Raw genomic sequence first — 111,273 nt, 5'->3', positions numbered from 1 at the left:
GAGCACTTCTGCGCGTATTCAGGCTGCGATGCTGCGACCATCGGCGAGGAAGCGTTCGCGTGGGCGAAGCTTGCTTACGTGAGCGCTCAACTTCCGCCTGCGCCCGCACAGCCAGATCCCACCGACAGAGCAACTACCGTTGGTGCGGACCATAGCTACCGCAATGCCACAACCGTCCGCTAGCATCGTCCGAAAAGTTTGCCTTATTTAGGGTAAACGCCAGGTACAAATTGCCGCTCAGTTTCTTAGCATCTGGGAAAGCACTAGATCCTGAGAGAAAGCGGTCAATGCAAGCTGAGTACAAGATCCTCTATAAGGGGTGCACGCTGTCGCCTATTGCGATCGACGACGGCGAGTTCTATACCGCGATGGTCGTTGTGAATACAGCCGACGGCGAAATGCGCGCAAGCGGTTCACTGGGGCAGTTCCCATGCGCCTTGTCGGCGAGGCAGTTCGCTATCGCCCACGGGATGGCGGAAGTGGATCACAGGGACCCCCCCGTTCCTGACTGGCCGACCCACATCAAGCTGTCAAGTGTCCCGCGCCGCGTCCGTGCTTAGTAGCTGAATCGCTCGCGGCTGGCGGTAGTCTTCGGGGCAGTCGTCCGCTCGACAACCTCCGCCGCATTGACCACCTGATTGCGGCCGCGCGCTTTGGCTCGGTACAGGGCAGCGTCAGTCAGGCGCAGCAGGGCGGTCGCCGACTCGGGCTGGTCGGGGAACGTGCAAGCCGAGCCGATCGAGACGGTAACGGGTCCGCCACTCGGCGACGCCGATGGGATCGCGAGCTTCTCCACGGCCGCCCTTAGTGACTGTCCGACGCGCAGTCCCGCCGCCGACTCGCAAGCAGGCAGCACCACGACGAACTCTTCACCGCCGTAACGCGCGACGAAATCGCTCTGCCGACGCAAGGCGCCCGCAAGCGCGCTCGCGACTTGTTTCAGGCACTCATCGCCCGCGAGATGCCCGAACGTGTCGTTGTATTGCTTGAAGTGGTCCACATCGATCATTAAGACGCACAAGGGTTGGCTACTTCCGAAAGCGAGAGAAAATTCGCGCACAAAGCGCTCATCGAAGTACGCGCGGTTGAAGACGCCCGTGAGGCCGTCACGCGCCGACGTCTCGACCAACGTCCGGTGAGTCTCGGACAGACGGCGATAAAGGCCCGTTGTCTCATAGATCAACATCCCCAGCACTGCGCTCGACGACACCATCGAGGCCCCACGTGCGGCATACCAGCCTATGCTGTAACGCGCGCTCGCAGATAAGGTCAGCGTCACATCAATCAGTGTGCCGAGCAGCGCGACGCCTAGCCATAGGTCCATCAGCGAGCGCAGGCGGGTGGTCGAAACGTGGAGTCCGAGCGCGGCCAGACACATCGCTTCGACAATGAGTCCAGCGGGGCTGCTGGATAGCTGCGCATAGGAGCCAGATTGCGCGACAAACGACGGAAGGTGTGATTGGCCGGCGGTTGCGAGCGCACTTAGTGCGATCGCTATGGCGACGGCCCCCACGGCGACGGCTCTGCCGCGCGCCCGGTGTGTCAAGCTCGATTGAGCGGAGCGGGAAATCAAAGAGGCCGTGACAAGCGCAGGGAAGCCGCCGTGCCAGAACACCCAGATCCAGATTGCCGTTTGCGGCCCAGCGCCGAGCAGACCAGTCGGCGAGAAGATGCCCGGAAAGACGAGTAGCTGAATCGCGGCGATCACGCTGGTGAACGCGTATGCGCCGCTGAGCGCGGCGAACAGCAGTCTCCCGGAGACGGCGTACTGTGTCCAGAGCAGCAAGGCAGTCAGGCCCTCGGTAACGGTGACCCACGTGGCAAATACAGGCAGGAAGGCGGGAATGACCGGACCGGCGTTTTTGGCGTGCGGCCAGACGAGGACGGCAGCAAAAATCGACAGAGCCGCCGCAGCAGCGGCCATTGCGCGATGGCGCGGGGTGGAGGGCAGATGAATGAGCGTGGTTTGCATCGTAGGAGAAGGCGTAAGCGCGACCGCTGCCGCTGTAGCCCTCGGGCAGGGTACGTAACCTTCGTTTAACGGCCACGGCCAGCAATTCTTGACAAGCCGGTTCGGAGATTGCTATCGGCAGCGAGCAACGGTAGCTTCGTTCGATTGCCATGAAAGTGACTATTGTCTCGCACGAGCCTCCACCGCTCGGATCGGCGGAGGACCTCCATCGGTTCCGCTTCGAAGCCGAAGACGGCTCGGGGTTGCCCAGACGCCACGAGATCACGCTGCGCACTGCTCGTGTGATCGCTGAGAATCTGGATCGCCGCGACTCCGTCACCAAAATGCTTCGGGCTATCGTCAGCACGGAACGCGCCGACTACGACGGTTTGATCAGTAACACCTACATCGATGACAAGGACGCCGACGATGCCCCACACGCCCCAGCCCAACGACGAATCAGCCCGAAAAGCCGAGTATCGGGAATGGACCATTGACTCACGGCCGGTACCAACCGGCCATCACTGGCACTCGTGGTGCGAGGTCGAGCGCAAACCGACCGAAGACGAAGCTGACGGACAGATCTTCCACTTCTCCGACATTGGGTACTTTGACACTGAGCGCGCGGCGCATGACCGGGCAATTGCTTGGGCGAAGGCATGGATAGAAGAGAACTTCTAGGGGGACGGTGACGGATGAAAGCGTCTGGCAAGCACTTTGCGCTGGCTCAGCGAATCTTTCTTACTGGAATCCCGCCATGACCCGCGACAACGAATCTGTGGGCGAGGTAGTCGTTTGTCCCGACGAACATGCAGGATGGCGCATCGAGGCTCCCGATCCGGATCGCCCGCAAGGTGTGTTCGTGACGATTGTGGCGGACAGAAAAGCGGCACTGGAACTTGCCGCGCGCCTCTATCCCAACGCGCGGATCATGGTCGTTGACGATTCTGCCGCCACATGAAAAAGCGCTCCTCGCGCGGTGGCGGGCGGAGCACCGATGAGCCATTGCCCGAGTCCATCCCTCCGCAACTGGCCACCCTCGCGCGCCGACCGCCCGCGAGCGGCGCATGGCTCTGGGAGATAAAGTTCGATGGCTATCGCCTGATGTGCAGGCTGGAAACCGGGCGCGTCAAGCTCATCACACGCGGAGGCCACGACTGGACTGAGAAGATGCGCACGCTGGCGGCCGCCATCGAGGAAATGCCGGTTGACAATGCCTGGCTCGACGGAGAGGTTGTCGTGCTTACCGATTCGGGCACTCCCGATTTCAACGCTTTGCAGAACGCGTTCGACCGACGCAGCACGGCACAACTGACTTTTTTCGCGTTTGATATCCCGTTTCTGAACGGACGTGACTTGCGCGAGGTCCCGCTCTCGCAGCGCAGAGAGCTGCTCGGCGAGTTGATCGCCCAGACGTCGAGCGAGCGCGTGCGCTTCAGTGAGTCCTTCACCGAAGATCCGGAATCGCTGCTCGCGTCCGCATGCCGCATGCGTCTCGAGGGAATCATCGGCAAGCGCGCCGACGCACCGTACCGCTCGGGTCGCTCGACGGACTGGATCAAGCTCAAATGCCTAAGGCGTCAAGAATTTGTCGTCGGCGGGTACACAAGACTAGCCGGCGCAAAGAGCGGGATGCGATCGCTGATGCTCGGCGTGCACGAGCGAGATGGCAGCTTGCGGTTCGCCGGCACTGTGAAGGCGGAATTGAAGCCGCGCCCGCTCGCTGAACTTGAGAAGAAGGCGGCGAAGCTCGTTCGCGACAATCCGCCTTTCTATAACCCGCCCCCGCGCGAGAAAGAACGCGACTTCGTTTGGCTGGAACCTGAACTCGTCGTTGAAGCGTCGTTCCTCGAATGGACGCCTTCGGGCGAAGTTCGTCACCCCGTTTTCCAAGGCATGCGCGACGACAAGCCCGCCACTGCCGTGACGGAAGAGACTGTCGTCGACGTCGATGAACCCGAAACCCTGCCGCAGGCCAAGGGGACCACGCGGGTGTCACCCGGCCGGGCGGGACCGCTCGTCATCGCGGGCGTGAAAGTGTCCAACGCGGAACGCATCATTGATGACGTGACGCGCATGAAGAAAATTGATCTCGTGCGGTACTACGACGAGATTGCGGAGTTCGCGTTGCCGTACCTAAAGGATAGACCGGTGTCGCTGGTCCGCGCGCCTGAGGGAATCCACGGCGAGCTGTTTTTCCAGAAGCACGAGGAGCGTTCGAAGATTCCCGGTATCACGCGGTTGCCGGTCGAGATGCACCCTGGCCACCCGCCGCTGCTGGTCGTCGACCATCACGAAGCGCTCATCGGCCTCGCTCAGATGAACGTCGTCGAGCTGCATAGCTGGAACGCCGTGCAGCCGGACCTCGATCATCCGGATCGCTTCATCCTCGACCTCGACCCAGACCCAGAGTTGTCATGGCAGATGATGGTCGATGCGGCGACGCTCTCCAAGGTGCTGCTCGACGAGATCGGACTCAAGAGCTTTATCAAGACGAGCGGCGGCAAGGGTTTCCATATCGTTGTGCCGCTCACGCGCCGACAGCAGTGGGGCGAGGTGAAAGACTTCTCTCAGGCGGTCGCCCGCTACATGGCGCGACTGATGCCCGAGCGCTTTTCCGCCGTCCTTGGACCCAAGAACCGGGTGAAAAAAATCTTCATCGACTACCTGCGCAACAGCAAGGGGGCGAGCACGGTCGCGGTGTTCTCCGCGCGTGCCCGATCCGGCATGGGGGTGTCGATGCCAATCGCGTGGGACGAGCTAAATGACATCGGCCGCGCCGATCAGTGGACGATAAAGACGGCCGCGCAGCGCATGCATGCGCTCCGAGCCGATCCATGGGAAGGATTTCACCGCACCCGGCAAGGCGTAACCGTGGCAATGCGAAGGGCGGTGGGCATGCGCTGACGGCCCAGACGGCTCTGCCGTCCGACACGGCCGTCTCCTTGCTCAGAACTGATCGTCTACGTTCATTCGTTCGTGGAGGATACGCGCCACAGCAATCGCCCCGTCGCCGGCCACATACAGCACTAGATGGTGCTCGACCGGAAGGACGCGGCAGCCTTCGAACAAGTCGTCGCGCGCGATGCCCAAAGCGGGGTTTGTTTCGAGCAGGCGCATTCCCTTCTCTAATTTCGAAGCATAGGCGTCCATCTGCTTTTGACCCCAGATCTCGAGGGTGTACTGCAAGATGTCGGCGAAGTCCTCCTGCGCGAGGTCCGAAAGAACGATAGGCAGCTTACGGCGAGACAACAGGTTTCACCTTTTTGCCCTGCCGCGAGTTCGCGATCGCTCGTTTTTTGGATGCCTCAACATCCAGCGGAGACGTCCTTCCGTTGCGTACTTGCTCCGCGCCTCCGGCCGCTTCACTGCGAAGCTGCTCGTGTCGATCACGAAGCTCCATTAGCCGCAGCGCCTCCCTGACGACTTCGCTTGCATTGTTGTAGAGGCCGGTCGCTACCTTGTCCTTGACCATTGTCTCTAGCGCGGGCGTTAAATTCACATTCATAGTTGCTCCTTTGGCCATGACCTTGCCAAACAAAGATTAGCAAACATCGCTAATCTTTGCCATGAAGCGAGGCCGCCCTTGTCCCCCGCCGTTTCGCCGCGCTGCGATCGAAGGAAAGGCCCAAAAAGCGACACAGCGGTCCTAGTTGTTGCTCCCTCTCTGACATGCGGCAAAGAAACCGTGAAAACTGCTGGCCAGACGAAATATGGCCCGGTAATGTTGGTCGCAGTTAAGCGACGGCTCGATCGCTAACGGAACCTGAGAGAACAAAATGATCGTTTATCACGGCGACGCGGCGTTCGAGCCGAACGTCACGCGTAGTGGGAATGTCTTTGTAGCGACCGCCTCGATTCTCGAGAAGGACGGTCGTTTGACGCCGCTCGGCGAACTCGGATACTTCGCCAACGAGCAATCGGCGATGCGATTCGCGCTCCTGTCAGCGACCGCTTTCATTGAGGGCGACGAGTTGCCCCTGTCACCGGTGCGTCTGTCCGCATAGGGGGCATCACGGGCGCCTGGGCGAGGCGACTTGCATTCATTCTTGTACCGGTAGCTGAAAAGCCGCTAAGCCGCGGGGTATGAACCCGGATTAGGCGACGGAAAATACGACGGCGCCTTCCTTGTTGAGTCCGGCATCGCTCGGCTCAATAATCGAACATTCCAGTTCGGGATAGGCAAGCCGTCGGTATAAGCTCGTTTCGAGCAGTTCTCCGCGAGTCCGGCGGTACAGAAGGCGTCCAGCGAAGTAGTAGTGCGGCTCAGTTGGAGCCGGTGCCCTCGCGGGAACGCGTCCGTGGAATGTCGTGCGCGTGTCTGCCTCAAACGTCGTCCATAGCTCGCCCCGCGCTGGCAGTAACGTGCCCGGTTTGACCGCGTCCGTAACGGCGTAGCCCCACCCAGCTTTCGGCAGCGAGTGTCGTGCGCCGATGTACGTGCGCTTGATTTCAAACGCGCTGCTGACGACCTCGAAATCGCAGTGGGATCGATTCAGCAAGACGAACGTGACCTTCCCTGGAGAGCCCGGGATGATGCGGGCCTTACTTATACGGATCGACAATTGCCGAGCGTCCGTACTTGAAGTCGACTCGACGTTGGTCACCTGTTCACTGAGTTTGTGTTGGCGCGCATTCGTTCCGGTACCAGTAGTCAACGAGGCGCTGCGCGTACTGCAGGTCCTCGGGATAGTAGGGGTCATACCCAAACGGCGACGGGTCGTATCCCGCTTTTCGCAACGCGGCCAACTCTGACTGGTGCTCCGCCATCGTGGGGTTCGCATTCGTCCTCAGCGCCGTCAGGTCGTGGCATTCGCGGTCCGTAAGGTACCTACCGGGCGGTGGCATCTCGCCGACCGCTACGCAACCGGCGAGCAAAAATGCCGACGCATAGGCGATCCCCCAGTGTTTCCGTGTCGCGTCCATGCTGGCCACCTGCCATTAGTCGCCGCTGCCTAGTTCGCTGTGCTTGTGCGAATGCGTAGCGGCATGGACCAGCTCGTAGTGAGCGCCTTTGCCACTTCGCGTCGGCGGAAAGTGCTCACCCTCAACGCACGTCACCTCGAAGCCAGAGCCGCCATCGCCTTCCTTCACGACCTTGTAGATGCCAGAGGTCTGAACTTTCTCGCCTGGCTTGTGCTGTTCTGCCATGATTTCCTCCGCGCTTTCGGTTATAGCTCGGAAAGAGCAAAGATTGTTCCGGCCCGATTACTTTCGGCTGAGATAGCGATTGAGGAGGGGCGTGGCACTGGCGCCGTGCAGGAACACCGACAAGACGATGGTCGCCAGCGTGACCGGCAGGAGCGGCCCAACGCGGTCGTGTCCGGCCTGTTCGAGGGAGAAGAGCAGGTAGTAGAACGCGCCGACCCCACGCAAGCCCAACCACCCGGTTAGAAACCGCTGATGGCGGTCCATCGACGAGCCAATCAAAGACAGGGTGCTGCCGATCGGCCGGGCCACAATAAACAGGAAAAGTACCGGCCAGACAACGGACCAATGAACGAGCTCGCGCCAGTGGCCAGATACGACGGCGCCGATGATGACCATCAGGCCCAGCTCGACGAAGTGTTCGATTTCGACCGAGAAGCCCATCATGTTCTCCGCGACGTACGCGTGAGCCAGTTCCGGATCTTTGGCAGCTTCCTCCCGCTGGCCCCGCTTGACCGATTCCAGCACCTCGCTTGGTGGCTTCTTGCCGGTTGCCTTCATTTCCTGCCGCCGCAGCGCGACGCCGGCGACGAAGACGGCAATGAACGCATAGCCATCGGCGATCAACGTCGCACCGTAGGCCAAGGCAACAACCCCTAGAGCAAGAAAGCCTTCCAGCCCCAGCGCGTGATCGTATTTCGTGCGCAGCTTGGTCACCAGCAGGACGACACCGGTGCCCAACGCCCAGCCGAAGAAAAGTGCGCTCGCCAGCCCCCACGCGATGGCAAGGGCAAACGTCCACGGATTTCCGCTGCCCAGACTGCTGACTCCGCAAAGCGCGAGAGCAATGAAGACCATCGGAGAGGCCGCACCGTCGTTGATTCCGCCCTCCGACGACAGAGCGAAGCGGAGTGGCTCGTCGTCGCCCGCTTCCTCGACGCGCAATTCGTTGGCCAGGACCGGATCGGTGGGTGCAAGCGCGGACGCCAGCAGCAACGCCGGCCCTGCGGCAAGCCCGAGGCCCCACCGCGCGGCGACGAACATGACCGCGATCGTAATAAGCATGGCTGGACCAGCGAGGCGTAACGTCAGTCGCCAAAGCGGTCGGGAAAGTTCGACGCGCAAGTACATCCCGATGGCGAATAGAGACACCACAAGTCCCGCTTCGGTAAGCGTGCGAAGCAGGCGCACGTCACGCTCGACGTCGATGGTCAACAGCCCGGCGCACGCCGGACCGAGGAGAAAGCCGACGATGAGGTAGACCATTGCGCCGGTCATCGGCAGCCGCTCAACCAGTTTGCGGCCCAGCGCCATCAGCACCATCAATGCCCCGACGATCAAGAACCAAACGGCTTCGATCGTCATCAGCGTCTCCTAGAGCTTCTGCAGCCTGCGGAACTGGTTGAAGTGTCGAATGGCCAGGGTCGCTTCGCCCAGTTCTTCATGGATGCGCGCGGCGTTGAAATGGGCATCAGCAAAGTCGGGGTCCTGTTCGATGCAACGCTCATAGAACTGCAGTGCCTCGCGGAAGCGGCCCGAATCTTCAAGCGCCACGCCGGTGTTGAACAGCAGCACCGGGTCGTTTGCACGGTATCGCAGGGCGTCTTGATATACCGCGATGGCCTCGTTGAACCGCTCGCTGTCCATGAGGATGCCCCCAAGGTTCAGCGATGCGTCGGTATAGTCGGGCGCGCGTTCGAGCGCTTTCCGGTAGGCCGCTTCTGCGGCGTCGAGGTCATCGTCCTCCAGAGCGCGCGCCTGCCGGAACAGGCCGACAGCTTCTTCGCGAGCTCGCTGCTCGCGCGGCGCTTGCATGGAGGCGACGTTTCCCGTCGCCTGTCCCGGCTCGAAATCCAGCAGCAGTTGACCGGTCTCCGCATCCCACTGGCGGCTTGCCTCGTCCCGCACGGCGACGCGATCGCCGACAGCAGCAATGCGCACGCCAGTGAGCGATCCTTCGCGGCCCCAGCTTTTTTGAAGGTGATCGAGTGCGCGGACGATCTTCATGGGCGAGACACCCGCCACTCGGAGCGCATGCGCGGTCCTGAGCATGACAATGTCCTGGAAGGTGAAGCGCCGCTCGCCTTTTTCGCCGCTCACCGGTGACACGAAACCCGCGGCGATCAACCGTTCAACGACGCTGCGCGACACACCGAGCATGCGCTGCACATCCCGAAGGCTGTACCCGTCGTCTTGCATTTCACCGTTTCGTGCCAGTCTTGCGCGCCGGTGCCGGCTGGTCCTCCGTGGCCGCACGGCGCACGGCACGGCGCTTGGGCGCCGGCGCAGATTCCGCTGCTTCTTCCGCTGGCGCGGCGGTGCGCGCGCTCCTGCGTGCCGCTCGCGGTGCGGCTGGCTGTTCGGCTGGCCGTTCGACAGACGGCTTTTTCTTCAAACTCGCCCTTAGTGCTTCGACGAGATCGATCACCTGCGCGCCGGGCTGTTCGACGGCGGGCGCGGCGGTGATCTTGTTGCCCGCGATCTTCTTGTCGATCTCGGCGAGGATGCGCTCTTTCTCCTCGTCCTTGTACGCGGCGGCGTCGTAGCTGTCGACGCGGTACTGCTCGATCAGTTGTTCTGCGAGCTGCAATTCCGTGGGCTGAATTTCGGTTTCTTCGATCCCGATATCGGCCTGCGAACGGACCTCATCGGCGTAGAGCAAGGTCTGGAGAATGAGGCCGTCGTTACCGGCGCGCACCTGCACCATGTGCTGCTTGCCCTTCCACGTCCAACGGGCGACGGCGCACGTGCCGCTGTCCTTCATCGCTTCCTGCAGCAGCCGGTACGGTTTGCCGCCGCGCTTGTCGGGAGCGAGGTAGTAGGGCTTGTCGAGGTAGATGGGATCGATCGCGTCGGTCGGCACGAACGACACAATGTCGATCGTGTGGCTCGCGCTCGCTTCCAGCGCTTCCAACTCCGACTTCTCGAAAATGACGTACTTCTCTTTCTCGAACTCGTAACCCTTGACCATATCGGCGCGCTCGACGACTTTTCCGTCGTGCGGGCAGACGTACTGCTGCTTGAGCCGGGTGCCGCACTCTTTGTGCATCAGGTTGAAACCAAGCCCTGACTTGCTCTCCGTGGCCGTGTAGACCTTCACCGGCACGGATACGAGACCGAAACTCAGCGTCATCGAGGCAATAGAACGCGCAGCCATAGGAACCTCTCGCGTAGGTTATCTGGCCGGCCACAGTCGATGCCGCTCTTGGCGGCGCATCCCAGTCACGCGGCAAGGCCAACGGGCGTTTTGCGCAAAACGGGTGCCACACCTCCCAACCCAAGCCGCAACGACGAAGAAGGCGGGGACCCCTTCCGCCTCCGTGTATATTTTCGACAACGGAGGGCTAAAACAGTGTGCACGAGCTATGAGTCTAATCCGAAAGACGCGTTCGACGTCTTCAGTCTGTTCCCGGTGCCGAACTTCGAATACAAGCCGGAAATCTACAAGGACTATGCCGCGCCGATCTTCCGCCGCGTCGATGGTGAATATTTGACTGACGCAGCGACGTTCGGGATGGTCCCGCGCAAGTTCATCCCGCAGGGCGTGAAAGCCTTCGATACGATGAACGCGCGATCCGAGTCAGTGGGGCAAAAGACGAGTTTTCGCACTGCGTGGAACAAGCTGCAACTCGCTCTGATTCCATGCCGCCGGTTCTACGAGCCAGACTACGAGACTGGCAAGGCAGTGCGCTGGCGCATCGGCATGGCCGATGGCGCGCCGCTCGCGATCGCTGGGTTGTGGCGCGCATGGAAAGACCCCGCCGACGGTTCAACGAGCCTGTCGATGACGATGTTGACGGTCAACGCCGAAGATCACCCGTTGATGAAGCGCTTCCACAGGCCGGGATCGGAGAAACGGTCGGTGGTCATCATCCCGCAGACGGAATACGAAGACTGGCTGTCATGCAAAAGCACGGACGAAGCGCGCTCTTTCCTGCAGCTTTATCCGGCCGACGCAATGCATGCGGAGCCGTTTCCTCTGCCACCCCGAACCGCCAAACCGAAGGCAACACCTAACGTCGATCTGGCGCAAGCATCGCTCCTTGCTGATGAGGGGGGATGATCGAGAGCACAGTAAGGCCGACGCGAAGTTGTTGCCCCGGCGGCGGCCATAAGAGGTTGACTCAGGCGCGGCTGCCGAGCGCGCGCTCGATCTTGCGATCCGTCTTGTACTGGCCGAGTGCGAAAACGGACCAGATAGCGGCTGGGATCCAGCCGATCAGCGTGATCTGCAACAGAAAGCAGATGATCCCAGCGATCGGACGGCCGATCGTGAAGAATTGGAGCCATGGAATGATGATGGCGAGAAAGAGGCGCATGTTGGGTTCCTTGATGGTTCGACGAGACCGTGATAACGGCCCCTTGGATAAATCCTTAACGGAGCGGAAGTGCGTGCTGCCTCCCGCCCCCGGCTCGATTAATTGACGACCAGAGCGCCGCCATTGCCGAGGCCGCCCTTGACGTTCTGCGCCCGGTATTGGCGAACTGCGCCAACGAGATTGTTGAGGGAGTCGGTGAAGGCAGCGACGACGACCTTGCCCTGCGCGGTTCGTGCGTAGGCACCGCCGCCCGCAGCGCCAGCGCCGCCGAAGCCGCCGGCGAACACGCCGGAGAGCATGCCGAAGTCGACGTTACGCGCCGATCCTTCGGCAGCCGCCAACTGGACGCTCGAGCGGTTGTCGACGAGCGTCAGCATGGTCGACGCTTCCTGCGCCTTCATCGTGCCGGCGGCACCGGCGAGCACACCGCCAACCACGGGCACGAACGCGAGCAGGCCCGCTGCGCCGCCGCCAGCGTCGCGGTTGCTGAACGTCACGGTCGGGCTGATCGTGTAGTCGGCCGCGACCATCTGGCCCTTGTGCATCTTGGAGTTCTTGCGCAGTTCGCCCGATGCGTTCAGCGAGCGTTCACCCATCGCAGTGCCGAGCGCGCGGCCGCGGTCGACGATCACGAAGCAGTTGCTTTGCTGGACGAGCAGCTTCAGAACGGGCACCGTCGAACCGAGCTGGTACTGACCCGTGAGAAGGCCGTACCACGGCGCTTCCGTATCTTCGACGATGGCGACGGTGCCCAGCGGCGCCGTGCAGTGCTGAAGGCCTGCGTTGGCGTTCTGCGACGCTTCGCCGGCAGCGGAACCGGTCGCCGCCGTCTTGGCGGACTGCGCGCCCATCTGCATTTCGGAGCAAGCGGACAGGGCGAAAACGGACAGGGCGGCCACGCCGATCATTTTGAGCTTCATATTTCCTCGTTGTTGTGTCGTGTGGTCCTTCGTATTGGCGTCAACGACCAAACGGACCTTTAATCAAAATCAGTTTCTTGCTTCGCGACATCGGCTCAGCGTGTCTGGCGTCGTGAGTCAGCCAGGGCAGCGGCCCGCGTGCAAAGGCTCGTCGAATTCGGTACTGCGCCGGCTCGCTCCAGCGAGCCGGGTCCTGCGCGCGTTTAGGGAGGTGTCGCCCGCCGTCTGGAGCCGGGAGTCAAGGGGCAGGGGTGCTACGTGCCGGGGAGGTCATTGGCGACGCGGCGTCAACTCTCCCAGGGCGATAACAAGGCTACCGGCCAAGAAACGACGGCAGGACTGAAAAGAGGCGTCTTTTTGATGCTCTTTCATCGCTGACTGCCTAACGCCATCGGCGCTCAAGCGGGGTCACGCGCCACCACACTCCGTCGAGGCTTGATGCCTGCGCACGGATGCGACGCATCGCCCCCCGTTTCACCATCAGCCCGCCGTCCTTCACGAACCCCATGCCTTTGAGCGCTTCAGTGGTGTAGCGCTTTCTCAGCGTCGCGTAGATGCGCGTCATGACGACTTGCCGTCCGAAGCAGCGCCCACCTTCGGAGGGCAGTCGAAGCCCGTTCGATCCCCGCGGATCACTTCCACATCCGCGCGGTTCGCCCGCACGAGTACGTCGCGCGACCCGTTTGTTTCGTCGAAGAGCCGTATGTACGAGCTTCCGCCGACCCCATGCCACACGGCGCGGGCGTCGCGCGTACACCACTTATCGGTGGTCGGAAGCTTGCAGAACTGCACCTTCACTCCGCTCGCCGTAGCGATTGCAGTCAACTGCGTATGCTCAGCATCGGAAAAGATCACAACTTGGCCGGGCGCTGAGCGCACGCCGAGGTTCACCATCGACAAATTCAGGAGAGCGGGGCGGGTGGCGACGAGCGCGCCAAAAATGGCCACCGCCAAGAAGACCACCGTGAGACGAATATCGCGCTGCTGCACTTTGGACGGAACGATCAGCACGATGATCGCGGTGATTGCGCCTACAGCAGCAAAGAACATAAGGGTCGCGTGCATGCGGGCGTCGGGGGACTGGTCTCTGACAAAAACAAGCAGATAGGCTAGGGGGAGCGCCACGAGAAACGACATAAAAATCATCGATCCGCTATCGACTGCGCGATGCAGCGAAGCCGCCGGCGGCTCCCCGCGCCGCTTGAGGCGGAAGTTATTGGCGACAACGAGAAGCTTGAGCGCCCACAACGTCGAGAAGGCCCCGAAGCCGACGCCGATCAATGCTATGCAGGTGAATGAGAACGCGGCGGACGCCAAGAAGAACGCATCGCCCAGCGACAAACCCTCGGGCACGATGCTTTCGAAGTAGCAGTAGGCGACCAGTATCAGACCGCCGAGGAGGAGGACCGCTTTCCATGCGGCCGCGAATGCAGCTTGAATGACGTCGATGAGCGACTTAATCGCGTCGACGGGCTCTTTGTTTTTAGGTCCCATGTGATGCCTCGCTAGGTGATGATAGCGACGCGAAACAGTCGCGTCATGAACAAGGCTAGCGAGCCAAGCGCAAAGTCAAGGAAGTGACTTGCTAATTCTCAGTGGAGCCGCGCAAACGTATAAAGGAGCACTTCCTTTTGGCCCAAAAGAAAAGAGCGGAGGTGGTGCCTCCGCCCTTCTCTAGGATCGACTTCCATTCGATGCGCTTGCGGCCTGTTTTTGCGCGTTACTCAGGCACAACGTGGAACTGCTTCTCGCCGCCCAAGACTTTGGCCGACGCATCGGCTTCCGTCGTGAATGACCAAGTGACGTCGATAGGATGCGTGTCGCCATGCAGCGCTTTAAGCACGCCGGTCACATGAACCGAATACGCTGTGTTTCCTTTGAGGGCGGTGTACGGGATGCACATGGCGCCGTTCGTTATCTCTGCGTTGCCGTCCGGCGTAGGTTGAAAACACGGGACGTCGTTGCCACCGCTATCAGTGAGTTTGATGCTGACTGAGCTCAGGTGCCCCGTTAGCTTCGCCTGAATCGTCACGGGGTAGCCGACGTAGGTGTTCTGATACTGCGGCTGACTGGCGAACGGGTTCGGATTCTCGGCTGCGAACCACCTAGCCGGCACACCCGTTTGACCGGAGTATGGATACGCGACGAGCTGCGTATCGCCAACGACCGATGAATATCCGCCGAAGTCAATGTTGACCGCCTCCCACGTCGCACTGGTCGATGCGCCAACACCGAGCGAGGCATAGCCCTCAAGCATCAAAAAGCGGTGGAATGGTGCATCGAATAGCGATGTGACGCCGGTCAACGACGTCGCAAAAGCCCGAATGTCTCCAGCTATCGTAACTTCACCGAACACGGCATCCGAGCGAGTAAAGGGCGACTGTCCCGTGTAGCCTGGAAGTCCTTGCGTTTCGTTATGCCCAGTTGCCTGGTTCAGTACCAAGTAGTTGGCGTGGTTCAGCGACGACGTCACCAGCTTCTGATCGACGGTGAGTTGGTTGAGACCGACGTTGTGGCGTACCGCGCTCACAAACGCGATGCTGTCCGCTGTCGCGTCCCCCGTGGCCGAGACATTCTGCGGCGCAGATGCGGGCGGGAGCAGCGTCACCTTCTGCGACGAGGCCAAAGAGCCAGTCGGATCGCCCGCGTTGGTGGAACCAGTGCCGCCTTGGTTGCTCGTGCTGTGCGAGTCGGAGGAATCCGAGCCGCCGCCGCACGCAGCGAGTACGGCGATGGTCAGCGCGGTCACCGCAGAAACACGGACGGGCGGCAATAAAAAATACAATCTTTTCAAAATCAAGCCTCGTTAAATTCTGGACGCCTGCGCGGCGCTCCGATTGTTTCGTCTCGTCATCGACCCGGTCGTAAGCGCACGGATGGTTGACAAACCAGTGTTGTCCGAAAAGGCGCTTGTCAAGGCGGTTGAGTCCCGCCCACCAATGGTCGCGCTGCGACGATTGCGAATCGGCATGCCAGCCCGGACCAGCATGAGCATGGTGAACAGAACGCCGGTTCATGAGCGGGCAAAAGCTACGGTTTTTCGAGCGCCTTTCGCCCGTAATTGACGATTGCCGGCGATGTATCGTTCGCAAGGGTGAGCGCCGCCGGCGAACCGAGTCGAACCGCTAAAGCCCGGCGTCGAGCGACCGATAGAAGGGTTGGCGGGCGTTGGCACGTCGAAGTCGCGGTGCTGCTGTCAGCCTCATCGTTGAGGGCGGTACGTGTACTGATGATGGCGCCGGGACAAAGCTTGGCTTTGAACTTACCGAAAAAGATCGAACAACGGGAAACGCGGAGAAAAAATGCATACGGAGATTTTTATGACGGCACTCGTCGCGCTGCTTATTTGCGGGGCTGTCATAGCTCGGATGATGCCGGCTCCCTGCTCGGCCAAATCCTTCTCTTCTGTGCACCCGCCGTGTTTCTGGCATGGCAAGTGACACATCGGATACGTGAGCGCTTGCGCAGCAACTAGAGCCGGAAAGCCTGGACGAAGATAACAACGTGAGCCGCTACCAGATAGACGCCGCTGACTGACCCACAAACAACACGAATATGAGCACCGCGTCAATCAAAGCGATGGCCGAGAAGATCGAGCGTCTTGAGAAAGAGCTTGCGACCTGGCAGTCAGCGTCGCACCTCCCTTCACAGTTGGGAGACTTTGCGCGCATTCTGCGCAGTCATGGCATCGCCACCGTTTTCCACGCTGGAAAAATCGAACCTATAGACGGTGGTACCGCGGCCGAAAGCCTGCAGGCGGCAGTGGAACAGTTTGGCCGCCGCGAGCGCCTTACGCCCGAGTGCAAGACGAGACTGATCGCGGAGATTTCCGGATCCCTGTTCGACGCTACCGACGGCTTCGACTCAGCTAAGAAAGCCAAGGCGGCTTGAAAGTACAGCGACGAGTTCAGGAACCGTCGACATAGTTTCGCGTGGGTAAAATTGGACGCGTCTACCTTTCGCGCCAAGGTCCGCGCATCCGACTCTATGGCTTTCTCGCATCGACGATCGACGTATCTCCGACTTGGCGCAGTGGAAGCTTACGCGCGCCGGAAGCGTCGCGTCATGAAAATCGCGGACAGTCCGGTCCTGTTCACCGTGCAGGCGGCTGACCCGATGATCATCCCCGAGGCGCTGTTCGCGCTGAAAGGGGGCGATTGCCTTTCTCCGAGCGACCTCGAGCCCATTGTCCCCGGTCTCGGCGACATGCCAACCTCCTTCGGACCGGCGACGGCGGCGAACCCACTGCATACGCTAACGGCCGTGACCGATGGGATCCTCGTCGTTCTCGAGTTGGCACAGGAGGCGGAAAGGGATTCCGCGCGAGCGGAGGCGAAGCTACGTGGAACCCTAGCGCGGTTCATCGTGACGATGCTCTGGCCGCCGGGATCCGAGGTCGACGAAGCGATGTGACGGCGAAGCGTCCCCCGAAGGGATAGGACGCCACTTGCAGCAGTAGCCACGAACGGTCGTATCGCGCACGTTCATCTGCCGACACCGGCACGAAGCCGCACAGAAGCACCTGCTTCCAAAGTTTCCGTGTTCGGCCAACAGGAGACACTCGACAGGAGGCTCTAAATTAGTGACAAAAATACAGGCGGCCTGCGTCGAATGCATATAACACTATGAATCATGGAAATTATCACTTGCTACGACTGTTCAAGGCCGACTACATAACGTCGTCTTCTCTCGGAGCTCGATCTGTGTGAACCGAGCTAGTTGACGTAGTGCCAATCTTGGGAAAGAGCGAGTGAACAAATATGCCCGCGTAAACGGCAAAAAGACTTTCGGTCAGAAGAAGTATCCTTTTGAAATCTTCAAAGTTGGCAAATACCATGTTATACGCCTTCGCGAGAATACTTACACCAATAAGCGCAACCAGTACCAAGGGAATAGCGAAAGACAGCGACGCAAAAGTAGGCGTGACTTGCTTTGTTTCGTCAACGAAATTATGTCGATCGCTGACGAAAAAGGTCACAACCGATGCACTGTAACCCGATACCATCGGGATAATAATTGCCAATAAAGTGGTAAGTTCATCGACTCGGAACGCGGCTTCCGCATACAAGGTCAAGCACAGAAGTACCAGTGCAAAATGCGATGCGACGAGAAAGATCCCCAGCCGATACTTTAGTTTTCTTTCGGTCATGACTTTCTTTACCCTAATGTCGGTTAGCCGAGTCTATGTAGTCTCGAATCGATGTGGTTAATTGCTTTGTAAAATTGCTCAAATCCTCCGAATAGGCCGGTTCCATGTCTTGAGTGAACTGGCTATCAGCCGGGTAGGCACCTAGGCCGCTAGCAAGACGGCCATCTACAATTGCGCGAAGCGTAACACCGTGATTCTCTGCTTCGGTGATGAATACTGTAATCTGCAGACGCTCCCACTGTTTTCCTCCGTGTATTACTCGCCCCTTTAGTCCGCGCACGATCACCTCTACATAATCGGGAGTTAATGAAAGGCGGGTAATGTTATTATCCGCGGTTCCAAGTTCTCCGGCGAGAAACGATATGATTTTTGTATTTAATCGGACCGTTGAGGCAGATAGAGCTTCTTTGCCCGATATAGCGGCATGGTTTGCGGTCCTTAATGGCGCAGAACCGGATGCACCACCGCACGCAGAGAGCCAATGCATAGAAGCAATCTTACGGGGCACTCGATAAGCGACGCCTTCAAGGCAGCCGTACTGTGCATGAATAACAACTTGGGTGGACGCAACTTGCAGAAGCGACGCGGTTTTTTGAATAATCCGCTCCCAAATGGATGTTCCATACTGACGCTCAAAATCTACCACAAGGAAAGCGTAGTCCTCTTTAATGTCAACGTAAACCGAGATAATCTTCCCAGAATCAGATATCGACACGTCGCGAATAGAAATCCCCAATCCAATCGCGGAAAGCCAGTTTGATAGGGCGTGAGCACTACGGCGAAGGTCAATAGGGTCCTGGCCAAGAAACCTTGCGGTCGGAACTGAAGAGGCCATCGGCACCGGAGCAATATCGCCACCTAGAGAGGCCCGGGCGAAAGCGCAACACACGAGGACGAATATCTGTTGGGCGATCAATGCTCGGCAGGACCGTCCCATTGGCACGACGCGCTCCCCTTTTTCTCTCTTGCCTTAGTATAGTTCGTGCGAAGTCCAAGCCAAGCACGGCACGCTGGCGGTGCGGTATTTCGGGTTTGGGTCAGATTCGCTGCGCTCCGCGGCAGAAAATCTTTGAGATCAACCGAAGCAGTCGCCGAGCGTCTCTTGTGGGTCGGTTCCCGTCAGTGCGTCAATGGAAGTTACGGCTCGACGTGGCTAAGTTGCCAAGGAGTCCGGTCATGTCGACAAGTCGATTCGCGACGAGGTGCTTTACTTCGCCTTCCTTCTGCCAAACGCCATAGACGCCAAGCAGCGAAGCCCCGAGCGCTTCCCTCCGGAACTTCTCCACCAAAGACGGCCAGACGATCACGTTAATTTGGCCGGTCTCGTCCTCTAGCGTGATGAACAGCACGCCGTTCGCCGTGCCCGGCCGCTGACGCACGGTGACGATCCCGCACGCCTTGGCGAGACGGCCGTTCGGATACGTGGCGAGCTTCGACGCAGCGAAGATCTTCTTCTCGTTGAGCCGTTCGCGCAGCAAGGCAAGCGGGTGGCGATTCAATGTAAGGCCCGTCGAGCGATAGTCGCTAACGATCTCCTGCGCCTCGTTCGGCGCGGCGAGCATCGGCAACTCTTCTTCGCGCGTGGTAGCGCGCAACAAGTCTTTGTCGGGCACCGCCGCTACCGCCTGCCAGAGGGCCTCGCGTCGGTTGCCAGATAGCGAGGAAAGGGCGTTCGCGTCCGCTAGTAGCTGCAGGTCGCGGCGATCGAGGCGGCCTCGGTTCGCAAGATCGTTGACCGACTCGAAGGGACGCACGGCTCGCGCGGCCTCGATGCGGGCAGCGGACTCGTCCCGCATGCCCCGAATCAGCGACATGCCGAGGCGCACCGGCGCTATCGAGCCGTCGCCTTCGAGGAACGAATCCCAGTTGCTGACGGTGACATCGATCGGCAGTACCCGCACCTTGTGACGCTTGGCATCCTGAACCAGTTGCGAAGGCGAGTAGAAGCCCATCGGCTGACTGTTAAGCATCGCGCACAGGAACGCAGCCGGTTCGTGGCACTTCAGCCAGCAGCTTGCATAGACGAGCAGGGCGAAGCTCGCGGCGTGGCTCTCCGGAAAGCCATACTCGCCGAAGCCCTGGATCTGCGCGAAGATCGATTCAGCGAACTCGCGGTCGTAGCCGCGATCGAGCATGCCGTTCACGATGCGGTCGTAGTAATGCTGTAGCCCGCCTTTGCGCTTCCACGCGGCCATTGCGCGCCGAAGCTGGTCGGCCTCGCCGGCGCTGAAGCCTGCGGCAAGCATCGCGACCTGCATCACCTGCTCCTGGAAGATCGGCACGCCGAGCGTGCGAGCCAGCGCGGTCTCCATCTCGGGCGAGGGGAACGACACCGCTTCCAGTCCTTGCCGCCGGCGCAGGTACGGATGCACCATGCCGCCCTGAACGGGGCCCGGCCGCACGATCGCGACTTCGATCACGAGGTCATAGAACTGGCGCGGCTGCAGGCGCGGCAACATGCTCATCTGCGCACGAGACTCGATCTGGAACACGCCGACGGTATCGGCCCGACAAATCATCTCGTAGGTGGCTGGATCTTCGGCCGGGATGTCCTGCAGTTCGAACGGCTCGCCGCGCTTCTTCGCGATCAGGTCGAGCGTGCGCCGAATCGCTGAGAGCATGCCAAGCGCCAGCACGTCGATTTTCAGCAGGCCGAGCGCTTCGAGGTCGTCCTTGTCCCACTGGATCACGCTGCGATCGACCATCGCGGCATTTTCGATGGGCACGAGCCGCGAGAGCTTGCCGCGCGCAATGACAAAGCCGCCGGTATGCTGCGACAGATGCCGCGGAAAGTTGAGCAACTGCGAGGCGAGGCTTGCCCACTGCTGAATCATCGGCGTTGAGGTGTCGAGGCCCGATTCGACAAAGCGGTTGAGCAGGTCCGCACTGGAGTCGAACCAGTGGTGCGACTTCGCCACCTTGTCGACGATGACCGGATCGACGCCCAGCGCCTTTCCGGAATCCCGTAATGCGCTCTTGGGCCGGCATGTGGTGACGGCCGCCGCCAGTGCCGCGCGGGTGCGCGTGTACTTGCGATAGATGTACTGGATGACTTCTTCGCGGCGCTGGTGCTCGAAGTCCACGTCGATATCGGGCGGCTCACCGCGCTCCTTCGAGATGAAGCGCTCGAACAGCATGGAGCTGCGCGCAGGATCGACCTCCGTCACGCCCAGGCAGTAGCAGACCGAAGAGTTCGCCGCTGACCCGCGGCCCTGACACAGGATTCCTTCGTTGCGCGCGAAGCGCACAAGGTCGTACACCGTGAGAAAGTACGGCTCGTACCGAAGCTCAGCGATGAGCGCGAGTTCGTGCTCGATCTGCGTCTGCACCTTGTGCGGGATGCCTTGAGGAAAGCGGCGATGCGCGCCGATGTACGTTTCCTGTCGCAGGTAGGCGGTCGGTGTGGTGCCTTCGGGGATCAGCTCGTCGGGATACTCGTAGCGCAGTTCATCCAACGAAAAGGTGCAGCGATTCGCAATCGTCAGCGTCTCGGCCAGCGCCCCCTCGGGATAGAGATTCGCGAGCCGCAGCCGGGCGCGAAGGTGTTGCTCAGCGTTCTGCGCGAGTTCGAACCCGCACTCTGCAATCGACCGGTTCAGGCGCACAGCCGTCAGCGTATCCTGCAGCGGCTTGCGAGAACGCACGTGCATGGTGACAGCGCCGGTGGCCACGACCGGTACGCCGTGCTGGTCGGCGAGGTACTCGACGATGCCGCGGTGGATATCGTCCATCGCGCGCGCGTGGAGTGTCAGCGCTGCCCAGCAACGGCCCTCGAACGTGCGGGCGAGCCATTCCATCTGCGCATCCAGTCGTTCCTCCTTTGCCGGATATTCGGGCGAGAGGATGATGAGGCAGTCGGGCAGGCCCTTCAGATGTTCGTGCGGCGCTTCGGGCCGCGCGAGATCGTTCGGCGTCAGCAGGTAGGTACCCTTCGATGTGCGCGTGCGCGCCAGGGTGATGAGTTCCGACAGATTCCCATAGCCATTGCGGTTCATGGCAAGCGCCGTGAAGGCAAGGGCAGGCGTGCCGTCGGCGTTGGTCAACTGGAAATGCGCGCCGACGATGAGCCGGATATTGGCTTCCTTCGCGGCGACGTGGGCGCGCACGATGCCCGCGAGCGAACACTCGTCGGTGATGGCGATCGCGAGATAGCCGAGCCGCTCGGCGCGCAGGATCAGTTCTTCCGAGTGCGAGGCGCCGCGCAGGAAGGTGAAGTTGGAGAAGCACTGCAACTCGGCATAGCCGGGCAGCATGGAGGTGTACACGTCCATCGCTTCACCCAAACAGGCCGTGCAGGAACCATCGAGGATCTTCTTCGGCGCGGCTGCCGACGCGCTCGCGGTAGATCCAGTAGCAGGTGTGGTCGTCAGCTTCCGCGACAAAGTAATCGCGCGTAACGAGCTCGCCGCCCCACCATCCGGCTTCTACGCGCTCGCCGGGCGAAACCGTACGCAACGGACTGCCATAGAACGGCCGGTGCTGGCGCGTCATCAACTGGATGGGCGTCTCCAGCAGCCATGAAGGGCGCGGCTGATCGCCGGGCAGCGCACAGCCTCTCACGTCGCTCGACACCGGCACCCAGTTCGATACGATCTCGGGCCGATGGTCGGCCACGGGTGCCGCGCGCAACACGTTCTCATGGCCAAGCCGCGCGACGAGTAGTTCCATCAACCGGTTATGGTCGGCCGCGCTCCCGCCTGGCTCGGGGAATAGTGAGTCGGACGGCGGCTCGGCCGCTTCGACGTCATTGACTTCGAGGCGCACGGCGATGACCGCGGCCGCCAGCTCGACGCGTCCAAGCCGCTCTTTCAGCAAGCGCGTGAGGTGTTCCTCGTGCCAAGTCGGCTCGGCGAGCGCGACCTCAATCGTCGTTGGCGGCAACGCCGCGCGCCCGCGCTCATGTTCGAGTTCGATCGAGAAGCGCGTGAGCGCCAATTGCTTGCTGGCGAGCCAACCCGTCAGTTGCACAATGAGCCGCCGCGCGACGAAGAGCACGGCTTCCGCATGCTCGACGCGATCCGGCAACTCGATTCGTGCGTTGAAGGACGGCGGCGTCTGGACCCATTCATAGAGTTCGGGCGATTCGCCGACGGCGCGATCGAGCGTATCCAGCAGCGCGGTACCGCAGCGTTTCTTGAGACCGGCGCGCGGCAAGCGCCGCAGGTCCGCGACGCTCGTGCATCCGAGACCATCGAACCAGTCGGCATAGCGCCGCGCTTCCAACACCAGCAAGGCGGGCAAGCGCGGCAATTGACGCATCAGCGAGCGGATAGAGAGACGGCGGCCGCCGCGATATCGGGCCATGAGCCATGCGCTTTGGCCGGTGGGCGCGACGCTCATCCGCACCGTGAAGCCGAACGCGGCGAGCGACGCGCGGATCGCGCGGCGCAGTGCTCGCACGCCACCAAAGAGCCGCAAGCTCGCGGAGACGTCGACCAGCACCGTCTGCTCCTCAGCGATTGACACTTGCGGGCTGAACTGCATGAGGGCGGTCGCCACATCGGCAACCGCCTGCTGCTCCTTCAATTCGTCTTTGTCGTGAATGCGCGCATCGGGCGCGAGCGTGAGAACGCCGCCTTTGCGCATGCCTACGCGAACGCCTGCGTCGTGCGCTGCCTGATCGAGCGCCACGACACGCTCGTGATCGAGCACGACCAAGCCGGAAGTCGTCTCACTCGTGGACGACCAGCTCGGCTGGAAGACTTCTCGGCTGAGGTGCGGCAGATACACGCCGATCCACAATTGCATGGCGATTCAACAGGATAGGCGAATGGGTCAGTCCAACGACAAGCGGCTCATCACGCGCCGGGCCGCGGCGCTTGACGAACTCCAATGAAACACTGTCGCGCGCAGGGCGCACAGCAATGCGAAGCGGGGCAGGCGACGTATCGCTGGCAGCAGCGAGCGGCCGGACCATGAAGAACAACGACTCGCTCGTCTGCGCGGCAAGGTGCAGGCGGCGTAGCGCTTCCGGTCGCACATGCGTTTGCCAGAAGATCAGCGCGCCGAAAGTCCCTGCGCGAAGGATCTGCTCGCCCGCCCAAAGCGCATCGGCGGTCTTCTGAGCGCGCACGACGTTGATCGACGTCTCAGCCAGACCCCAGTACGCGGCCGCTTCGGGTTGAAAGCGGTGAGGCGGCTGCAGAAATGCAATGCGCCGTGACGCGACCGCCTTTAGCGCCGGCAGCAGCAATCGCATTTCACCCACGCCGGGCTGCTGCACCAGCAGGTCGGTCAGCGCGCCCTTGGGCCAGCCGCCTCCCGGCAGCTCTGCGGCAAGCGTCTCGGATCCGCACGGCACGACGTTCACGCGAGCAGAGGCCAGTTGCGAACCTCGCCACAAACTTGGATGAATGTCTTCGAGGGCTAACGCTCCCATGTCGAACCCAGTACTGTATGTTTGTACAGTAGTCTACAGGAAGGGACAGCGGTTTGGTATGTCGGAGAAGTGCAACAACTTTCTCAGCGCGAGTAAGCTTGTCGCAGTAAAACGTCAGTCTTAATTGCCGAATCGGTATGACTTACTCAGTTTCGCCGACCCGGCTTTCCGTCTGCGACGAAGGAGACTGTGCTCGCGTAGACGAAAATCGTAACGCACACCTCACCCATATCATCCGAACCAAGAACAGCCCGTCGTGAAGATGGCGCAAGGGAAGAAGAATCTCATTCCACGCTAACGATTGCGAAAAGGCTGATTGCCTCTCGCAAACGTTTACCCTGTGTAACTAATTGTTGCAAAGTGGCTTTTGTAATCAGACAATTCGTTCGCGCCTTGATTGACAGCGCGACGAGCAAGTCGAAACTACACACTGGTCTGCCGCTATGAACACCACCTCCGACCTCAGTGCTATCCGCGAATTGAACATGTCGTACCTCATGCTCGCGCAGCGGTTTCTGGCATCGGATCGGGAAGCGGCACAGTCGCACTTGGGTCTCTCGGTGGATATGGCAGACATGCTTCTGAAGCTTTCGCCGGAACAGACGCTGAAACTCGCATCGTCGTCGCAAGTGCTGTGCTTCTTCCGCATGAGCACGGATGCGATGCTCGCGGGCCTCGCCGGTCGCAGCCACGACGTTGTGGCGTCGCCCGTCGCTAACGACGTCCTTTTGGCGGCCTGATGATGACCACGACTACGCCTTCAAAGAGCCTCGCTGACGAAGCTGCACAAGTCATGCGCGCCATCACGCTGATCAAGCTCGGCGCACGCATGCAAGTGCTGGAATCGGAAATCCCGACGATTTCGCGTGAACGGCTCATTCGCCTGTATCGAGAAGTGAAGGGCGCATCGCCGCCCAAGGGCATGCTGCCGTTCTCGGAGGACTGGTATCTGACGTGGGCGCCGAACATCCATACGTCGATGTTCGCAAACGTCTACGCCTTTCTCGAGGCGAACAGCAAAGGCTTGGACCGCGTGGATCTGCTGACTCGCGCGTACTCGCTCTATGCCGAGCACTTCGACATGATCGGCGAGCCGTTGCAGATGGACCTGACGCGCGCCTGGACCTTCATCCGTTTCAAGGACGCGGGCATCCTGCGCCTTGCGGGCTGCACGCGCTGCCGCGGGAAATTTGTCGCACACGCACAAGACCCGTCGCACTCGATGGTGTGCGGCATTTGCCAGCCGCCGTCGCGCGCCGGCAAGACGAAGGCAGCCGCGAAAGCAGCGCTCGAACGCGACGCCGCGCTGCAAGCGCAGGCGGCTTGACCGCGCATCAGCGTGCGGTCTTCGGCACGTTTAAGGCGCAACAACCCGCAACTCATCGAGCCACAAGGGACCGGCGCCTTGCAGGAGAATTAGAGGGCCAGTCCTAGCCCCTTTTCATAACCATTTCTCCCAGTGGCGATACGCGGAATATCGCAATCGTAATGGCAATGATCGCCCCGGTAACTATCACCGCATTCCAAGCACGATAAAAGTATTTTTCGTATTCACAGGGCACGCTTCGCACCAAAATCTGTTTCCCGCCCAACAATTCAATTTTTTCTCTTCTTCGCCCGTCCCAAAGTCCCATTAATCCAACGAACAGAGTGAAGATCGCGCATGCGAACCACCAGAAAGGATTCGACCAGTAGATGCACACAAGGTTTAGCCCCCACAGAATCGAGCCGAAGATAAGACCATAACGGTGGGAGTTTTTCCTAGCGCGGGCTGCGCGCCTAACCTCGATCGCCTGCTCTTCGGAAATACGATCAATGCCCAACGCCAGCAAAATACCCAGCTCGTAGCCAGAGAACCTTCCTGGAACGGCGATACCAACCGTGTTTTGACTTTCGCGCTCCCCAGCGGAGGGTGGAGGCTCGTTGGTCTGCGCTTCAGTTGCCCGCCGAAGTCCCCGACTCACCTCGTACAAAAAATTGGCTATCGCTCTCCGCACCCGCAGGTCGCGTTCGCTGCCCATGCCCGCGCTTAGTAAGTCCCTCGCGGCATCGAGAAGGAAGGGACGCATTGATACAGCGTCCGTCAATTGCGCCACAGCCAATAGTCGCTCGGCCGAGTCAGCGCTGTGGAAATTAGAGACGATTTGGTCCGGGAGGGCACATAAACTCCTCGCATAATTTTTGGCAATGATGATTTCGCCTGAGTTCCTTCTCACGTACCGCTGGGGCGTCATTGGTAGCCCGGACCGCCTAGCTCGCTGGCTGACATACACAAAGAGGTCGTCTAATGTGATGCACGCCTTCCCTGGCGCAGCAGCTCCAGTAGCTAAGCCTTCGACGATCCATGAGGTGAAGTACGACAGTTGACGGTGCGTGTCATCATGAACGTTTTTCGCGTTGTGAGCGTCGAACGCGTACTGCATTGCGTTTGTTGCGGCAAGGACATAGTAGCCCTCCGACCCTTCGCCGGGATCAAAGGTTTTTTCTGTGACGACAGGAGCGCCTTTATGCCCCTCGGTGAACACTCCGCTATGGCAGCAATCAAGGACGACCACAACCTTACCGGCTCGTGAGTCGACCAACTTAGCTTGTAGTTCGCTCGCCGGGAGGCTCCGAGCCCAAGGATCCGCCAGCAAGCTTTCCTCCGTCGCAAGGTAAAGCGAATTACCTCTCCCGACGATGCCATGCCCTGAATAATAGAGAAGCACCATGTCCGAGGGGTGACGGGCTCTGAGCAGATGCGAGATCTTGTCGCGGATTATCAGTAGACTCTCGTTGATACTCACATCTACGCTAAAGCCGGCACGGTTGGGATCGGCGAGAACGTCGCGGAGCGCCTCAACGTCGGACTCCGGAGCCCTTAAGGCACCAAGGTCTGGATCACCAAAGCGAGTTATTCCAATCAGCAGAGCATAGCTTCCCATGGTCTATCCCTTGGGACGAAGCTGCTCTGCAAGCGCTGCAACTTCATCTGGCGCGATGCTGCGCGGATCAAAGGTTACCTCCACCGAGTCGCGGGATATCTTGAATACTACTGGTGGCTGTCCCGGACGACTTGCGATCGCCTTGATAATGCTCAATACGCCCGTGATTGCCTCCACCGGAATAGCGATCAGCAAACTGCCAAGTGCATCAACGAGTCCGCCTTTCTGCCCCGCCGGCGCCGGTTCTTGCACCGGCTTGACCATGTCCACCTGCGGAACGTTCTCTAGCGTCTCCAATAGTTCGAGCCTCAAAGCACTAATTTCGCGGTCGTTTAAATCTTCGCTCAGAATGTCGAGTTGGATTTCCATGGGCCTCCCTCAGTTGTCGCCTGTGGTCACTCCCTCCCATAGTATGCGCATCCGCCCGGTTTTCCAGCCCTGTCAAAGCGTAACTGCCGCCGCAGGGAAGAGGCCTAGGCCCCGGTGACTGCGCTGACGTCTCAACCGCCGACAGCTCGCTCCCACAATGCTCACGGCCGTCCGACATCGGTCACTGCGGCCGATGGTGGGCCCATAAGAACATCGCCGATCTGGCGCAGCCGCGTCGCAGTGAGTTGCTCGACGAGGCCAAGGCTGCTCAGCTGCTGGTTGGTCTTGTCGGCGATCATCTGGAGTTCACCGCCGCCTTTCGCCGCTTCGACGACGGCTTCCTGTTCCGCCGTGGGTTTGTATGCCTTGGCCACCGAACGCCCTTACGAAAAGAAGCAGTGTGCCGCAAGTTCGACTGACAGGCCTCGGGTGAGCTTGCTGGCGGCTGCTACTTGCGTCAATCGGCGACGAAGCGGAACGGGAAGACAAGACGGCCCAAGTCATCGCGCTCAAGCGGAACATCCGGACCGTCCAGCAGCTTCTCGACCTCTTCGACCTCGGGCAACGGCGGCCACGGCCGTGCTTTAGTCGCCCATGATGGAATCTCGGTCTGACGAACGAATGCAAACTCCTCGGGCTCGTCCCATACGGAATCGAACGTCTCGTTGAGGATTTGCTGCATATAGGCGACGTGTTCAAGACGCATCGACCACCAGTGACGGCGAATGCGGTCTTCGCCGGCGATCACGGTGCGCGATTCGAGGTCGAGCACGAACCGGTGCTTCATGTACGGGTCGCTGGCCCATAACGAGTCCCACTCGCCGACCGCATATCGTTGCTTTACTCCTGCCAATAATGTCCCCACTGGTGGTGCTCGCGCGCCTCGACGGCCACCGCCATGATCTCGCCTAGGCCGAACGCTGGGTTGTCACGTTTTACCGCGATGAACCGGTCGACAAGCGAAGGCGCAACCCGGAGCATGCACAACGCCTTCAACTCAACAAAGTCGAAGAGGCTAGTCATGATTGGCCGATTCGCGACTAGGGCGCTAATCTCGTGGCATAGCACCGCTTGCCGTCGATCCGGCAAGCCGCGCTTCTCCATCACGTCGGTGAACACTGCTCGTTGCGCGAGATTGCGGTCCTCAGCAGTGGCGAATTCTCTGGAATCGATCTCCAGCAGCGCGAGGTTGATCTCGTCACCGGCGGCGATGAATTCGGAGAGCACTGGTTCTTCTTGGTACATGGCGATGAGCGTCGTCTTACGGTAGACCCTATTAGCGGCTGCAAATGAACATTCTTAAGAGATTGCCTAACAGTCAGGCGACTCTAAACAGCCGCGCAAGAGTTCGTCGAGTCATGCTGCAGCAGGTCGGTGCACATGAATTCCACGATCAGGGCGATTTGCTCGTTCGATCCGCGCGTACGCCACAAAGGTCCTGCATCGGCAACACGGCCGACAACCAAATAGGACTCTCGCTCGAGTCTTAGCTTAGAGCTGACCCTGAGCTCATTTGCGCCGGCGCCTAAGAACTTGCAACAGCCACGCGTCGACGGGGCGGGCACTTGCCAAGTCCACAAAAACGGGCAGACTGCCGCCGACGATATCACGTGACTCAACGGCGACAAAGGGGGGCTTCCATGGTTCGCCAACTGGTCGAGTGCTCGGCAAGTCAGCCGCGTTGAAGTCGAGCGAGTATTCGGTGAATCGCCGGTCCGTTTCCACCACGACGCGCGTGCGGTCCACGCGAATGCCCCGAAGCTCCTGGCCGACAATGCGCCCGATGACGACGTCGAGTTCTTGCTCCCGCGCGAGGCGAACGGTTCCTGCGTGGTGCTCACGATGCAGGTGGACCACAACAGCCGCTGTGGGCTTTTCTTCAAGTAGCACCAAGCGGTAAGTCGCGACGCGAGGCTCCCGTTTCTCATTCGCGTAGACGATGTCTCTAAATTGACCTAGATACGCCATGCTCCCTCCGTTAGCTGCCGCGACACTATCGCCACGACTCACTACCGAGCCTACGGAGCGGCGAGCGAAGTCAAGGCAAGGCGGCAAACCGATCTAGGGTGCGATGTGGCAGTCATAATGCTGTCGAGCAGACATATGCCGCCGCTAAACCGACCGACAAAAAATGGACAGCAAACCGCCCAAGCTAGTAGTCAAGCGTGATCCCGAGGGGACCCGTCGCCGCATTCTCGAAGCGGCAAAAACCCAGTTCGCTAAGTTCGGACTGGCCGGCGCGCGGACCGACGCAATTGCCCAGGTCGCGGGTACGAACGAACGAATGCTCTACTACTACTTCGGCAGCAAGGAGCTTCTCTACGTCGCCGTATTGGAGTCCATGTACGCCGACTACGCGAAGAAAGAGAGCGAGCTCGATCTAACCGGCCTGCAACCTCGCGAGGCGATGGCAACGCTCGCCAGGTCCATCTGGGCACACCTTTGGGACAACCCCGAATGGATAGGCTTGATCAACAACGAGAACCTGCATCAGGGCCGGTACCTGAAGTCTTCAGAAAAACTCAGCGAGACGATCTCGCCAGTGGTTGAAGTCGTCAGGTCGATTCTTGCGCGCGGAGCCGATGCAGGACAGTTTCGTAGCGGAATCGATCCGCTTGACTTTTATGTCACGCTAGTTGGTATGGGCTACTACATCGCTTCAAACCGCTTCACTATCAACGCGTTCACCGGTCGCGATTATTCGCACTGGTCTGATCGGCAGAAGATCTCCGAAATGCATTTGGAAATGCTGGACGCCTATCTGCGTTCCGCAACGTAGCCGCGCGAACGCCGATGTGTCGAGTCGGCGCCGGCCGTTGCCGACCCACTTCGGCCTTTCGACCTCGCGTGCCGGGAATGACCGCTCTCAAAGCGCAACGGTCCTTGCAGTAGGCCGGTCGGTCCTTCGCGTGAGGCAATTGACTCCGAGTTCGGTCAACGTCGCGAGTTACGACCGCCGCCCTCGCGATATGAGTGACAGTCAGCAACGCCCGATCTTCTCCCAGAGTGTCCTCAAAGTCGCGAGACGGCGCCTGAGGGCCAATTCTCATTAAGCAGCGTCGCCGTTAATTCCAGTTTCCCCGCGAAATCTTAAGAATCCGATTTTTGGAGAACTCGGAGACGTAGAGCGCTTTGTCGGGACCAAACACAAAACCAGTTCCCGACGATGGACCCACACTGAATCCGGATCCAATCAAGGTGGCTTTGCCATTAGTGTCGAAGCGAAAAAGGTCGCTTCCATTAAGCACATAGAGTTGGTGCCCAAAGCCCCCTGCCCCCGGACCGAAAGCAAGATATGTATCAAGACCGGACAACCCGGTCGCAAAAGCGCTGTTTTCCAGCGTTCCATCCGCGTTGTAAATGCTGATTGTCCCATCTGCCAGCGCCGCGAAAATTCGGTTATTTCTGTCGACGGCGATACTGCCAGCCCGGATCGGCAAGGATATCAGTACAGTCGGCGTGCTTCCGCTGCTTGTGAGGATCCGGGGGCGATCATCAGAGAAAATAAGGAGTCCAGAACCATCGAACTTCATGTCATCCACATCAGCGAAGCCCGCATTAAAAATAACCGTCGCTGTTTGGTTCGGGAAGATTGCCGCGAGGATTCCTCCTCCCCCGACGAGGACCGAGTTTGATATGCCACTGATACGACCCGTAGCGTCAAAGAGAACTGCATCCGGGTCGACCATGGGTGGACCGAATTCGGAAACTGGACTTCCCTCTGGAGCGATCCGGTGAATCCGGTTGTTTCCTCCCTGTCGTCCCACATACAGCGAGCCGTCGAGCCCGAAGGACAACTTCATCGGCTGGTCCACATTGGAATAAACTTCGATGCTAAAGCCCGACACCATGTTCGGTAGTGCTGACTCTATACGCGGAGTCTGCTTCCGATCAGCCGCCGCCATTGACACGCTTGTAGGCGCAGCCGCGGCGCCGTTAGCGTCGCCGCCGTCGCCGCCGCCACACGCACTTAGAAAGAGACAAAGAATCGCTGCTCCAAGTAGTCGAGATTCGAATTCTCGATAACTCATCTCCGATCCCCTTCGCGAAAGGTCGTGGCCTGAAGTGAATCATGCGATTCGCCACTATCGAGAATGCACAAGGGATTTGTTGGTAAATATCCTTTTAATGGGTACTATATCCCCTGGCTCCGCGCTAGTCGTACTCATGGCATACCGCCTCTGCCTGTCATCAACATTAGGCGATCCGCTCAGGCCAAATTAAGCAGAATGGTTGAAAATGAGGGATAGCGCACGATCAGTTTCCATGGCGAAATTGCAAGCCGAACAGTGCAACTGACGGCGTGTGATGCTGGCCAGCCGGCCGCCGCTGAACGAAGAAACGAATCTACTTCTCGCCACCTCAGATGTGTTCGTCGAATGACCGGTAGCGGCCGGCTTGCGGAAGTGCCGGCGGCAATCCGCTTATCGAACAACGGCTACTGAGCGAGGGCGGACGGGGCCTCCGTCAGCCAAACTGAACGACGACCTCGACCGGCCGCTCATGGGCCGACAAGCAACACGCTCGCCGGCCGCCGGCTATCAAACCTCCGTCTGTTCAGCCATCTCGAGCGCATCGTCCACCTCGATCGCGAGGTATCGCACGGTGCTCTCAATTTTTGTGTGGCCTAACAGCAATTGGACAGCGCGCAGATTCTTGGTGCGTCGTTCATCGTGGGGTCGCGTCGATCGGACTCGATGACAGTGCGTACGGTACGCACACCGACGCTTCCGTGCGACGCATGGTGTTTTGCTGCATGAAAGTCGCGCGAGCTACGACATGACCTCCGACGAAGACGTCCTGCACTTGCAGTCGCGTCAGATTGCACACGCGAAGCTTGCTGTCGATTGCCAAGTTGAACAGCGCCAACTCACGAGCGTTGAACGACATCTAGAGCCTCGTCCGAATCGCCCAGATCTCACGGAGCTTCAATGGCGGCTTTTGACCGGTCAGCCTTCCCTTGTTCCAAGGCACCCGTTGTGCGCCGGGGGAATTAAGCGTTTCCATGACAACCTCCTCTTCAATGAAGGGAGATCGATCTTGCTCTTTCCGAAATGGTCACTGTCCGACCCGTTACTGCCCCTCAGTGTGCGCGCCTTCATGACCGGTATCCAAGCAGGATCAGCCAGCGAAGCAAGATGGGGCGCCGAACTCAAGGGTTTCAAGCGCCGCGGCGAAGCGCATGTTTCGCCGGGCGCGGCGTTCAAACCCATGCTGCGCAAAATCGATAACGACCGACTGTGCAATTGCTCGGTGGCGAAGCGCTGATATTCCGTAGTTAAACCGACACTGAGCTTATTGCCACGATTTTCCCCTTGCAATCCGTTTGGACCTAGCATAATTTTTTGGAAGTCCCACGCCCGTCTCGTCGGAGGAGTTCATCCGAAATCAGTCTTCTGAATCAGCGAGGAGCATGTCATGAATATGAACAAGCGTGCCGCGCATTTCATTACCTCCGTGGCAGTTTTCATAGCAGCGCAATTCACTCCGAGCGCACCAAACTTTGCACAGGCCGCCGACTCTCTTTATGTCGGAGACGCGGGCGATAACACGGTAAAGCGGTTCAACTTGCAGGGAGAATCTCTTGGTACATTCGTGAAATCGACCAACGGTTTGCATGGACCTATGGGATTCATTTTTAAAGCGAATGGCGACCTCATTGTTTCTGACCAAAATGTTGGCACCTCGGCCAATAGCGACATACTCGAATACGATCCGACCGGCCAACTCCTGAAAAAAGTCGTCTCCCATAACAATCCTAACTCTCCCGTAGCGTCCCGTGGATTGATCCTTTGGAAAGATCCCAAATCAAAACAAGACTTTATTTTCGTCTCGGACTTCACGACCGAGCCGAACCCAAGTAAGCCGCCGACTCCGGGCCGTCTTCTGAAATATACGGCTGATGGGCAATTCGTCGGCAGTTTTGTCCCGGATCTGCCGTTCGGTACGTGCACAACACCAACGCCTGGTACAACTGTTCCAGGCGAATTCCATCCGCGCGGACTTGTACTAGGTTCCGATGGCCTGCTTTATATTTCGAGTTACACCTGTACGGGCTCAGGGCTAAGAGGACAAGTGATTCGGTTCAACCCGCAAAAAGGCGTCTTTAAGGATGTCTTTGTTGACAGTGATCAGGATCTCAACCGTCCTGAAGGTTTGGTATTTGGGCCGGATGGAAACCTTTATATCACTAGCTTCCGCTCGAACGCGACGAAGGACACCATAGACAACGACAAAATCCTTGTGTTCCAAGGACCAACTGGCGGCAGTCCTGGTATGTATGTCGATGTAATCGGGCTTTATCCGGCCACTACGCCCGATAAGCCCCGCGTTTATGCGCAAGCGTTGCTATTCGGCCCCGGTGGAAAATTGTTCATCCCTATCTCAGGCAACGACCCTTCTCAAACCGGGAGTGTGCGCCGCTACGACGTGAGCACGAAGCTATTCGATGTTTTCGTACCCACTGGCACAGTGCACGCAGGGTGGTACCTCACATTCGGGAAAACAAATCCGAGCACGCTGGCCTACGGTTCGAAATGACGAGAATGAGGCGCGCGCCGTCGGAACAACGCGGGGACGGCGCGCACTAAGAATCTGAAGATCACCGAGCAGCGACATGAAGAAAAACGACCTCCGAAGTTGGAGGTCGTTCGAGTGGTGCTGCAAAATGCTTTAGCTGTATTCGGTCCCGCCCTTGCGGGTCAGGTAGTTCGCGGGCACCGACTTCCGGGACACGCGAGCGGTGTCCAGATCCATGTGCGTCCGCTCGACCGCCGGCACCATGACGATGCCTTCGCGAATGCGCTTGGCGCCCATCGTAGTCTTGCCGCCGGTTGCTCGCGCATCACCGCTTGGGAGAAGCGGCCGCGATACAACTTGTTTCCCGACGCATCGCGCCACACACGCCGCCTTGAGTTGACGCCGACCCACTTGGCGGCGGGTGTAGTTTGATTCTTCCGCCGACATTCGTGCCGGTTAGCCCCAAGGCCGCGCGGCGTCGGTTGACGACCCCACAGCCGGCAGCAGGTGAACGAAAAGCGGTCATCCGAACGGCCGCCTAAGGTTGAGGGCCAATGACGCTTCATGGCCGGAACGAGCCGGACGACTCGCCCCTTCGCCGCGCTCCGTCCACGAGTCTGCGCTTCGGCTCCTATCCCAATTTTGGTCTGACGGACGCGAAAGCCGCGCTCAGTGCTCTTTTTTGCTCCTATCCTTAAAGCGGCGGTCAGCACCATGGCGCGCTGTACCGCGCCTCCCAACACCGTGGCTCCGTTCTTTGGCCGGGCAGCAAGCCATTCGACCAAAGTCATTAACTCGAAGCTGGCGTTCGGAGAGGGCGTCCAACTGCAGGAGGTAACATGTTTCTGTGCTATCTGATTGACCCTGACAGACGCTGCATAACCAAGGTGAACGATGGGTTCGACCGTGCATCGGAGTTGACGGGCAGTGAGCACCCTGGACTCGCCGAATTGTGGACCGACTTTGCGGACTCGACGCTTGACATTGCATACTCGCCGGACGCAGATGAGCAGCCGTCGTTTCGCGTACGTCTTTTCTTTCGTGGAAAGACGATAGAGCAGGCAATCAGCGGAAAGGGCGTGTTGCTTGCCTGTGGCGAAATTCCTCCCGAAATCGCGCAACAAATACGGACGGCGAAAGCGGTCCAGAAAATGGTCGAGTTCTCACCGGCCGGCTATACAGCCGTTGATAGATGGTTGAAGGGTGGTTCCAGCGTGACGCGTGCGCCGGTTCGACGCGCGGAGTCTTCTGGCCATTTGCGCTTGCCGGAAGACCGTGACAAAGCATCTGGCAAGCGATGACGTCCGGACGCGGCAGGGCGGCCAACGCATTCCCCTCGTGGAGCGGTTGACTGGGAAGGGCTGGAAAAGCCCATGAGTTCGCTCGCACGACACCGACGCGTCACTTGGGCGGCAGCCCTGTTGTCCGCACTGACTGGACAACCTTGCACCTTTGACCTCTCTACCCTGGCAGTTCCCCATAGATCTCCTCGACTGCGCGCTGGACAGCCTTTCCACGTTTCAACGCCGTTTCGATGAATGCTTGCGCAAGCCTTGATGGTTCCGCGTGCTCGGGCATCAACATCGCGTATTCATAGGGGACCAACGGGTGTAGTGCCTTTAGTACAAGGCCGGGATGCTGGAATGCGACCGCGGTGAAAGGGTCGATGATGGCGATACCCAATCCCTCGTGCACGAGCATCGCGGCCTGCGCCGACATCATCGACTCAACGGACGAAAGCACTGAAACGCCCGCCCGGGCGAACGCGTCGTCGATGAGCCTACGCAACATGCTCTCGGACCCGAGCGAAATAATAGGTTCATCTGCGAGCAGCGCGGGAGTCAGGAAAGGTTCAGTTGAAAGCCTGTGGTTTTTCGGCACCATGCAGATGGCCGGCAAGGGCTGAAGGGTTTTAAGCCTCACACCGCTTTGATTTACGGGGAGCGCCGCGAACCCTACCTCAATTTGCCCGTTTGCTACCCATTGAGCCACGTCCGGCGAATTGCGCATGAGCGAGACGAGGCTAACGCCTTCGTGAGCGACCTTGAATTCGCGAATTATCGGAGGCAAAAACCCTAGGGCCAAGGCGGGCGAAGCTGCTATTCGCAAATGTCCTACGCGGAAGGTTGCTATGTCTTCCGCTCGCTTGGCAATCCATTCAAGCCCGGAAAACGCTTGCTCCACTTCCCGAAATAGCTGCCGGCCCTCAGCCGTGAGCTGGAAGCGCCGGGCGCGATCGAACAGTTTCAGGCCGACGGATTCCTCCATATCTGCGATGAGGCGGCTAACGGCGGGCTGTGAAATGAACAGACGCTCCGCAGCGCGCGATACGGAGCCAGTCTGGACGACGATGCGAAACGCTTCAACCTGCCTAAGAGAGAGGCGCATGTTACGGCCGCAAAGAAGAAACGCATCATTGTAGGCATAACATCAGTGAATAGCGACAGGAAAAAATGCGATTGGACATGATATTTTGACTGGCGAATTATGGCTTACAACGAAACCAGATAAGGATCCTGCCGTGACCCCAGCGCTGTATAAGAGACGAATCAGTGATCTGCAGGCCGAACTCGGGCGCCTCGGACTAGGTTGCATGGTCGTAATTAAGCCGGAGCACGTGCGTTACCTGTCCGGTTTTTGGGGCTATTCGACCCGCCCGGAATACGCCAGCCCCCGCCGTTTGGTGGCGCTGGTTGTACCCGCCAGTGGCCAACCAACGCTCATCGTGCCGAAAATCGAGTTCAACTTCGCTAGGCGCCGCACGTGGCTGACTGACGTGCGGCTGGGCAGCGACAATTGTTTTGGCCGGTCGTTGACGATCGTTTTGGCCGGTGGTGAGGAGTCGAAGGGCGGCGCAGTCGCCGTAGACGATGAGCCACCGGCGGCGCCAGGTCGACGGGCTTTAGGATGGACTGATCGAAGCTTGAAGAAGAAGCGGTCAGCTCATGTCTGGAACCCGCATTACCGACCAACAGGTTCATCTCTATATGAACAAGCGCAAACAGTACTCCCAGGAAGTCGCGGCCGCCAAGACCGGTATCAGCGTGCGTACGGCGCGCCGCATCGAACGTGACGCCACCTTGCCTTCTCAGAAACCACGGCAAACATGGCGGACCCGAGCTGATCCCTTCGTCGACGTATGGGAGAGCGAAGTCGTACCGCTGCTGCGCAACGCGCCCCACCTGATGGGCATCACGATCCTGCGCAAGCTGCAAGACGATCACCCGGGTTGCTATCCCGATAGCATGCGCCGCACGCTGGAACGGCGTATTCGCCAGTGGCGGGCGCTTGAAGGGCCTACGCAGGAGGTGTTCTTCCCCCAGGAGCATCAGCCCGGTGTGCGCGGTCTGTCAGACTTCACCGATATGAGCAAGCTTTGCGTGACGATCGGCGGTGCCCCATTCGGTCATCGGCTGTATCACTTCGTACTGGCGTTCTCGCGCTGGGAATACGCGAACGTTGTTGAGGGAGGCGAGAGTTTCGAGGCCCTCGCAGCGGGATTGCAGAACGCGCTGTGGCAGGCCGGCGGCTGCCCGCGCGAACATCGCTCTGACAGCCTGTCGGCTGCCTTCAAGAATCTGACAGAGCAGGAGGACTTCACGAAACGTTACTCAGCGCTGCTCGACCATTACGGCATGGAGGGCACGCGCAACAATCGGGGCCTGGGTCACGAGAACGGCAGCGTGGAGTCATCGCATCGGTATCTGAAGGAAGCGGTCGACCAGGCCTTGATGCTTCGCGGTCATCGCGACTTCGCTGACCGGCCCGCCTACGATGAATTCATCCGTGAGGTGGTGATGCGCCGGAACCGGCGCAACGCTGCGGCGTTTCGCATTGAGCGCGCACAGTTGCAGGATTTGCCCGTACGTCGCACTACTGACTTCGTCGAGGAAGAAGCACTCGTGACCCGCTGCAGCACATTCACCGTGCGCGGCATCCTATACAGCGCACCGTCACGCCTGATCGGCCATAGGCTAAAGGTGCGGATCTATGGTGACCGGCTCGACTGCTATCTGTCGGGCGCGCTGGTGCACAGTACGCCGCGAGGATCCCGTGCCGCCGATAACCGCCACGCGCTGGACTATCGTCACTTCATCGATTCTCTCAAGCGCAAGCCGCAGGCGTTCAGGGGGTTCGCGTTTCGCGACGCGCTGTTTCCCCGTGAAGCCTACCGACGGACCTGGGAGAAGCTGGAGACGCAACTGACGCAACGCCAGGCATGCAAGACGATCGTAGGGCTGCTCGAACTCGCAGGACATCACGGCGTTGAGGCGTTGCTGGCCGAGCGGCTCGAGGCCTTGCTCGAAGCAGGCGAACTGCCCGATCTGAAGCAGTTGCGCGATGAATTCGCGCCGCGTCAGGCCCAATGTCCCGAGGTCGTAGTCGAAATGCCGCCCGTCGCGGTCTATGACGAGCTTCTCGACAAGGTGGCAGCATGAACGCCCCTGCCCATGACAACGGCCGTCTGGCCTTGATGTTGAACGAGCTACGTCTGCCGACCATCGGCAGGTTATGGCCCGAGTTCGTTGAGCGCTCTGATAAGGAAGGCTGGCCGGCTACGCGATTGCTTGGGGCGCTGCTTGAGCACGAACTGGCCGAACGTGCCAAACGACGCATCGAGCGGCATCGTACCGAGTCACATCTTGATCCAACCAAGACGCTGGCCACCTTCGACTTCGGCATGGTGCCAATGGTCTCGAAAGCGCATGTCACGGCACTGGCGACCGGAGATTCGTGGCTGGAGAAAGGTGCCACGATTCTCCTGTTCGGGCCCCCCGGTGGCGGTAAAAGTCATTTAGGTTCAGCCATCGGACACGCTTTAATCGAAGCCGGCTATCGAGTGCTGTTCACACGCACGAGCGAGCTCGTCCAGAAACTCCAGGCTGCGCGTCAGAGCCTGCAGCTTCCATCCGCTCTCACGAAGCTTGATCGGTTTGATCTCATCATCCTGGACGACCTGTCGTACGCGCGTAAGGACCAGGCCGAAACCAGTGTGCTGTTCGAACTGATCGCCGAGAGGTATGAGCGTAAAAGTCTGCTCATAACGGCCAACCAGCCATTCTCGGGATGGAATGACGTGTTCCCCGACCCTGGCATGACGGTCGCAGCCATTGATCGGCTCGTCCATCACTCGACGATCTTCGAACTCAATGTTGAAAGCTATCGCCGTCGAAAGGCCAGCGACAAACAGAGCGCGCGCCGGCGACAATTACCCGACGACAATTACGATGGAGAAGCGACAACTATGAACTAGCCAGCGACAATTACACCCGTCGACCGGCCAGAATAGTTGTCGCTGACCGGCCGTGCCGCTTGACGCTGTCTATGCGGCATCACGTGGAATGGGCTCCGCGGCCAGGAGAGGTCTTCGGAGGCCTGGATTTGCTAAACCTTGTACTCAAAGAAAAGGGACTGAGCAGAGGTCGTGTTGGCGCGGAACTCGGCTTTATTTCGGCTCGACTCTTTTGGACCTTGCGCGAAACGTTTCCACAGTTCGAGTTCGAAGAGGCGTCGCGTGCGATCGAAGCACTTCGCGTAATCAAGTCACCGGAAGAAGTTGAAGTCATGCGGATCAGCGGCCGCATGGCGGTGGCTGAACTTGAAACGGAGCTAGCTGGCATCTGCGTCGGCGAGCGGGAGTATGAAATCGCAGAGCGCGGCCGAGCAACGGCAACGCGCCTCGCCGCCGAATACATTACCGCGCAAGAAGGGAGCTCGATGCATATCGAGCATCCATTAAACGATGGCCACCAAATCATTACGTCCAACGAGCGGCTGGACATGGTGCACGCATTGGCCTCAACTCGCGCGTTGACTGACGGGGACGTCCTGACGCTCGACTTTTGTCGCATTCCGCAGCTCTACGGATATCGCATCGGCTTCTCGCGCAACGCCGCCTTGCGTGAACTGTCGGCCCGTGAACAGGAGATGTATGACATCGTTAATTACGCGTACGACGCCGCTCTAGCCGTGTTGAAACCGGGCCTACCCGCTGAAGGTCCGGACTTGGTAGCGCGAGGAATATTAGAGAAAGAAGGGATGGTGGACAGCTTCGTGCATCGCACCGGACGCGGCGTCGGCCTCGAGGCCGTCGAAGGGCCCGAAATCGCAGCGGGCGACACCACGATCTTGCAGCCGGGCATGGTTGTTACTGTTGAGCCAAGCGTCTACTACCAAGGCTTTGCGGTGCACGTCGAGGATACCTACCTGATCACTCACGACGGGTACGAGTGTCTGACCGACTGTCCTCGGGAAATCAGGATCATCCCGACGCGTTAGTGTGCGACGACGGTCTTTGATAAACAAAGGAAATTTTATGAAATTCTTGCATCTATTGAATCGCTCAACCAAGGCTGCAGCGTTGGCGTTGGCGTTGGCGTTGGCGTTGGCGATTTGCGCGATGTCCACAACGTCAGCTTTCGCTCAGTCAAAAACGGTCGTCTTCGCAGGGTTTGGCGGCGATCTCGAAAAAGCACAGCGGCAAGTCTACTTTGATTCCTTCGAAAAAGAGACAGGCATCAAGGTCATAGACGTTCCAGACTCCGACTTAACCAAGCTGAAGGTCATGGTCGACACTGGTAATCCGCAGTGGGACGTTGTGCAGGCGCTTGGCATGTGGATCCCGCAAGGAAAGCGGCTGAACTTATGGAGCAAGCTCGATTTCAATGTGGTCAATAAGCAGGGCGTTCCGCCGGTTTTAATAGACGATTACTCCATCGGCAACTCAACTTACGGCATGGTACTCGCGTACAACGCGAAAGCTGTCAAGGGCGATGCGCCGACGACGTGGCAAAGCTTATGGGACATCAAGGGCCATCCTGGCGCTCGCGGAATGTTTGATGGGCCGCGCTACACGCTGGAGGCCGCACTGCTTGCCGATGGTGTCCCACCTAACAAGCTCTATCCGCTCGACGTCGATCGTGCGTTCAAGTCCCTCGACAAGATCAAGAACGACGTCGCGGTATGGTGGAAGCAATGGCCACAGGTGCCCGTGCTGCTTGCGTCTCGTGAGTTGACGATGTCGCTTACCTCCAACATAAGAATCAATCTTGTGAAGAAGGCTGAAGGCGCACCGTTGAATATGTCGTGGAACCAGTCGTTGATGACGGTCGATTATCTCGCTGTACCGCGTGGAGCGAAGAATAGCGAGAATGCCATGAAACTGATCCAGTGGATGAATGATCCCAAGCGCCAAGCCGAACTTGCCAAGATCTCAGGGATTGGTCCTGGCAACACTGATGCATTGAAGTTTTTGACCGACAGCGAAAAAGCGGATCTGGCCTCGTACCATTATCAGAAGGGTGAGATGGTTTTGTTCAACAACGCTTGGTGGGCGGATCACGAGCAGGCGCTTACGCAGCGGTGGGATCAATGGAAATTGCAATGATGTCGAGGAGGGCGAGCCCTCGCAAACCCCGAAATCCATCTGTATGGCTCTTGTTGCCGGGGGTCGTGTTGCTGGTCGGGGCCTTCATTGGACCTATTTGTATCTTGCTGTCCCGGAGCATATTCGACCCTGGCTTCACGTTGCGCCATTACGTGCAAATATTTAGCACGCCGGCATATCTGCGAGTCGTCTGGAATAGTATCGATATCGCACTTGTGTCCACCGTCATCTGTCTTGCCGCGGGCTACCCGACAGCCTATGTGTTGTCACGGATGCGCGGAACGATGCGCGTGATGCTGCTCTGCATGGTGCTTCTGCCGTTCTGGACAAATATCCTTGTGCGTGTCTATGCATGGATAGTCGTGCTTCAGTCGCATGGAGCTATCAATCAATTCTTGATGGGCACGCTCGGAATCATAGATCACCCGCTGAAGTTAGTGTTCAACTACACCGGTGTGATTATCGGCATGGTGCATTACCTACTGCCGCCGACAATACTGATCCTCGACAGCACAATGCGGTCCGTCGACCAACGACTTGTGCTAGCCGCTCAAAGTCTGGGGGCGACGCCGCGGCGTGCATTCTTTCGAGTCTTCGTTCCAATGACATTGCCGGGTATCCGCGCTGCGGCTGTGTTGATCTTCATTATGGGTCTGGGATTTTTTGTTACGCCGGCACTTCTAGGTGGACGTCAGCAATTAACGATGTCGATGCTGATCAACCAGGATTTCACCGAAACTGTGGATTGGAGCTTTGGATCCGCGCTTTCAGTTGTTCTGCTTGCTTTGACTCTAGCTGGACTGTTCGTTTACTACAGGATGCAGAGAAAAGCTGGAACCCGGCCCAACGGAGGTCTCCATGCATAACGCAACACAGGATCTTGGCCTGTTTAGCAAGACAGTCGCAGGGCTCACTATCGTGTTCCTTCTGATGCCGCTTGTGGTCGTCATTCCCATATCGTTCGGCGCGTCCTCTCTCATGACATTTCCGCCGCACAATTATTCGCTTCGCTGGTACCGCCTGCTTGTAGAAGACAGCCGCTGGCTGAGCGCGACAGTGACGAGTCTCCAACTTGGAATCACTGTCGCGTTCATCTCCACGGTGCTAGCGACGATGACAGCCATCGGCATGTTTCGCTACAGAGGGCCCGCAAAGGCCGTGTTGCAGGCGCTCGTAATGTCGCCACTAGTCGTGCCCGTAATCATCATTGGCGTTGCATTGTTTTACTTGTTTTCTCTCTTAGGAATGACCGGAACGTTGTCTGCGCTGATCTGCGCACACACGCTCTTGACATTCCCCTATGGCGTTGTCGTGATTAACGCGGCACTCGAGCGTTTCGATACACGCCTGGAGCAAGCAGCGATGAGCATGGGTGCGAATCCGGTCCGCACATTGTGGCGTGTGACCTTGCCGGCCATCCGTCCGTCCATTGTTGTGGCTGCGCTGTTCGCGTTTCTCATTTCGTTCGACGAAGTGGTGATGGCGGTGCTGCTTTCTAGTCCAATGACGCTGACCATTCCAAAGCAGATGTGGAATGGGATCCGCTTCGATCTAACACCAGTTATTGCGGCGGTTTCGACCGTACTACTTGGATTCTCCTCCGCATTGGTAGCGATTGCCGAGGCAGTCCGCCGTCGATCGCAAGGAAATACATAATGAACAAGCACAGCACACTATCCGGATCACAACGCCGTTCCGCCTCGCTCAAACTGGTCAATTTAAGAAAGCAGTTCGGCGAAGTCGTCGCGATTGACGATGTCTCGCTCGACGTCTCGGCTGGCGAGTTCGTAACATTGCTAGGTGCTAGCGGCTCAGGGAAATCGACGACCTTGATGGCCGTTGCCGGTTTCGTCGAAGCGACGAGCGGCGAAGTTCTGATTAACGGTGAAGGTCAGAGCAGTCAGCCTCCGCACAAGCGCGATATTGGACTGGTCTTTCAGCATTACGCGCTTTTCCCGCACTTGTCAGTCGAGAAGAACGTCGCATTCCCGCTCGAGATGCGTGGGTTGGCGAAGTCGCAGATCAACGAACGCGTTAGGCGAGCACTAGATCTCGTTAAACTGGGCAGCCTGGGCGCACGCAAGCCATCGGAGATGAGCGGGGGCCAACAGCAACGAGTCGCGCTGGCGCGTGCTCTCGTCTATGAACCATCAATTCTGTTGCTTGATGAGCCGCTTGGTGCGCTTGACAAGAGTCTGCGCGAAGAAATGCAGTGGGAGATTCGCCGGATACAACAATCGCTCGCAATCACCACGGTCGCGGTCACACATGATCAACATGAGGCAATTACGATGTCCGACCGCATCGCGGTCATGCGGAATGGCCGGATCGAGCAGTTCGGTACGCCAGCCGACATATATGAGCGTCCTCGTTCGCGTTATATCGCGGAGTTCATGGGTTCCTCGAATTTTCTGCGCGGAACGGTAGAGCACGGCGCCGATGGGGGCCGTCTACGCTTGGGCAGGGATACGGCTGTTCCGCTAGCGCCGAGTGCCGGTACTTCACCTGGAAAAAGCATGGATCTTGTTATTAGACCTGAGCGCGTCCGTTGCACGCCGACAGCTGAAAATCCGGATGCTATCCCCGGCGCGATCACAGGGATCACCTATGTAGGCGAGGCCTGGCAAATCTCTGTAAAGCTGGATTCTGGTGGATTGCTGACGGCATCACATGCGAACGACGGCGAACTTGGATTTTCGCCGGGGGATCGCGTTGCGATCGACCTTGGAAAGCATCCATGGTGGGCCGTCCCGCTAGAGAGCTGAACTCAGAATGCCGATCTATGAATACCGATGTGCTCGCTGCGGAGTCTTTTCCTCGCTTCGTAGACTCGCTGACCGTGCCGCACCGGAGGCGTGCCCATCTTGCGGGCAGCCATCAACACGATTGATCAGCTTTCCTGCGTTTATTGGAACGAGCGAGCGTCAACGCCGTTACGACGACGCAGCACAGTCAGTCTCACCGAGGATCTCGTATGGACTCGAAGGGGAATCCGATAGGTGGCATGCCTTCGGTTGTTCGTGTTGCCGCCCAAGCCAGCTAACGCCCGCGCTCATTACTGACGCGGACTGCGCAACACGAACGACTAATCGTGACCCGCCGGGATCAGACCAATAGCCGCCACCCAGCCGCTACCGTACTAACCCCCTCATGGAACGGTACCGGAGGCGTTTGAGTTGCCCCATCCAAATGCTTCTTGATCGTCGAGAGATGCGCGGCTTCGAACTGGGATTCCGCTTTATCGCGTCAGTTGCCAGATCGGAACTTACTAGTACCCGTTATATGTCAGCACACTCTAACCAATCATCCGCGCCGCTATTCAAAGTGCTTGCCGAGACAGGCGAGCATATCGAAATCATCTTCAACGACAGGCCGCTGTCTGTGCTCAATGGCGGCTCGGTCGCGGCGGTGCTGCTTGCCGCTGGCGTCACAAGGTTTCGAGCGACACCTGTGTCGGGCGCGCCGCGTGCACCTTATTGCATGATGGGCGCCTGCTTCGAATGCCTTGTCGAGATTGACGGCGTGCCGAGCCGCCAGAGTTGCATGGTAAGTGTGCGTAATGGCATGACTGTGCGCACATTGGATGGCGGCTGCGACCTCTTGCCGTCCGGTTCGACTGTCGCCGTCGATTCTTCGCGCGTTTCGTCGGAGGATGCTGATGGGCGCTGACATCGTTTCTGAAGCCGTCGATGTGGTCGTGGTTGGCGGTGGTCCGGCCGGCATGAGCGCGGCTACTAGAGCCGCGAGAGCGGGTCTGCACACAGTGCTTATCGACGAGCAGGGTGCCGTTGGCGGCCAGATCTACCGCAACATCGTGCAAGCAAGCGCTCACCGCAAAGAGATTCTCGGTGTGGACTACATGGCGGGCGCGACTATCGTCGATGCATTCGCTGCATCGGGCGCTCGCCATGTGGCCGGTGCCAGCGTCTGGCAGGTCACGCGCGAACGCGCGGTCAACTACCTGCAAGACGGGAAGGTCAGGACGTTCGACGCACGCGCGGTGATTCTTGCGAGCGGGGCGCTGGAGCGTCCGTTCCCTATTCCCGGCTGGACGCTGCCCGGTGTGCTCACCGCCGGCGCCGCGCAGATTCTCTTGAAGGCGGCCGGCGAGGTGCCGACCGCACCGCCGGTACTCGCCGGCTGCGGGCCACTGCTCTATCTGCTTGGCTGGCAATACGTACGCGCCGGGGTACCGATTCGCGCATTGGTCGATACCACCCGTCAGGAAGACCGCTGGCGCGCCACCCGTCACGTGCTCTCCGCATTGCGCGCGTGGCCCTTTTTGAAGAAGGGTTTGCAGCTTATTCGAACGCTGCGCGAAGCGGGCGTGCCATTTTTTGAGGCGGCCGACGATTTGCGCGTCGAATCGCAGACCGGCGCGGATGGCGTCAGGCGCGCCGCTGCGCTGTCGTTTTCGACGCACGGCAGGCCCCAGCGTATCAAGGCTGATGTAATCCTCCTGCATCAGGGGGTTGTGCCTAACACCCAGTTCACGCATGCGTTGCGCGCTTCGCATCGCTGGGACGATGCACAGTTGTGCTTCACGCCGATAGTTAATGCGTGGGGCGAGTTGGACGTAAAGGGCATATTTGTCGCTGGCGATGGCGCAGGGATTGGCGGTGCGCAGGCGGCGGCTGAACAGGGCACCCTTGCGGGGCTAGGCGTGGCGGCGCAACTCGGAGCGATCGACGAGGCGACGCGCGATACAGAGGCGGCGTCGCACCGTCGTGCGCTGGCGAGCGTGATGCGCATACGTCCTTTTCTGGACAGCCTTTACCGACCGCGTGACACCAATCGCATTCCGGCGAACGATACAGTGATTTGCCGTTGCGAGGAAGTCACCGCCGGCGAGTTACGTAAGTTCGTCGACCTCGGCTGTACCGGGCCGAACCAAGCGAAATCATTTGGACGCTGCGGAATGGGCCCGTGTCAAGGCCGCATGTGCGGCCTGACAGTGACGGAAGTGATCGCCGATGCGCGTCGCGTCTCGCCAGCCGCAGTCGGCTATTTCCGTATCCGACCGCCGATCAAACCGCTTACGCTCGGAGAACTAGCTGGTGACTAAAGTTCGTGACTCAAATTCTTCAGGTCGCCCGCATGAAGCTGATGTGATCGTTGCAGGCGGCGGACTACATGGGATCTGCAGCGCCTTCAACCTTGCGATGCGCGGCGCGAAGGTGATCGTGCTCGAAGCGGATTACGTCGCGCGCCACTCGTCGGGCGTCAACGCCGGTGGCGTGCGCACCCTTGCACGTCCGGTTCCGGAAATTCCTCTCGCACTATTGTCGCGAGAAATTTGGCACGCGCTTCCAGACTTGATTGGCGATACTGCAGGCTTCACGCCGACCGGTCATATGCGCATCGCCGAGTCAGACGAGGACCTTGCGGTGCTAAAGGACCGCGTCGCCCAGCTCGAATCGATGGGCTACACGCACGAACGGCTGATCGACCGGGAGTCCGTGTTCGAACTTGAGCCAGCGATCTCCAGGCACATTACAGGTGCAATCTGGGTCGAACGAGATGGTTATGCGTTGCCCTTTCGTACCGCGACAATGTTTCGTCTCGCCGCGCAGAACCTTGGCGCGGTCTTTCTTGAAGGGACGTCGGTGCTGCATATTGAACAGCGCGGCACGCGTTGGTCGGCGCAGACTTCGCGCGGAACGTTTAATGCGGAAAAGCTTCTTGTCACTGCGGGAGCATGGTCCGGCGAACTCGCCAGTCAGGTCGGTGAGCCGGTGCCAGTCCGCGCAGAAGGGCTGATGCTAATGGTCACGCATCGCGTTGCACCCTTCATTAGAACGACCCTGATCGGCACGGGCAGGCCACTGTCTTTTAAGCAGTTCGACAATGGCACCGTGGTGATCGGAGGAAAGCTGATCGGTCTCGCCGATCTGGCGAGTCGGCACGGTGAGGTCGATTTCATGCGACTTGTGAAAAGCGCGAAGACCGTAATTGAGCTGTTCCCACATCTGACGCATCTGGGGGTGAACCGCTCGTGGGCGGGCGTCGAAGCATTCACCAAGGACGACCTGCCCGTGATTTCCGAAAGTCGAAAGGCGTCGAATTTGTACTACTCCTTCGGGTATTGCGGTAGTGGCTTCCAGCTAGCGCCAGCTTGCGGACAACTGGTCGCTGAGCTCATGCTTGACGGCTCGCCATCCCTTTCTCTAGACGCTTTCGCGATCAACCGGTTCAATGCCGTCTAAACCTATCGGGCACGAGATTGCCTGAACTAGACGGCGCGCAAATAACCCCAGATGAACTATCCTCGTTTTCTCGAGCAGATCCATGCAGACATTGGCCCTTGGCTGGAGAAGGGCCGCGTTGCTGATTACATTCCGGAGTTAGCAAACGTGCCTCTAAAGACTTTCGGAATGGCAATAGTGACGATGGCGGGCGATGTGTTCCGTGTAGGCGATGCCGATTACCGATTTTCGATTCAAAGCATCTCGAAACTGTTCGCGTGCGCCATGGCGTTCGGTCTGGTGGGTGACTCATTATGGCTGCGCGTAGGCCGTGAACCATCCGGTACGGCGTTCAACTCGCTGGTGCAGCTGGAAAGTGAAAATGGTAAGCCGCGAAACCCTTTCATTAACGCGGGAGCGCTTGTTGTAAGCGACATATTGTGTCGCCGCTTCGTTAGTGCGGAAAACGCCTTTGTGGAATTCATGAGGCGGCTTTCGGGCGATAAGACGATCGATTATGACCTACGCGTGGCTGAATCTGAGTTACGACATTCGCATCGAAACTACGCGATGGCGCATTTTATGGCGAGTTTCGGAAACATGAACATGCCCGTTGAGGTCGTGATCAACGCTTATAGTCGTCAATGCGCTGTCGCGATGAGCTGCGTTGAGTTGGCGAAGGCCGCACTTTTCTTAGGTAATCAGGGAATCGTACCGTCTACTGGCGAACGCGTTATTGATGAAACGTCGGCGAAGCGATTGTCGGCGCTGATGCTAACGTGCGGGACGTACGATGCAGTAGGCGATTTCGTCTACAGGGTCGGGTTGCCCGCGAAGAGCGGAGTTGGGGGTGGCATTGTGGCCGTTTTACCTGGTGAAATGGCCGCCTGTGTGTGGTCTCCCGGACTTGATAACTACGGAAATTCGCTCGCAGGTGTTGTCGCGCTGGAGCGATTAACGACCCTTACAGGCCGGTCTTTATTCTGAAGGCCATTAGGTGGCGGCACGCTCTGCGTTATCTCGTTCGGACCTGTTCAAGTCGAGGATTGATCGGCAAGCCTTCGCGCTGGCTGGCGGGATGAAGCATAACGAGGCGGTTGCTGCTGAAGAGGCGTTCAATGGGTGACCGGTGCGGTCATGGCGAAAATCGACGCTCCTGCATGTGGTTTTTCGGCGTCTCGCCAGCATGTACTGTTTGACGCAGGCGAGTGGCGGTGCGATGGCTCGACAGGCCCATAAGATTGCTCACTTGCTCATTGGTTTTGCCGGCGATGATCAGCCGACGACCGAACGTGTTTCTGAGTAAGCGTGGACTCTCGTCGGCCGCCGACAGGTCAGCGCGGCGTAGCGCTACGCGGACACATTTCAGCATCGTATCCGGCAGCATCGGCTTGCCGCCCGCAGTGGCTATGAACAGCCATTGCGTCGGGGCCTGAATGCGGCTGCGCGCCTTGTGATATTCGCGCAGCACGTCGACCGCAAAAGGTTCGATCGGCACCCGCCGTGCAATACGAGGCCCATGCTTGTCGACGAAGACAGTGGAGCGCTCGCCATGCACATCGAGGTCGTCGACGCGCAACTGCTTAAGTTCGGCGGCCGTGACCCCTGACGCCAGAAACAGCGCCGCGATCGCCGTGTTTCGTAGTTCCTTGAACGCCGCGCCCTCGGTTGCAACGCACACCGCTTGTAGCCGCGCATCGTCTTCCGATGAGAGATAGATCGGTGTCGGCTCGTCTTGTGGCCAGTTCTCGTTGACTAACATCAGCGCGGCCGGATTATCGGTGCGCAGTTCGATGTTCACGAGATGACGCGTGACCCGGTCGATCAGCTTCAGGTAACGCAGGCGAGTCGTCGTGCCGGGCGCGCAGTCCTGCGCGAGTTCCGCGAAGAATCCATCGATGTGGTCCGCCCCGAAGCTCGCCACCGTCGCACGGTGCGCAATCAGATAGTCGTTGAAGCGCGAGAACATCGAACGGTGCTGCACGATCGACTGGTCGGCAAATGCGCGGCGATCCGCGCCCGTCGCTTCTTCACGCTGCCATTGGGCGTAGGCGTCTTCGGGTGCAACAAGCCAAATATCGTCAGGCATAGAAATCGATATACTGAAGTTCGTTCAACCCAAACCCTACAGCGAAGCTAACGCCTCGCCAACCCCGAGCCACCAACAAAGGGGGGAGCTTCGACGACCTCGCTTCGAACGGCGTCGAGGCAAGCAGCCGGTCCGCCGACCACGAGCTGCGTGGAGCACGCCAGCATCAGATTCACGCTCAGGCCAAAGTCCTCGATGAGGTAGCCGCCGGCACAGAAGCCGCCTTCGGCCCCAATCGCGGCTGCCTTCACGCGCTCAACAAGCGTCTCTCCGCTGGACCGATACGCCCATATCGGCTTTCCAAGCGCGGCCGCAAAGCCAACCTCAAAAGCAGTCCCGCTGTCTGGTTCACCGGACCCGCGAAAGTCATCGAGGTTCGCCATCACGATATCGGCCGACCGGATCAGTTCGATGTTCGCGGCATATATCCATCGAGCAGCGTCTTGCCGTTGAAGCGAGGAGGGCAGTTGCCCGTCGAGTGGATAGAGGCCAACGAAGCCGCGATCGCGGCAGAGCTGCTTGAGGTGCTCGCCGTGTTCCTTCGCGTCGCGGCGAAAGACATCGAAACCGGCGAGGTAGACGCGGGGTTCGTTCGCGGCACGCTCGATCGGCAACGGCGAGGGCGCGATCCTTCCTTCGCGGACCCGGCGTTTGATCCGGTTCAGCTGCTTCTTCACAGCCAAGGCGCTCTTGCCGAGACTATTTGCGATCTGCTCTACCGGTAAGCCTTGATCAAGCAACTCCATCACGGCGCGCTGCGACTTCGTCGGATTTCTTTTGGGCATCGGTTCGTGGCTCCGACTGCAGGGCTATTGGAACGCCTATGAGCTTACCAACAACCCCACGTAGTCAAGTCCGCCGCTCCCAGTCCTTGACGATTTAGGCGGCGGTCGTCTTGAAGACGGCCATCGTCGCGCGCAGCGTCTCCGCCTGATCCTGCAGGGAACCGGCAGCGGCCGCCGCCTGCTCAACGAGTGCGGCGTTCTGCTGCGTCACTTCGTCCATCTGGCTGATCGCCTGATTCACCTGTTCGATGCCGCGACTCTGTTCGTTCGATGCAGAGGCGATCTCGTCCATGATGTCGGTGACCTTCTGGATCGCTGCGCCGATCTTGGTCATCGTCTCTCCGGCTTGCCCGACCAGTGCGGTGCCAGTGTGGACGCGCGAACTGGACGCCTCGATCAAATCGCGAATTTCCTTGGCGGCAGTCGAGGAACGTTGAGCGAGACTGCGCACTTCGCCAGCGACGACTGCGAAACCGCGCCCCTGTTCACCGGCGCGTGCGGCCTCGACCGCAGCGTTAAGCGCGAGGATGTTCGTCTGAAACGCGATGCCTTCGATCATCCCGATGATCTCGGCGATCTTGTGAGAGCTTTGCTCGATCTCAGCCATCGTGCCAACGACGTTCGTGACGATTGTCGCGCCTTCGTTCGCAACGTCGCCTGCATTTCCAGCGAGTCCGCTTGCCTGACGCGCGTTTTCGGAATTGTGCTTCACGGCCGCCGTGAGCTCTTCCATGCTCGCGGCTGTCTCTTCGAGCGACGCCGCTTGCTGCTCGGTGCGTGACGATAGGTCTGTGTTGCCAACGGCGATTTCACGGCTGGCATTTGCGATCGCGTTTGCAGAGGTCTTCACACTGTCAACGGCTGACAGCAGTTGCGTGCGCATCCGGGCCATCGAATACATAAGGCTGGAACGGTCGTCCGCGGCGGTGGCCACGTCGACGGCGAGATTGTTGTCTGCGATCTGATTTGCCACTTCCGCTGCGTATGCCGGCTCCCCGCCCATCGACCGGAGAATCCCGCGATTCAGGCGCGACACTACAACGCTCAACACGACCGCAATTACCACGAGCACGCCGAGACTCCATTCGAGCGACGTGTAGAACGCGGCATTGATGTCGTCGATGTAGACGCCGGTGACGACTAGCCAGTCCCACGGCTGATACATCGAGACATACGACATCTTCGGCAGGATCTCATTGGTGCCGGGCTTCGCGAACGAGTAGTACGTGTAGCCCGCACCCTGACGCTTGCCCACATCTATAAGGTCTCGATACAGATAGACGCCGTTCGGGTCCTTGAAGTCCATCATCGTCTTGCCAACGAATTCGGGCTTCATCGGATGCACAAGCACCTTCGCCTGCGAGTCGAAGACGCTGAAATAGCCGTTGTCACCGAACCGGATATCGCGGATCGCGTTGAGCGCCCCTTGCTTGGCCTGGTCCTGCGTGATCGCGCCAGTGTTTGCCTGCTGTGCGAACTCGCGAATGATGCTGTTTGCGACTTCCGTGGCGTGCTTAATGTCCAGCTGCGTCTGTTCCGTGCGGATCGAGCGCATGCGAAACGCGTCGGCAACGGAGATTCCTGCGAGGCATACCAGGCTAAGCAGCAGAGGCAGCCAGAGTTTTCTGGAGAAGGTCATGTCGTTGGCGTGTTGGTTTGTTGGTGTGCTTAGGCAGTGGCGCTTTCAATCAGCGCCATTTCTTCGCTCGTCATGAGTTTCTCGATGTCCATCAGAATCAACATACCGTCGTCGATCGTCCCGATCCCTGTGATGTAGTCCGTGCTGACCGTGGAATTAAATGCGGGCGCTGGTCGGATCTGCTCGGCCGTGAGCGTCTGCACGTCCGAGACACCGTCAACGACGATGCCGACCACGCGGCCCGCGACGTTGAGCACGACGACAACCGTCTGGTCGTCGTAGACCACTCGCTCCAACTCGAACTTCAGGCGCATATCGGCGATTGGCACAATCACGCCGCGCAGGTTGATAACGCCCTTGATAAACACCGGCGCGTTTGCAACGCGCGTCACCGAGTCATATCCGCGAATTTCCTGGACCTTCAAGATGTCAATCCCGTACTGCTCTTGCCCCAGGTTAAAGATGAGGAACTCTTCGCTGCTCGCCTCTGGCGCGCCGTGTCGTTGATCGGTCTTCATTCTGAATTGGCCTCATGTTTTATTCAGGCAGGGCGCTGGTGTGCAGACGCTGCTAACTACCGGACAACGGCACGCTGGATAAAAACTGAACCATGAAGCCTCGATATGTTCGTTAGCGCGTGGCGACGGTGTGTGCATCTAGGTTGACGTGGGGGCTTGTTGCGCAGCGACTGGAAGCCGCGCGTGGGCGGCAAGAGGTTCGCCCCCCCGCCGTCCATTGCGACGCCGGAGTGCTGGCCAATTCCGGGCTGGTTTGCCGAATCCCGTTCTTTTGCCTTCCGTGCTGGATCGCTTTTCCACTACAAAAGTGCCTTTCTGCAGCCGATATACACGAACCGTCGTCTATCGAGAAGCGGCAGGCATGCGCGGGGCGCGCGACCGGCAGCCTTTTGCGAAGAGCGCTTGAACCAAAAACTATGAAGAACCTCACGATTCGAGCGCGACTCGCGCTTACCATGGCCTTCCTCGGCTTGATTTTGGCGCTTTCGGTAGGTTTTGGCCTTTATGGCATCAGCGCGATTCACGCGTCGGCGAAAGACATCACTGCGAACTCTCTTCCCGCGGTCAACGCGCTCGGGATCTCGAGCAATTACATCGCACGCGCACGACTCGCGCTCGATCGCTACGCGCTGGATCCGTCAGATGCGGATGCACCGGGACTTCCAGCGCGCGCCAGTGGTTTCATGCGCCAGTCAGACGAGTGGTACAGCAAATATGACGCGATTCCACGCGGCGCCGATGAGGACGCTCTGGCGAAGGCAGTCGTCGATGCGAGGGCGGACGTGCGACAGAACGTCGAAAAATTTAGCGCTGCAATTCAAGCGGGTGACAAGGAGACCGTTACGCGCCTCGCGTACAAGGACCTCCCTGCGTCATATACCCGAAGCATCGAGGCGTTCGACAAGTTGAAGGCGTTCCAACTTACAGACGCGGCGCGCCAAGAGGCAGACAACGAAGCCCGTGCGGCGACACTGCGCAACCTGGGTCTTGTCGCGCTTTTTATGGGAATCGCTGCAGCGGCGGTTGGCTGGCTCGTCTTGCGCCGCGCCATCATGACGCCGCTTGCTGAGGCGCTGATGCACTTCGAGCACATTTCGAGTGGCGATCTCACGCACGAAGTGACGATCAAAAAGCGCGATGAGATGGGTCAGTTGCTTGCCGGCGTTGCCGCCATGAAAGACAAGTTGGCCGCTACTGTAGGAAGCGTCCGGTCGAGCAGCGAAGCGATCGCTAGCGCCAGCAAGCAGATCGCCGCAGGCAATACGGACCTGTCGTCGCGTACCGAGGAGCAAGCGGCATCGCTTCAAGAAACTGCCGCGAGCATGGAAGAGCTCACCTCCACGGTCAAGCAGAATTCTGAGAATGCCAAGCAGGCGAGCGGGCTGGCGGACAACGCCAACGTCGTCGCGAACGAGGGCAGTGCGATCGTCGGACAGGTCGTTGAGACGATGGCTAGCATCGAGCAGAGTTCGGCGAAGATTGCTGAGATCATCGGCATCATTGAAGGTATCGCCTTTCAGACCAACATCCTTGCACTCAACGCCGCCGTGGAAGCGGCTCGCGCCGGCGATCAAGGTCGGGGCTTTGCCGTAGTGGCGAGCGAAGTTCGCAGCCTTGCACAGCGCTCATCCTCAGCGGCGAAAGAGATCAGGGAGTTGATCGAGACGTCTGGCGGTCGCGTCCAGGCCGGAACGGAACTCGTCGCGAGAGCAGGCGAAACCATGCAACGCGTCGGCACAGCGATCCAGCGTGTCACCGACATCATGGGCGAGATCGCCTCGGCGTCGAACGAGCAAAGCCGTGGCATAGAGCAAGTGAATCAAGCCATCTCGCAGATGGACGAGGTGACGCAGCAGAACGCGGCGCTTGTTGAGGAAGCAGCGGCAGCCGCAGGTTCGATGGAGGACCAGGCGAAGCAACTGACTGCAGCCGTCGCCGTTTTCCGTACCGGCCACGCGAAGCAGCCAGTGAGCCACCGCTTGTTGGGCAAGGGTTTCGACGACGCAAAATAAAAGAGTCACTGGCTAGGCGATTGACTCGCGCTCCGCTACGCATGCCGCCGCAGACCCCCGTCGGGCGGCTCGCGGCCACTAAGCGCCGTTCGATGCCAACCCTAGCGAGACGTTCGAATGTCCGATTGGCCTTCGAAAGCGCCCCTCCGTTTCTGACAAAACCAGGGCGCTCGCGTAGGTAGCCTTCGGCGCGACTCCACTAGGGGTGCGTAGACGCTCGCCTGCGAAAGCCGACGAAGGTCCGCGCGAGGCGTCGCATGCGTCGCGCGCGAGATTCGTGCGCCGCCGCGACCAGGAACATGGGTCACACCGATCGACTCTGCCACCCGATGCGCGGGAGTTTCGCGGCGTGACGCTGGGACTGTCAGAACATGATCCAACCTAGATGGAAGCCGCAGGCAATCGAGATTCCGTCGCCCAGCGCAGGCCGACGGCCAAAATACAATGTCGTTCGGCCGCATACCTGGTGAGATGATTGTCGACGCTTACGATTCGATCATTTCGATAACGGCCTTTGATAGTGCCGCGGCCGGTTCGCCGAGACGATCGACCGCATCGAAATGATGCCCATCGGCTTGTCGGACGATCCGCACGTCCAGCCCATGGTTGTTCAACAGCGTCTGATACTCAGCCTGCAACCTATGGAACTCGTCCGATTCGTCGCCGCCGACGGTCAGGATGAAGGGCAACGGCCGCTTGGGAAGATGAAACTTCGGGCTATACGCGCGTACCTCCGCCTCGTCTAATCCCACGACCTTATTGAGGTAGCAAAGACGAATCGGTTCGAGATCGTACAGACCGCTGATTGCGCAGGCGCCCTTCAGGACATCGTTCGGCAGGCCGCGGCTCTCCCAGTCCGTCCCCGCAAGAATGGCGGTCAAATGTCCGCCCGCAGAGCTTCCGGATACGAAGATCGCGTTGCGATCGAAGCTCAGTTCCTCCGCGTTTCGATACAGATTCGCGATGGCCTCGATGTTGTCAGACACGATATCGGCCATGCGCACGGAAGGCGCCAGCCGGTAGTTGATCACGGCAACGTTGATGTCCGCATCCAGATACGGGCGGGCGACAGTGCTGAAATCCGACTTGTCAAGGGACTGCCAATATCCCCCATGAATGAAGACCAGCACGGGGCGCCCGTTCGTCCTGGCAGGAAAGAAATCGTACGCCTGCTGCGCGTCGTTCCCGTAGCGAAGGTCTTCGCGGACCGTGTGCTCCGCGCGAAAGCGTTTGCTTTCCGTTTTCCACCTTGCGAACACTTCGAGATGGTCTGGAATGCCCGCGCGGACGTTGTATTGATCGTCGAGCGCCTCTTGATCGAATGAGCGGTAAACCGGCATGCTGTACCTCGAGAAACAGATGAGTGTTTGAATGATCGATCCGGTCCGTGGATCGCCTTCAACCGTACCGCGACTCGGTTTGGCCGGCGCGCGCGCACGTGACAACGATCAACGAGGAAACGCCATGTTCGGAAAGAGCGAGGACCGTGAGGATTATCAGGCAATCGCGCGGCCCGTGGGAGGGATGGCCCGTGACCTGCCGGACCGGTTCTTTATCGACTATCACGCGCACGTCCGAGGTCAACTCATTTACGCCTACGCGGGATCAATACTGGTCACTGCCGACGGCGGCTCGTGGGTCGTGCCGCCCCAACGGGCCGTTTGGGTTCCGCCAGGGGTCAGGCACTGCATGCAGGCCGTCGGCAAGACCGAAATGCGCACGCTCTACTTCGCGCCGCAGCGCACACCGCTCGACGCGTCGAACTGTTGTGTTGTCTCCATTTCTCCGCTTCTTCGGGAACTGATCGCGGCCATCGTCGCGATGCCCGTCGACTACGACGAGCAAGGACGAGACGGACTCGTCGTCGAGCTGCTCTATCGCGAGGTAAAGCCGTTACAGGTCGAGCCTTTGCACTTGCCGATGCCGGCAGACGAGCGCATCGCGCGTATATGCCGCTGGATTATCGCGAACCCAGCAGAAGAAACCTCGCTCGAGTCCTGGAGCAAAGTTGTCGGGGCAAGCGAGCGGACCATTATCCGGCTCTTTCCGGATCAGACGGGCATGACATTCACGCGCTGGCGTCAACAGGCGCGATTGCTGGCAGCGGTCCAGATGCTGGCCGAGAACCGCTCGGTCACCGAGATCGCGTCGGTGCTCGGCTATGACAGCCCGAGCGCCTTCAGCGCGATGTTCCGCAAATCGCTTGGACGAAGCCCCAGCGAGTTTTTCAGGGTGATGTCGGAGTGATGAACTTGGCATTTGCGCGATAGAGCGCGACCTATCCGCGAGAGCATGACGCCCACGTCCTCTCCAGAATGATGTTGAGCCGCCTCGTTCCGGCGGCGTCAAGGAGAGAAGATGTCAATCTACGATCGCATTAAGGAATCGGGTCTCAGCTTGCCCGTCCATACACCGGTCCGTGCAGCGTTCAAACCATTCAATCGACACGGAAACTTGCTGGTCATCTCCGGGCAGTTGCCGGTTCGTGACGGCAAGGCACAGTGGACCGGGTCTGTGCCGGAAGTAGTGTCCGTCGAGGATGCACGCAGCGCAGCGCGACTCTGCGTGCTCAACGTGCTTGGATGGGCGCACTTGGCGACCGACGGCCACCTCGAGCGCATCTCGAAGGTGCTGAAAGTCGGCGGTTACGTTGTCACGTCTGAAGGCTTCGCCGATGCACCGACGATCATCAACGCGGCGTCGGAATTGATCAATCAGCTCTTCGGCGAGCGTGGCGAACATGCGCGCATCGCAATCGGCGTCGCGAGCCTGCCGATAAATGCGCCGGTGGAAGTAGAAGCGACCTTCGTCGTCGAAGACTGAGATGACTATGACGCGCGGTTACGCGGACGTTCTCGTCGGCCTTCAGTATGGTGATGAAGGCAAGGCCAAGATCATCGACCATCTGGCTCACGCCTACGACATCATTGCTCGGTTCAACGGCGGTGCCAACGCGGGGCATACGGTCCGTACGCCGCTGGGAAGCGCGAAGCTAGCGCAAGTGCCATCGGGCGCATTTCACCCTGACAAGCTGCTCTATATCGGCTCGGGCTGCGCGGTGAACCTCGAGAAGCTGGCCGGCGAGATTGACGGCCTCGAACGCGCCGGCCTGACGCTCGACGGACGGTTGCTCATCAGCGGCCGTTGCATCGTCGTCCAACCCGTTCATGTACGCATGGACGTGCTACACGGATCGGACATCGGAACGACAGGAAACGGCATCGGTCCGTGCTATGCAGATCTCGCGCTCAGAATGCGCTCCAAATGCCGTACCGTCGTTCAACTTCGCGATTTGCACAAGAACCTCGACCTCGCCTTCGGACAGATGGCAGCGTACGACCGCCTGTCGGCACCTTGCTCCAAAGCGCATGAGGCCGATGTCGCCGCCACCTTCCATCGACTTCGGGCGGCGTGGACGCGCATCTTGCCTTTCGTGACGATGGACGACCTATTCCTGACGCGACTGGTGAGAGCGGGCAAGCGCGTGCTTTTCGAGGGCGCGCAGTCGTTGCAACTCGACGTGTCGCTAGGCGATCAGCCTTATGTCACGTCGAGCCATACGAGTGCATCCTTCGCCTACGTCGGTGGCGATCTCTCGTGCCACTTTCACCGCAAGACGATCGGCGTGGCGAAAGCGATCGTGTCGCGCGTGGGTGCGGGGCCGTTTCCCTCAGAATTCGGTGGCATGGCGTCTGCGTCCTACTGTGCTCGGGCCGCCAAGGAGGGGACCGGGCGCGAAGCCGAACGCGCGAGGTTCGATCCGCGTGCGCTTCTTGCATCCGGCGATCCGTTCGAGCTTGGCATCGCGCTGCGGATGCTGACGGACGAATACGGCACGGGCAGCGGGCGGCCCCGGCGCATCGGCGCACTAGACGTTTCGCAGCTTGCCGACGCGGTAAGCCGTCACGCCGTAGACGAGATCTATCTCAACAAGTGCGACAGCCTCGCCCTGTTCCCCAATAAGGCGTCGGGCGCCATTCCGGTGTTCGATGAAACGTCGCTTCGCTGGTTCCCTTCCTTCGCGGGACCGTTGAATGAGAGTTTGCCCCCTTCGCTGCGCGGTCTGATCGCGCATATCGAGCGACGCACCGGAAGCCGTATCGCAGGCATAGGCACAGGTCCGGCCCGAGACGACATCATCTGCTTTCAATGAACCACATAGACAATGACCCCATCCTTCCTTAACGTTCAAATGCGTCGAAGCGATCTCGCATGGACAGACTGGCCATCGATTCTCGCTTTCCTGAAAGACGAACTCATTTGTCGAGTCGCTGTACACGACAAGCCTTTTCCGTACGTGCTCGCGCAGAGCTTCACCTTTACGGGCGATGCATTTCTTATTCACTGCTCTCGTTTTGGTAGCTTCGCCCAGAAGCTGCGCGAGAACGGACACATCACCATCGAAGTGGACAGACCTGTTTCCTTGCTCAAGGCGCCCAAAGGACAGAATACGAGTCTCGAGTATTACAGCGTAATCGCCCGTTGCCACGCGTCCATCGATCACAACACGGAAGCCGTTATTCGCCACCAGAATCAGGCGCTAGACAAGTTTCGCCCAGAGAAAGACTATTCTCCAATCGAACAGGGCGCGGCCAACCAAATCATTGTGATTCGTTGCGCCGTAATTGAGATGACGGCAAAGAAGCGCATTCTCGCCGACGGTCAATATTCTCCGCCTGGTCAGCCCCCGGCTCCGTATGTTCGCTACCCGTTTGCCGCAGGCGCGACTATGTCCGGCCTCGCTCCCGACGCGTTTGATCCCAATCGATTTGCAAAACGGAATCAGGGCGACGCATAGCGCGTTGCGCGGCAGCATAACTTGGCGTAAGCGCGACCATCGACGACATTTTCTAACGCGCCTGCCTTCTTTTGACGACTGATAGTGGTCATGCCGCAGGGAAGTAATTCGGCAAATACACGTACAGGAAGTCACCGAGGAGAAACTCGAATGAAGATGGGCAATGTCGACGTCACATGCTTTGGCGTGGCAGACCGGCTCGAAAGACTGCCGGTTTGCGGTTACCACCGCTGGCTATTTATGATCATTTCGCTTGCGTTTTTCTTTGACAACGTCGACCTCGCCACCATGACGTTCGTTCTGGGTTCAATCAAGTCGGAGTTCGGTTTGTCGCCTGCGCAAGCCGGCCTGCTGGGCAGTGCAGGATTCGTAGGGATGGCCTGCGGTGCCGTCTGCTCGGGAATGCTAGCCGATCGTTTCGGACGTAAGCCGGTGTTCCAGATCAGTATGGTCGTGTGGGGAATAGGAAGTTTGCTGTGCTACACCGCGAGTGACGCGACCGAACTGGGCATTTACCGCGTGCTGCTGGGCATCGGCATGGGCATGGAGTTGCCGCTTGCTCAGACGCTCCTGTCTGAGTTCATTCCGGCGAAGAGCCGCGGTAAGTACCTCGCGCTCATGGACGGAAACTGGCCAATCGCGTTTGTGTGCGCGGGCTTGCTGTCCTACGTGGTGCTCCAATCGCACAACTGGAGAATGTTGTTCCTCATCGAATCGATTCCCGCCTTGTTTTTGTTCGTCATCCGCCGCAGCGTGCCGGAATCTCCGCGCTGGCTCGAATCGCAGCGACGTCATGAAGAAGCCGAGGAGATCGTCTCAAGTATCGAACAGACGGTAATGAGCAAACTGAAGATCGACACGCTTCCGCCGGTCACGCTTTCGGTGGACGCCCGTCATCATGAAGCGCGCGGTCTGAAGGTGCTTTGGTCCTGCGCCTATCGTCAGCGGACCATGATGGTCGGCGTGCTCTGGTTTTTTGCGCTGTTGGGCTTTTACGGACTGAACACGTGGCTCGGAGCGTTGCTTCAGGCATCTGGTTCTGCGGTGACAAAGTCCGTGCTGTTCACGGTGTACATCTCGTTGGGCGGCATCCCGGGTTTCCTGACCGCTGCGTGGGCCGTCGAACACTTGGGCAGAAAAGCGACGTGTGTCGCAACCTTGCTCGGTGGGGCGATCATGACCTATGTCTTCGGTCATGCAGCGCAATGGGGTGCGTCCTCAGCGGGATTGATCATAACGGGTGGCGGAATGCAGTTCTTCGCCTTCGGCATGTGGGCCGTGCTCTACGCTTATACCCCCGAACTCTATCCGTCGCGTGCTCGAGCAACGGGTTGCGGGTTCGCGTCGTTCTGCGGACGGATCGGCGCATTGCTCGGGCCTACGCTCATCGGCTGGCTCTTGCCCGTCGTACAGCAAGGCGGGGTATTCATTTTCGGAGCAACGTGCTTCGCTATCGCATCGCTCGTTGTACTGCGATTCGGCGTCGAGACACGCGGCGAAGTGCTCGAAGCCGTGTCGGAGTGACGTGATAAACGTCAGGACGTTTTTATCAACATTGTGTCAAAGAACCACGCCAACCGACCCATATGACCCAAGACAAACGAGCCGCGCTTGCTGCCGAGGCGCTCAACTATCACGAATTTCCAACTCCGGGGAAGATCGAGATAGCGTCGACCAAGTCGATGCTGACGCCGCGCGATCTAGCATTGGCCTATACACCCGGCGTCGCCAGCGCCTGTGAAGCGATCGTCGAAGATCCGCTGAACGCCGCGCGTTTCACCGCGCGCAGCAATCTCGTGGGCGTCGTGAGCAATGGCACGGCCGTGCTGGGTCTCGGCAACATCGGGCCGCTCGCGTCGAAGCCGGTGATGGAAGGCAAAGCCGTGCTGTTCAAGGAGTTCGCCGGCATCGACGTGTTCGATATCGAGCTGAACGAAAGCGATCCGCACAAGCTCGTCGACGTGATCGCCGCGCTCGAGCCGACCTTCGGCGGCATCAATCTGGAAGACATCAAGGCGCCGGACTGCTTCATCGTCGAGCGCGAATGCCGCAAGCGCATGAAAATTCCCGTCTTCCACGACGATCAGCACGGCACGGCTGTCGTCGTCGCGGCGGCGATCACGAACGGGCTGAAAGTGGCCGGCAAGAATATCGGCGAAGTGAAGCTGGTCGCTTCCGGCGCGGGCGCGGCGGCGTTGGCATGTCTGAATCTGCTCGTCGATCTCGGCATGAAGCGCGAGAACATTTTCGTGACGGACCTGGCCGGCGTCGTCTACAAGGGCCGCACGGAACTGATGGATCCGGACAAGGAACTCTTCGCGCGCGAAACGAGCGCGCGCACGCTGGCCGAAGTGATGGAAGGCGCCGACGTGTTCCTCGGCCTCTCGGCAGGCGGCGTGCTGAAGCAGGACATGGTGAAGGGCATGGCCGCGAAGCCGCTGATTCTCGCGCTCGCCAATCCGACGCCCGAAATCCTGCCGGAACTCGCGCTCGAAGTGCGCCCGGACGCGGTGCTCGCGACCGGCCGCACGGACTATCCGAATCAGGTCAACAACGTCCTCTGCTTCCCGTTCATCTTCCGCGGCGCGCTCGACGCAGGCGCGACCACGATCACGAAGGAGATGGAGATCGCGGCGGTCAACGCAATCGCCGAACTGGCGCGTCAGGAGCAAAGCGATATCGTCGCGACGGCATACGGCATTCAGGATCTTTCGTTCGGTCCGGAATATCTGATTCCGAAGCCGTTCGACCCGCGTCTCATCGTGAAGATCGCCCCGGCCGTGGCGAAGGCAGCGATGGAGTCCGGCGTGGCGACGCGTCCGATCGAGGACATAGACGCCTACGAGCAGCATCTGCAGCAGTTCGTGTATCACAGCGGCACGACGATGAAGCCCGTGTTCCAGCTCGCGCGTAGCGTCGAGCCGGAGAAGAAGCGCATCGTGTTCGCGGAAGGCGAAGGGGAGCGCGTGCTGCGCGCGGTGCAGATCGCTGTCGACGAGAAGATCGCGAAGCCGATTCTGATCGGCCGCCCGGCTGTCATCGAACAGCGCATTCACAAATTCGGCCTGCGCCTGACGCCGGGCGTGGACTTCACCGTCGTCGATACGGATCACGACGAGCGCTACCGCGACTTCTGGCAAACCTATTACTCGATGATGGCGCGCGAGGGCATCAGCCAGCAGATGGCGAAGCTCGAAATGCGCCGCCGCACGACGCTCATCGGCTCCATGCTCGTCAAGAAGGGCGAAGCGGACGGCATGATCTGCGGCACGGTCAGCACCACGCATCGTCATCTGCACTTCATCGATCAGGTGATCGGCAGGAAGGAAGGCGCGAAGGTGTATGCGGCGATGAACGCGCTCGTGTTGCCGGGCCGTCAGATTTTCATCGTCGATACGCACGTGAACGTCGATCCGACGCCCGAGCAGCTCGCCGAAATCACCATCATGGCGGCGGAGGAAGTGAAGCGCTTCGGCATCGTGCCGAAGATCGCGCTGCTGTCGCATTCGAACTTCGGCACGAGCAACGCGCCGACCGCGCAGAAAATGCGCAACGTGCTGGCAATTCTGAAGGAGCGCGCGCCTGATCTCGACGTGGACGGCGAAATGCACGGCGACGTCGCGCTCGATGCGCGTCTGCGCAAGGAGGTGCTGCCGGAATCAACGCTCGAAGGCGACGCGAACCTGCTGATCCTGCCGAACATCGACGCGGCGAACATCTCGTATAACCTGCTGAAGACGGCGGCGGGCAACAACATCGCCATCGGGCCGATCCTGCTCGGCGCGGCGAAGCCGGTTCACGTGCTGACGGCGTCGGCAACGGTGCGGCGGATCGTCAATATAACGGCATTGATCGGTGCATACGCAAAGACCAAGGGAGCGCCATGAGTGCAGATGACAGACTACATCGACTGATCGGAGGCGATCGCTTGGCGCAAAGGCCGAAAGGGAACTATAAAAACATCACACGGTGGGGAGATCTTGTCTTCGTCTCGGGTAAATCCGCGGGTAGATCCGTCGACGGCAAGATGCCCAAGGGCCGTTTAGGGCAAACGCTGTCGCTCGATGACGGGATCGCATTCGCACGTGACGCGGCTCTCGAGCTACTGCTGACGCTGTGCGAAGAACTTGGATCGCTCGAGCGCGTGCAACAAGTACTCGACATACAGGGCTTCGTCAATGCGGACGCTTTGTTTGAAGAACATGCGAAGGTACTCGACGGTGCTTCAGATGTTCTCGTTGACGTCCTTGGTGAGGCGGGAATACACGCGCGTTCGGTTTTCGGATGCGTATCATTGCGTGGAGGTCAACCCGTGATCTTGCGTGCCGTCGTCGGACTGAAAACCTCACCGCGAGGAAAGCCGCTTCAATTTTCGCCGGATTCTCGCTGAAGCCTATTCCACAACGACGAAAATTTTCAGATGTCACTGATGCCGGACGACGGAAGATATCCGATTCGAGACATTAGCATTGATTCTCGTCGGGTGACCGCGTTGGGTCGTCAAGCGCCAATGGTGTCCGCTGGACAGCCACAGGTCAGGATTGCGACGAGCTGCCCAAGCATGGCTACGGTTGCAGATGCGCATGCAGACTTCGCCATTGCGATAACCTCGATCTACCGGCCCCCCGCCCATCCATCACGTTAGCGCGCCTAGGCTACACGTTGGTCCCGAGCTGCTTTACCGTCAGAGGCGAGACAGCAAGATTTTTTCCGCTTCGGCGAGCAGCGCTCGTGCGTACTCGGATGCGAACACATCGTCGTTGTGGTCAGCGCGACCAAGGACAACGCGATTCACGCGCCGCGCCTGCTCAATGAAGGCGGACCGGGCTGCGGCAGATATAAACGTGACATCCGCAACGATTCGCTCGGCGATATCGTCGACTCGCCCGATTTTCACGCCTTCATCAGACACGATCGTCGCCGTCGCGTTGATGCCACGTCGGGTTTCGAGGAACGCTATGGACGAGGGGTCGACACGAAAAGCCATCCAATTCTCCATGAGTAGCGGCCGAGCGGGACTCGGCTCACTACCTAGGTTACCGACGCGAATGCATTGTCAAGGCAGCGCCTGACGCGTCGTGGTGCTCAGTGAGACTTAATTTGTCCGGAAGCGATCGCCTTCGAAAGTTCGTCGGCAAGCGCCGCTTGCACCGACGCATGCTTTTCTCGCACGGCCTCGGCGTCTTTCGTAAGTACGGGAAGATCTTGGAGCAGAGATGCGATTTCTGCATCGCGTGCGGCGGCTAACTCCGCCAGATTCTAGCCCGCGTACAGAACGTCGCCGATTATCTCCGTCGCCACCCAGTAAGTGAGATCTTCTTCGAACGAACGCATATCGCTGCTGGCTGATGCAAACATGCGCAGCGCGTCCGCCTTCGATACCTCTCGCGAATAGATCTCGACGCGGCCACCGCCGGCCACCGGGTCGACCCACACCAGGGCGCTACCAGCGTTCGACATGTTTGCCTCCTCGACGGGGATCAAAAAAGTTCCTTCTGAGCGAGCGCCAGACCTATCGCTTCATTTTGTTCTGGCGTCAGGTGCCTGCCTCGCTTCGACGCGCTCTCGTTGATGATAGATCATCGTTCCATACGCGTCCGCCAGTACTCTGATCGTGGGCAGACAGCGAAGGTGATTTTTCCGGAATCTATCGCCTTAGCCAGTTCGTCGGCCAGGGCTGCTTGCACCGACACATACTTTGCCCTCACCGCCTCGGCGTCCTTCAATAGCTCGGTAAGGTTGCGTCTGTGGGGCGGAACCTGGCGAATTGACCTACTGGTCAATGCGTTTATATTGCCCGCTGATCTCGAGTTTGGCCATGCAGAGAAAGGGACGCGGAGCGGCGCCTCGATATGGCTGGTACCGAAAGGTGCCGAGGTCTGGAACTCTTCAGATTGCGAATCTATCGCCTACTGCTTGAGCTTTCCCGTTCATGCTCCCTTGGAGTTGCCGCTTCAACCGCGTACCGGCCCAGTCCCGGTGGCTTGGACGCGCTCGAACGGAGGAAAGCATGCAGTTCAATATTTCAAAATTGTCCTTGGTCGGTGTAGCGACCGACGTCTGTCAGCGTTTGGCCCAACTTGGCTTGGACGTGGGGCGCTCGCACGTTGTGGAGATCATTGCGGGCCTGCTCGGCTATGGCAATCAAAGGCTGATGCGATCGCGAACGTTCGAGTTGGACGAGCCGTTGTACGACTTCCTGTATCTCGCCGACCCTCATGTCGCGTTATTGGACTGGAACCTCGGAGGGCGACGGATACGGGAGCTTTCGGCCACGAGTGCCCTGGCAGACGATGCTCAACGAGCGTTACTTGCCGTGTGCGCTGATACGCTTATGGCGTGGTACCCGGAAAGCGTGTTCTTTGACGGGCATTCGTTCGCGCGAGAGCACGTAATCCCGGTTTACACACCGCAAATCGCTGGTTCCGAAAAGGTTCGTGCGGTTGTGCATGAGACAGGTGAACCGGCCAACGTTCTTGTCGAAACGATCGATACCTGTTTCGAATGGTCCATTCGACGCACAAAGGAAGCCGTTTGGAAGCTCTGCATCGGTGGCCTTCTTGGTCGCGCAGGTGCAGACCGCAGTGCAGACGCTAATCCCGCGCAGGTCATGTTTTGGGCGACCTTCGAGTTCCCGAAGGTCGGTCCCGCGTTGATCTCGGCCGAGGCGTATATGGTGGTCGAGGACGCTTGCGTTCACTATCCGTCCGAATATCGACTGCCCCCGCGCGACGCGCTGTTCCACGCGTCCGGGCTTTGATCTGACGTTCCTCCGGTCCGGTACACGCGTGAGCCTCCTTCAACGGGCGGCAAGTTGGGCGCCGTCGCGGGCCGCGTCTATGCCGAAGGCGGATGCCTTCCCGGAGGAGCCCGAGTAACACGTTGCTCGCGGAGCCTTTCGAAAGCCATGATCGACCCAGACTTGCCTGAACCTTGGATGAGCTTTGTACTGATCGGACAGAGCCAAATCGAGCAATTGGAACGAAGAGACAGACCATGGGCGCGCGTCGCACGCTCAATGCTTGCACGCGCGACCGAAGAATTGCGTGACTACTATTGGCGCCTTGGGCGCAACGCCCCGCAATGGGCAAGCCCGTTCGCCAACGCCGCATGCATTTACCGAGCCGCTTGCGGCGCTCTGCTTCACCCTGAAGCTGCCAAGAAGAACGGCCTTACTGCTCCAATGGTGACAGTCGTTGCCTGCATCCTGCAGGGGTGCGCGCAGCAAATCGAAGACCTTGAAGCAACGATACGAAGGAATTGATCGCAGCTGTAAGCGGACAAAACTGTAACGGCTTGTATAGCTTGAGGCTCACGCACAATCATGGGCATCACTTACGACTTGCGTCTAAAAAGGATGGACCGGCTGCATTCGCCATCTGCCATCCCTTCGGCGTCGGACAAGTCGCGTCGCGCTCGAAGTAAGGCGAGGGCGCAACTGCGATCCCTCCTCACGGAGCGCAAGAAGATCCCGCCCAGACTGTACGGAGAAAAGAGTGCAAGTCCGCCATCCTTAGGCGTCTAGCGCATGAAAGCGATGCTCGCTCAGAAGTCGAGCCTGCCGCCTTGCTCATAACGCAAAGTCTTCGTCATACCCGGCCATGATTCTCTGCGAAGTCGTGAGGTGCGCCGGGGCCGGGCTGCAGGCTGAGCGCCCGGCGGCACAGATAAGGGACGAGTGGAAGCCAATGTCGCCAGGGGCGTTTTCGCCACCACGGCGGCTGGCTTCGCGGTGTCAGATGCCGGACTGATTAGTCGTCGTCGGCATACTGAGCGTTCGCGCGCAGCCACTGCTGATAATGCTCCTCGGTTCGATGGTCATAAAATCGATATACTGAAGTCCGCTACACCCAAACCCAACGCGAAGCTACCGCTTCGCCAACCCCCAGCCACCAAGAAGGGGGCCGCCGCCGTCAAATGCGCCCTTGATCGCGTCGAGACACACGTCCGGTCCGCCCACAACGATCTGCGCGGAGCATGCGAGCATCAGATTCACGGTCAACCCGAAGTCCTCGATGAGATAGCCGGCTGCGCACACGCCTCCGACGCTGCTCACGGACGTCGCCTTGACACGCTCGACGAGCGTCTCGGCGTTCGATCGATAGCCCCAAACCGGCTTTGCAAGCGCTACCGCGAACCCGACCTCAAACGCCGTCCCGCTGTCCGGCTCGCCGGGGCCTCGAAAATCATCTAGGTTCGCCATAACGACGTCTGCGGTCTGAATAAGGTCAACGTTGGCTTGATAGATCCATCGCGCGGCGTCTTCGCCTTGAACGGAGGAGGGCAACTGGCCATCGAGCGGGTAGAGCCCAACGAAGCCGCGATCGCGGCAGAGCTGCTTGAGGTACTCGCCGTGTTCCTTCGCGTCGCGGCGGAAAACATCGAATCCAGCAAGGTAGACGCGCGGCTCGCTCGCGGCGCGCTCGATTGGCAAAGGAGAGGGGTCGATCCTTCCTTCTCGGACCCGGCGTTTGATCCGGTTTAGCTGCTTCTTCACAGCCAAGGCGCTCTTGCCGAGACTATTCGCGATCTGCTCAACCGGTAACCCCTGATCGAGCAACTCCATCACGGCACGCTGCGACTTCGTCGGATTTCTTTTGGACATCGGTTCGTGGCTTCGACTGCAGGGGTGTTGAGACGCCTATGAGCTTACCAATAACCCAGCGTAGTCAAGTCACTCGCCCCTCCGGCCTCACGCTACGCGGAACTGACCAACGGCGGTCGGCGGTTGCGAGTTCGTTAGCCTGCGTCTCCGAGCCTAGAAGAAAAGACGTATGGCATAGTGCGGAACGTCCGACAACCCAGGGGAGAATATGACGACCCTCTCAAACATCGAAGAAAGGATTAGGAAATTGCAGGCTCGAGCAGACGCGATTCAAAAGAAGCAGGCCATTGCTGCCGTCGCAAAAATTCATTCGCTCATGAAAGAGCATGGCCTGACAGTCGACGACCTGACTAATCGAGGCAAAGCTGGCGCAGCAAAGGACTCAGCCAACGCTGCGCTAGCTGGGACCAGCGAATACCGTGATCCAAAAACGGGGGCGACCTGGAGCGGTCGAGGCCGAGCGCCGGCGTGGATAGCGAACGCAAAGAATCGTGCGAAATTTTTGGTCTCTGCGGCAGTCGAGTCTAACGATACGGACTCGGGCAAGCGCACCGGGAACTACCCTCGCGGTCCCCAACCGGCGAAATACCGAGATCCAAAATCGGGAGCCGAGTGGAGCGGCCGCGGCAAGGCGCCGGGCTGGTTGGCATCGGTGAAGGACAGGACCAAGTTTCTGATCTCCGCTGCTGATACCAAAACGGCTGGCACCAAGAAGCCGAAGTCAGAAACGAACGCGACGCCGGCGCGCTCCACTAAGGCCGCAAAGACGCCGAACGCGGCAAAGGCCCCCCGCGCGAAGCGGACATAGCCGCGCATGGTGGGGCGTCATTTTTCTTTGGGAGAAGGCCAAGGCTGTCAGCGGACCGCTCGCCCCGCCTGCTTACGTGCCGGTCTTGAAGAGGCCATCGTTGCGCGCAGCGTTTCTGGGGTGGGCCGGAAATTGCGCCAATGCGTCAGGCCAAAATCTAGTCGGTCGAGAGTCCTGACAGAAGCACCTTCTCGGCGTCAGCGAGGAGGATGCGGGCGTACTCCGAGATGAAAACATCGTCTCGGTGATCTGCGCGCCCGAGAACCACAGGATGAAGGCGTCGTGCCTCTACAGCGAATGCAGCGCGCGCGTCCGCGCAGGTGAATTCGACGTCAGCGACGATCTTCTCAGCTACATCGTAGATCTCGCCGACGCGCTTGCCGTCGCTAGTAAGGATGACAGCAGTTGCGTTAATGCCGCGGTGCGTTTCTTTGAAGACGATGCTCGAAGCGTCGATGCTGAATGCCATGTCGTTGAATCCTGAAGTTTGGGCCAAGCAGGATTGCTTGACCAGTTCCCCTCAGGCTACTGCCCGCTGGCAGAAGTCAAGGCGGCAGACGCGTGACGTTCGTAACCGGGCAAGTAATAGGTCGTTGCCTTCGTGCCCGGTCGCTATGTCTCGTGATAGGAGCGCCTACGGCCGACCTTACGCTACGCGAAACTGACCAACGGCGCTTGCGAGTTCGTTGGCCTGCGTCTGAAGCGCGGAAGCTGCGGCCGCCGACTGTTCGACCAGCGCCGCGTTTTGCTGCACCATCTCGTCGAGCTGCGCCACCGCACGGTTGATTTCCTGGATGCCGCGCGTCTGTTCGTCAGCCGCGTTCGTTATTTCGCCGATGATCGTGGTGACGCTCGACACCCGGCCTACGATATCCGTCATCGTCTCGCCTGCCTGCTGAACCAGCGACGCGCCGGTCGACACGCTCGTCACGCTGGAGTCGATCAATTCCTTGATCTCTTTCGCTGCCTGCGCACTGCGCTGAGCGAGCGTTCGCACTTCGCCCGCGACAACCGCAAATCCACGACCTTCCTCGCCTGCACGTGCGGCTTCCACGGCAGCGTTAAGCGCAAGGATATTGGTCTGGAAGGCGATCCCCTCGATAACACCAATGATGTCGGCGATCTTGCCGGATGCGCCTTCGATCTCATGCATCGTCGAAACAACGTCGGATACGACGGAGCCACCACGCGATGCAGCGCTCGCCGCGGTAGTCGCGGTTTGATCCGCCTGCCGAGCTGCGCTGGCCGATTGCGTCACTGTGGACGTGATCTCTTCCATCGACGCAGCAGTCTCCTCGAGGCTTGCCGCAGCCGCTTCCGTGCGACGCGACAAATCGTGATTGCCCGAGGCGATCTCGTTGGCGGCATGGCGCACCGCTTCGCTCGTATCGCGGATCTGCACCATCACGCTGTTAATCTTGCCGACGAACGCATTGAACGAGCGGGCGATCTGCGCCACTTCGTCATTGCCGGTCGCAGGCAGGCGCTGAGTAAGGTCTCCGCTGCCCGAGCCGATGCCTTCCATAGCGTCGCGGACCTTGGCAAGCCCTCTGAAGGCCACGCCGGTGACCGTGCCGATGATGGCTGCGGCGATTGCGGCCAGCACGGCGAGTGAGATAATCGATCCAGTCAGCAGCGAACGCATCCCTGCCGTCGCTTCCGACTTGTCGAGCGCCACCAGTGTCAGCCAATTGGTTCCCGGCACTGCGCGAGCCCGGACCAGCTTCGCCGCACCGCCGACGGTCGCCTCAATGGCAGGTGACTGTTCCTGCGAGGCAGCGCTAATGGCGCTCGGCGTCAGTTCGTTGGAGACATCGGTCAAAGGTTTCAGTGTCAGCTTTGCATCGGCGGCAGCAACAATGTTGCCGCTCCGGTCGACCAACATGCCGAAGCTTGCGGGCGTCGGATGAATTGCCTTGACGTTCGCGACGACGCTATCCATGGCCACATCGCCCGATACGACGCCCTTGACCGTGCCGTCCCGGACGATCGGCGCGGCAAAGGCGACCACGAGCTTGCCGGTGCCCACATCGACGTAAGGTGGCGTCACGACGGGCTTTCCGGCCTCAACAGCCTGCTTGTACCACGGTCGGCCCGTAGGGTCGTAATCGGATGGGATACCGGTCGGGTCGGAGAATTTCGCGGTCTTGTCCGCATAGCCGACATACACGTTCGTGAAACCGCCGGCGGCTGCAACCTGTTTGAGGAACGGTACGGGATCGGCACTCAGCGCAGCGTCTTGAACTGAGACGATCATCTGCGTTTTCGACGTGACCCACTCTTCGATACCGGCTTCGTGACCGGTTAGTACCGCACTGAGGCTATTTTCGATGGATTCGCTATTATAGCGATGAGCGACGGCGTAATTGACGCCCGTATTGACGGCGAGTCCGCCAACGACGATGGCGACGGAAGCGGCAAGGACGCGACTGCGAATAGAAGAGAGCATGAGAGCCGTTTGAGCCGTGAAAGAATCGCAATGGCTCAGTTAACGACACGCTGCCCGCGCTCTTGATCCTCGTCCGGGCTCAGGAGATGTGGGGCACGAGCGACAACAGATAGCTCGGTCGAACTTGTGGCCCCATGTACCTAAAGAGGGAGCTCACGCTGGGCTAACGCAAGAGACAGCGCCTCATTCTGCTCGGCCGTGAGCGTTCTCGGCTCGACGGTCTCCTGCCGGTAGAAAATCATGGAGCCGTAGACGTCGGCGAGAACGCGGCCGCGCGCGCAGATGGAAAAATCGTCCGTGGCGGCTTGGCGCGAACGCCAATAGTTGATCGCCTGTTCAATGTCCGTGATCGAGTACATCTTTTGCAGTGGTCGATTTTAGATAGGCTCTAAGTTCTTCGCGGCCAGCCCCGGGGTTCGCTAGCCTAAACCTGAGCGCGTCAGCGACCTCTTCGTCTGTTCTTCCCGCCAGTATGGTCAACTCGCTGGTGGTGAAAAGACGTTCAAGGTCGTCTCGCATAGAGGACGCGCCAAACCGTTCGTAGTTCCTGATCAGATGACGCGCCGTTCCCTTCTTTATTTTGTGGGTGACCTCGGCATAGTCATAGAAGAGCTGAGCAGCGCGCCTTTCGCGGTAAGTGGAGTCTCCCGGGTACGCGGCCAGCACTTCCTTCTTGTAAGCTAATAGCTCCCGTCCGATTTCCATCCAGTCCGACGTGTTCAGCTTCTTATACGATTCCAGCATCGTCGCGTGATCTTACAAATTAAGGGAGCGTTCGACTGTGCCGGCCGCACGGTCGCCCGTCCGTTTAGTGCACCAACAGACGGCTCATCGGTTCATGGCGCGTCATGTGGGGGATCGATTCCCTTCAGCGTCAGCGCCCACCTCGGTACGATCAGAGATCTGCGATGCGAGCCAGCAGTTCATCGCGCGTCATAGCGGGGTTCGCCCGTTTCAATTCGATCGCCGCTTGCACGATCTCATCACTTTTTTCTGTCAGCGCCGTAAGCTCCCCGACCCGAAACAGCTTCTCGAGCTCTGGACGGCTCTGATGGGTTCCGAAGCGTTCGTTTAGCCGGACTAGCTGGCGCGTGGCCGTCTTGTTGAGCTTGCCATGCAAGGTCACGTAATCGTAGAAAAGATTTGCTGCCTTGCGGCGAGCAGCGGCGTCGCCGGCATCAGCCGTTTTCGTGAAGAGCTGTTCAGTTTCGGCGAGGATTCGCGCGTGCTCCATGAATGCGGAAGTGGTCGTTTCCATGCTTAGTTCCTCTGGGCGTTATATCTCATATGACAGTGGCCGCAGCCGGCCTACCGGTGAATATCGGCAGGACGGGCGGTTTTTTTAGGGTCGTGCATGAACGAAAGCGTATCGGCACGTTCACAAAGTCAAGCCGCGAGCGAGCATGCATTGACTCTGGGCGCGCAAAGCGGGGAGGCTCGCTCGGGCCCGCGTGATCTCAAATTTGATCCAGACTGAAATAAGCGTCGCCTGCACGGGCGAATGAAAAAAACTGTGCGGGAATTTCTGTTTCCACGTGGAAACCAATCAAAACCGTGCGCCGCGTTAATAGCACGATCGTGAGATGAACTTTGACTCCGACGCTGCTGTAGCACGAAGCATGTGTCGCCCTTTGGGATGCGCGTGCGTCGCGCGGGCGAGGCTTCACGCTTTGCGTGCTCGCAGAACAATGCTTGCTCGAGAGCGAGCGGTCCAGCAACGTCCGACGCGCGCGGGCATTGATGCCGTCGGCACAAGATCGATCACCCGAGGACTTTCACGCGCTCGGGTACGGAGGTCTGGATTGCTCGTCGCTGTGAATATTCGCGCCGGCTCGCTCTGATAATCTGCACGCAGCGGAGCCGATACCCAAAAAGGAGCCGATGATGGTCACACTGAGCCTGGAACTGAGAGACGACGTCTATCGCGGTTTGGTCATGGTGGCCGAGGCTTGCAGCATCGCTAACAAGCAGCGAGACGGAGCAACGACCCACGGTCCACTCGACGCGAAAACGTTATTGCTCATGCTCGCGGAGGATGCCGCCATGGGTCACAGTCAACCGGGCTCTTGGGAAGCGGCGAATATGCTCGAAGTCCTGGCGGCCCACGGCTACCAGTTGTAAACGGGTCCCCGCGGAAAAGCCAATCGTCTTCCGACTTGCTGCCTTGCTTGGATAAATTCCGCTTCATACGCCGATGATCGGCGAGCTTCGCATCGCTGTGGACCGTCCCACGAGGCCATGGAACGGTTCAGCACTCGCGAAGTGACCATGCTTCAGACGGAGCGGGACGTGCGACATGCCGACGGGCCGGTTCGCTGTACTTTGTACTGCTGACGAGGCGGTCACATGTTTCACTGGGCGCAGTATTTGCTCAACGACTAAAGCGCTAAAAGTGCGCGACATCGTTGGACGGTATTTTTGCCCGCTCACTGCGGGCTTTCTTTTGGCGCACACCCGAACCACTTTGGCCGCGGGGCGTTCGCGACCTAGCGTGAGCTTACGCATTCAGCGTGCGGCAGGCAGTGCGTATGTCGAACAGTTCTCTGATCGTATGACAGGATCTGAAAAGGGACGCCCGCACGGTTACGGCCGGCTTGCGCCTCGGCATGGCCTTTGCGCTGCGTATTGTGCCTGCGCACTGCAGGCAACTCAGGAGACAGGCCATGAATGAAGATCAGGTTAAAGGGGTCGGAGAGAAGGTGAAGGGAAAAATCAATGAGGGCGTCGGCAAGGTGACGGACGATCCGGCGCAGGAAGCAAAGGGCGACGCACAGCAGGTCGCGGGCGAGGCGCGCAAAGATCTGGGCGACGCCAAAGAGGACCTGAAAGATGCGGCCGACGACACGTCGAAACCGTAACCGCACTGCACGCACTAACAAAGCGCCGGGGAACTCCCGGCGCTTTCTTTCAGGCGCTGGAGGTCGTCGATAGCCAAATGCGGGGCAGTTGCGCTGCGCGCGTCGCAGCGTCATGCGGGCCGCGCGTGACCGTTCGTCGCGTTCATTTAACCACGCGAGGCAAAATAGGCACCCTCGCCGCGTCGGTCATGCGTGATAATTTGTATTATCAGGATTATATGCATTCTTTTCCGCTACTGCCTTAAGCGTGTCCGTGCCGAGCGGCAAACGCATAGGCGGCGTCTCTGCATCGACGAGCCTGACCATCGCGGTTGCCAGTTTTGCGGGATCGCCTGGCTGATTATGATTGATCTCGCCTGCGAGTTGCCGCAGTTTGCCCGACGTCTCTTCATAGTCGCCAATGATCGTACTGCCGACGGCTAGCGACGACGCATCCAGAAAGTCCGTGCGGAAGAACCCGGGCTCGATCATGGTTGCGTGAATGCCAAGCGGCTTGAGTTCGGCATGCAGCGCTTCGGTGATGCCTTCCACAGCGAATTTCGTCGAACTGTAGACGCCGACAGCTGCCGCCGCCTGATAACCGACGAGGGACGACGTGTTGATCACATGCCCCGAACGCTGCTTGCGCATCACCGGCAACACGGCGCGTGTCACGTTGAGCAACCCGAACACGTTCGTCTCGTAGATGCGGCGAACTTCAGCATCGCTCGATTCCTCGACGGCCGCGAGCAGCCCGAAGCCCGCGTTATTGACCAGTACGTCGATGCGGCCGAACTTATCGACCGCGGCTTCGACCGCCGCCTCCGCCTGTGCCTCGTTTGTCACGTCGAGCGCAAAGGTGAGCAGCGCGGGCGACTCTCCAAGCCGCTCGGCGATCGCGGCGGCGTTGCGGCCGGTGGCGACGACAGCATTACCGTCGTCGAGAGCGGCTTGCGCGATGAGCGAGCCCAGACCGCGCGACGCGCCGGTGATGAACCACACGCGTTTGAACTGCTGGTTCGTGACGTTGTTCATGACTCTTCTCCGTGATTCGTGATGGCTATGAAACGAAATGCATGGAGAGAAGTGTCGGCGTCACGCGGAGGTTTGATTAGACGGGTATGGATGGAATGACTTTTCCGCGTGTGGAAAAATCGCGCGAACGAAGGGACACGCGTGATGCGTCTTTCCGAGACGCAGGCTGCGCGAATGTCGACAAAAGTGGGTGTGACACGTTCACCCGAAATGCGGTGTCCGGTATGGAGGTTACAACGGCCGTGCAGCACACCGCCGGGATCGTCGCTTCATGGCCGGAATGAGCCGGACGACTCGCCCCTTCGCCGCGCCTCCGTCCACGAGTCTGCGCTTCGGCTCCTATCCCAATTGGTCTGACGACGCGAAAGCCGCGCTCAGGGCTCTTTTTGCTCCTATCTGGAGGGCGACAATCATGTTGGCCGGTGTAGCGGCGAAGGTTTTGGCCGGTGATGAGGAGTCGAAGGCGGCGTAGCCGCCGAAGACGACGCATCACCGGCGGCGCCGAGTCGGCCGGGTTCTACGATGGCTGATCGAACAAGAAAGCGATCAGCTACATGTCTGGAACCCGCATTACCGACCAACAGGTTCGCCTCTACATGTCCAAACGCAAACATCACTCGCAGGAGATCGCCGCCGCCAAGGCGGGCATCAGTGTCCGCAGCGCAAGGCGCATCGAACGTGACACCACCCTGCCATCACAGAAACCCCGTCGTTACTGGCGTTCCCGTCCCGATCCCTTCGCCGACGTCTGGGACACCGAAGTCGTTCCGATGCTTGCGAACGCGCCACAACTTCAGGCGATCACCATCCTGCGCAAGCTGCAGGAGGATCATCCCGGGCAGTATCCGGACAGCACACGTCGCACACTGGAGCGGCGCATTCGGCACTGGAGGGCGATGTCCGGTCCACCGAAGGAAGTCTTCTTCCCGCAGTTGCATGAGCCTGGCGCACGCGGCCTGTCCGACTTCACCGACATGGCCGAACTGGGAGTGACGATCGCTGGCGTGCCATTCGAACACCGGCTGTACCACTTCGTGCTCGCGTTCTCGCGCTGGGAATACGCTAATGTCGTTGAAGGCGGCGAGAGCTTCGAAGCACTGTCCATGGGATTGCAAAATGCACTATGGCAGGCCGGGGGATGTCCGCGCGAGCATCGCACCGACAGTCTGTCGGCGGCGTTCAGAAACCTCGCGGATAAAGACGACTTCACAGTGCGCTATGCGGCGCTGCTCGAGCACTACGGCATGAACGGGACGCGCAACAATCGCGGCCTGGGCCACGAGAACGGTAGCGTGGAGTCATCGCATCGCTATTTAAAGGAAGCTGTCGACCAGGCGTTGATGTTGCGCGGCCATCGGGACTTCGTTGATCGTGCGGCCTATGATGAGTTTCTGCGCGAGGTCGTCATGCGTCGCAACCGGCGTAACGCAGCGGCGTTCCGCCTTGAGCGCGAACAGCTCATGGATCTCCCGTTAAGGCGCACGACCGACTTCGTCGAGGAAGAAGCGCGCGTTACACGCTGCAGCACCTTCACCATACGCGGCATTCTGTACAGCGCGCCGTCGCGCCTGATCGGTCATCGTCTGAAGGTGCGCGTGTATGGTGACCGGCTCGACTGCTATCTGTCAGGCGCGCTGGTGCATAGCACCTCGCGAGGTTCGCGTGCCGGCGACAACCGCCGCGCACTTGATTACCGACACTTCATTGAGAGCCTCAAACGCAAGCCGCAGGCATTCAAGGGGCTTGCGTTTCGAGACGAGCTGTTTCCGCGCGAGGCCTATCGCCGGACCTGGGAACAGCTGGAGGCGAGACTGACGCAACGCGAGGCGTGCAAAGTCATCGTTGGATTGCTTGAACTCGCCGCGCTCGATGGCGTCGAGGCCGTGCTGGCCGCGCACCTCAACGCGTTGCTGGTTGACGGCAAGCTGCCTGATCTGAAGGCTCTACGCGAGGAGTTCGCGCCGCGTCACGCCGATTGCCCAAACGTCAATGTCGAGATGCCACCCGCAAGCAGCTATGACGACCTGCTCAACAAGGAGGTCGCATGAGCACGCATGCTTACGATGCCGGCCGTCTTGCCTTGATGCTCAATGAACTGCGCCTGCCGACCATCGCCCGCCTTTGGCCCGAGTTTGCGGAGCGCTCCGACAAGGAAGGCTGGCAGGCCACACGCTTGATCGGCGCATTGCTCGAACACGAACTGGCCGAGCGGGCCAAACGGCGCATTGAACGACATCGTGCCGAGTCGCATCTGGACCCGACCAAGACGCTTGCGACCTTCGACTTCAGCATGGTGCCGATGGTTTCAAAGGCACACGTCATGGCGCTCGCGACCGGCGATTCGTGGCTTGAGAAAGGTGCCACGGCGCTCCTGTTTGGTCCGCCTGGGGCCGGCAAGAGTCATCTAGGTTCGGCCATCGGACACGCGTTGATTGACGCCGGCTACCGGGTGCTGTTCACGCGTACGAGCGAGCTCGTACAGAAGCTGCAGGCTGCGCGCCAGAGCCTGCAGTTGCCTTCAGCTCTTGCCAAGCTCGACCGCTTCGACCTGATCATCCTCGACGACCTGTCGTACGCCCGTAAGGACCAGGCCGAAACAAGCGTCCTGTTCGAGCTGATCGCCGAAAGATACGAGCGCCGCAGCCTTCTGATCACGGCCAACCAGCCCTTCTCGGGATGGAATAACGTGTTTCCGGATCCCGGCATGACTGTCGCTGCGATCGACCGACTCGTCCACCATTCGACGATCTTCGAGATGAACGTCGAAAGCTACCGTCGTCGCGCAGCCAGCGACAAACAGAACAACCGGCGCCGACAATCCTCCAGCGACAAACATCAACAAGGAGCGACAACCATGACCGGATAACGACCGACAATCATCCCGGTCGACCGGCCAAGATGGTTGTCGGTAAACCGGCCGTGCTGCTTGACGCTGTCCACCTATCCTTAAAGCGGCGGTCAGCACCACGGCGCGCTGTACCGCGCCTCCCAACACCGTGACGCGGTTCTTTGGCCGGGCAGCAAGCCATTCGACCAAAGTCATTAACTGGAAGCTGGCTTTCGGAGAGGCCTCCAACTGCAGGAGGTAACATGTTTCTGTGCTACCTGATTGACCCTGACAGACGCTGCATAACCAAGGTGAATGATGGGTTCGACCGTGCATCGGAGCTGACGGGCAGTGAGCACCCTGGACTCGCCGAATTGTGGACCGACTTTGCGGACTCGACGCTTGACGTTGCATACTCGCCAGACGCAGATGAGCAGCCGTCGTTTCGCGTACGTCTTCCCTTTCGTGGGAAGACGATAGAGCATGCGATTAGCGGAAAGGGCGTGTTAATCGCCTGTGGCGAAATTCCTCCCGAAATCGCGCAACAAATACAGACGGCGAAAGCGGTCGAGAAAATGGTCGAGTTCTCATCCGCCCGCTATATAGCCGTTGATCGATGGCTCAAGGGTGGTTCCAGCGTGACGCGTGCGCCGGCTCGACGCGCGGCGTCGAACGGTCGTTTAGGCTCGCAGGAAGACCGTGACAAAGCATCTGGCGAGCGATGACGCGACGACGGTATTCCGATCAACGTACTGGTCCTGCCCGGACCAGGTGACACGGGGCAAGCGCGTCTCGGCGTCCGATCCCCGATTGTGGCCGAGGCCGGCCCGCAAGGCACTAAGCTTGTGTGTCGGACGCCTCACACGGCCCGAGTGTCTGACGAAGGCGAGTCGCCGTGCGGTGGCTCGACAAGCCCATAAGATTGCTCACTTGCTCGTTGGTCTTGCCGGCGATGATCAGCCGACGACCGAACGTGTTTCTGAGTAAGCGTGGACTCTCGTCGGCCGCCGACAGGTCAGCGCGGCGTAGCGCTACGCGGACACATTTCAGCATCGTATCCGGCAGCATCGGCTTGCCGCCCGCAGTGGCTATGAAGAGCCATTGCGTCGGGGCCTGAATGCGGCTGCGCGCCTTGTGATATTCGCGCAGCACGTCGACCGCGAAAGATTCGATCGGCACCCGCCGTGCAATGCGAGGTCCATGCTTGTCAACGAAGACAGTGGGGCGCTCGCCATGCACATCGAGGTCGTCGACGCGCAACTGCTTGAGTTCGGCGGCTGTGACCCCTGACGCCAGAAATAGCGCCACGATCGCCGTGTTTCGCAGTTCCTTGAACGCCGCGCCCTCGATTGCAACGCACACCGCTTGTAGCCGCGCATCGTCTTCCGGTGAAAGATAGATCGGCGTTGGCTCGTCTTGTGGCCAGTTCTCGTTGACTAACATCAGCGCGGCCGTATTATCGGTGCGCAGTTCGATGTTCACGAGATGACGCGTGACCCGGTCGATCAGCTTCAGGTAACGCAGGCGAGTCGTCGTGCCGGGCGCGCAGTCCTGCGCGAGTTCCGCGAAGAATCCATCGATGTGGTCCGCCCCGAAGCTCGCCACCGTCGCGCCGTGCGCGAGCAGATAGTCGTTGAAGCGCGAGAACATCGAGCGGTGCTGGACGATCGACTGGTCGGCAAATGCGCGGCGATCGGCCCCCGTCGCTTCTTCACGCTGCCATTGGGCGTATGCGTCTTCGGGTGCAACAAGCCAAATATCGTCAGGCATAAAGTCGATATACTGAAATTCGCTCAACCCAAACCCTACAGCGAAGCTAACGCTTCGCCAACCCCGAGCCACCAAAGACGGGGCCGCCTTCGTCGACCTCGCTTCGAATGGCGTCGAGGCAAGCGGCCGGTCCGCCGACAACCAGTTGCGTGGAACACGCCAGCATCAGATTGACGCTCAGACCGAAGTCCTCAATGAGGTAGCCGCCAGCACAGTAAGCGCCTTTGCCTCCCGTCGCCGCTGCCTCAACGCGCTGAACCAGCGTCCCTTCGTTGGATCGATACGCCCATATCGGCTTTCCAAGCGCGGCCGCAAAGCCAACCTCAAAAGCAGTCCCGCTGTCTGGTTCACCGGACCCGCGAAAGTCATCGAGGTTCGCCATCACGATATCGGCCGACCGGATCAGTTCGATGTTTGCGGCATATATCCATCGAGCAGCGTCTTGCCGTTGAAGGGAGGAGGGCACTTGTCCGTCGAGTGGATAGAGGCCAACGAAGCGGCGATCGCGACAGAGCTGCTTGAGGTGCTCGCCGTGTTCCTTCGCGTCGCGGCGGAACACGTCGAATCCGGCTAGGTAGATGCGCGGCTCGCTCGCGGCGCGCTCGATTGGCAAAGGAGACGGGACGATCCTTCCTTCGCGGACCCGGCGTTTGATCCGGTTCAGCTGCTTCTTCACAGCCAAGGCGCTCTTGCCGAGACTGTTTGCGATTTGCTCTACCGGTAAGCCTTGATCGAGCAAGTCCATCACTGCGCGCTGCGACTTTGTCGGATTTCTTTTGGGCATCGCTTCGGTACTTCGACTGCAGGGTTGTTTCGACGGGTATGAGCTTACCAATAACCACGTAGAGTCAAGCCGGGTCGCTTCGCCAAAACAGTATCCTTACCGGTCCCGGTCGTTAGGGCAGCCACTGATGCTTGAGCTAAGGACCGATACTCACACTTTGTTTCAATTTGTTGCATGTCGCGGAAAGCCGCGCCGGCCAAGGCCTTCCGCCGATTGAAAAGGTTGTGGTGCGTGCGCTCAGTCGCTGCGATGGTAAAGCTTTCAACGGAGGCACCGTTAGAAGGCACATGCCAGCGAGGAATGACACCATGCAGATCCAGACGAACCCGAGCGCAGATACATTGCGCGAAATCAATGTCCGCCGGACGTCCGCCATTGGAGCAGATTACGCCGCCGGCACTGTCCCGCAAACACGAGCCGCTGCGGCGGACAGCTCAGCGGTAACGCTTTCGTCGAACTTTGCGTTGCGCGAGTCGAGCGCAACGGATATCGATATCGACAAGGTCGCTTCGATCAAAGCCGCGTTGCGTGACGGTAGCTACAGCATCGATTCGAGCAATATCGCCGACGGCATGCTCGGCGTGGCGCGCGATCTCTTGCGAAAAGCACCACGTGAGTAGAGGAACTGGGCCGGTGTCTTTTGGCACCAACGTGTAGCCTAGGCGCGGTAACGTGATGGATGGGCGGGGGCCGTAGATCGAGTCCGGTGCGGACGTGACCGAGCTGCTTTACCGTCAGAGGCGAGATAGCAAGATTTTTTCCGCTTCGGCGAGCAGCGCTCGTGCGTACTCGGATGCGAACACATCGTCGTTGTGGTCAGCGCGACCAAGGACTACGGGATTCACGCGCCGCGCCTGCTCAATGAAGGCGGACCGGGCTGCGGCAGATATAAACGTGACATCGGCAACGATTCGCTCGGCGATATCGTCGACTCGCCCGATTTTCACGCCTTCATCAGACACGATCGTCGCCGTCGCGTTGATGCCACGTCGGGTTTCGAGGAACGCTATGGACGAGGGGTCGACACGAAAAGCCATCCAATTCTCCATGAGTAGCGGCCGAGCGGGATATTCGGCTCACTACCGAGGTTACCGACGCGAATGCGTTGTCAAGGCAGCGCCTGACGCGTCGTGGATGCTCAGTGAGACTTAATTTTTCCGGAAGCGATCGCCTTCGTAAGTTCATCGGCAAGCGCCGCTTGCACCGACGCATGCTTTTCTCGCACGGCCTCGGCGTCTTTCGTAAGTTCGGGAAGATCTTGGAGCAGAGATGCGATTTCTGCATCGCGTGCGGCGGCTAACTCCGCCAGATTCTCAGGCCGCAATGCGCGTTCGAGGACTCCCGCGTCAATGCCGAAATGCTTGCTGATCGCCTCGCACGCATGTACGAGCGCGAAAGACACTTGCTTTTCCTCGTCTAAGCCTTTGCTCTTGGGGCAGAAATAGCCGGCGTACAGAACGTCGCCGATTATCTCCGTTGCAACCCAGTCGGTGAGGTCTTCTTCGAACGCTCGCATGTCGCTTCTGGCTGATGCAAACATGCGCAGCGCGTCCGCCTTCGATACCTCTCGCGAATAGATCTCGACGCGTCCACCGCCGGCCACCGCGTCGACCCACACCATGGCGCTACCAGCGTTCGACATGTTTGCTCCCTCTCGTCGGGGTCAGAAAAGTTCCTTCTGGGCGAGCGCAAGAGCAATCGCTTCATTCTGTTCCGCCGTCAAGGTTCTCGCTTCGACGCGCTCTCGTCGCTGATAGATCATCGTTCCGTACACGTCCGCCAAAACCCTCGCTCTCGGGCAGACAGCAAAGTCATCTGTCGCCGCCTGCCTCGATCGCCAGTAGTTGATGGCGCTCTCAATCTCAGTAATCGTGTCTTCGTTCATCCAGCTGGCTGCCGTTGCTCTAGCTCCGGATGATATTCCTCTTCGTCGGTCTTGTCGCCCAGGCCTCGACGAGCGCATCGCATTTTCCCGGTTCAGCGTGAGAGCAACGGCTTTGCCAGCGGGCTGGGCGACACCGTGCTAGTGCTTTACTTCGCCTTCCAACTCAAGGGCCAGTTCCACCGCCAACGCCGCCTGCACGTTTCCGTGCTTTTCACGGAATGCTTCGGCGCAGACTTGAATTTCCGGATGGTCTTTAAGGAACGAAGCCAGTTCCGCGTCTCTCGCGGAACTGAGCGCGGCGACGTTCGCAGGTTCAAGCGCGCGGTCCAACGTCGCGGCGTCGACGCCGAAATGCTCGCTGATAGCAGCGACCGCGTGGACAATCGGGAACGCCACATCCTCGTGCGCGTCTTTGCCGCCCTCGACGAAGAAGTAGCCTGCGCAGAGCAGGTCGCCCTTGACCTCCGCTGCGACGCGCGAGGCAAGATCGTCCTCAATTGCTCGCCTGTCGTTGCGCGCGGATTCAAACATCTGCAGCGCCTCTTCCTTCGTTGCTTCCCGCGAGTAAATTTCAACGCGGCCAGTTCCGGCGCGTTCTAGTTCGACGTAAATAATTGCCCCATCGAGTTTGGACATATGTTCCTCTGTATAAGAAGTAGTAGATCGTCGCCCCCGGACGTCAGCCGGGACGTACGCCATGGGGGCAGACTTCGAAATCATTACTTGGCGCCCGGCGGACGCGCTTGCGGTTGATCGCCTTTCGCGACGTCAGTACGGAAGCGCCCCTTCAAGCTGCTTGACGGGCCTTTAGTAGCTGTTTGATTCCTGCGCGAGTAAGACTGGGGTTTGCTGCCTTCGCCGATACGATCTCCGTCAGTTCGTCGTCCGAGTAGGCAGCGAGAACCGCGAGTTCGCTCGCACTGAAGAGCGCCTCCATCTCGGCGCGGTGCCGGGAATCGACGAAGCGCTCATATGCCCGCAGGTATTGGGCTGTGGTCGCCTCAGAGAACCCGTAGCACGTCTTGGCGAAGGCAAAAAACAGCCTCGCCCCCTTCTTCTCAGCCGCGGCCAAGCTCGAGCCTTCAGACTTGGCTTTCTCAACGCACAGTTCGACCACTTTCTTCTTGGCGGCCGATAAGGCTTCGCCAGCGATAAAAACATCTACTTTTCGCTTCAACACGGCGTTCGTTTTCCTCTCTTGTTGCCGTTACGGGATGGGGTGGGCCTTCGTATAAAGGGCAGCCCTCACCAACTCTATCGATGTTTAACGGCACGCAAGGCGGTTTCTTTCGTCACACGGGCTAGTACGGGTTCTTTTTCCGCCTGCACCGTCGTCCGAGGATCTGAAAAAGCACGCACGCGCGGTTAGGGCCGGCTTGCGCGTCGGCATGGCCTTTGCGCTGCGTGTTGTGTCTGCGCGCTGCAGGCAACTCAGGAGACAGGCCATGAATGAAGATCAGGTGAAAGGGGTCGGAGAGAAGGTGAAGGGCAAAATCAATGAGAGCGTCGGCAAGGTGACGGACGATCCAGCGCAGGAAGCCAAGGGCGACGCACAGCAGGTCGCGGGCGAGGCGCGCAAGGATCTGGGCGACGCCAAAGAGAACCTGAAAGATGCGGCCGACGACACGTCGAAACGGTAACCGCACCCCACGCGAGCCTACAAAAGCAAGAGCGTAACAAAGCGCCGGGGACTCCCGGCGCTTCAGGCGCAGAATCGTCGATAGCCAAATGCGGGCAGTTGAGCCGCGCGCGTCGCAACGTCACGCAGGCCGCGCGTCCCGTTCGTCGGTTCTTTAACTGCGGGAGCCAAAACCGGTGCCCTTGCCGCGTCGGCCACGCTAGGCGATAATTCGTATCTTCACGCTTGATTACCTATAGATGGCGAAAAATTTGCAGTATGACGCAATTAAATTGCGATCTGAACAACGCTTAGAGTACGGCCATCGACGCCGGAGTAAAAAGTAAGCCTGTTGTCGTGATTCGTATCACGGTTGCTGCTCGCAGAAAGGAGGCCCATCAAGAGTTGAGATGGTTTGCTGCGGATCTCTGTCGGACGGTTGCGCGGTATGTATGCCTGGACCCGATGTGCCGTCGAGCCGACCGATTGGCGACCGGGGTGCGGAGGAAACCGCGCGGCCGACGCAGTATTCGACACAATTGTCGCGGCGGCCGCAACATTACCCACCACCGTACGCCTACCCCGAGGGCCGCGCGCCGAACACACGCGAGGTGGTGGTGGTGCCAAGTTACATCATTGTCGACCGCGTGAGCCCGATAGCATATCGATCGTGGATGTGCTTCGTTAAGGCGCAGCGATCAGCATGCGTCCGAGTTTGAAAGATAGCCGCCGTTCGAATGTCCCACAGCGGGTGGACGCGATCGTCCGCTCATGGCCGTGGTCAGCCGATTTCGAAAGCAGGCCGCAGTCAAAGACTCAATTCAACGACGTTCTTGTTCGCAGCAGCCGAAGCAAGGAGGCTTCGGAGCATGGCCAGTTGGGAGACAAGATCCTTCCGCTGAACCTCAACAGTGTGAGCGTCCCCATTCGTGCAGCAACCGCAAACGAAACACACCGTGTCTTCACTCTGCGAGTGAAGCGAACGAAGGCAACACTCTAGCTCTGATGCAATTTGTAAAAGAATCGGGGGCTCGGCCTCGTCCTCTTCGAATTGGTCGAACATCGTCCCCAACGAGCTGTTGATTCGCTTCCAGAATCCCGACGCGAAGAGCCACTCGGAGGCTGCACCGTCCAGTATAAAGATCGGCTCCGAGATGGCGCCGCCCGCAATATAGAAGCGCGATGCCTGTAATCTGCGCATGAGGTAGCAGATAATCTAAATGTCCAAGACACCGATTGTCGACGATCTGGGTGACGGCGTCGAACGACCGGTCATGGCCGGGTTGAGGCGGAGCTGCCCGCAATGCGCTCGCCGGACAGCAGTCATTGAACGACCGAAAGATGAGGCCTCGGGCATCCTAATCGGACGATGACCTCGACCGGCGGCTCATTGCCCGGACTGAGACGTTGGGGCGCTGCCTGCCGCCCAACCCTGACAAGTGACGTTCCCCAGTGACAAAATTATTTCGCGCCGAGAGTCCTTGCCTCGTAAGGCTGAGCGGGCGTGGGCATGAGTTTCCACCGCGAGGTGACAAAATTATTGGCGCAAGAGTGACATTTTTAATGCGGTCTACGATTTCGTCGAGGAAAGTTTTGCCTTTTCGCAGCGGCACCCGGTAGGGGTTGCTACAAGATGCCTTACCTGACTTGACGCGCTATGAGATGGAGCGTGAGTCGGGTGTACGGAAGGAGTCCTTCTTGCGCTAAACAAGCGCGGCCTGTCGGGCGTCAATGTCGTCGCCCCGGGAGACCACGCGGTGTTGAAGAAGGCAATGGGTGACGATTGCAGGAAGCCGCTTGGCGGCGCTGCTACGTTCACTGCTTGGGCAACGCACTGAATATTTGCGGCACAAGGGCAATGACGACTGCCAGTGTTATAGACCGTTGTTCGTCATGCGTCGTTGCAGACGACCTCGATCCGCTTACGTGCTGAGTGACGCCGCATGCTCGACGCGGCGGACCTCTACTGAGCCGACGATAAGGCACGGGCCTGGACGTGGCGATAAGGATTCAGCGCGAAGGATAGGCGCAAGCCTGAGCGAAGTTACTTCTTCTTGCGTATGAGACTCACCTGGCCGTTTCGCTCCAGGACGGCTGCTTCCACATCGTCGAGGGTTGATGCGTGCAACTGCTGCCTGGCCGTTTCAAACACATCGGTCTTGGTGATGAGCGCGGCCGAGATTTGTTTCTCGTCGAAGTTGCCGTTCTTGAAAATCTCCCTCGGTGCACCGGCGACGATTCTTTCGAGCGCCGGTGAATGAACACACGCCCATGCCAGCGCACGGTGTATCAACACGATGACGAGCGACGCGATCGCGGTCGGTATCGCGGGCGAGGCGCCCACGATCACGCGGCTCAGCGTAGCACCCAGCAGAATCGCGACGACGTAATCGAACGGCGAGCGTTGACCAAACGACCGTCTGCCCGCAATGCGTATGAAGACCAGCGCACCGAAGAATACCGCCACGGCGCGCGCGGCCATCTGGAAGCTATCGAGGTCTTTTCCCTCGCCGAAAATAGTGAGCAACAAGCTCATTGCTCCCTCCGTTGGAAAATGCCGGTGGGCGGGCGTCTCCGGTTGTGAAGCGGTCAGGCCGCGGGACCTTGATACCCCGGAAGTCCTAATGCGGCTTTCGTCTTCGCCAGCTTGACCCCTTTCGTCGTCAGCGCAGCGAACTCCGCGTCGGTTCTTGGCTGCGGCAAGCTGTGCCGGAAGAAGTCGTCCCAGCGGAATTCCTCGAGCGGTACGTTAGTCTTTTCGTAACCACCCGCATCGCGAACCGCTGCGGAAAGGCTGCGAAAGACGTCGTCTTCGAGAGTCCATATGTGTTCACGCATGTCCTCAAACGTCATGCGCTGACCGAGAGCGTTGTAGGGGTAGGCCCAACGATTGTTCTCGAGCGTGAGCCAGAACTCGGCCGGCGAAAGCGTCGAGAAGTCTCGGACAAGAACGACAGGAACGCGCTTAACGTCCGCCCGCCAAAGCGCGGCCGCGACATGGTGGTGGTCGATGGCATACGCGTCGCCTCTCGGACCATATACAATCGGAACAGGCTTCTCCGCGATGGCCATTTCAAGTTCGTGACCCTTGAGCTTCCGATAAGTCTCGGCTTTTTTCAAAACTTCTCGTAAGCCATGCGTCAGTTGGGTTGGACGGAGCTGATCGATTTTTAGCGTCTTCATCATGTCCTCCAATCTAGTACTCCGGGTTCCGCTGGGTAGCAACTTGCGTCCGGATCGCCTGTGCATGCAGGGACGCAAACTTCGCGCCATAGGGACACGGCACTCGCCACGCTTTCGGCACGGTTATCCTTCTGCAGTCGCATCGGCATGTGGGAACAACTGTGCGTCGGCAACATTGTCCGGAGGCGTGCGCTGACGCGGCCGAGTGGCGCGCTCGTCAAAAATTAGTCATCATTGTCTAACCCGGTTTGATGATCATTCTGCTTACCAGCCGGTTAGGTCCGTCAGCGGTATAACTCGCCCTGCTCGCGCCTTGCTCATAATAGCGGCGCATCGCGATGTCGCCGGGACGACCAGTGCGCTTGCGCCGTCGTTATCAGACAGGCCAGTGCGCATGGTGCAGCGGCTACGGCGCGCTCGATCTGTATCACGGGCGCGTTTACTCACACGAGGATCGTCGACGCCCTTCCATCTATTGTTGGGCAGATACTTTTCGAGTGACGGCGTCCCGCGGGTCTTCAAATGGTGTTAGAAGCGGCCGCTTGTTTCTAGCGCCCACGCAACTGGAGGCGTCGTTTCGCATCGCCCGGCGCCGTAGTGGAAACAAACTTGGAGCAATCCGGGGACGCTCGCTGACGGCACAGTGGTGAACCAGTTTCTCATCGGACGCTGCACGCCTTCGTCAGCCAATGCGTCGTACGGGTAGGCGGCATCCCTCATGTTCACTGCCAGCCTTTCCACTGCACATCTCAAGACAGCGGATCGCTCACCGGAGGGGTGCAATCTACACAGTGCCTTCATGATCCGATTGCGCTCCGCCGCGCAACGCGCTGTAAGCAGGAGCATTTGCTGGAAAACGAAGTACAACGGCGCCCGTGAATCCTCCGGAAGCCGAGTGAGAAGCGGGAGAAGAGGGGGACTACCTCTGCTCCAACTCGTCGCGCCCACCATTACGCAAGCAAGGCGTGCCCACTCGCGCTTCGAAAGACCGAGCACTGCGCCTTCGGCCCTCGTGGACGCCAGTTCAATGACCTCTTCAAAGCTCTTTGCTCCCTTGGCTCGGTTCGCTTTGACGGACATCACCATGAGATTGCCGAGCGCATAGGCTCCGTTATTGTTGATCCTATCGACCGACCAGTCGCTTTCGGTCAAGGCGGCATGCGTCATGGAGATCAGCGTGATCGGACACATGGCGCAGTCGATCTTTCTTAAGTAGGCAGGAGTGACTTCCCGGTCGAGAATCCGGCGGCGTCGAAATGCGTTGAGCCGAAGTTGCAACCATTTCGACACGAAGCGATCGGGCAAATGCTGCGGAACGCGAAAATGCTCACGACCTGCCCGGTATCCGGCCAGTAGGCTCTGTTCGCTGGACGCGCGATCCAATGCACGGCCAAATCGAGCGAAATCCCAACCAATTTCGAATCCGGTTTCCGCAACGTCGATAGTTTGCATCGCGCTGGCCCCAAGGCAGTTCGGCCCGAAAAACTATCTAAGCTGAGACCGTTACGCGACCGTGCAGCTCAGAAACCCCGCCAAAGCGTTCAGCAATGAAGGTGCCGCCTCTCAAGCGTGTTGACGGCGACGGCTACTAGTGGCGCGACAACGATCTGTGCTCAGCATCTCGGGCAGAACGCTTCCGCAAAGAAGTTCGCGCCAGTGGCTTGAACGCATTGCGACTACTTTCGACGAGCGTTCGATCCGTCCGCCCGTCCGAAGACGGCTTGCGCCCTTCAAAGCCGCCAGTGCGTCAGAAGCTGTGCTCGCTATGTGATCGCCGGTACCGCTTCGATCAACGCCACACCTATTAATGCGCCCACCACTGCGCTGACAATCTTGGGGTGCCAGCCGTCGAGATGCAAGGCGTTCAGGAGCGCGCCGAAAAGGACGATACCGAGCAGCGCAGAAACGACGATCAGGTAGCCAATCTCGAAATCGCTGTTAATCAACATAGCCCCTCCTGTTCTTTGTGACGCAACCTAAATATATCACGATGTGATATAAGAGTGGAAGACGGATCGCCGTGTTGACCCAGCTGATATTTACCGCCCCATGTCGACCGAGCTACGGCCGGGCGTTCAATATTGTCGTAGTTGACGCGACTAATCCTCTGAAGGGTGCGCAGGTCTGCAGACGATCTTCGTCGTGGGATGGCAGCGATGGCCGTCACGCGTGTCACGACACTGCGACGGACGGGCGCTGTATCGCTCAGCCTGAAAGAGGTCCGGCGCTCCACAGTTGGGATTCAGTTACCGCTATTAGCGGCCTACACGCCGACGAGTACGAGGTAAATATGTCGACCCTCATTTTTGCAAGATGGCGAGCGCTTCTCCACAGTGCGGTTTTCCGCTTTCGTTTCCGGTATCCGCGCATCAGAAACGCCTTCACGTCACCGAATCCGAGAGGCCGGAGTGATGCGCTTCTTGAGCAACTGGAACAGCAAGCACGCTTCCGGATGCTTTTGGACATGAGGTGCGCACAGGTCATGCACGCGCCCGTAACGACCATCACTGCAGATGCAACCATTCACCAGGCACGCGCATTACTGGATAAAACGGGGTATAAACTGCTTCCTGTGACTGATCGCGAAGGGCGGCTTGTCGGTGTCGTTACGCGGGAAGATTTTTCGCCGCCTAAGCGCGACCTTCGCGTTACCTCTGAACTCAAGGAAGACCGGCCGGGCGGCGAGTTAGAAGACAAAGGGCAACGGGTTCAGACGGTCATGCAATCAGACGTCAGTACAGTCGATGTCGATACACCCATCTCCGAGGTGATTCCGCGCTTCATGGCAAACGGACATCATCACATTCCTGTCGTACGCAATGACGCGGAGTTGGTCGGAATGCTCACTCAGTCCGATCTGCTCTTGGCCGTCTGCGGCGGGCGATGAAGCTCGGTGATCGAAAACGGTCGCAAACCGGACACCTTGGATGATGGCCGGCGCTCCGTTTTTTAGTCGTGCCGTGTGTTCATAGTAATGAAGACGTCCAATTGCTCTTCACAATAGCTCAGTGTCCGCATCGTCGTTGACTTGACGCGCTCAAGGCGCAAAGGCCACCGCCGGGGTGGATGAAAATGATGAGACTTTTACTACTTCGGGAAATCCTGCTGGCCGTCGCGGTCATTGCAGTCTACCTGCTGCCTGCGATCCTCGCGGATCGGACCAAACGACATTCAGTTCTTCCGCTCGCATTGTTCAACGTGCTACTGGGATGGACGATTGTAGGCTGGTTCGCGGCGCTCTATTGGGCGTTACACCCAGACAGCCCGATCCGGTTGAAAAACATGGAATCTGACAATCGGCGCGCAGAGGCGAAGGCCACGATAGATTCACTCGTATCCCGCGCGCGCATTCGCAGTCGTTCCCGGTAACTCGCCGCACAGAAAGGGACGCGCCCCGGCACGGAGGTGGGGCACTTATCGCATGTCAATCGACGCCAACCCTCCAGTGTCGTCATGTTGCGAGGCTTCGCGGTCGTTCTCTTCTCCAAGTACCGTAGGGCAAGCGCTTCCAACCCTGCGGCGCAATCTTTCGCCAGGAAACCGGGATGCAGATCGATACCCGGCTGCAAAAAAGGAGGCAAGGAATACGGAGCATCGCAGTATCGCGCGTCGGGCGCCAAGGGTTCCGGTGTTTAAAACTCGCCCGGCGCATGATTAGGCGTTACTGCGCCGACTATGTGTGTGGACCGAGCTCCGAGAGATGCGCAACTTTGCGTCGCCTGCTGCCGGCGTTGACCTTTTGACCGCCCTTAGCTATGGGCACGACGATTGCGAGCACGAAGGCGTCTGCTCCGTTCCCGTCTCTCTCGGGGAGCGTGGACTTTAGGCCCGCCCTTCGAGAGTGGGCTCTTTTTTGAGCGTATGTCCGGCAAAGCCGAACAAGGTAGGCTGAAGTATTGGCCGGTTGACGCGCGCCGTAGCCGCCGCCGCTGCTGCGGACAATGTCGAGGAAGTCATCGACCGGCCACATTCGAGCGAAAGAATAGTATTGCGCATTGATCATGCGACGGAGCAGATTAGCACCACACGAAAGTATCCGCGGTCGCCTCGCATAAGCAAGCTCCAGCACATGGTCATCAGTCATGGCCTGCGATTTGAAGTTGCGGCTGACGCAGCAGGGAGTCGCCGCGCCGCTACGGTCGCGCCACGGTAAGCTGCGTATTTCGGACGAAGGTGACCGGCCGTTTCGGGATCGTGACCGGCGATTTCGGCAACGTGACCGGCCGTTTCGGGAACGTGACCGAACGGACCGGACGACAGGACTGGCGTTGCGCATGACATCAACCACGCGAGCTATGCTCGCCGGCTTTTGCCGGAGAGAGCATGCCCGCGCACCGGATGAACATGCGCATGTATATGAACGCCTCCCTTTTGCGAAGCAGAAGTGCACGCTGACAGGTAGATGGACTGCTGCTGTATATCCGGCCTTGATGCAGTGCAAGACGCACACTGCGGGCCCCGATGAAATTCGCTTACTCGCGCCTCTTTGATCAAGCGAGCTTGAAGCTCGTATGCGCATTCAGGTTTGGCGAGTACCGGTCCGACCTATCTCGTCATCGCTTCGACTGCCGACGCAACCTATGGACAAGCGGGCTTACACTAACGCCGTCTTCTCGACGAATTCTCGATTAGGCGGGTCTAGTACTGACGTGCCCCTGTTGGTAAGGGCAGTCATGGCTGAGAATCGCCCAAATTATTCGGGCAATCTTGTTTGCTATCGCGACAACCACTACATTTGCCGGCCTGCGCTGTTTGATCTGCTCAAGCCACGGATTAGGTTGCTTGTAGCGGTACAGGACACTTCGCGCGCCATGTATCAGCAACGTGCGCAGGTACGTGTCGCCACGTCTGCTGATTCGCCCAAGAACCACCTTTCCGCCGGAACCAGTCTGCCGGGGCACCAAGCCAATCCAGGCGGCAAACTCACGTCCGGATTTGAAGGCACGCACGTCACCCATCGAGGCGACGGCTGCAGTCGCGGTCAACGTGCCGACGCCGGGTATTGCAGTAATCGCTTTGACGCCGTTATCGTTAATAGCGGCTTGTTGAAGTCGCCGTTCAATCGTAGACACTTGATCGTCGATTTTCGATAACGCGGCCCACTGTTCCCGCAGCGTATCAATGAGCGCGAGTGGAAGCCGTTCAGAAACGCGCGCCAATATCATGGGCATTGCCTTATCGAGCGCAAGGCGACCTCGTGCAGTGACCTCACCATACTCGGTCAAGAGTCCGCGCAGGCAGTTTATCTGCATAGTGCGGAACTTGATCAGCTGCTGGCGCAATCGGTGCAGCGCCAAGATTGCCTGCTGCGCCTCGGTTTTTACGGCTACCGGTTTGCTCGGCTGCTGCAACGCGAGCCATATCGCTTGAGCGTCTGCTGCGTCGTTCTTGTTACGGATGTTGAAGGCCTTTACGAATTCCGCTGGCATCAGCTTGACCTCGTGCCCTAGCGCCACCAGTTGTCGCGCCCAATGCTGCGAACCGCCGCATGCCTCCATGCCGATAAGGCATGGGGCCCGATTCGCAAAGTGTTCGAGAAGCTTCGCACGCTTTATCGGCTTGTTGATGACCTCGCCCGTGGCAGCGTCAACAAAGTGTATTTGGAAGACACGCTTCGCGATATCGATCCCAACCGGCGTAAGGTTCATCTCGGTCTCTCCTGGAGTCAAATGGCACAGGTCGTAACGACTCGTCAAGCTTAGTGCGTTTGCATCGCATCCGCCGTTGCTAGGCCAATTCCCTGACGCGACCATGGCGGGAGGCGTTCATTTCATTGATCAAGGACGTTTTACGACTTAAGTTCGACGGCGGTTTCTCGCATGATCGAATCGCCGCGTCGCTGGGCATTTCCAAGGGCGTGGTCACGAAGTACGTCGGACTGGCGGGTGCCGCCGGGCTGGATTGGGCGATCGCCTGTGATATGGACGAGGGCGAGCTCGAGCGACGGCTTCTTGGCAAGCCCACCGGACCCGCGGCCTATGCACAGCCCGACTACGGTCGCATTCATCAAGAGCTGCGCCGCAAGGGCGTGACGCTGACGTTGCTGTGGGAATGAAATGAGCGCCTCCCGCCCTGCGCCGACGCTATAACTACAACAGCGGCAGATTCTCGATTTCGTTTGGGAGGATCATGGGTCTTCCCAAACCGGTTCGGAGAACACCCATGAAGCTCACGCCCGTCGGAATCGACATTGCAAAGAACATGATGCAAGTGCATTACGTTGATGCGAATACAGGTGAGATCGTAAATCGGTCCGTGAAGCGCGCGAAGTTCTTAGAACACTTCGCAAACCGTGCGCCGTGTTTAATCGGAATGGAAGCTTGCGGTGGCGCGCATCATTGGGCCCGCCAACTCACCAAGATGGGACACCAGGTCAAACTGATGCCGGCGGAGTTCGTGAAGGCTTTCAACATCAGGAACAAAAACGACAGTGCGGATGCGCGCGCAATTTGGCTTGCGGTACAGCAGCCGAGCAAACCAGTTGCAGTCAAGACTGAAAGTCAACAGGCGATGCTTGCGCTTCATCGTGCGCGAGAACAACTGGTAGCTTTCCGCACGATGCAGATAAACGGTCTTCGTGGGATGTTGACCGAATACGGCGAAGTGATGAACAAAGGCCGTGCTGCTCTGATTGAAGCTATACCGCAAGTTCTCGCCCGCGTTGCAGCGCGATTGCCAGCAGTTCTGATCGATACCTTACGCGAACAATGGAGCCGGATTGCCGAACTCGATGAGCAAATCGCCCGAATCGAACGACGCATGCGGGACTGGCGGAAGGATGATCCTGCGGTCAAAGCGATATGCGAGATTCCGGGCGTTGGCCTGCTCACAGGAACGGCGGCGGTCGCGATGATGGGTGATGTCAAGGCATTTAAGTCCGGCCGCGAGTTTGCTGCTTGGATCGGGCTTGTCCCGAAACAAACGGGTTCAGGCGGGAGGGTGCAACTTCACGGTATCAGTAAACGCGGAAACGGATATCTCCGAATGCTGCTCGTGCATGGTGCACGTAGTGTACTGAACAACGCAAAAGACCCCGGTCTTTGGGTCGAACAACTGAAAAAGCGGCGGCCAACGAATGTCGTTGTCGTTGCACTGGCAAACAAGTTGGCCAGAACTATCTGGGCGGTTCTCGCACACGGCCATCCGTATGAGAAGGGATATGTTAGCGAGAAGCCGATCGTGAAGGTCGTATAGCACAGGAACGAAGAAGGAATGGTTTAGAACAAAGGTTGCGCGGGCGGCGTATGTGATGACATGACAGGTCGGACCGGGATTCGCTAAACCTGAAAATTCCATGGAGCTTCGCGCTCGATGTGGGAGTGAGGTGCGAGTCAGCGGATTTCATAGGGGGCCGCAGCAGGTTGAATCGCTGCCACAAGCCCGGATATAGAGCAGCAACCCATCCTGTCACGGAGTGAGCATATCGATGCTTGTGCAAAGGGAGGCGCTCATATAGAGGAATATCAGGCGGAGTTCGCGAATCGGAAGACTTATCGTTACACGCAATTCTGCGAGCACTATAAGGCGTTCGCGAAACGGCTGAAGCGCTCGATGCGGCAGATCCACCGTGCTGGCGAGAAGCTATTCGTCGACTTCGCCGGTCCCACGTTGCCGTTGACCACAGGGCGCCGCGCGCACATCTTCGTGGCCGCCATGGGCGCATCGAGCTATACATTCGCATGCGCCACGCCAGCCGAGACGATGGAGGACTGGCTGAGTGGTATCGCCCGCGCGCTGACCTTCTACGGCGGCGTTCCCCAACTGATCGTGCCGGACAACCCGCGCGCGATGATCGCCGGTCCCGATCGCTATGAGCCTCGCGCCGGCGACACCGTGCTGGACTTCGCGCGTCACTACGGCACCTCATTTCTGCCTGCACGCGTTTATCGCCCGCAGGATAAGCCGAAGGTTGAAGTGGCGGTTCAGGTGGTCGAACGTTGGATCATGGCGCGCCTGCGTCATCGCCAGTTCGAGTCGGTCCAGTCGGTCGACGACGCGATCCGCCCGCTACTGAAGAACTTGAACGAGCGCCCGTTTCAGAAGCTGCCTGGATGCCGCGCCAGCGCGTTCACCGAATTAGACGCGCCGGCCCTACAGCCACTGCCGGTGCAGCCGTATGAGCTCGCGCGCATCAAGGCAGTGACGGTCCACATCGACTACCACATCGAGATCGATAAACATCGCTACAGCGTTCCTCACGCGCTTGTTGGACTCAAGCTCGATGCGCGCATCACTGCGGGCGCTGTCGAGTTGTTGCATCGCGGTCGCCGTGTGGCCAGCCATGCTCGCAATGATCGCGTAGGAGGCTACACCACCGTCGTCGAGCACATGCCGGCGGCACACCGCGCCCATCTCGAATGGACTCCGCAGCGGCTTATCCACTGGGGTCAGCAGATTGGCGGCGCCACCGGCGCGCTCGTCGCGCGGCTTCTGCAGGAACAGCGCCATCCCGAGCACGGCTATCGGGCGTGCCTTGGCTTGCTCTCACTCTCACGTCGCTATGGTCGCGACCGTCTCGAAGCGGCGTGCGCGTTGGCGCTCGAATTGGGTGTACATCGTTACCGCCACGTGCGCGACATCCTCATCAACAACCGCGACCGCGCGGCAGCGACCACGCCTGTCGAATGGGTCAGTCCGAGTCACGCGCATGTCCGTGGCCCCAGCTACTACCAATAAAGAGAACCCGCAATGATGATGCACCAAACCTTGACGCAACTACGCACCCTGAAGTTGGATGGGTTCGCTGACGGATTGGAAGAGCAACTGACGCAGCCCGGCACTGCGGCTCTGAGCTTCGAGGAACGCCTGTCGTTGCTGGTCGACCGGGAAGCAAGTTGGCGCGATGATCGTCGCCGCACCCGACTGCTCAAGCAAGCGCGCCTGAAGTATCCGCAGGCCGCCATGAAGATCTCGACACCCGCGCTGGTCGAGGCGTGGACCCACGTTCGCTCACGAGCCTGGCTCTCGGTGACTGGGTCGAGTCGGGATACAGCCTGCTCATTAGCGGCCCAACCGGTGCCGGTAAGTCATGGCTCGCTTGTGCCCTCGCGCAGTATGCCTGCCGACGAGGGCACTCCGCGTTGTACTTGCGCGTGCCTCGTCTCGGCGAGGAACTGCGCGTCCTCCACGGCAACGGCGGCTTCACCAAATGGTTGCTGCAGGTCGCTCGCGTTGATGTTCTCCTGCTGGACGATTGGGGAATGGCTGCCCTCGACGCGATGGTTCGCAACGATTTGCTCGAGATGATTGATGACCGGTCTGCCGGTAAAGCCACGATCGTGACCAGCCAGCTACCAATCGAACACTGGCATGGCTGGATAGGCGACGAGACGATCGCCGACGCAATGCTAGATCGCCTTATGCAGCGTCATCACCGTATCAAACTGACGGGCGAATCTCTCAGAAAACCATCTCCGAAACCCAGCGTGCTCGAACCAGAACTCGACCAAAACTAGCAAGGAAATCTACAATCGACACCGCGCAACGCCCGACCTTGCCAAACGGTCACGTTCCCGAAATCGGCGGTCACGTTCGCCGAAATATGCAGTAAGCGACCGAATCCCGTTCCGTGGCCACGGCAAGCTAGCTGCATTGATTACATATTGGCACTCACCCTCCGCTGAACTGCGATACAAGTTGGAGACAATTGGGGTTACCGGGCGCCGGTCGCGGGCTCAGCCGCAGGTTGCCAGTAGATCGAGCAATGCGTTGATGTCAACCGGCTTGACGAAATGGCGATCGAATCCAGCGGCTTGTGCCTTTAGCCGGTCTTCCGCCTGCCCATAGCCGGTAATCGCAACCAGGATCGGTATCTTGCGCCCTTTAGCGCGCAGGCGTCCTGCCAATTGGTATCCATCCATCCGCGGCAGACCGATGTCGAGCAACGCGACGTCAGGCTGAAACGTTGAGGCCTGTTGTATGGCCTCTTCGGGATCGTAACAAGTCCGGGTCACATGTCCTTCTGACTGACAAACCAGGGAAAGGGAGTCGGCGGCATCCCGGTTGTCATCGACGATCAAGATCTTGAGGTCGTTTCGCGGTGCGCGCACCGGTGCGCGGTGGTTGTCAGCGATGCCAGGAACCTCGTCTTGTCGATTCAACCGCGGGAACGTGATCCTGACGGTGGTCCCAAGGCCAGGTCCGGGACTTTCGATATGTATTGAGCCTTCGTGCATTTCAACCAGCTTGCGCACCAGAGACAGTCCGATGCCCAAACCTCCCTTCGATCGGTCGAGCCTACGCTCTCCTTGCAAAAACAAGTCAAAGATTCGCGGCAGCAAGTCGGCCGCGACGCCTGCGCCAGTGTCCTCAACGACGATCGTGACATGAGCGGAGTCTGCTGATACGCACACACGAATTTCGCCCTCAGCCGGCGTGTACTTGCACGAGTTCTGCAGAACGTTCACCAAGATCTGCGTCATACGCGTCGTATCACCGCAAACCCAGACGGTGTCTCTGGGAACGTCAATCGTCAACCGCTGCTTGTTCTCTTCGACTTGCGGGGCAACTGACTCAGCCGCGCCGTAGACAACGCCGCCGATCAAGAGCGGCTCCCGTTTCAAAACGATGCGCCCCTGCGTAATACGCGAGACCTCGAGCAGATCGTCCACAAGTCGCGTCAGGTGGGTAATCTGGCGTTCCATTGTGGCAAGGAGGAATTGCCCGTCGCTTACAGATGTACCGCGACGAAGCAGACTCACCACGGTTCTGAGCGGTGCGAGCGGATTCCTGAGTTCATGCGCCAGCATCGCCAGGAATTCGAAGTGGCGCCGACGGGAGCGGCTAGCTCTAGCTTCATGGTGGCCTTGCCACCGGTGTGTGACGGGATTGAGCCGGTGAGCTGAGAATAAAAACAATACCATCCAGAATTGCAACGGACGGCGCAAGCCGGATTGCGGGATGTCCTGTCCGTCCAGCGAGAGGTAAAAGGACTTTCAGCGAGCGGGCGGTGCATGAGAAGTAATGCGCGCCCCATTCTTTGAAGTCAGCAAATTGTGCGGCTCCTTATTCGCCAACGCGTCGCCGGCAATGAGCTGGTAGCGATGGCCGCCGCTCCCGCTTCGAACAGTTCACGACGGCCGCCGAACCATCTGCTGGTTCCCAAATGCGCTGACGTACGTCATACGCCGGAGATAGAAAGGGTTCGCCCGTCCGCTGGCTATTTCCGCAAAATGTATCATAATGTGATGTATCCGCGCTGAAGACGCGGAGGAACCGTGACCAGCTATCACCGAATCCTGTTGTGTTATGACGGCACGGCCGAAGGGCGCCGCGCGCTTCGTCTCGGCGCTCAACTCGCCCGCGACCTTCACGTTGAAACACATCTGCTGGCGGTTATCGACGACACGGAGTGGATGCAGGGCCTCCCCGTCATTCCTGCAATGTCGTTTGCGCATGAGCAACAGACCGCGAAGGCGTTGCTGGAGGAAGGCGTGGACAAGTTGGCGGATCTCGGCGTCGTAGCGCAAGGCCATCTGGCGGTCGGGAATCCAATAATGGAAATTTCCGCTTGCGCAAAAGCGCTCGATATCGATCTGATCGTCGTCGGGCATCACCGGAGCGGTCGTTTCTACCGTTGGTTGACCGGGCAAGACGAGGGCCGGTTTTTGGATCACGTCTCCTGCAGCGTGCTCATGACAACGGGACCACAGGCGCCGTAGACGCGGTAGGAAAAGCCCGCGCCGTTTGTCCGAATCAAGCGTTCGTGCCAAGGAGTATGACAATGCTGATAAAATTCCATTCGAAGGCCACGCCCGATGTTGTCATGTTGCGCGACCTCGCCGGCTATCTTCTAGCCGTTATCGGTAAGCGCATCGGGTCCCGAGGCGTCATCCTGCATAGCGAGTTTGACAACGCGATCGATCGCCTGGAGACAGTTCTGAAGGAAGACGAAGGTATCGCTTACGAGCACGGTGCGATTTATCGTCCCCTGTCGCGTACTGCCGAGCGGACCGGGATGGGTCTCCAATCGCGGGCGCTGCCATTCCTCGATATGTTGCGGGAAGCTAGGCGCAAAGACGCGGACATTATCTGGAGCGCATAGAAAGCGAGCGGCGTCTCGTGCGGATCGAGCAAACCAGATTCTCGGCGCCGCCGGTGCAAAGCGTCACCACAAGGATCACCGCTAGGAAATGATCGGCACCGCTTCGATCAGCGCAAAGCCAATCAGCGCGCCCAGCACCGCGCCCACCACCCGCGGATGCCAGCGCTCGAGATGCAGCCTCGCGAACAGCGCTCCAACGAAGATGATTCCCAGGAGCGAAAAGACGGTGATGACATATCCTATCTCGAAGTCGTTGTTAATCAACATGGCTCCTCCAACCTCGTCCTTTCCTAAAATATATATCATGATGTGATGTATGCAAGCGGCGAAAGGAGCGGTTATTGCTGAATCATTGTTGGTGGAACGGGCGATGGATGAGGAGGATGCATGCGCGCGATAGGAAAAAACAGATGGGCGATCGCTGAAGGCTATCTGCCGCCTTATAGCAATGGTCCCGGACCTGACCTGCAGAGCCATGAGGCGGCGTGCATCCTCAATGCGGGCGACGAAGACGCACATATCGAACTTACAGTCTTCTTCAAGGATCGGGCACCCGCTGGGCCATACCGCGTCACCGTGCCAGCCCAGCGGACGTTGCATATGCGCTTCAATGATCTCTGCGAACCCGAGAAGATCCCAACTGGGACTGAGTACGCGAGCTACTTCGAATCGGATGTACCTGTGGTCATTCAGCACACTCGCCTGGATTCGCGGCAATCAGAGCTGGCTTTGCTGAGCACGGTCGCATTTGGCAGCGACTGACACTTCACGGCGCGAAACGTCGAGCGCCAACGCACGTGGCCTGCTATATAGGTTGGTGGAGACGAGAGATGAAGACTTCCTGGTTCCTTAGCTTCTCGAATTCACTCGCTCGACTGGCGGGGCGCTCCTGGACGTTCGTCACTGCTGGAAGCCTCGTTGTTGTTTGGGCAGCATCGGGCCCGCTGTTTCACTTCAGCGATACTTGGCAACTGGTGATCAATACATCGACGACGATCGTTACGTTCCTCATGGTATTTCTGATTCAGAACACTCAGAATCGAGACACGGCGGCCATGCAGATCAAACTCGATGAGATCATCCGAGCGATTGACACTGCGCACAACGCGCTGCTCGATCTTGAACAACTGGATCAGAAGGAACTCGCCGATTTTCGGAAGCATTACGAGAGACTTGCAAAGATAGCGCGCAGCGATTTGCGGTCGTCAAGCAGCGGCGCAAAAATCGTGGACGGTGTCAAGCACTAGCCAAGCGCGCGCGAGGGCGCAGTGCTCAGGAAAGCAAGCCTGCAGAGTGCAATCGACATGTTGCATTGTCTAACGGCGAAATCGCCTGCTGTCTCCGTGACCGGGACTTTAACGATGTGGCTAACCGCCGCCTCGTTGCAACGTCGGCCCGCATAAGCCGAGCGCCGTATTGACGACTGCAAGATGGCTAAGCGCCTGCGGGAAATTTCCGGCCAGTTCGTGGCGCTGCGCGTTGTACTGTTCGGACAGCAGCCCGACATCGTTTGCCGTGGCTAGCACGCGTTCGAACTGCTGCCGCGCCTCTCTTGTGCGCCCTTGAAGGTTCAGGCAATCGGCCATCCAGCATGAGCACGCGAGAAAAGTGCCTTCGTTAGCGTTCCCGGCGTGCCGCTCTAGGCGTCGAATCAAACCGTCCTCGCAGAGGTCGCGGCGGATGCGTTCAATCGTCGAAGCCATGCGCGGATCGTCAGCGCACAGAAAGCCGACGAGCGGCAACAACAAGAGGCTCGCATCCAACGTTTCGCTGCCGTAGTACTGCGTGAAGCTGCCGAGCCCTTCGTTCCAGCCTTCGCGAAGCACTTCTTCGCGAATGTGTTCGCGCAGTGAAGCCATCCTCTTCGCGAGTGGCGAAAGGGCGCTTTCCGCTGCGCAATGCTTCACGAAACGATCGAGCGCGACCCAGACCATCACGCGCGAATAGGTGTAGTGACGGGGTTCACCGCGCGACTCCCAGATGCCCGCGCCGGGCAAGTGCCAGATTTTCTCGAGATGTTCGACGATGCGCGTCTCGATTACCTGTTCCTGGTCCGCCGACTCGAGCCCGCCGCGTCTCGCCACATCGAGGCAATCGATGACTTCTCCCAACACGTCGAGCTGATGCTGATGCGCCGCTGCATTGCCGATGCGTACGGGCTTCGCATACCGATGACCTGGCAGCCAATCGACGTTCCATTCGCGCAAATGACGCCCGCCGTCCACGCGGTACATGATCCGGCTGCGCTCCGGCGCGCACGCGATCGCGCGCAGCAGCCAGTCGCGCCACGCGCCGGCTTCTTCGTAGTAGCCGGCGTTGAGCAGCGCAACCATCGCGAAACTGGTGTCTCTCAGCCACGCGTAGCGGTAGTCCCAATTGAGCCTTCCTCCCGGCGCTTCCGGTAGCGATGTTGTCGGAGCAGCGACGATCGCGCCGGTGCGACGATGGATGAGCGCCTTCAGAGTCAAAAGCGAACGACGGGTCTGCACCGGCCAAGCCGTGCGGTTGTCGTCGAACGTGCTAATCCAGTCTCGCCAGAAGCGTTGCGTCGAACGCAGGGCGATGTCGACGTCGAACGCTTCGGGAAGCGGTTCGTGCGCGTGACCATAGCTCAACGCGAACTTCATGGATTCGCCCGCTGCGACGGTGAAGGTCGCGAGTATCGCTCCGTCGCAGACCGTCATCTCGACATTCGCACGAAGTAGGACACGGTCGGTTCCTATACGGGCCTGCATCGCGCCGTCGACGCGTTCGATGAGCGGCTCGAGTTCGCCGTAGTTGAAGCGCAGCCGCAAATCCGAGCGCATCTCGACGACACCGCGCAAGCCGGTCACGATGCGCACGACCGAACTCGGACCGTCGCTGACGGGCATAAAGTCGGTCACGCGCGCCGCGCCTTCGCCGACCTCGAAGTCGGTTTCCATGATCAGCGTGTCGTGCTGGTAGCGACGCGCGTTGCGCTCGATGCGCATGACCGGGCTGAGCGTCCAACAGCCGTTGTCCGAGGTGCCGAGAAGTGCGGCGAAGCACGCGTCGTCGTCGAAGCGTGGCCAGCATAGCCAGTCGATAGAGCCGTTGCGGCTGAGCAGTGCAGTCGTTTCGCCGTCGCCTAGGAGCGCGTAATCGTCGATGGGGCGGCTCATTCGGCTCAGCTCCGTTTTTTAGCGACGAAGTGCAGCAGGCCCACCGCGCCAAGGCTCGCGAGCCCCCAGAAAAACGAGCGATGGCGATCGGTGAACATCTCCCAGCTATGCTGCCGGGCTTCGTCATCGAACCGCCCATGTGCCCCAAAGTCGCCCGGCACAGCTTCGAACAGATTGCCTGCTGCGTTGTATTCGAGCGGCTCGTCGGTGAGCTGACCATCGTATCCCGCGCGTGCCAGGTATCGGTCGATTAGCGCGGGCGCGATGCGGTTCGCAAGAATAGCCTTCACCGTCGAGAACCCGAGCCATACTTCGCGCCGTCGGTGTGTCGCCGCGAAAAAGATCGCGCGCGCCGCGACTTCCGGCTGAAAGATCGGCGCGACCGGCCGCGCGCGCTTGCCGGTCTTGTTCATCGACCAGTCGAACTGCGGCGTGTTGATCGCCGGAAGCTCGACCACCGTCAGGTGGACCTTGAGCTTGTCGTGGATGATTTCCGAGCGCAGCGAATCTGTAAAGCCGCGAATGGCGAACTTCGCGCCGCAATACACCGATTGCAGCGGTACCGAGCGGTACGCCAGCGCCGAGCCAACATTCACAATCGTCCCTCGATTTCGCGTTCGCATGCGCGAGAGCGCCGCCATCATGCCGTGGACCTGACCGAGATACGTGACGCGCGTACCGCGCTCGATTTCCTCGGCCGTGAGCGCGGAGACGGGCGCGAAGGCGGTCGCCATCGCGACGTTGACCCACACATCGATTGGGCCGAGCGTGTCTTCTACGTGCGATGCCGCTGCCTCGACGGCGCGCGCATCGGCGACATCGGTCGACATGGCGAGCGCGCGCACGCCGAAGGCCGCCTCGATCTGCGCAGCGGCTCGCGCGAGCCGCTCACCATCGCGCGACAACAGTGCGACGTCATAGCCGTGGCGGGCGAACTCATCGGCAGCTGCACGCCCGACGCCCGCACCGGCGCCGGTGATGACAGCAATTCTTCGTGTCTCGCTCATCAGAGATCTCCACGCGCGGCGAGCGCCTCGATACGGTCAGCGGTGCGCAGCGCGATCGCCTGTATGGTCAGCGACGGATTCACGCCGCCGACGGTCGGGAAGACGGAGCCGTCGCAGATCCACAAGTTGTCGATGTCCCAACTGCGGCAATCGCCATTGACGACGCTCGTCGAAGGGTCATCGCCCATGCGCGCAGTGCCGTTGAGATGGCAGGTGTCGTCGATTTCGCGCCAGACGTCGCGCGCACCCGCCGCTTCGAGCGCGAGGCTCATGAAGTCGAGCGAATGCGCGACCAGTCGCTTGTCGTTGTCGCACAGCGAATAGGTCACGCGCGCGATGGGCAGGCCGTACTGATCCTTTTCGTCGGCGAGCGTCACCCGATTGCGCTCCTGTGGCATGGTTTCCCCGACGATCTTCAGCCCCGCCTGATGGTTGTACTTCTGCATCTCGTCGAGCAAGGACTGGCCCCACAGACCTCTACCGTTCTGCGTCGATGCCCATGCCACCGGCAGCGGTCCTTGGCTCATATAGCAATACCCGCCGAAGAAGTCCTTGCCTTTGTCCTCGTAGTTCCAGTGCTCAGTCAGCGCGAGCGACGGCGGCCCTTTGTACCAGCGCACTTCTTCGTCCATCGTGCCCCACGCGGCCTGATTGGTCTGAACCATCAAATTCTTGCCGACGAGGCCTGAACGATTGGCGAGGCCATCGGGAAAACGGTCCGTCGCGGAGTTGAGTAAGAGCCTCGGCGTTTCGATTGCATATCCGGCGACTACGACGTTGCGTGCGCGCTGAAACTGCCAGCGTCCTTCGCGAAAGTATTCGACCCCAGTGGCGCGCCCGTCGTCACCCATGACGATGCGGCCGACCATCGCGAGATCGCGGACTTCAGCGCCCGCGCGCACGGCGCGCGGTATCCACGTGACGAGCGCGCTTTGCTTCGCGTTCGTCGCGCAACCCGAGACGCAAAAGCCGCGATAAACGCACGGATGCGCTTCGCCGCGCGGCGCGGAGACCGTGGCGAGCGGCGTCGGCGCCCAGTCGATGCCAAGCGCTTCACAGCCGCGCGCCAACACGAGCGCCGCGGCGTTCAGCTCATGGGCGCGATACGGATAGCGCGGCCGCTTTGGACCCCACGGATAGTTCACTGGTCCGGCGATCTTCAGCGCCTCTTCGACTTCGGCGTAATAACGCCACATTTCGCGCCAGTCGATCGGCCAGTCGGTGCCGTAGCCGAGCAGTGTGCGCGACTTGAACCATTCCGGCCGAAAGCGCAGCGAGACCATCGCGAAGTGAACTGTGCTGCCGCCGACGGCTTTGCCGCTATTGTTGTTGCCGAGCTTGAGCGGATTCTCGCCTTCGCAAATGCGCTCGTCTGTCCAGAAGAGCTTGCCCTGATGGGTCTCATCGGACGCGAACTCTTCAAGCGGACGCCACCACGCGCCGGCATCGAGCGCGACGACCTTGAAGCCTTTCTCCGCGAGACGGCAGGCAAGCGTGCCACCGCCCGCGCCCGTGCCGACGATCGCAAAGTCCACCGCTTCGTCCTGCGGATACTCGCGCATTCGAACCCATGCGCCGGGATGGAACACGTCGGGCGCGCGACCATTCTTCCCGCGCGGCATGTGCTGCGCGTCTTGGGACGAATCAGCGGGCACGACGATTCTCCTTCTGCGCGGCCTCTTTGTGGCCGGCATTTGCTTCGACGGCTTCCCATGGGTCGCGCCGGTCGGCGACCATGCGTACATAGCCGCGCGGATTGGCCGGGCCGCCGAAGCCGATTTCGCTCCACACATGCGGATGCGCGTAGTACATCCCGCAGATGTCGTGCAGCACACGCTCGGCGAAGAAGAGGGCGGGCGGCATACCGTTCCATTCGGCGCTATCGAGCTTGCCTTGCTGCATGTCGACGAGAAGCGCATGCTGGCGGTCATGCTCGATGCTCGCAAACGGCAGTTCGTGACGCGCCCGGCTTTCGGCATCCAGCGCGCGAAGGCCGATGCGCCACGCGTCGCGCATGGGCGGCAGACGCGCATCGCGATATCCGTCGCCAGTATTCTTCATTAGGCGCGCATCGACGAGAGCGGCGACCGGCACGTTGGGGCGCTGACTGTCCTGTGGCACGATGCATGCGCACAGCGCGCAAAGCCCGCGCCATTCGACAGCATCGAAGAAGTGCGGCCCGTCGGGCGTCGCGAGCCGCTCGTCGATGACATGGCGCGTGACGTCGTCCCACGAAGGCGTGTCACGCTTGGTCATCACGTCGTAGCCGGGATAGCGGGGTAGGTCCTTCATTTCTTCTCGGTCTCCCGAAGACGCAGCGCCGCGAGTCCCGCGAGTGCGAGCGCCGAAAAACTCGGCGGTGCGGGCAGCGGCGGTCCATTAAAGAGATTTTGGCTCCAGTTGCGCCAGCCGCCACGCGCGCGCGCGACGCCGCGGGCATGAAATCCGACACCGATGAACCCGAGTGCCGTCGTCACGCGCAGCCATAACCGCGTGAACCAGCGCTCGCGCGGACGAGCGAGGGCGGCATTGACGAGCAGCGCCGATGCGACCGGCGGAACGACGATCGGCGCATACATGACCGGGTTCTGGAACGCACCACGAAAATGCAGCAGCGCGACTTCGCCGAGGGTCCCGACCAGTCCTGCGCTCGTGACGAGCGCGAGCGCCTGTCCCGCCGGCATGCCGAAAAGACCCGGCTCGTGCGCGGGCTCGTCGCGCAACCGCTCGGATACCGCGCCGAGTGCGCCCGAGAGCAGCAACGCCATCGGTGCGCCGATCGGCGCCGCATAGAACAGGTTATGCCAGCTCCAACCGCCGGGGCGCTTCGTGATGTTGTAAAGATGGAACCCGGTCCCAGCGACGCCGGCGAGTGCCGCGCTGACATAGACTGCATTGCGCACCGGATGATGCGTCGGTTCGTGATCGGAGCCGCCATGCAAGCCGGCGAAGAGCGACAGCGTCGAGACGACGAGCGGGGTGTACATCGCGGGATTGTCGAACGAGCCGCGATAGTGCTCCATCGCGCTGTCGGCGAGCACGGACAGCGCGAGCAGCGCGGAACTGTGATTGAAAGTGCGCGCCGTATCGATGTGCATCTGCATCGCCGGGCGATGCGGCTTGCGCCCGCCCAGGCGCACGAGCGCGAGTCCAGCCGCAGCGATTGCGCAGCCAATGGCGATGTCGATTGTTCTGGTTTGCGTCATGTTCTTCGCTTCGTTGTGTTCCATTCGCTCGCCGCGCGTCAGACCGCATACCGATGCGCATCAGCATGCCTGAAATCGAGTCCGCAACCCGGTCGCGACCAGTCCGGCGCGATCGCGCCGTCGCGCGCACGCGGTGCCCCGTCGAAGAGCATCGACTCGATGCGCACGTGATCGTGAAACCATTCCTGATGCCGCAAACGCGCAGCTGCGCACGCTACATGCAGATGGAGGGCGGGTGCGCAGTGGGCCGACAGCGGAATATGAAACGCGTCGCACAGCGTTGCTGTGCGCAGGAAGCCCGTGATGCCGCCGCAGCGAGTGGCATCGGCCTGGAGCACATCGATGGCTTCGTTGGCGAGCAGCGCGCGGAAGTCGTCGATCGTGTAGCCGTATTCGCCCGCAGCGAGTTCCATATGCGCGGGCAGTGCGTCGCGCAACGAAGCCAGGCCGGCGAGATCGTCCGACGACACCGGCTCTTCGAACCACTCGACGTCATGCTGGGCGAACCGTTGGGCGTAGAAGAGGGCCTGCTTGCGATCAAACGCCCCGTTGGCATCGACGAAGAGGCCTGCGTCATCGCCGATCGCTTCTCGCGCGACGGCCACGCGATGCGGATCGCGCGAAGGCTCGGTACCGATTTTGATCTTCACCCATCGGCATCCGTCTTCGTGCACCCAGTTCGAGAGCTGGTCGCGAATGTCGTTGTCGCTGTACGTGGTGAAGCCGCCGCTGCCATAAAGTGGCACGCGGTTGCGCACCGCGCCGAGCAGACGCGCGAGCGGCAAGTCGAGCAGGCGCGCCTTCACGTCCCACAACGCGCAGTCGAGCGCCGATATCGCGCAGGCGGCGATCCCCGAGCGGCCAATGTTTCGCACGCGCCGCTGCATGCGTATCCAAAGGGCGTCGATGTTCCAGGCGTCTTCGCCGACGAGTGTCGGGGCGAGCGTCGATTCGATGAAGCTCGCGGTCGTCGCGTCGTTGTAGGTATAGCCGATGCCCGTCTTGCCTGCTGCGGTAAGCTCTACAACCACGAGCGTCGTCGATTTCCAGGCGAAAGTACCATCGGCTTCGGGCCGGTCGGTCGGGATGGTGTAGGCGCGCGCCCGAACCGCTTCGACCGGTGCCTCGCGTTTTGTGAGGTGCATTAGGCTGGCCTCCGTTAATTGTCCTTATGTCCCGGCAACACTGCACCCAGCACCTGTTTCGCAGTGTCGACGATGATGTTGCCTTCGTTCGGATCCCCTTCGAAAAGCGTCGTAGCGAAAGCTTTTGCCTGTTGCAAGGTGATGTGCGGCGGCAGTGGGGGAACATTTGGATCGGCTTTCACCTCGATCACGACGGGCCGGTCTGAGCCCAGCGCTTCATCCCATGCTGCGCTCATGCGCTCGGCGTCATCGACGTAAATTCCCCGAAGTCCGATCAATTCAGCGAAGCGGTGGTATTGCACCGACGGAATGTCTTGCGACGCTTCGAACTTCGGGTCACCGTTCATGACGCGCTGTTCCCAGGTAACTTGATTCAGGTCATCGTTGTGAAGCACCATGCAGATCCAGCGCGGATCGGACCATTGCTTCCAGTACTTCGCGACCGTGATAAGCTCGGCCATGTTGTTCATCTGCATTGCGCCGTCACCCACCAGCGCGATCACCGGCCGCTCAGGGTGCGCGAATTTTGCCGAAATCGCATAGGGCACGGCTGCGCCCATCGACGCGAGTCCCCCGGAAAGCGAGCACATCATGCCGCGCTTGACTTTCAGATCACGCGCGTACCAATTTGCGCATGATCCCGAATCACTGGTGACGATGGCGTTGGACGGTACGCGCGGCGATAACTCCCACACCGTGCGCTGCGGGTTCACGCCCGCGGTTCCCGACACTAGCGCGCGCTTCTCGAGCTTTTGCCACCAGTCGGTCATCCAGCCTTCGATGTCCTTGCGCCATGCGCGATCCGTGCTTGGTTCGAGCAGCGGCAAAAGCGCGCGCAGCGTCTCCGCGCTGTCGCCAACAAGATTGACTTCCATCGGATAGCGAAGGGACAGCATGTCGGGTTTGATGTCGATCTGTACTCCGCGCGCCGCGCCTTCTTTCGGGAGGAACTCCGAGTAAGGAAAGCCCGAGCCGATCATCAGCAAGGTGTCGCATTCGGTCATCAACTTGTAGCTCGGCTCCGTGCCGAGCAGACCGATCGAGCCGGTCACGTAGGGCAGATCATCTGGAAGCGCGGCTTTGCCTAAGAGTGCTTTCGCGACGCCCGCGCCGAGTTTTTCCGCCACCGCGATCACTTCGTCGGTCGCCTGCAACGCGCCCGCGCCGACGAGGATCGCGACCTTCTTGCCCGAGTTGAGGATCTCCGCGGCTCGTTGCAAATCATCTGGATACGGCACGGTCTTGGGCGCGCGATAGCCTACCCCGGAGTGCAACGTCCCGTGTTTGCGCGGCGGCGGCTCGTATTTGAGTTCCTGCAAATCGTTTGGGAATACAAGCGCAGCGACTTTCCGCTCGCCCAGCGCAGTTCGGACGGCTCGGTCGACAAGATGACGAACCTGGGCGGGAACACTTGCTTGTTGCACGAAGGCGCCCGCGACGTCCTTAAACATCGATTGGAGGTCGACTTCCTGTTGGAAGTGGCCACCGAGCGATGCGCGCGCTTGCTGTCCGGCGATGGCGAGCACGGGCATGTGGTCTAGTCGTGCGTCGTAGAGACCAGTGAGGAGGTGCGCTGCACCAGGTCCGGATGTCGCCAGACAAACCCCAAGCTCGCCAGTGAACTTTGCATGCGCTGAAGCCATAAAGGCAGCCATTTCCTCATGCCGCGTCTGAACGAATTCGATCTTGCCTTGCGCACGATTCAACGCCCCAAGGATGCCGTTGATACCATCGCCGGGATAGCCAAAAATGCGACGCACGCCCCATGCGTGCAGGCGGTCGACCAAGAAATCGCCGACGGTGATAGACATGGTTTGCTCCTTGGTTGCAGCGAAGAAGATTGTGACTTGGGCTGAAGTCGATATGTCATAACGTGATGCAATGAATGTGCCGCGTTCGGACGGACGAGGGGCTTAAGCGCATCGAAGGCACCGTTAGTCTTCTGCAAGCAAGCTTCGCAACGCCCTTATTGGTCTAGATGTAAGGCAGCGACTCGATGGACGCATCGTTCGCCTTGCGAGTGAGATGCGCCTATACATGACGACGATCTTTGTCTCACAGCTTGCGTTCAACGAGCTGTGCGCGCTCGCAGGAGAACCAACACTCCGGCCAGGCGGGCCTTGAGACGCTCGGCGAGCTCCCCGATCGTCGCCCACAAGCGTCCCGGCGTGTCGCCCGCGTGGACCGATAGAGACGTTTGAAGCGCGGTGATCCCGGGCGATTGCGCTAACGCTTCGGATTGCCGCAGCTGCGTTCTCAGGACCTGTCGATAATGCGAGAGGTGCTGCACATCGTCACTGCCGTGCACCGCGCGCCTTACATGTTCTTGTCGATCAGCCGACACCGCTGCTACCGCTAACGTTAGGTGCAAGCCGCGCCAAGCTCACGTCAGCGATCCGTTCGCGCACGCCCTAGCAAACTTTGCAAGCGTTTGAAAAAATATCACACTGTGATACATATCGTTTGGGGTGAGTCGTAGGACGTGTGCACCGGTTGCGTCGCGCGACCAAATTGGAATAGCAGTTGCTCAGCGCTCAGCAAGCCGACGCAGCCAAATCTGGCATTGATCGGGCGCAGGAAGAAGGCGGAAGTGCATTCAAGCGATTTCGGTCCGAAGATCCAGGAGACAGCGTGGTGCGCCGTGTTCTCGTGTCGGTTGTGCAGGTCGGAGCCTTGCTCTGTGCCGCGCTCCATCATCTCGGCGCCCTCGGCGCCGAAGCGCCTTCGCGCGAAGCAGACTTGCTGGCGGCAGCGTCGACGCCGCTCGCGTATTTTCTGCGCAGCAAGGGGCCCGCTGCACAGCCAGTCATTTATCTCGGATGGACGCTTGCGACCATATGCGTGCTCGTGTGCGTGATCATCGCAGCAATGCTTCTCATCGGCATGTTTCGGCGCAGGAAGCAACAGGACGCGCGAGCGCTCGTCTCCGAGGGTGGGCTGCGTTTGGTCTTTGTTGGCTCCCTGCTCTCCACAATTGCGCTTTTCGGCATTGCCGTCTATATGCTTTCTGTGCTCGCGGAGGTCGCAGACCCGCCAAATGCGCCAGAGTTGACTGTGGCGGTTACTGCCTACGATTGGTGGTGGAAAGTCGACTATGGAGAGGGCGAGAGCCACTTCTCAACGGCCAATGAGTTGCATATTCCATCCGGCGTGCCGGTGCTCGTGCTGCTGAAAAGTGCCGACGTCATCCACGCTTTCTGGGTGCCGGACTTGTCGGGCAAGACGCAGACGATTCCCGGTATCACAAACCGGCAGTGGATTCAGGCGGACCACCCGGGGATTTTTCGAGGCCAATGCACGCAGTATTGCGGCGTACAGCACGCCCATATGGCGTTCGAGGTGTACGCACAGCCGCAGGCAGACTATGACCGTTGGTACGCCGCGCAAATGAGGGCAGCACCCGCACCGTCGACAGCGCAAGCGATACGAGGGAGGAAGCTCTTCGAAGAACGCTGCGCGGGATGCCATACGGTTCGGGGCAGCAAAGCCGCCGGCGTTCAGGCGCCCGATCTCACCCACGTGTTGTCGCGTCGGCTGCTTGCGGCAGGAAGCGTCGTCAATACACCGGAGAACCTGATCGACTGGATCCAGCACGCTCAGGAAATCAAGCCCGGCACGCTCATGCCCGACATGAAGCTCGCGCCCGCTGAAGCGAGCGACTTGTCGTCCTACCTCGCCACTCTCAAGTAAGGAACAGACGATGGCCGCTATCGGTGATCGAAGCGCTGCGCAGGCCCATCGGGTCGCCTTCCGACGCGAGCCTGAGTTTGGCAGCGTCCCTCAGGGGTCGGAGGCCGAAAAGCACCTGCGTGAAATCTGGGAAGGCGATGCCGGTTG

Annotated in this window: 117 protein-coding genes and 4 pseudogenes (2 of these 121 only partly in view); 57 read left to right on the top strand and 64 right to left on the bottom strand. The window is 59.6% G+C overall.

Annotated elements, in window-relative coordinates; translation table 11 throughout:
• Positions 1–183, top strand: partial view of a hypothetical protein gene (locus LDZ23_RS30710; RefSeq protein WP_244808754.1) — the 3' portion only. It extends 96 nt beyond the left edge of the window; 183 of the gene's 279 nt are visible here — the last part of the coding sequence; its start codon lies beyond the left edge, outside the window; the stop codon is at positions 181–183.
• A 373-nt stretch (positions 184–556) separates the two neighbouring features.
• Here the strand turns inward: LDZ23_RS30710 and LDZ23_RS30705 are convergent, their stop codons facing one another.
• Positions 557–1,972: a GGDEF domain-containing protein gene (locus tag LDZ23_RS30705; protein WP_244808753.1), complete on the bottom strand. Its 1,416-nt coding sequence runs from the start codon at positions 1,970–1,972 to the stop codon at positions 557–559.
• Between the two features lie 149 nt (positions 1,973–2,121).
• On the opposite strand from LDZ23_RS30705, the gene LDZ23_RS30700 reads away from it, so the two are divergent.
• The 3 genes from LDZ23_RS30700 (at position 2,122) to ligD (ending at position 4,858) form a co-directional block, all read left to right on the top strand.
• The gene (locus LDZ23_RS30700; RefSeq protein ID WP_244808752.1) at positions 2,122–2,448 is read left to right on the top strand and encodes a hypothetical protein; all 327 of its coding nucleotides are present in this window, start codon (positions 2,122–2,124) and stop codon (positions 2,446–2,448) included.
• A gap of 260 nt (positions 2,449–2,708) precedes the next feature.
• Positions 2,709–2,912, top strand: coding sequence for a hypothetical protein (locus LDZ23_RS30695; protein WP_244808751.1), 204 nt, complete (start codon positions 2,709–2,711; stop codon positions 2,910–2,912).
• Entirely contained in the window at positions 2,909–4,858 is a 1,950-nt protein-coding gene (gene ligD / locus LDZ23_RS30690) for a DNA ligase D (protein WP_244808750.1), read from the top strand. The genes LDZ23_RS30695 and ligD overlap by 4 nt, the downstream gene beginning before the upstream one ends.
• Before the next feature lie 42 nt (positions 4,859–4,900).
• Here the strand turns inward: ligD and LDZ23_RS30685 are convergent, their stop codons facing one another.
• Both LDZ23_RS30685 and LDZ23_RS30680 read right to left on the bottom strand, forming a co-directional pair.
• Entirely contained in the window at positions 4,901–5,203 is a 303-nt protein-coding gene (locus tag LDZ23_RS30685; protein WP_244808749.1) for a type II toxin-antitoxin system RelE/ParE family toxin, read from the bottom strand.
• Positions 5,190–5,459, bottom strand: a complete 270-nt coding sequence (locus LDZ23_RS30680; RefSeq protein WP_244808748.1) for a type II toxin-antitoxin system ParD family antitoxin — start codon at positions 5,457–5,459, stop codon at positions 5,190–5,192. The genes LDZ23_RS30685 and LDZ23_RS30680 overlap by 14 nt, the downstream gene beginning before the upstream one ends.
• Before the next feature lie 271 nt (positions 5,460–5,730).
• On the opposite strand from LDZ23_RS30680, the gene LDZ23_RS30675 reads away from it, so the two are divergent.
• The gene (locus LDZ23_RS30675) at positions 5,731–5,958 is read left to right on the top strand and encodes a hypothetical protein (protein WP_244808747.1); all 228 of its coding nucleotides are present in this window, start codon (positions 5,731–5,733) and stop codon (positions 5,956–5,958) included.
• 90 nt (positions 5,959–6,048) lie between these two features.
• On the opposite strand, the gene LDZ23_RS30670 is transcribed toward LDZ23_RS30675, so the two are convergent.
• The 6 genes from LDZ23_RS30670 to ku form a co-directional block, all read right to left on the bottom strand.
• Entirely contained in the window at positions 6,049–6,453 is a 405-nt protein-coding gene (locus tag LDZ23_RS30670; RefSeq protein WP_244808746.1) for a hypothetical protein, read from the bottom strand.
• Positions 6,454–6,562: 109 nt separating this feature from the next.
• Positions 6,563–6,877, bottom strand: a complete 315-nt coding sequence (locus LDZ23_RS30665) for a DUF4148 domain-containing protein (RefSeq protein WP_244808745.1) — start codon at positions 6,875–6,877, stop codon at positions 6,563–6,565.
• A 15-nt stretch (positions 6,878–6,892) separates the two neighbouring features.
• On the bottom strand, positions 6,893–7,102 hold the full coding sequence (locus LDZ23_RS30660) for a hypothetical protein (RefSeq protein ID WP_008343290.1): 210 nt from the start codon (positions 7,100–7,102) through the stop codon (positions 6,893–6,895).
• A gap of 57 nt (positions 7,103–7,159) precedes the next feature.
• Positions 7,160–8,464: a cation:proton antiporter gene (locus tag LDZ23_RS30655; protein ID WP_244808744.1), complete on the bottom strand. Its 1,305-nt coding sequence runs from the start codon at positions 8,462–8,464 to the stop codon at positions 7,160–7,162.
• A 9-nt stretch (positions 8,465–8,473) separates the two neighbouring features.
• Entirely contained in the window at positions 8,474–9,298 is an 825-nt protein-coding gene (locus LDZ23_RS30650; protein WP_244808743.1) for a tetratricopeptide repeat protein, read from the bottom strand.
• 1 nt (position 9,299) lies between these two features.
• Positions 9,300–10,256, bottom strand: a complete 957-nt coding sequence (gene ku / locus LDZ23_RS30645; RefSeq protein WP_244808742.1) for a non-homologous end joining protein Ku — start codon at positions 10,254–10,256, stop codon at positions 9,300–9,302.
• A gap of 195 nt (positions 10,257–10,451) precedes the next feature.
• On the opposite strand from ku, the gene LDZ23_RS30640 reads away from it, so the two are divergent.
• Complete coding sequence (locus tag LDZ23_RS30640) at positions 10,452–11,162, top strand: SOS response-associated peptidase (protein WP_244808857.1); 711 nt, start codon at positions 10,452–10,454, stop codon at positions 11,160–11,162.
• A gap of 61 nt (positions 11,163–11,223) precedes the next feature.
• Here the strand turns inward: LDZ23_RS30640 and LDZ23_RS30635 are convergent, their stop codons facing one another.
• From LDZ23_RS30635 to LDZ23_RS30615, 5 genes are all read right to left on the bottom strand, one after another.
• A complete protein-coding gene (locus LDZ23_RS30635) occupies positions 11,224–11,418 on the bottom strand; it encodes a hypothetical protein (protein WP_035510755.1) in 195 nt (64 codons plus the stop codon).
• 98 nt (positions 11,419–11,516) lie between these two features.
• Complete coding sequence (locus LDZ23_RS30630) at positions 11,517–12,338, bottom strand: CsgG/HfaB family protein (protein WP_244808856.1); 822 nt, start codon at positions 12,336–12,338, stop codon at positions 11,517–11,519.
• Positions 12,339–12,720: 382 nt separating this feature from the next.
• Positions 12,721–12,903, bottom strand: a complete 183-nt coding sequence (locus LDZ23_RS30625; protein WP_244808741.1) for a hypothetical protein — start codon at positions 12,901–12,903, stop codon at positions 12,721–12,723.
• Positions 12,900–13,832, bottom strand: coding sequence for a hypothetical protein (locus tag LDZ23_RS30620; protein WP_244808740.1), 933 nt, complete (start codon positions 13,830–13,832; stop codon positions 12,900–12,902). Before LDZ23_RS30620 ends, LDZ23_RS30625 begins: the two co-directional genes overlap by 4 nt.
• A gap of 226 nt (positions 13,833–14,058) precedes the next feature.
• Positions 14,059–15,138, bottom strand: a complete 1,080-nt coding sequence (locus LDZ23_RS30615; RefSeq protein ID WP_244808739.1) for a CAP domain-containing protein — start codon at positions 15,136–15,138, stop codon at positions 14,059–14,061.
• A gap of 755 nt (positions 15,139–15,893) precedes the next feature.
• Between LDZ23_RS30615 and LDZ23_RS30610 the strand changes: the two genes are divergently transcribed.
• Positions 15,894–16,229 (top strand): hypothetical protein, encoded by a 336-nt coding sequence (locus tag LDZ23_RS30610; protein ID WP_244808738.1) that lies wholly within the window; start codon positions 15,894–15,896, stop codon positions 16,227–16,229.
• A 174-nt stretch (positions 16,230–16,403) separates the two neighbouring features.
• Entirely contained in the window at positions 16,404–16,751 is a 348-nt protein-coding gene (locus LDZ23_RS30605; protein ID WP_244808737.1) for a hypothetical protein, read from the top strand.
• A gap of 256 nt (positions 16,752–17,007) precedes the next feature.
• On the opposite strand, the gene LDZ23_RS30600 is transcribed toward LDZ23_RS30605, so the two are convergent.
• The 5 genes from LDZ23_RS30600 to imuA form a co-directional block, all read right to left on the bottom strand.
• A complete protein-coding gene (locus LDZ23_RS30600; RefSeq protein WP_244808736.1) occupies positions 17,008–17,487 on the bottom strand; it encodes a hypothetical protein in 480 nt (159 codons plus the stop codon).
• A gap of 13 nt (positions 17,488–17,500) precedes the next feature.
• The gene (locus LDZ23_RS30595; RefSeq protein ID WP_244808735.1) at positions 17,501–18,403 is read right to left on the bottom strand and encodes a hypothetical protein; all 903 of its coding nucleotides are present in this window, start codon (positions 18,401–18,403) and stop codon (positions 17,501–17,503) included.
• A gap of 211 nt (positions 18,404–18,614) precedes the next feature.
• Complete coding sequence (locus tag LDZ23_RS30590; RefSeq protein ID WP_244808734.1) at positions 18,615–21,758, bottom strand: error-prone DNA polymerase; 3,144 nt, start codon at positions 21,756–21,758, stop codon at positions 18,615–18,617.
• A 4-nt stretch (positions 21,759–21,762) separates the two neighbouring features.
• The gene (locus LDZ23_RS30585) at positions 21,763–23,235 is read right to left on the bottom strand and encodes a Y-family DNA polymerase (protein WP_244808733.1); all 1,473 of its coding nucleotides are present in this window, start codon (positions 23,233–23,235) and stop codon (positions 21,763–21,765) included.
• Positions 23,159–23,866, bottom strand: coding sequence for a translesion DNA synthesis-associated protein ImuA (imuA, locus tag LDZ23_RS30580; RefSeq protein ID WP_244808732.1), 708 nt, complete (start codon positions 23,864–23,866; stop codon positions 23,159–23,161). The genes LDZ23_RS30585 and imuA overlap by 77 nt, the downstream gene beginning before the upstream one ends.
• Positions 23,867–24,309: 443 nt before the next feature.
• On the opposite strand from imuA, the gene LDZ23_RS30575 reads away from it, so the two are divergent.
• Positions 24,310–24,606 carry a flagellar transcriptional regulator FlhD gene (locus tag LDZ23_RS30575; RefSeq protein ID WP_244808731.1) on the top strand — a complete coding sequence of 99 codons (297 nt, stop codon included), beginning with the start codon at positions 24,310–24,312 and terminating at the stop codon, positions 24,604–24,606.
• A gap of 2 nt (positions 24,607–24,608) precedes the next feature.
• Complete coding sequence (gene flhC / locus LDZ23_RS30570) at positions 24,609–25,193, top strand: flagellar transcriptional regulator FlhC (protein ID WP_244808855.1); 585 nt, start codon at positions 24,609–24,611, stop codon at positions 25,191–25,193.
• A 103-nt stretch (positions 25,194–25,296) separates the two neighbouring features.
• Here the strand turns inward: flhC and LDZ23_RS30565 are convergent, their stop codons facing one another.
• The 6 genes from LDZ23_RS30565 to LDZ23_RS30540 all read right to left on the bottom strand — a co-directional run bounded on the left by LDZ23_RS30565 (position 25,297) and on the right by LDZ23_RS30540 (position 29,127).
• A complete protein-coding gene (locus tag LDZ23_RS30565; protein ID WP_244808730.1) occupies positions 25,297–26,790 on the bottom strand; it encodes a caspase family protein in 1,494 nt (497 codons plus the stop codon).
• A gap of 3 nt (positions 26,791–26,793) precedes the next feature.
• Positions 26,794–27,159 (bottom strand): hypothetical protein, encoded by a 366-nt coding sequence (locus tag LDZ23_RS30560; protein ID WP_244808729.1) that lies wholly within the window; start codon positions 27,157–27,159, stop codon positions 26,794–26,796.
• 161 nt (positions 27,160–27,320) lie between these two features.
• Positions 27,321–27,533: a hypothetical protein gene (locus LDZ23_RS30555; protein ID WP_244808728.1), complete on the bottom strand. Its 213-nt coding sequence runs from the start codon at positions 27,531–27,533 to the stop codon at positions 27,321–27,323.
• An 83-nt stretch (positions 27,534–27,616) separates the two neighbouring features.
• Positions 27,617–27,931 (bottom strand): hypothetical protein, encoded by a 315-nt coding sequence (locus LDZ23_RS30550; RefSeq protein WP_244808727.1) that lies wholly within the window; start codon positions 27,929–27,931, stop codon positions 27,617–27,619.
• A 68-nt stretch (positions 27,932–27,999) separates the two neighbouring features.
• Positions 28,000–28,404 (bottom strand): hypothetical protein, encoded by a 405-nt coding sequence (locus LDZ23_RS30545; RefSeq protein WP_244808726.1) that lies wholly within the window; start codon positions 28,402–28,404, stop codon positions 28,000–28,002.
• A gap of 264 nt (positions 28,405–28,668) precedes the next feature.
• On the bottom strand, positions 28,669–29,127 hold the full coding sequence (locus LDZ23_RS30540; protein WP_244808725.1) for a hypothetical protein: 459 nt from the start codon (positions 29,125–29,127) through the stop codon (positions 28,669–28,671).
• A 163-nt stretch (positions 29,128–29,290) separates the two neighbouring features.
• Here LDZ23_RS30540 and LDZ23_RS30535 point away from each other — a divergent pair, with 163 nt between their 5' ends.
• Positions 29,291–29,938, top strand: coding sequence for a TetR/AcrR family transcriptional regulator (locus LDZ23_RS30535; protein WP_244808724.1), 648 nt, complete (start codon positions 29,291–29,293; stop codon positions 29,936–29,938).
• 286 nt (positions 29,939–30,224) lie between these two features.
• On the opposite strand, the gene LDZ23_RS30530 is transcribed toward LDZ23_RS30535, so the two are convergent.
• Entirely contained in the window at positions 30,225–31,190 is a 966-nt protein-coding gene (locus LDZ23_RS30530; protein WP_244808723.1) for a hypothetical protein, read from the bottom strand.
• A 510-nt stretch (positions 31,191–31,700) separates the two neighbouring features.
• A pseudogene (locus tag LDZ23_RS30525) lies at positions 31,701–32,166 on the bottom strand (site-specific integrase).
• A gap of 33 nt (positions 32,167–32,199) precedes the next feature.
• On the opposite strand from LDZ23_RS30525, the gene LDZ23_RS35050 reads away from it, so the two are divergent.
• Together LDZ23_RS35050 and LDZ23_RS30515 are read left to right on the top strand one after the other, a co-directional pair.
• Complete coding sequence (locus LDZ23_RS35050; protein ID WP_425306918.1) at positions 32,200–32,427, top strand: hypothetical protein; 228 nt, start codon at positions 32,200–32,202, stop codon at positions 32,425–32,427.
• 150 nt (positions 32,428–32,577) lie between these two features.
• Positions 32,578–33,699 carry an NHL repeat-containing protein gene (locus LDZ23_RS30515; RefSeq protein WP_244808722.1) on the top strand — a complete coding sequence of 374 codons (1,122 nt, stop codon included), beginning with the start codon at positions 32,578–32,580 and terminating at the stop codon, positions 33,697–33,699.
• Positions 33,700–33,831: 132 nt separating this feature from the next.
• On the opposite strand, the gene LDZ23_RS30510 is transcribed toward LDZ23_RS30515, so the two are convergent.
• Positions 33,832–33,975, bottom strand: coding sequence for a hypothetical protein (locus tag LDZ23_RS30510; RefSeq protein WP_244808721.1), 144 nt, complete (start codon positions 33,973–33,975; stop codon positions 33,832–33,834).
• Between the two features lie 542 nt (positions 33,976–34,517).
• Between LDZ23_RS30510 and LDZ23_RS30505 the strand changes: the two genes are divergently transcribed.
• Positions 34,518–34,979 (top strand): hypothetical protein, encoded by a 462-nt coding sequence (locus LDZ23_RS30505; RefSeq protein ID WP_244808720.1) that lies wholly within the window; start codon positions 34,518–34,520, stop codon positions 34,977–34,979.
• A 160-nt stretch (positions 34,980–35,139) separates the two neighbouring features.
• Here the strand turns inward: LDZ23_RS30505 and LDZ23_RS30500 are convergent, their stop codons facing one another.
• Entirely contained in the window at positions 35,140–36,066 is a 927-nt protein-coding gene (locus LDZ23_RS30500; protein ID WP_244808719.1) for a LysR substrate-binding domain-containing protein, read from the bottom strand.
• Positions 36,067–36,271: 205 nt separating this feature from the next.
• Between LDZ23_RS30500 and LDZ23_RS35045 the strand changes: the two genes are divergently transcribed.
• The 13 genes from LDZ23_RS35045 (at position 36,272) to LDZ23_RS30445 (ending at position 48,237) form a co-directional block, all read left to right on the top strand.
• Entirely contained in the window at positions 36,272–36,751 is a 480-nt protein-coding gene (locus tag LDZ23_RS35045) for an aminopeptidase P family N-terminal domain-containing protein (RefSeq protein WP_425306926.1), read from the top strand.
• Positions 36,666–38,117 (top strand): IS21 family transposase, encoded by a 1,452-nt coding sequence (gene istA, locus LDZ23_RS30495; RefSeq protein WP_425306917.1) that lies wholly within the window; start codon positions 36,666–36,668, stop codon positions 38,115–38,117. Before LDZ23_RS35045 ends, istA (LDZ23_RS30495) begins: the two co-directional genes overlap by 86 nt.
• Positions 38,114–38,932, top strand: coding sequence for an IS21-like element helper ATPase IstB (gene istB / locus LDZ23_RS30490; protein WP_033537271.1), 819 nt, complete (start codon positions 38,114–38,116; stop codon positions 38,930–38,932). The genes istA (LDZ23_RS30495) and istB (LDZ23_RS30490) overlap by 4 nt, the downstream gene beginning before the upstream one ends.
• 128 nt (positions 38,933–39,060) lie before the next feature.
• Complete coding sequence (locus LDZ23_RS30485) at positions 39,061–39,957, top strand: M24 family metallopeptidase (RefSeq protein WP_244808718.1); 897 nt, start codon at positions 39,061–39,063, stop codon at positions 39,955–39,957.
• 37 nt (positions 39,958–39,994) lie between these two features.
• Positions 39,995–41,065: an ABC transporter substrate-binding protein gene (locus tag LDZ23_RS30480; RefSeq protein WP_244808716.1), complete on the top strand. Its 1,071-nt coding sequence runs from the start codon at positions 39,995–39,997 to the stop codon at positions 41,063–41,065.
• A gap of 215 nt (positions 41,066–41,280) precedes the next feature.
• The gene (locus tag LDZ23_RS30475; RefSeq protein WP_244808714.1) at positions 41,281–41,931 is read left to right on the top strand and encodes an ABC transporter permease; all 651 of its coding nucleotides are present in this window, start codon (positions 41,281–41,283) and stop codon (positions 41,929–41,931) included.
• Positions 41,924–42,721, top strand: a complete 798-nt coding sequence (locus LDZ23_RS30470) for an ABC transporter permease (protein WP_244808712.1) — start codon at positions 41,924–41,926, stop codon at positions 42,719–42,721. The genes LDZ23_RS30475 and LDZ23_RS30470 overlap by 8 nt, the downstream gene beginning before the upstream one ends.
• Positions 42,721–43,830, top strand: coding sequence for an ABC transporter ATP-binding protein (locus tag LDZ23_RS30465; protein ID WP_244808710.1), 1,110 nt, complete (start codon positions 42,721–42,723; stop codon positions 43,828–43,830). The genes LDZ23_RS30470 and LDZ23_RS30465 overlap by 1 nt, the downstream gene beginning before the upstream one ends.
• A 7-nt stretch (positions 43,831–43,837) precedes the next feature.
• On the top strand, positions 43,838–44,182 hold the full coding sequence (locus tag LDZ23_RS35040) for an FmdB family zinc ribbon protein (protein WP_425306916.1): 345 nt from the start codon (positions 43,838–43,840) through the stop codon (positions 44,180–44,182).
• A gap of 165 nt (positions 44,183–44,347) precedes the next feature.
• Positions 44,348–44,734: a (2Fe-2S)-binding protein gene (locus LDZ23_RS30460; RefSeq protein ID WP_244808854.1), complete on the top strand. Its 387-nt coding sequence runs from the start codon at positions 44,348–44,350 to the stop codon at positions 44,732–44,734.
• Positions 44,724–46,130 carry an FAD-dependent oxidoreductase gene (locus LDZ23_RS30455; RefSeq protein WP_244808708.1) on the top strand — a complete coding sequence of 469 codons (1,407 nt, stop codon included), beginning with the start codon at positions 44,724–44,726 and terminating at the stop codon, positions 46,128–46,130. The genes LDZ23_RS30460 and LDZ23_RS30455 overlap by 11 nt, the downstream gene beginning before the upstream one ends.
• Positions 46,123–47,271, top strand: coding sequence for an NAD(P)/FAD-dependent oxidoreductase (locus LDZ23_RS30450; protein WP_244808707.1), 1,149 nt, complete (start codon positions 46,123–46,125; stop codon positions 47,269–47,271). The genes LDZ23_RS30455 and LDZ23_RS30450 overlap by 8 nt, the downstream gene beginning before the upstream one ends.
• 51 nt (positions 47,272–47,322) lie before the next feature.
• Positions 47,323–48,237, top strand: coding sequence for a glutaminase (locus tag LDZ23_RS30445; RefSeq protein ID WP_244808706.1), 915 nt, complete (start codon positions 47,323–47,325; stop codon positions 48,235–48,237).
• A 148-nt stretch (positions 48,238–48,385) separates the two neighbouring features.
• On the opposite strand, the gene LDZ23_RS30440 is transcribed toward LDZ23_RS30445, so the two are convergent.
• The 4 genes from LDZ23_RS30440 to LDZ23_RS30425 all read right to left on the bottom strand — a co-directional run bounded on the left by LDZ23_RS30440 (position 48,386) and on the right by LDZ23_RS30425 (position 52,281).
• Complete coding sequence (locus tag LDZ23_RS30440) at positions 48,386–49,339, bottom strand: tyrosine-type recombinase/integrase (protein ID WP_244808705.1); 954 nt, start codon at positions 49,337–49,339, stop codon at positions 48,386–48,388.
• Positions 49,340–49,386: 47 nt separating this feature from the next.
• Positions 49,387–50,124, bottom strand: a complete 738-nt coding sequence (locus tag LDZ23_RS30435; protein ID WP_425306915.1) for a nucleoside 2-deoxyribosyltransferase — start codon at positions 50,122–50,124, stop codon at positions 49,387–49,389.
• 94 nt (positions 50,125–50,218) lie between these two features.
• Entirely contained in the window at positions 50,219–51,763 is a 1,545-nt protein-coding gene (locus LDZ23_RS30430) for a methyl-accepting chemotaxis protein (protein WP_244808704.1), read from the bottom strand.
• 29 nt (positions 51,764–51,792) lie between these two features.
• Positions 51,793–52,281 (bottom strand): chemotaxis protein CheW, encoded by a 489-nt coding sequence (locus LDZ23_RS30425; protein ID WP_244808703.1) that lies wholly within the window; start codon positions 52,279–52,281, stop codon positions 51,793–51,795.
• Between the two features lie 416 nt (positions 52,282–52,697).
• Between LDZ23_RS30425 and LDZ23_RS34900 the strand changes: the two genes are divergently transcribed.
• A complete protein-coding gene (locus tag LDZ23_RS34900; RefSeq protein WP_280519362.1) occupies positions 52,698–54,293 on the top strand; it encodes a methyl-accepting chemotaxis protein in 1,596 nt (531 codons plus the stop codon).
• 485 nt (positions 54,294–54,778) lie between these two features.
• Here LDZ23_RS34900 and LDZ23_RS30410 read toward each other — a convergent pair whose 3' ends face one another.
• Positions 54,779–55,633 (bottom strand): alpha/beta hydrolase, encoded by an 855-nt coding sequence (locus LDZ23_RS30410; protein WP_244808702.1) that lies wholly within the window; start codon positions 55,631–55,633, stop codon positions 54,779–54,781.
• Positions 55,634–55,757: 124 nt separating this feature from the next.
• On the opposite strand from LDZ23_RS30410, the gene LDZ23_RS30405 reads away from it, so the two are divergent.
• The 7 genes from LDZ23_RS30405 (at position 55,758) to LDZ23_RS30375 (ending at position 63,481) form a co-directional block, all read left to right on the top strand.
• Entirely contained in the window at positions 55,758–56,540 is a 783-nt protein-coding gene (locus tag LDZ23_RS30405) for an AraC family transcriptional regulator (protein ID WP_244808852.1), read from the top strand.
• Positions 56,541–56,651: 111 nt separating this feature from the next.
• A complete protein-coding gene (locus LDZ23_RS30400) occupies positions 56,652–57,116 on the top strand; it encodes a RidA family protein (protein WP_244808701.1) in 465 nt (154 codons plus the stop codon).
• 7 nt (positions 57,117–57,123) lie between these two features.
• Positions 57,124–58,446 (top strand): adenylosuccinate synthetase, encoded by a 1,323-nt coding sequence (locus tag LDZ23_RS30395; protein ID WP_342346290.1) that lies wholly within the window; start codon positions 57,124–57,126, stop codon positions 58,444–58,446.
• A 12-nt stretch (positions 58,447–58,458) separates the two neighbouring features.
• Complete coding sequence (locus LDZ23_RS30390; RefSeq protein WP_244808699.1) at positions 58,459–59,091, top strand: pyridoxamine 5'-phosphate oxidase family protein; 633 nt, start codon at positions 58,459–58,461, stop codon at positions 59,089–59,091.
• Between the two features lie 150 nt (positions 59,092–59,241).
• Entirely contained in the window at positions 59,242–60,615 is a 1,374-nt protein-coding gene (locus LDZ23_RS30385; RefSeq protein ID WP_244808698.1) for an MFS transporter, read from the top strand.
• Between the two features lie 62 nt (positions 60,616–60,677).
• On the top strand, positions 60,678–62,978 hold the full coding sequence (locus tag LDZ23_RS30380) for an NADP-dependent malic enzyme (protein WP_244808697.1): 2,301 nt from the start codon (positions 60,678–60,680) through the stop codon (positions 62,976–62,978).
• Positions 62,975–63,481: a RidA family protein gene (locus LDZ23_RS30375; RefSeq protein ID WP_244808696.1), complete on the top strand. Its 507-nt coding sequence runs from the start codon at positions 62,975–62,977 to the stop codon at positions 63,479–63,481. Before LDZ23_RS30380 ends, LDZ23_RS30375 begins: the two co-directional genes overlap by 4 nt.
• Before the next feature lie 294 nt (positions 63,482–63,775).
• Here the strand turns inward: LDZ23_RS30375 and LDZ23_RS30370 are convergent, their stop codons facing one another.
• Together LDZ23_RS30370 and LDZ23_RS30365 are read right to left on the bottom strand one after the other, a co-directional pair.
• Positions 63,776–64,078, bottom strand: a complete 303-nt coding sequence (locus LDZ23_RS30370) for a hypothetical protein (protein WP_244808695.1) — start codon at positions 64,076–64,078, stop codon at positions 63,776–63,778.
• 272 nt (positions 64,079–64,350) lie between these two features.
• Complete coding sequence (locus LDZ23_RS30365; RefSeq protein ID WP_244808694.1) at positions 64,351–64,551, bottom strand: hypothetical protein; 201 nt, start codon at positions 64,549–64,551, stop codon at positions 64,351–64,353.
• A gap of 550 nt (positions 64,552–65,101) precedes the next feature.
• On the opposite strand from LDZ23_RS30365, the gene LDZ23_RS30360 reads away from it, so the two are divergent.
• Together LDZ23_RS30360 and LDZ23_RS30355 are read left to right on the top strand one after the other, a co-directional pair.
• A complete protein-coding gene (locus tag LDZ23_RS30360) occupies positions 65,102–65,851 on the top strand; it encodes a hypothetical protein (RefSeq protein WP_244808693.1) in 750 nt (249 codons plus the stop codon).
• 147 nt (positions 65,852–65,998) lie between these two features.
• The gene (locus LDZ23_RS30355) at positions 65,999–66,355 is read left to right on the top strand and encodes a hypothetical protein (RefSeq protein ID WP_244808692.1); all 357 of its coding nucleotides are present in this window, start codon (positions 65,999–66,001) and stop codon (positions 66,353–66,355) included.
• 603 nt (positions 66,356–66,958) lie between these two features.
• On the opposite strand, the gene LDZ23_RS30350 is transcribed toward LDZ23_RS30355, so the two are convergent.
• Positions 66,959–67,696, bottom strand: coding sequence for a nucleoside 2-deoxyribosyltransferase (locus LDZ23_RS30350; RefSeq protein ID WP_342346289.1), 738 nt, complete (start codon positions 67,694–67,696; stop codon positions 66,959–66,961).
• Between the two features lie 208 nt (positions 67,697–67,904).
• Between LDZ23_RS30350 and LDZ23_RS30345 the strand changes: the two genes are divergently transcribed.
• On the top strand, positions 67,905–68,504 hold the full coding sequence (locus LDZ23_RS30345; protein ID WP_244808691.1) for an H-NS histone family protein: 600 nt from the start codon (positions 67,905–67,907) through the stop codon (positions 68,502–68,504).
• Positions 68,505–68,661: 157 nt separating this feature from the next.
• Here the strand turns inward: LDZ23_RS30345 and LDZ23_RS30340 are convergent, their stop codons facing one another.
• The 5 genes from LDZ23_RS30340 to LDZ23_RS30320 all read right to left on the bottom strand — a co-directional run bounded on the left by LDZ23_RS30340 (position 68,662) and on the right by LDZ23_RS30320 (position 72,211).
• Positions 68,662–68,973: a hypothetical protein gene (locus tag LDZ23_RS30340; RefSeq protein ID WP_244808690.1), complete on the bottom strand. Its 312-nt coding sequence runs from the start codon at positions 68,971–68,973 to the stop codon at positions 68,662–68,664.
• Positions 68,974–69,150: 177 nt separating this feature from the next.
• Complete coding sequence (locus LDZ23_RS30335) at positions 69,151–70,953, bottom strand: methyl-accepting chemotaxis protein (RefSeq protein WP_244808689.1); 1,803 nt, start codon at positions 70,951–70,953, stop codon at positions 69,151–69,153.
• Positions 70,954–71,093: 140 nt separating this feature from the next.
• Positions 71,094–71,312, bottom strand: a complete 219-nt coding sequence (locus LDZ23_RS30330; RefSeq protein ID WP_244808688.1) for a DUF3717 domain-containing protein — start codon at positions 71,310–71,312, stop codon at positions 71,094–71,096.
• Positions 71,290–71,697: a hypothetical protein gene (locus LDZ23_RS30325; protein WP_244808687.1), complete on the bottom strand. Its 408-nt coding sequence runs from the start codon at positions 71,695–71,697 to the stop codon at positions 71,290–71,292. The genes LDZ23_RS30330 and LDZ23_RS30325 overlap by 23 nt, the downstream gene beginning before the upstream one ends.
• 151 nt (positions 71,698–71,848) lie before the next feature.
• A complete protein-coding gene (locus LDZ23_RS30320) occupies positions 71,849–72,211 on the bottom strand; it encodes a hypothetical protein (protein WP_244808686.1) in 363 nt (120 codons plus the stop codon).
• Positions 72,212–72,834: 623 nt separating this feature from the next.
• Between LDZ23_RS30320 and LDZ23_RS30315 the strand changes: the two genes are divergently transcribed.
• Together LDZ23_RS30315 and LDZ23_RS30310 are read left to right on the top strand one after the other, a co-directional pair.
• Positions 72,835–73,074, top strand: coding sequence for a hypothetical protein (locus LDZ23_RS30315; RefSeq protein WP_244808685.1), 240 nt, complete (start codon positions 72,835–72,837; stop codon positions 73,072–73,074).
• 542 nt (positions 73,075–73,616) lie between these two features.
• Positions 73,617–73,811 (top strand): CsbD family protein, encoded by a 195-nt coding sequence (locus tag LDZ23_RS30310; protein ID WP_244808684.1) that lies wholly within the window; start codon positions 73,617–73,619, stop codon positions 73,809–73,811.
• Between the two features lie 186 nt (positions 73,812–73,997).
• On the opposite strand, the gene LDZ23_RS30305 is transcribed toward LDZ23_RS30310, so the two are convergent.
• Positions 73,998–74,825 carry an oxidoreductase gene (locus tag LDZ23_RS30305; protein ID WP_244808683.1) on the bottom strand — a complete coding sequence of 276 codons (828 nt, stop codon included), beginning with the start codon at positions 74,823–74,825 and terminating at the stop codon, positions 73,998–74,000.
• 554 nt (positions 74,826–75,379) lie between these two features.
• Here LDZ23_RS30305 and istA (LDZ23_RS30300) point away from each other — a divergent pair.
• The 3 genes from istA (LDZ23_RS30300) to LDZ23_RS30290 all read left to right on the top strand — a co-directional run bounded on the left by istA (LDZ23_RS30300) (position 75,380) and on the right by LDZ23_RS30290 (position 78,377).
• A complete protein-coding gene (gene istA / locus LDZ23_RS30300; protein WP_244807674.1) occupies positions 75,380–76,873 on the top strand; it encodes an IS21 family transposase in 1,494 nt (497 codons plus the stop codon).
• Positions 76,870–77,691, top strand: coding sequence for an IS21-like element helper ATPase IstB (gene istB / locus LDZ23_RS30295; protein WP_175983301.1), 822 nt, complete (start codon positions 76,870–76,872; stop codon positions 77,689–77,691). The genes istA (LDZ23_RS30300) and istB (LDZ23_RS30295) overlap by 4 nt, the downstream gene beginning before the upstream one ends.
• 224 nt (positions 77,692–77,915) lie before the next feature.
• Positions 77,916–78,377 (top strand): hypothetical protein, encoded by a 462-nt coding sequence (locus LDZ23_RS30290; RefSeq protein ID WP_244808682.1) that lies wholly within the window; start codon positions 77,916–77,918, stop codon positions 78,375–78,377.
• Between the two features lie 112 nt (positions 78,378–78,489).
• Here the strand turns inward: LDZ23_RS30290 and LDZ23_RS30285 are convergent, their stop codons facing one another.
• Both LDZ23_RS30285 and LDZ23_RS30280 read right to left on the bottom strand, forming a co-directional pair.
• Positions 78,490–79,449 (bottom strand): tyrosine-type recombinase/integrase, encoded by a 960-nt coding sequence (locus LDZ23_RS30285; RefSeq protein ID WP_244808681.1) that lies wholly within the window; start codon positions 79,447–79,449, stop codon positions 78,490–78,492.
• A 19-nt stretch (positions 79,450–79,468) separates the two neighbouring features.
• A complete protein-coding gene (locus LDZ23_RS30280; protein ID WP_244808680.1) occupies positions 79,469–80,167 on the bottom strand; it encodes a nucleoside 2-deoxyribosyltransferase in 699 nt (232 codons plus the stop codon).
• Positions 80,168–80,514: 347 nt separating this feature from the next.
• Between LDZ23_RS30280 and flgM the strand changes: the two genes are divergently transcribed.
• The gene (gene flgM / locus LDZ23_RS30275) at positions 80,515–80,826 is read left to right on the top strand and encodes a flagellar biosynthesis anti-sigma factor FlgM (RefSeq protein WP_244808679.1); all 312 of its coding nucleotides are present in this window, start codon (positions 80,515–80,517) and stop codon (positions 80,824–80,826) included.
• A 114-nt stretch (positions 80,827–80,940) separates the two neighbouring features.
• Here the strand turns inward: flgM and LDZ23_RS30270 are convergent, their stop codons facing one another.
• The 5 genes from LDZ23_RS30270 to LDZ23_RS30250 form a co-directional block, all read right to left on the bottom strand.
• Positions 80,941–81,243, bottom strand: a complete 303-nt coding sequence (locus LDZ23_RS30270) for a hypothetical protein (RefSeq protein WP_244808678.1) — start codon at positions 81,241–81,243, stop codon at positions 80,941–80,943.
• A 101-nt stretch (positions 81,244–81,344) separates the two neighbouring features.
• Positions 81,345–81,848: a hypothetical protein gene (locus tag LDZ23_RS30265; protein WP_244808677.1), complete on the bottom strand. Its 504-nt coding sequence runs from the start codon at positions 81,846–81,848 to the stop codon at positions 81,345–81,347.
• A 21-nt stretch (positions 81,849–81,869) separates the two neighbouring features.
• The gene (locus LDZ23_RS30260) at positions 81,870–82,091 is read right to left on the bottom strand and encodes a DUF3717 domain-containing protein (RefSeq protein ID WP_244808676.1); all 222 of its coding nucleotides are present in this window, start codon (positions 82,089–82,091) and stop codon (positions 81,870–81,872) included.
• Between the two features lie 138 nt (positions 82,092–82,229).
• Complete coding sequence (locus tag LDZ23_RS30255; RefSeq protein WP_244808675.1) at positions 82,230–82,727, bottom strand: hypothetical protein; 498 nt, start codon at positions 82,725–82,727, stop codon at positions 82,230–82,232.
• Between the two features lie 151 nt (positions 82,728–82,878).
• Positions 82,879–83,268 carry a hypothetical protein gene (locus LDZ23_RS30250; protein ID WP_244808674.1) on the bottom strand — a complete coding sequence of 130 codons (390 nt, stop codon included), beginning with the start codon at positions 83,266–83,268 and terminating at the stop codon, positions 82,879–82,881.
• 268 nt (positions 83,269–83,536) lie between these two features.
• Between LDZ23_RS30250 and LDZ23_RS30245 the strand changes: the two genes are divergently transcribed.
• A complete protein-coding gene (locus tag LDZ23_RS30245; RefSeq protein WP_244808673.1) occupies positions 83,537–83,731 on the top strand; it encodes a CsbD family protein in 195 nt (64 codons plus the stop codon).
• A gap of 2,022 nt (positions 83,732–85,753) precedes the next feature.
• Here LDZ23_RS30245 and LDZ23_RS30240 read toward each other — a convergent pair.
• The 4 genes from LDZ23_RS30240 to LDZ23_RS30225 form a co-directional block, all read right to left on the bottom strand.
• Positions 85,754–86,245, bottom strand: a complete 492-nt coding sequence (locus LDZ23_RS30240; RefSeq protein ID WP_244808672.1) for a DUF421 domain-containing protein — start codon at positions 86,243–86,245, stop codon at positions 85,754–85,756.
• Between the two features lie 53 nt (positions 86,246–86,298).
• Positions 86,299–86,892 carry a ParB/Srx family N-terminal domain-containing protein gene (locus LDZ23_RS30235; protein ID WP_244808850.1) on the bottom strand — a complete coding sequence of 198 codons (594 nt, stop codon included), beginning with the start codon at positions 86,890–86,892 and terminating at the stop codon, positions 86,299–86,301.
• Between the two features lie 528 nt (positions 86,893–87,420).
• On the bottom strand, positions 87,421–88,344 hold the full coding sequence (locus LDZ23_RS30230) for a hypothetical protein (RefSeq protein WP_244808670.1): 924 nt from the start codon (positions 88,342–88,344) through the stop codon (positions 87,421–87,423).
• Between the two features lie 311 nt (positions 88,345–88,655).
• Positions 88,656–88,841, bottom strand: coding sequence for a hypothetical protein (locus LDZ23_RS30225; RefSeq protein WP_244808669.1), 186 nt, complete (start codon positions 88,839–88,841; stop codon positions 88,656–88,658).
• Positions 88,842–89,182: 341 nt separating this feature from the next.
• On the opposite strand from LDZ23_RS30225, the gene LDZ23_RS30220 reads away from it, so the two are divergent.
• Together LDZ23_RS30220 and LDZ23_RS30215 are read left to right on the top strand one after the other, a co-directional pair.
• The gene (locus LDZ23_RS30220; protein WP_244808668.1) at positions 89,183–89,779 is read left to right on the top strand and encodes a CBS domain-containing protein; all 597 of its coding nucleotides are present in this window, start codon (positions 89,183–89,185) and stop codon (positions 89,777–89,779) included.
• A gap of 179 nt (positions 89,780–89,958) precedes the next feature.
• Positions 89,959–90,261 carry a superinfection immunity protein gene (locus tag LDZ23_RS30215; RefSeq protein ID WP_342346288.1) on the top strand — a complete coding sequence of 101 codons (303 nt, stop codon included), beginning with the start codon at positions 89,959–89,961 and terminating at the stop codon, positions 90,259–90,261.
• Positions 90,262–91,520: 1,259 nt separating this feature from the next.
• Here the strand turns inward: LDZ23_RS30215 and LDZ23_RS30210 are convergent.
• Positions 91,521–92,540, bottom strand: coding sequence for an IS110 family RNA-guided transposase (locus LDZ23_RS30210; RefSeq protein WP_244808667.1), 1,020 nt, complete (start codon positions 92,538–92,540; stop codon positions 91,521–91,523).
• Between the two features lie 125 nt (positions 92,541–92,665).
• On the opposite strand from LDZ23_RS30210, the pseudogene LDZ23_RS30205 reads away from it, so the two are divergent.
• The 4 genes and pseudogenes from LDZ23_RS30205 to istB (LDZ23_RS30190) all read left to right on the top strand — a co-directional run.
• A pseudogene (locus tag LDZ23_RS30205) lies at positions 92,666–92,944 on the top strand (IS21 family transposase); the annotation flags it as partial.
• Between the two features lie 110 nt (positions 92,945–93,054).
• Positions 93,055–94,086 (top strand): IS110 family RNA-guided transposase, encoded by a 1,032-nt coding sequence (locus LDZ23_RS30200; protein ID WP_244808666.1) that lies wholly within the window; start codon positions 93,055–93,057, stop codon positions 94,084–94,086.
• A gap of 261 nt (positions 94,087–94,347) precedes the next feature.
• Positions 94,348–95,568, top strand: a pseudogene (gene istA, locus LDZ23_RS30195) (IS21 family transposase); the annotation flags it as partial.
• Between the two features lie 12 nt (positions 95,569–95,580).
• A pseudogene (istB, locus tag LDZ23_RS30190) lies at positions 95,581–96,347 on the top strand (IS21-like element helper ATPase IstB).
• Positions 96,348–96,566: 219 nt separating this feature from the next.
• Here the strand turns inward: istB (LDZ23_RS30190) and LDZ23_RS30185 are convergent.
• Positions 96,567–97,640 carry a hybrid sensor histidine kinase/response regulator gene (locus LDZ23_RS30185; RefSeq protein ID WP_244808665.1) on the bottom strand — a complete coding sequence of 358 codons (1,074 nt, stop codon included), beginning with the start codon at positions 97,638–97,640 and terminating at the stop codon, positions 96,567–96,569.
• A gap of 468 nt (positions 97,641–98,108) precedes the next feature.
• Here LDZ23_RS30185 and LDZ23_RS30180 point away from each other — a divergent pair, with 468 nt between their 5' ends.
• Entirely contained in the window at positions 98,109–98,552 is a 444-nt protein-coding gene (locus LDZ23_RS30180; protein WP_244808664.1) for a universal stress protein, read from the top strand.
• Between the two features lie 62 nt (positions 98,553–98,614).
• Positions 98,615–98,935 carry a DUF1840 domain-containing protein gene (locus LDZ23_RS30175; protein WP_244808662.1) on the top strand — a complete coding sequence of 107 codons (321 nt, stop codon included), beginning with the start codon at positions 98,615–98,617 and terminating at the stop codon, positions 98,933–98,935.
• Positions 98,936–99,016: 81 nt separating this feature from the next.
• Here LDZ23_RS30175 and LDZ23_RS30170 read toward each other — a convergent pair whose 3' ends face one another.
• The gene (locus LDZ23_RS30170) at positions 99,017–99,202 is read right to left on the bottom strand and encodes a hypothetical protein (protein ID WP_244808661.1); all 186 of its coding nucleotides are present in this window, start codon (positions 99,200–99,202) and stop codon (positions 99,017–99,019) included.
• Between the two features lie 120 nt (positions 99,203–99,322).
• On the opposite strand from LDZ23_RS30170, the gene LDZ23_RS30165 reads away from it, so the two are divergent.
• Entirely contained in the window at positions 99,323–99,697 is a 375-nt protein-coding gene (locus LDZ23_RS30165) for a sensory rhodopsin transducer (RefSeq protein WP_244808660.1), read from the top strand.
• A 68-nt stretch (positions 99,698–99,765) separates the two neighbouring features.
• A complete protein-coding gene (locus tag LDZ23_RS30160; protein WP_244808659.1) occupies positions 99,766–100,182 on the top strand; it encodes a low affinity iron permease family protein in 417 nt (138 codons plus the stop codon).
• 120 nt (positions 100,183–100,302) lie between these two features.
• Here the strand turns inward: LDZ23_RS30160 and LDZ23_RS30155 are convergent, their stop codons facing one another.
• From LDZ23_RS30155 to LDZ23_RS30125, 7 genes are read right to left on the bottom strand one after another with little or no spacing between them, the layout of a single operon-like run.
• The gene (locus tag LDZ23_RS30155; protein ID WP_244808658.1) at positions 100,303–102,078 is read right to left on the bottom strand and encodes a glycoside hydrolase family 15 protein; all 1,776 of its coding nucleotides are present in this window, start codon (positions 102,076–102,078) and stop codon (positions 100,303–100,305) included.
• A gap of 5 nt (positions 102,079–102,083) precedes the next feature.
• Positions 102,084–103,085, bottom strand: coding sequence for an SDR family oxidoreductase (locus LDZ23_RS30150; RefSeq protein WP_244808657.1), 1,002 nt, complete (start codon positions 103,083–103,085; stop codon positions 102,084–102,086).
• The gene (locus LDZ23_RS30145; protein ID WP_425306914.1) at positions 103,085–104,779 is read right to left on the bottom strand and encodes a GMC family oxidoreductase; all 1,695 of its coding nucleotides are present in this window, start codon (positions 104,777–104,779) and stop codon (positions 103,085–103,087) included. Before LDZ23_RS30145 ends, LDZ23_RS30150 begins: the two co-directional genes overlap by 1 nt.
• Positions 104,730–105,377, bottom strand: coding sequence for a gluconate 2-dehydrogenase subunit 3 family protein (locus LDZ23_RS30140; protein ID WP_244808656.1), 648 nt, complete (start codon positions 105,375–105,377; stop codon positions 104,730–104,732). The genes LDZ23_RS30145 and LDZ23_RS30140 overlap by 50 nt, the downstream gene beginning before the upstream one ends.
• Positions 105,374–106,291, bottom strand: a complete 918-nt coding sequence (locus tag LDZ23_RS30135; RefSeq protein WP_244808847.1) for a hypothetical protein — start codon at positions 106,289–106,291, stop codon at positions 105,374–105,376. The genes LDZ23_RS30140 and LDZ23_RS30135 overlap by 4 nt, the downstream gene beginning before the upstream one ends.
• 38 nt (positions 106,292–106,329) lie before the next feature.
• Positions 106,330–107,436: an enolase C-terminal domain-like protein gene (locus LDZ23_RS30130; RefSeq protein WP_244808654.1), complete on the bottom strand. Its 1,107-nt coding sequence runs from the start codon at positions 107,434–107,436 to the stop codon at positions 106,330–106,332.
• 14 nt (positions 107,437–107,450) lie between these two features.
• Positions 107,451–109,247, bottom strand: a complete 1,797-nt coding sequence (locus tag LDZ23_RS30125; protein ID WP_244808653.1) for a thiamine pyrophosphate-requiring protein — start codon at positions 109,245–109,247, stop codon at positions 107,451–107,453.
• A gap of 823 nt (positions 109,248–110,070) precedes the next feature.
• On the opposite strand from LDZ23_RS30125, the gene coxB reads away from it, so the two are divergent.
• Both coxB and ctaD read left to right on the top strand, forming a co-directional pair.
• Positions 110,071–111,126 carry a cytochrome c oxidase subunit II gene (gene coxB, locus LDZ23_RS30120; protein WP_244808846.1) on the top strand — a complete coding sequence of 352 codons (1,056 nt, stop codon included), beginning with the start codon at positions 110,071–110,073 and terminating at the stop codon, positions 111,124–111,126.
• A 10-nt stretch (positions 111,127–111,136) separates the two neighbouring features.
• Positions 111,137–111,273: the start of a cytochrome c oxidase subunit I gene (gene ctaD / locus LDZ23_RS30115; RefSeq protein WP_244808652.1), read on the top strand. 2,464 nt of this gene lie beyond the right edge of the window; 137 of the gene's 2,601 nt are visible here — the first part of the coding sequence; its start codon is at positions 111,137–111,139; its stop codon lies beyond the right edge, outside the window.

Source organism: Caballeronia zhejiangensis (assembly GCF_022879815.1).
GTDB lineage: Bacteria > Pseudomonadota > Gammaproteobacteria > Burkholderiales > Burkholderiaceae > Caballeronia > Caballeronia zhejiangensis.
Note: the sequence above shows the minus strand (reverse complement) of the source record. Positions and strands in the feature narration are given on the sequence as shown.

Coding starts and splice junctions, on each gene's coding strand:
- LDZ23_RS30705 (WP_244808753.1), bottom strand. CDS start 1,972: ATGCAAACCACGCTCATTCATCTGCCCTCCACCCCGCGCCATCGCGCA.
- LDZ23_RS30700 (WP_244808752.1), top strand. CDS start 2,122: ATGAAAGTGACTATTGTCTCGCACGAGCCTCCACCGCTCGGATCGGCG.
- LDZ23_RS30695 (WP_244808751.1), top strand. CDS start 2,709: ATGACCCGCGACAACGAATCTGTGGGCGAGGTAGTCGTTTGTCCCGAC.
- ligD (WP_244808750.1), top strand. CDS start 2,909: ATGAAAAAGCGCTCCTCGCGCGGTGGCGGGCGGAGCACCGATGAGCCA.
- LDZ23_RS30680 (WP_244808748.1), bottom strand. CDS start 5,459: ATGAATGTGAATTTAACGCCCGCGCTAGAGACAATGGTCAAGGACAAG.
- LDZ23_RS30675 (WP_244808747.1), top strand. CDS start 5,731: ATGATCGTTTATCACGGCGACGCGGCGTTCGAGCCGAACGTCACGCGT.
- LDZ23_RS30665 (WP_244808745.1), bottom strand. CDS start 6,877: ATGGACGCGACACGGAAACACTGGGGGATCGCCTATGCGTCGGCATTT.
- LDZ23_RS30660 (WP_008343290.1), bottom strand. CDS start 7,102: ATGGCAGAACAGCACAAGCCAGGCGAGAAAGTTCAGACCTCTGGCATC.
- LDZ23_RS30655 (WP_244808744.1), bottom strand. CDS start 8,464: ATGACGATCGAAGCCGTTTGGTTCTTGATCGTCGGGGCATTGATGGTG.
- LDZ23_RS30650 (WP_244808743.1), bottom strand. CDS start 9,298: ATGCAAGACGACGGGTACAGCCTTCGGGATGTGCAGCGCATGCTCGGT.
- ku (WP_244808742.1), bottom strand. CDS start 10,256: ATGGCTGCGCGTTCTATTGCCTCGATGACGCTGAGTTTCGGTCTCGTA.
- LDZ23_RS30635 (WP_035510755.1), bottom strand. CDS start 11,418: ATGCGCCTCTTTCTCGCCATCATCATTCCATGGCTCCAATTCTTCACG.
- LDZ23_RS30630 (WP_244808856.1), bottom strand. CDS start 12,338: ATGAAGCTCAAAATGATCGGCGTGGCCGCCCTGTCCGTTTTCGCCCTG.
- LDZ23_RS30625 (WP_244808741.1), bottom strand. CDS start 12,903: ATGACGCGCATCTACGCGACGCTGAGAAAGCGCTACACCACTGAAGCG.
- LDZ23_RS30620 (WP_244808740.1), bottom strand. CDS start 13,832: ATGGGACCTAAAAACAAAGAGCCCGTCGACGCGATTAAGTCGCTCATC.
- LDZ23_RS30610 (WP_244808738.1), top strand. CDS start 15,894: ATGAGCACCGCGTCAATCAAAGCGATGGCCGAGAAGATCGAGCGTCTT.
- LDZ23_RS30605 (WP_244808737.1), top strand. CDS start 16,404: ATGAAAATCGCGGACAGTCCGGTCCTGTTCACCGTGCAGGCGGCTGAC.
- LDZ23_RS30600 (WP_244808736.1), bottom strand. CDS start 17,487: ATGACCGAAAGAAAACTAAAGTATCGGCTGGGGATCTTTCTCGTCGCA.
- LDZ23_RS30590 (WP_244808734.1), bottom strand. CDS start 21,758: ATGGACGTGTACACCTCCATGCTGCCCGGCTATGCCGAGTTGCAGTGC.
- LDZ23_RS30585 (WP_244808733.1), bottom strand. CDS start 23,235: ATGCAATTGTGGATCGGCGTGTATCTGCCGCACCTCAGCCGAGAAGTC.
- imuA (WP_244808732.1), bottom strand. CDS start 23,866: ATGGGAGCGTTAGCCCTCGAAGACATTCATCCAAGTTTGTGGCGAGGT.
- LDZ23_RS30575 (WP_244808731.1), top strand. CDS start 24,310: ATGAACACCACCTCCGACCTCAGTGCTATCCGCGAATTGAACATGTCG.
- flhC (WP_244808855.1), top strand. CDS start 24,609: ATGACCACGACTACGCCTTCAAAGAGCCTCGCTGACGAAGCTGCACAA.
- LDZ23_RS30565 (WP_244808730.1), bottom strand. CDS start 26,790: ATGGGAAGCTATGCTCTGCTGATTGGAATAACTCGCTTTGGTGATCCA.
- LDZ23_RS30560 (WP_244808729.1), bottom strand. CDS start 27,159: ATGGAAATCCAACTCGACATTCTGAGCGAAGATTTAAACGACCGCGAA.
- LDZ23_RS30545 (WP_244808726.1), bottom strand. CDS start 28,404: ATGTACCAAGAAGAACCAGTGCTCTCCGAATTCATCGCCGCCGGTGAC.
- LDZ23_RS30540 (WP_244808725.1), bottom strand. CDS start 29,127: ATGGCGTATCTAGGTCAATTTAGAGACATCGTCTACGCGAATGAGAAA.
- LDZ23_RS30535 (WP_244808724.1), top strand. CDS start 29,291: ATGGACAGCAAACCGCCCAAGCTAGTAGTCAAGCGTGATCCCGAGGGG.
- LDZ23_RS30530 (WP_244808723.1), bottom strand. CDS start 31,190: ATGAGTTATCGAGAATTCGAATCTCGACTACTTGGAGCAGCGATTCTT.
- LDZ23_RS30515 (WP_244808722.1), top strand. CDS start 32,578: ATGAATATGAACAAGCGTGCCGCGCATTTCATTACCTCCGTGGCAGTT.
- LDZ23_RS30510 (WP_244808721.1), bottom strand. CDS start 33,975: ATGGGCGCCAAGCGCATTCGCGAAGGCATCGTCATGGTGCCGGCGGTC.
- LDZ23_RS30505 (WP_244808720.1), top strand. CDS start 34,518: ATGTTTCTGTGCTATCTGATTGACCCTGACAGACGCTGCATAACCAAG.
- LDZ23_RS30500 (WP_244808719.1), bottom strand. CDS start 36,066: ATGCGCCTCTCTCTTAGGCAGGTTGAAGCGTTTCGCATCGTCGTCCAG.
- LDZ23_RS35045 (WP_425306926.1), top strand. CDS start 36,272: ATGGTCGTAATTAAGCCGGAGCACGTGCGTTACCTGTCCGGTTTTTGG.
- istA (WP_425306917.1), top strand. CDS start 36,666: ATGAACAAGCGCAAACAGTACTCCCAGGAAGTCGCGGCCGCCAAGACC.
- istB (WP_033537271.1), top strand. CDS start 38,114: ATGAACGCCCCTGCCCATGACAACGGCCGTCTGGCCTTGATGTTGAAC.
- LDZ23_RS30480 (WP_244808716.1), top strand. CDS start 39,995: ATGAAATTCTTGCATCTATTGAATCGCTCAACCAAGGCTGCAGCGTTG.
- LDZ23_RS30470 (WP_244808712.1), top strand. CDS start 41,924: ATGCATAACGCAACACAGGATCTTGGCCTGTTTAGCAAGACAGTCGCA.
- LDZ23_RS30465 (WP_244808710.1), top strand. CDS start 42,721: ATGAACAAGCACAGCACACTATCCGGATCACAACGCCGTTCCGCCTCG.
- LDZ23_RS35040 (WP_425306916.1), top strand. CDS start 43,838: ATGCCGATCTATGAATACCGATGTGCTCGCTGCGGAGTCTTTTCCTCG.
- LDZ23_RS30460 (WP_244808854.1), top strand. CDS start 44,348: ATGTCAGCACACTCTAACCAATCATCCGCGCCGCTATTCAAAGTGCTT.
- LDZ23_RS30455 (WP_244808708.1), top strand. CDS start 44,724: ATGGGCGCTGACATCGTTTCTGAAGCCGTCGATGTGGTCGTGGTTGGC.
- LDZ23_RS30445 (WP_244808706.1), top strand. CDS start 47,323: ATGAACTATCCTCGTTTTCTCGAGCAGATCCATGCAGACATTGGCCCT.
- LDZ23_RS30440 (WP_244808705.1), bottom strand. CDS start 49,339: ATGCCTGACGATATTTGGCTTGTTGCACCCGAAGACGCCTACGCCCAA.
- LDZ23_RS30435 (WP_425306915.1), bottom strand. CDS start 50,124: ATGCCCAAAAGAAATCCGACGAAGTCGCAGCGCGCCGTGATGGAGTTG.
- LDZ23_RS30430 (WP_244808704.1), bottom strand. CDS start 51,763: ATGACCTTCTCCAGAAAACTCTGGCTGCCTCTGCTGCTTAGCCTGGTA.
- LDZ23_RS30425 (WP_244808703.1), bottom strand. CDS start 52,281: ATGAAGACCGATCAACGACACGGCGCGCCAGAGGCGAGCAGCGAAGAG.
- LDZ23_RS34900 (WP_280519362.1), top strand. CDS start 52,698: ATGAAGAACCTCACGATTCGAGCGCGACTCGCGCTTACCATGGCCTTC.
- LDZ23_RS30410 (WP_244808702.1), bottom strand. CDS start 55,633: ATGCCGGTTTACCGCTCATTCGATCAAGAGGCGCTCGACGATCAATAC.
- LDZ23_RS30405 (WP_244808852.1), top strand. CDS start 55,758: ATGTTCGGAAAGAGCGAGGACCGTGAGGATTATCAGGCAATCGCGCGG.
- LDZ23_RS30400 (WP_244808701.1), top strand. CDS start 56,652: ATGTCAATCTACGATCGCATTAAGGAATCGGGTCTCAGCTTGCCCGTC.
- LDZ23_RS30395 (WP_342346290.1), top strand. CDS start 57,124: ATGACGCGCGGTTACGCGGACGTTCTCGTCGGCCTTCAGTATGGTGAT.
- LDZ23_RS30390 (WP_244808699.1), top strand. CDS start 58,459: ATGACCCCATCCTTCCTTAACGTTCAAATGCGTCGAAGCGATCTCGCA.
- LDZ23_RS30385 (WP_244808698.1), top strand. CDS start 59,242: ATGAAGATGGGCAATGTCGACGTCACATGCTTTGGCGTGGCAGACCGG.
- LDZ23_RS30380 (WP_244808697.1), top strand. CDS start 60,678: ATGACCCAAGACAAACGAGCCGCGCTTGCTGCCGAGGCGCTCAACTAT.
- LDZ23_RS30375 (WP_244808696.1), top strand. CDS start 62,975: ATGAGTGCAGATGACAGACTACATCGACTGATCGGAGGCGATCGCTTG.
- LDZ23_RS30370 (WP_244808695.1), bottom strand. CDS start 64,078: ATGGCTTTTCGTGTCGACCCCTCGTCCATAGCGTTCCTCGAAACCCGA.
- LDZ23_RS30365 (WP_244808694.1), bottom strand. CDS start 64,551: ATGTCGAACGCTGGTAGCGCCCTGGTGTGGGTCGACCCGGTGGCCGGC.
- LDZ23_RS30360 (WP_244808693.1), top strand. CDS start 65,102: ATGCAGTTCAATATTTCAAAATTGTCCTTGGTCGGTGTAGCGACCGAC.
- LDZ23_RS30355 (WP_244808692.1), top strand. CDS start 65,999: ATGATCGACCCAGACTTGCCTGAACCTTGGATGAGCTTTGTACTGATC.
- LDZ23_RS30350 (WP_342346289.1), bottom strand. CDS start 67,696: ATGTCCAAAAGAAATCCGACGAAGTCGCAGCGTGCCGTGATGGAGTTG.
- LDZ23_RS30345 (WP_244808691.1), top strand. CDS start 67,905: ATGACGACCCTCTCAAACATCGAAGAAAGGATTAGGAAATTGCAGGCT.
- LDZ23_RS30340 (WP_244808690.1), bottom strand. CDS start 68,973: ATGGCATTCAGCATCGACGCTTCGAGCATCGTCTTCAAAGAAACGCAC.
- LDZ23_RS30335 (WP_244808689.1), bottom strand. CDS start 70,953: ATGCTCTCTTCTATTCGCAGTCGCGTCCTTGCCGCTTCCGTCGCCATC.
- LDZ23_RS30330 (WP_244808688.1), bottom strand. CDS start 71,312: ATGTACTCGATCACGGACATTGAACAGGCGATCAACTATTGGCGTTCG.
- LDZ23_RS30325 (WP_244808687.1), bottom strand. CDS start 71,697: ATGCTGGAATCGTATAAGAAGCTGAACACGTCGGACTGGATGGAAATC.
- LDZ23_RS30320 (WP_244808686.1), bottom strand. CDS start 72,211: ATGGAAACGACCACTTCCGCATTCATGGAGCACGCGCGAATCCTCGCC.
- LDZ23_RS30315 (WP_244808685.1), top strand. CDS start 72,835: ATGATGGTCACACTGAGCCTGGAACTGAGAGACGACGTCTATCGCGGT.
- LDZ23_RS30310 (WP_244808684.1), top strand. CDS start 73,617: ATGAATGAAGATCAGGTTAAAGGGGTCGGAGAGAAGGTGAAGGGAAAA.
- LDZ23_RS30305 (WP_244808683.1), bottom strand. CDS start 74,825: ATGAACAACGTCACGAACCAGCAGTTCAAACGCGTGTGGTTCATCACC.
- istA (WP_244807674.1), top strand. CDS start 75,380: ATGTCTGGAACCCGCATTACCGACCAACAGGTTCGCCTCTACATGTCC.
- istB (WP_175983301.1), top strand. CDS start 76,870: ATGAGCACGCATGCTTACGATGCCGGCCGTCTTGCCTTGATGCTCAAT.
- LDZ23_RS30290 (WP_244808682.1), top strand. CDS start 77,916: ATGTTTCTGTGCTACCTGATTGACCCTGACAGACGCTGCATAACCAAG.
- LDZ23_RS30280 (WP_244808680.1), bottom strand. CDS start 80,167: ATGGACTTGCTCGATCAAGGCTTACCGGTAGAGCAAATCGCAAACAGT.
- flgM (WP_244808679.1), top strand. CDS start 80,515: ATGCAGATCCAGACGAACCCGAGCGCAGATACATTGCGCGAAATCAAT.
- LDZ23_RS30270 (WP_244808678.1), bottom strand. CDS start 81,243: ATGGCTTTTCGTGTCGACCCCTCGTCCATAGCGTTCCTCGAAACCCGA.
- LDZ23_RS30265 (WP_244808677.1), bottom strand. CDS start 81,848: ATGTCGAACGCTGGTAGCGCCATGGTGTGGGTCGACGCGGTGGCCGGC.
- LDZ23_RS30260 (WP_244808676.1), bottom strand. CDS start 82,091: ATGAACGAAGACACGATTACTGAGATTGAGAGCGCCATCAACTACTGG.
- LDZ23_RS30255 (WP_244808675.1), bottom strand. CDS start 82,727: ATGTCCAAACTCGATGGGGCAATTATTTACGTCGAACTAGAACGCGCC.
- LDZ23_RS30245 (WP_244808673.1), top strand. CDS start 83,537: ATGAATGAAGATCAGGTGAAAGGGGTCGGAGAGAAGGTGAAGGGCAAA.
- LDZ23_RS30240 (WP_244808672.1), bottom strand. CDS start 86,245: ATGAGCTTGTTGCTCACTATTTTCGGCGAGGGAAAAGACCTCGATAGC.
- LDZ23_RS30235 (WP_244808850.1), bottom strand. CDS start 86,892: ATGAAGACGCTAAAAATCGATCAGCTCCGTCCAACCCAACTGACGCAT.
- LDZ23_RS30230 (WP_244808670.1), bottom strand. CDS start 88,344: ATGCAAACTATCGACGTTGCGGAAACCGGATTCGAAATTGGTTGGGAT.
- LDZ23_RS30225 (WP_244808669.1), bottom strand. CDS start 88,841: ATGTTGATTAACAGCGATTTCGAGATTGGCTACCTGATCGTCGTTTCT.
- LDZ23_RS30220 (WP_244808668.1), top strand. CDS start 89,183: ATGTCGACCCTCATTTTTGCAAGATGGCGAGCGCTTCTCCACAGTGCG.
- LDZ23_RS30215 (WP_342346288.1), top strand. CDS start 89,959: ATGAAAATGATGAGACTTTTACTACTTCGGGAAATCCTGCTGGCCGTC.
- LDZ23_RS30210 (WP_244808667.1), bottom strand. CDS start 92,540: ATGAACCTTACGCCGGTTGGGATCGATATCGCGAAGCGTGTCTTCCAA.
- LDZ23_RS30200 (WP_244808666.1), top strand. CDS start 93,055: ATGAAGCTCACGCCCGTCGGAATCGACATTGCAAAGAACATGATGCAA.
- LDZ23_RS30185 (WP_244808665.1), bottom strand. CDS start 97,640: ATGCTGGCGCATGAACTCAGGAATCCGCTCGCACCGCTCAGAACCGTG.
- LDZ23_RS30175 (WP_244808662.1), top strand. CDS start 98,615: ATGCTGATAAAATTCCATTCGAAGGCCACGCCCGATGTTGTCATGTTG.
- LDZ23_RS30170 (WP_244808661.1), bottom strand. CDS start 99,202: ATGTTGATTAACAACGACTTCGAGATAGGATATGTCATCACCGTCTTT.
- LDZ23_RS30165 (WP_244808660.1), top strand. CDS start 99,323: ATGCGCGCGATAGGAAAAAACAGATGGGCGATCGCTGAAGGCTATCTG.
- LDZ23_RS30160 (WP_244808659.1), top strand. CDS start 99,766: ATGAAGACTTCCTGGTTCCTTAGCTTCTCGAATTCACTCGCTCGACTG.
- LDZ23_RS30155 (WP_244808658.1), bottom strand. CDS start 102,078: ATGAGCCGCCCCATCGACGATTACGCGCTCCTAGGCGACGGCGAAACG.
- LDZ23_RS30150 (WP_244808657.1), bottom strand. CDS start 103,085: ATGAGCGAGACACGAAGAATTGCTGTCATCACCGGCGCCGGTGCGGGC.
- LDZ23_RS30145 (WP_425306914.1), bottom strand. CDS start 104,779: ATGCCGGCCACAAAGAGGCCGCGCAGAAGGAGAATCGTCGTGCCCGCT.
- LDZ23_RS30140 (WP_244808656.1), bottom strand. CDS start 105,377: ATGAAGGACCTACCCCGCTATCCCGGCTACGACGTGATGACCAAGCGT.
- LDZ23_RS30135 (WP_244808847.1), bottom strand. CDS start 106,291: ATGACGCAAACCAGAACAATCGACATCGCCATTGGCTGCGCAATCGCT.
- LDZ23_RS30130 (WP_244808654.1), bottom strand. CDS start 107,436: ATGCACCTCACAAAACGCGAGGCACCGGTCGAAGCGGTTCGGGCGCGC.
- LDZ23_RS30125 (WP_244808653.1), bottom strand. CDS start 109,247: ATGTCTATCACCGTCGGCGATTTCTTGGTCGACCGCCTGCACGCATGG.